This is a genomic window from Pseudomonas brassicacearum subsp. neoaurantiaca (assembly GCF_013608025.1).
Taxonomy (GTDB): domain Bacteria; phylum Pseudomonadota; class Gammaproteobacteria; order Pseudomonadales; family Pseudomonadaceae; genus Aquipseudomonas.
In genome coordinates this window covers 228,832-329,330 of the sequence record NZ_VDLV01000001.1, presented here as the reverse complement: position 1 = coordinate 329,330, position 100,499 = coordinate 228,832, and the positions used below count along the sequence as shown (strand labels likewise).

General features: G+C 61.8%; 89 protein-coding genes and 1 pseudogene (1 of these 90 running past the window's edge). 41 read left to right on the top strand and 49 right to left on the bottom strand.

Annotated elements, in window-relative coordinates; all coding sequences use genetic code 11:
* On the top strand, positions 1-223 hold a 223-nt coding region (locus tag FHK92_RS27605; RefSeq protein WP_219915911.1), incomplete at its 5' end, for a hypothetical protein.
* Positions 224-240: 17 nt separating this feature from the next.
* Here the strand turns inward: FHK92_RS27605 and FHK92_RS01440 are convergent.
* Entirely contained in the window at positions 241-546 is a 306-nt protein-coding gene (locus FHK92_RS01440; RefSeq protein ID WP_181286468.1) for a transposase, read from the bottom strand.
* A gap of 482 nt (positions 547-1,028) precedes the next feature.
* Here FHK92_RS01440 and FHK92_RS01435 point away from each other — a divergent pair, with 482 nt between their 5' ends.
* From FHK92_RS01435 to FHK92_RS01425, 3 genes are all read left to right on the top strand, one after another.
* On the top strand, positions 1,029-2,039 hold the full coding sequence (locus tag FHK92_RS01435) for a zinc-binding alcohol dehydrogenase family protein (RefSeq protein WP_181286467.1): 1,011 nt from the start codon (positions 1,029-1,031) through the stop codon (positions 2,037-2,039).
* A 16-nt stretch (positions 2,040-2,055) separates the two neighbouring features.
* The gene (locus FHK92_RS01430) at positions 2,056-3,582 is read left to right on the top strand and encodes a UxaA family hydrolase (RefSeq protein ID WP_181286466.1); all 1,527 of its coding nucleotides are present in this window, start codon (positions 2,056-2,058) and stop codon (positions 3,580-3,582) included.
* 91 nt (positions 3,583-3,673) lie between these two features.
* Entirely contained in the window at positions 3,674-4,387 is a 714-nt protein-coding gene (locus tag FHK92_RS01425; protein ID WP_181286465.1) for a FadR/GntR family transcriptional regulator, read from the top strand.
* 208 nt (positions 4,388-4,595) lie between these two features.
* Here the strand turns inward: FHK92_RS01425 and uxuA are convergent, their stop codons facing one another.
* From uxuA to FHK92_RS01395, 6 genes are all read right to left on the bottom strand, one after another.
* Entirely contained in the window at positions 4,596-5,783 is a 1,188-nt protein-coding gene (uxuA, locus tag FHK92_RS01420) for a mannonate dehydratase (protein WP_181286464.1), read from the bottom strand.
* A 17-nt stretch (positions 5,784-5,800) separates the two neighbouring features.
* Positions 5,801-7,255 (bottom strand): mannitol dehydrogenase family protein, encoded by a 1,455-nt coding sequence (locus FHK92_RS01415; protein ID WP_181286463.1) that lies wholly within the window; start codon positions 7,253-7,255, stop codon positions 5,801-5,803.
* A 17-nt stretch (positions 7,256-7,272) separates the two neighbouring features.
* Positions 7,273-8,565 carry an MFS transporter gene (locus FHK92_RS01410; protein ID WP_181286462.1) on the bottom strand — a complete coding sequence of 431 codons (1,293 nt, stop codon included), beginning with the start codon at positions 8,563-8,565 and terminating at the stop codon, positions 7,273-7,275.
* Between the two features lie 77 nt (positions 8,566-8,642).
* Positions 8,643-9,674, bottom strand: a complete 1,032-nt coding sequence (locus FHK92_RS01405; protein ID WP_181286461.1) for a Zn-dependent oxidoreductase — start codon at positions 9,672-9,674, stop codon at positions 8,643-8,645.
* A gap of 54 nt (positions 9,675-9,728) precedes the next feature.
* Entirely contained in the window at positions 9,729-10,940 is a 1,212-nt protein-coding gene (gene manD, locus FHK92_RS01400) for a D-mannonate dehydratase ManD (RefSeq protein ID WP_181286460.1), read from the bottom strand.
* Positions 10,941-10,943: 3 nt separating this feature from the next.
* Complete coding sequence (locus FHK92_RS01395; RefSeq protein WP_181286459.1) at positions 10,944-11,936, bottom strand: sugar kinase; 993 nt, start codon at positions 11,934-11,936, stop codon at positions 10,944-10,946.
* Positions 11,937-12,088: 152 nt separating this feature from the next.
* Here FHK92_RS01395 and kdgR point away from each other — a divergent pair, with 152 nt between their 5' ends.
* On the top strand, positions 12,089-12,871 hold the full coding sequence (gene kdgR, locus FHK92_RS01390) for a DNA-binding transcriptional regulator KdgR (protein WP_181286458.1): 783 nt from the start codon (positions 12,089-12,091) through the stop codon (positions 12,869-12,871).
* Between the two features lie 293 nt (positions 12,872-13,164).
* On the opposite strand, the gene FHK92_RS01385 is transcribed toward kdgR, so the two are convergent.
* On the bottom strand, positions 13,165-14,712 hold the full coding sequence (locus FHK92_RS01385) for a carbohydrate porin (RefSeq protein WP_181286457.1): 1,548 nt from the start codon (positions 14,710-14,712) through the stop codon (positions 13,165-13,167).
* A 168-nt stretch (positions 14,713-14,880) separates the two neighbouring features.
* On the opposite strand from FHK92_RS01385, the gene FHK92_RS01380 reads away from it, so the two are divergent.
* The 6 genes from FHK92_RS01380 (at position 14,881) to FHK92_RS01355 (ending at position 21,719) form a co-directional block, all read left to right on the top strand.
* Entirely contained in the window at positions 14,881-16,155 is a 1,275-nt protein-coding gene (locus FHK92_RS01380) for an ABC transporter substrate-binding protein (RefSeq protein WP_181286456.1), read from the top strand.
* Between the two features lie 21 nt (positions 16,156-16,176).
* Positions 16,177-17,142 carry a carbohydrate ABC transporter permease gene (locus FHK92_RS01375; protein WP_181286455.1) on the top strand — a complete coding sequence of 322 codons (966 nt, stop codon included), beginning with the start codon at positions 16,177-16,179 and terminating at the stop codon, positions 17,140-17,142.
* Positions 17,139-17,981: a carbohydrate ABC transporter permease gene (locus FHK92_RS01370; RefSeq protein ID WP_181286454.1), complete on the top strand. Its 843-nt coding sequence runs from the start codon at positions 17,139-17,141 to the stop codon at positions 17,979-17,981. The genes FHK92_RS01375 and FHK92_RS01370 overlap by 4 nt, the downstream gene beginning before the upstream one ends.
* Positions 17,982-18,012: 31 nt before the next feature.
* A complete protein-coding gene (locus tag FHK92_RS01365; RefSeq protein WP_181286453.1) occupies positions 18,013-19,152 on the top strand; it encodes an ABC transporter ATP-binding protein in 1,140 nt (379 codons plus the stop codon).
* Positions 19,149-20,651: a glycoside hydrolase family 32 protein gene (locus tag FHK92_RS01360; RefSeq protein WP_181286452.1), complete on the top strand. Its 1,503-nt coding sequence runs from the start codon at positions 19,149-19,151 to the stop codon at positions 20,649-20,651. Before FHK92_RS01365 ends, FHK92_RS01360 begins: the two co-directional genes overlap by 4 nt.
* A gap of 75 nt (positions 20,652-20,726) precedes the next feature.
* A complete protein-coding gene (locus FHK92_RS01355) occupies positions 20,727-21,719 on the top strand; it encodes a LacI family DNA-binding transcriptional regulator (protein WP_181286451.1) in 993 nt (330 codons plus the stop codon).
* A 302-nt stretch (positions 21,720-22,021) separates the two neighbouring features.
* On the opposite strand, the gene FHK92_RS01350 is transcribed toward FHK92_RS01355, so the two are convergent.
* Positions 22,022-22,447, bottom strand: coding sequence for a VOC family protein (locus FHK92_RS01350; RefSeq protein ID WP_181286450.1), 426 nt, complete (start codon positions 22,445-22,447; stop codon positions 22,022-22,024).
* A gap of 119 nt (positions 22,448-22,566) precedes the next feature.
* On the opposite strand from FHK92_RS01350, the gene FHK92_RS01345 reads away from it, so the two are divergent.
* Positions 22,567-23,445, top strand: a complete 879-nt coding sequence (locus FHK92_RS01345) for a LysR family transcriptional regulator (protein WP_181286449.1) — start codon at positions 22,567-22,569, stop codon at positions 23,443-23,445.
* Positions 23,446-23,472: 27 nt separating this feature from the next.
* On the opposite strand, the gene FHK92_RS01340 is transcribed toward FHK92_RS01345, so the two are convergent.
* The 15 genes from FHK92_RS01340 to FHK92_RS01270 form a co-directional block, all read right to left on the bottom strand.
* A complete protein-coding gene (locus FHK92_RS01340) occupies positions 23,473-25,083 on the bottom strand; it encodes a gamma-glutamyltransferase family protein (RefSeq protein ID WP_181286448.1) in 1,611 nt (536 codons plus the stop codon).
* A 42-nt stretch (positions 25,084-25,125) separates the two neighbouring features.
* On the bottom strand, positions 25,126-25,905 hold the full coding sequence (locus FHK92_RS01335) for an amino acid ABC transporter ATP-binding protein (protein ID WP_181286447.1): 780 nt from the start codon (positions 25,903-25,905) through the stop codon (positions 25,126-25,128).
* A 2-nt stretch (positions 25,906-25,907) separates the two neighbouring features.
* Entirely contained in the window at positions 25,908-26,684 is a 777-nt protein-coding gene (locus tag FHK92_RS01330; RefSeq protein WP_181286446.1) for an amino acid ABC transporter permease, read from the bottom strand.
* Between the two features lie 12 nt (positions 26,685-26,696).
* Positions 26,697-27,503 carry an ABC transporter substrate-binding protein gene (locus FHK92_RS01325; RefSeq protein ID WP_181286445.1) on the bottom strand — a complete coding sequence of 269 codons (807 nt, stop codon included), beginning with the start codon at positions 27,501-27,503 and terminating at the stop codon, positions 26,697-26,699.
* Between the two features lie 60 nt (positions 27,504-27,563).
* Positions 27,564-28,247 carry a GntR family transcriptional regulator gene (locus FHK92_RS01320; protein ID WP_181286444.1) on the bottom strand — a complete coding sequence of 228 codons (684 nt, stop codon included), beginning with the start codon at positions 28,245-28,247 and terminating at the stop codon, positions 27,564-27,566.
* Positions 28,248-28,468: 221 nt separating this feature from the next.
* Entirely contained in the window at positions 28,469-29,410 is a 942-nt protein-coding gene (locus FHK92_RS01315; protein WP_181286443.1) for a helix-turn-helix domain-containing protein, read from the bottom strand.
* Between the two features lie 204 nt (positions 29,411-29,614).
* A complete protein-coding gene (locus tag FHK92_RS01310; protein WP_181286442.1) occupies positions 29,615-30,379 on the bottom strand; it encodes a 2-keto-4-pentenoate hydratase in 765 nt (254 codons plus the stop codon).
* On the bottom strand, positions 30,376-31,983 hold the full coding sequence (locus tag FHK92_RS01305; RefSeq protein WP_181286441.1) for a bifunctional 3-(3-hydroxy-phenyl)propionate/3-hydroxycinnamic acid hydroxylase: 1,608 nt from the start codon (positions 31,981-31,983) through the stop codon (positions 30,376-30,378). The genes FHK92_RS01310 and FHK92_RS01305 overlap by 4 nt, the downstream gene beginning before the upstream one ends.
* 14 nt (positions 31,984-31,997) lie before the next feature.
* A complete protein-coding gene (locus FHK92_RS01300) occupies positions 31,998-32,849 on the bottom strand; it encodes an alpha/beta fold hydrolase (RefSeq protein ID WP_181286440.1) in 852 nt (283 codons plus the stop codon).
* A gap of 26 nt (positions 32,850-32,875) precedes the next feature.
* A complete protein-coding gene (locus tag FHK92_RS01295) occupies positions 32,876-33,478 on the bottom strand; it encodes an amino acid synthesis family protein (protein ID WP_181286439.1) in 603 nt (200 codons plus the stop codon).
* A gap of 14 nt (positions 33,479-33,492) precedes the next feature.
* A complete protein-coding gene (locus FHK92_RS01290) occupies positions 33,493-33,942 on the bottom strand; it encodes a VOC family protein (RefSeq protein ID WP_181286438.1) in 450 nt (149 codons plus the stop codon).
* 11 nt (positions 33,943-33,953) lie between these two features.
* Positions 33,954-34,994, bottom strand: coding sequence for a VPS10 domain-containing protein (locus FHK92_RS01285; protein ID WP_181286437.1), 1,041 nt, complete (start codon positions 34,992-34,994; stop codon positions 33,954-33,956).
* 12 nt (positions 34,995-35,006) lie between these two features.
* On the bottom strand, positions 35,007-35,801 hold the full coding sequence (locus FHK92_RS01280; RefSeq protein ID WP_181286436.1) for an SDR family NAD(P)-dependent oxidoreductase: 795 nt from the start codon (positions 35,799-35,801) through the stop codon (positions 35,007-35,009).
* 26 nt (positions 35,802-35,827) lie between these two features.
* Positions 35,828-37,318, bottom strand: coding sequence for an aldehyde dehydrogenase family protein (locus FHK92_RS01275; RefSeq protein ID WP_181286435.1), 1,491 nt, complete (start codon positions 37,316-37,318; stop codon positions 35,828-35,830).
* A gap of 10 nt (positions 37,319-37,328) precedes the next feature.
* The gene (locus tag FHK92_RS01270) at positions 37,329-38,870 is read right to left on the bottom strand and encodes an acetolactate synthase large subunit (RefSeq protein ID WP_181286434.1); all 1,542 of its coding nucleotides are present in this window, start codon (positions 38,868-38,870) and stop codon (positions 37,329-37,331) included.
* 275 nt (positions 38,871-39,145) lie between these two features.
* On the opposite strand from FHK92_RS01270, the gene FHK92_RS01265 reads away from it, so the two are divergent.
* Positions 39,146-39,898: an IclR family transcriptional regulator gene (locus FHK92_RS01265; protein WP_181286433.1), complete on the top strand. Its 753-nt coding sequence runs from the start codon at positions 39,146-39,148 to the stop codon at positions 39,896-39,898.
* 156 nt (positions 39,899-40,054) lie between these two features.
* Here the strand turns inward: FHK92_RS01265 and FHK92_RS01260 are convergent, their stop codons facing one another.
* The 4 genes from FHK92_RS01260 to FHK92_RS01245 all read right to left on the bottom strand — a co-directional run bounded on the left by FHK92_RS01260 (position 40,055) and on the right by FHK92_RS01245 (position 45,778).
* Positions 40,055-41,380, bottom strand: coding sequence for a hypothetical protein (locus FHK92_RS01260; protein ID WP_181286432.1), 1,326 nt, complete (start codon positions 41,378-41,380; stop codon positions 40,055-40,057).
* Between the two features lie 81 nt (positions 41,381-41,461).
* On the bottom strand, positions 41,462-42,811 hold the full coding sequence (locus tag FHK92_RS01255; RefSeq protein WP_181286431.1) for an aminotransferase class III-fold pyridoxal phosphate-dependent enzyme: 1,350 nt from the start codon (positions 42,809-42,811) through the stop codon (positions 41,462-41,464).
* Between the two features lie 11 nt (positions 42,812-42,822).
* Entirely contained in the window at positions 42,823-44,244 is a 1,422-nt protein-coding gene (locus tag FHK92_RS01250) for an aldehyde dehydrogenase family protein (protein WP_181286430.1), read from the bottom strand.
* Positions 44,245-44,329: 85 nt separating this feature from the next.
* Entirely contained in the window at positions 44,330-45,778 is a 1,449-nt protein-coding gene (locus FHK92_RS01245; protein WP_181286429.1) for an APC family permease, read from the bottom strand.
* Between the two features lie 486 nt (positions 45,779-46,264).
* Here FHK92_RS01245 and FHK92_RS28085 point away from each other — a divergent pair.
* The 4 genes and pseudogenes from FHK92_RS28085 to FHK92_RS01230 all read left to right on the top strand — a co-directional run.
* Positions 46,265-47,458 (top strand): annotated as a pseudogene (locus tag FHK92_RS28085) (PDC sensor domain-containing protein); the annotation flags it as partial.
* A gap of 102 nt (positions 47,459-47,560) precedes the next feature.
* On the top strand, positions 47,561-48,316 hold the full coding sequence (locus FHK92_RS28080) for a methyl-accepting chemotaxis protein (RefSeq protein WP_375154593.1): 756 nt from the start codon (positions 47,561-47,563) through the stop codon (positions 48,314-48,316).
* Positions 48,317-48,405: 89 nt separating this feature from the next.
* The gene (locus FHK92_RS01235) at positions 48,406-49,575 is read left to right on the top strand and encodes an efflux RND transporter periplasmic adaptor subunit (RefSeq protein WP_181286427.1); all 1,170 of its coding nucleotides are present in this window, start codon (positions 48,406-48,408) and stop codon (positions 49,573-49,575) included.
* Positions 49,576-49,578: 3 nt separating this feature from the next.
* Positions 49,579-52,674, top strand: a complete 3,096-nt coding sequence (locus FHK92_RS01230; RefSeq protein ID WP_181286426.1) for an efflux RND transporter permease subunit — start codon at positions 49,579-49,581, stop codon at positions 52,672-52,674.
* A 13-nt stretch (positions 52,675-52,687) separates the two neighbouring features.
* Here the strand turns inward: FHK92_RS01230 and FHK92_RS01225 are convergent, their stop codons facing one another.
* Positions 52,688-52,846: a hypothetical protein gene (locus tag FHK92_RS01225; protein ID WP_258232536.1), complete on the bottom strand. Its 159-nt coding sequence runs from the start codon at positions 52,844-52,846 to the stop codon at positions 52,688-52,690.
* 34 nt (positions 52,847-52,880) lie between these two features.
* On the opposite strand from FHK92_RS01225, the gene FHK92_RS01220 reads away from it, so the two are divergent.
* Entirely contained in the window at positions 52,881-53,081 is a 201-nt protein-coding gene (locus FHK92_RS01220) for a hypothetical protein (protein WP_181286425.1), read from the top strand.
* On the opposite strand, the gene FHK92_RS01215 is transcribed toward FHK92_RS01220, so the two are convergent.
* From FHK92_RS01215 to FHK92_RS01190, 6 genes are all read right to left on the bottom strand, one after another.
* Positions 53,072-53,971, bottom strand: a complete 900-nt coding sequence (locus FHK92_RS01215) for a hypothetical protein (protein ID WP_258232535.1) — start codon at positions 53,969-53,971, stop codon at positions 53,072-53,074. The genes FHK92_RS01220 and FHK92_RS01215 overlap by 10 nt on opposite strands.
* Complete coding sequence (locus FHK92_RS01210) at positions 53,964-54,734, bottom strand: hypothetical protein (RefSeq protein WP_258232534.1); 771 nt, start codon at positions 54,732-54,734, stop codon at positions 53,964-53,966. The genes FHK92_RS01215 and FHK92_RS01210 overlap by 8 nt, the downstream gene beginning before the upstream one ends.
* Positions 54,735-55,057: 323 nt before the next feature.
* Positions 55,058-55,906, bottom strand: a complete 849-nt coding sequence (locus FHK92_RS01205) for an ureidoglycolate lyase (protein ID WP_181286423.1) — start codon at positions 55,904-55,906, stop codon at positions 55,058-55,060.
* Positions 55,907-55,931: 25 nt separating this feature from the next.
* Positions 55,932-56,672 carry an SDR family oxidoreductase gene (locus FHK92_RS01200; RefSeq protein WP_181286422.1) on the bottom strand — a complete coding sequence of 247 codons (741 nt, stop codon included), beginning with the start codon at positions 56,670-56,672 and terminating at the stop codon, positions 55,932-55,934.
* A complete protein-coding gene (locus tag FHK92_RS01195) occupies positions 56,669-58,051 on the bottom strand; it encodes an MFS transporter (protein WP_181286421.1) in 1,383 nt (460 codons plus the stop codon). The genes FHK92_RS01200 and FHK92_RS01195 overlap by 4 nt, the downstream gene beginning before the upstream one ends.
* Before the next feature lie 315 nt (positions 58,052-58,366).
* Positions 58,367-59,305, bottom strand: coding sequence for a LysR family transcriptional regulator (locus FHK92_RS01190; RefSeq protein WP_181286420.1), 939 nt, complete (start codon positions 59,303-59,305; stop codon positions 58,367-58,369).
* A gap of 114 nt (positions 59,306-59,419) precedes the next feature.
* Between FHK92_RS01190 and FHK92_RS01185 the strand changes: the two genes are divergently transcribed.
* The 4 genes from FHK92_RS01185 (at position 59,420) to FHK92_RS01170 (ending at position 63,532) form a co-directional block, all read left to right on the top strand.
* Positions 59,420-60,601 (top strand): fumarylacetoacetate hydrolase family protein, encoded by a 1,182-nt coding sequence (locus FHK92_RS01185; protein WP_181286419.1) that lies wholly within the window; start codon positions 59,420-59,422, stop codon positions 60,599-60,601.
* Between the two features lie 46 nt (positions 60,602-60,647).
* A complete protein-coding gene (locus tag FHK92_RS01180) occupies positions 60,648-62,432 on the top strand; it encodes an IlvD/Edd family dehydratase (RefSeq protein WP_181286418.1) in 1,785 nt (594 codons plus the stop codon).
* A gap of 144 nt (positions 62,433-62,576) precedes the next feature.
* A complete protein-coding gene (locus tag FHK92_RS01175; protein WP_181286417.1) occupies positions 62,577-63,077 on the top strand; it encodes a type VI secretion system amidase effector protein Tae4 in 501 nt (166 codons plus the stop codon).
* Positions 63,077-63,532 (top strand): type VI secretion system amidase immunity protein Tai4, encoded by a 456-nt coding sequence (locus FHK92_RS01170; protein WP_181286416.1) that lies wholly within the window; start codon positions 63,077-63,079, stop codon positions 63,530-63,532. Before FHK92_RS01175 ends, FHK92_RS01170 begins: the two co-directional genes overlap by 1 nt.
* Positions 63,533-63,542: 10 nt before the next feature.
* Here the strand turns inward: FHK92_RS01170 and mug are convergent, their stop codons facing one another.
* A complete protein-coding gene (mug, locus tag FHK92_RS01165) occupies positions 63,543-64,061 on the bottom strand; it encodes a G/U mismatch-specific DNA glycosylase (RefSeq protein ID WP_181286415.1) in 519 nt (172 codons plus the stop codon).
* Positions 64,061-64,693 (bottom strand): TetR/AcrR family transcriptional regulator, encoded by a 633-nt coding sequence (locus tag FHK92_RS01160; protein ID WP_181286414.1) that lies wholly within the window; start codon positions 64,691-64,693, stop codon positions 64,061-64,063. The genes mug and FHK92_RS01160 overlap by 1 nt, the downstream gene beginning before the upstream one ends.
* Before the next feature lie 255 nt (positions 64,694-64,948).
* Here FHK92_RS01160 and FHK92_RS01155 point away from each other — a divergent pair, with 255 nt between their 5' ends.
* From FHK92_RS01155 to FHK92_RS01135, 5 genes are all read left to right on the top strand, one after another.
* Positions 64,949-66,085: an HlyD family secretion protein gene (locus FHK92_RS01155; RefSeq protein WP_445758189.1), complete on the top strand. Its 1,137-nt coding sequence runs from the start codon at positions 64,949-64,951 to the stop codon at positions 66,083-66,085.
* On the top strand, positions 66,085-67,554 hold the full coding sequence (locus FHK92_RS01150) for a DHA2 family efflux MFS transporter permease subunit (protein ID WP_181286412.1): 1,470 nt from the start codon (positions 66,085-66,087) through the stop codon (positions 67,552-67,554). Before FHK92_RS01155 ends, FHK92_RS01150 begins: the two co-directional genes overlap by 1 nt.
* 18 nt (positions 67,555-67,572) lie before the next feature.
* Positions 67,573-69,057: an efflux transporter outer membrane subunit gene (locus tag FHK92_RS01145; protein WP_181286411.1), complete on the top strand. Its 1,485-nt coding sequence runs from the start codon at positions 67,573-67,575 to the stop codon at positions 69,055-69,057.
* Positions 69,058-69,079: 22 nt separating this feature from the next.
* Positions 69,080-70,030: an aldo/keto reductase gene (locus FHK92_RS01140; protein ID WP_181286410.1), complete on the top strand. Its 951-nt coding sequence runs from the start codon at positions 69,080-69,082 to the stop codon at positions 70,028-70,030.
* Positions 70,031-70,102: 72 nt separating this feature from the next.
* Positions 70,103-71,038, top strand: a complete 936-nt coding sequence (locus tag FHK92_RS01135; protein WP_181286409.1) for a LysR family transcriptional regulator — start codon at positions 70,103-70,105, stop codon at positions 71,036-71,038.
* 45 nt (positions 71,039-71,083) lie between these two features.
* On the opposite strand, the gene FHK92_RS01130 is transcribed toward FHK92_RS01135, so the two are convergent.
* The 5 genes from FHK92_RS01130 to FHK92_RS01110 form a co-directional block, all read right to left on the bottom strand.
* A complete protein-coding gene (locus tag FHK92_RS01130) occupies positions 71,084-71,335 on the bottom strand; it encodes a DUF2790 domain-containing protein (protein WP_181286408.1) in 252 nt (83 codons plus the stop codon).
* A gap of 192 nt (positions 71,336-71,527) precedes the next feature.
* Positions 71,528-73,264 (bottom strand): OPT family oligopeptide transporter, encoded by a 1,737-nt coding sequence (locus FHK92_RS01125; RefSeq protein ID WP_181286407.1) that lies wholly within the window; start codon positions 73,262-73,264, stop codon positions 71,528-71,530.
* Between the two features lie 106 nt (positions 73,265-73,370).
* Positions 73,371-73,856 (bottom strand): ester cyclase, encoded by a 486-nt coding sequence (locus FHK92_RS01120; RefSeq protein WP_375154591.1) that lies wholly within the window; start codon positions 73,854-73,856, stop codon positions 73,371-73,373.
* 62 nt (positions 73,857-73,918) lie between these two features.
* Positions 73,919-75,397, bottom strand: a complete 1,479-nt coding sequence (locus FHK92_RS01115; RefSeq protein WP_181286406.1) for an APC family permease — start codon at positions 75,395-75,397, stop codon at positions 73,919-73,921.
* Positions 75,398-75,459: 62 nt separating this feature from the next.
* Positions 75,460-76,953, bottom strand: coding sequence for an aldehyde dehydrogenase (locus FHK92_RS01110; RefSeq protein WP_181286405.1), 1,494 nt, complete (start codon positions 76,951-76,953; stop codon positions 75,460-75,462).
* 277 nt (positions 76,954-77,230) lie between these two features.
* Here FHK92_RS01110 and FHK92_RS01105 point away from each other — a divergent pair, with 277 nt between their 5' ends.
* From FHK92_RS01105 to FHK92_RS01080, 6 genes are all read left to right on the top strand, one after another.
* Positions 77,231-77,965 carry a FadR/GntR family transcriptional regulator gene (locus tag FHK92_RS01105; RefSeq protein ID WP_181286404.1) on the top strand — a complete coding sequence of 245 codons (735 nt, stop codon included), beginning with the start codon at positions 77,231-77,233 and terminating at the stop codon, positions 77,963-77,965.
* Between the two features lie 102 nt (positions 77,966-78,067).
* Entirely contained in the window at positions 78,068-78,811 is a 744-nt protein-coding gene (locus tag FHK92_RS01100) for a PDC sensor domain-containing protein (protein ID WP_181286403.1), read from the top strand.
* Between the two features lie 97 nt (positions 78,812-78,908).
* Complete coding sequence (locus tag FHK92_RS01095) at positions 78,909-79,679, top strand: substrate-binding periplasmic protein (protein ID WP_181286402.1); 771 nt, start codon at positions 78,909-78,911, stop codon at positions 79,677-79,679.
* 1 nt (position 79,680) lies between these two features.
* Positions 79,681-81,027 (top strand): diguanylate cyclase, encoded by a 1,347-nt coding sequence (locus tag FHK92_RS01090; RefSeq protein ID WP_181286401.1) that lies wholly within the window; start codon positions 79,681-79,683, stop codon positions 81,025-81,027.
* 25 nt (positions 81,028-81,052) lie between these two features.
* Positions 81,053-81,784 (top strand): substrate-binding periplasmic protein, encoded by a 732-nt coding sequence (locus FHK92_RS01085; protein WP_181286400.1) that lies wholly within the window; start codon positions 81,053-81,055, stop codon positions 81,782-81,784.
* Between the two features lie 188 nt (positions 81,785-81,972).
* The gene (locus tag FHK92_RS01080; protein WP_181286399.1) at positions 81,973-82,506 is read left to right on the top strand and encodes a cupin; all 534 of its coding nucleotides are present in this window, start codon (positions 81,973-81,975) and stop codon (positions 82,504-82,506) included.
* A gap of 249 nt (positions 82,507-82,755) precedes the next feature.
* Here the strand turns inward: FHK92_RS01080 and FHK92_RS01075 are convergent, their stop codons facing one another.
* The 4 genes from FHK92_RS01075 to FHK92_RS01060 form a co-directional block, all read right to left on the bottom strand.
* Positions 82,756-84,408: a GMC family oxidoreductase gene (locus tag FHK92_RS01075; RefSeq protein WP_181286398.1), complete on the bottom strand. Its 1,653-nt coding sequence runs from the start codon at positions 84,406-84,408 to the stop codon at positions 82,756-82,758.
* A 68-nt stretch (positions 84,409-84,476) separates the two neighbouring features.
* Positions 84,477-85,361 carry a sugar phosphate isomerase/epimerase family protein gene (locus FHK92_RS01070; protein ID WP_181286397.1) on the bottom strand — a complete coding sequence of 295 codons (885 nt, stop codon included), beginning with the start codon at positions 85,359-85,361 and terminating at the stop codon, positions 84,477-84,479.
* Between the two features lie 111 nt (positions 85,362-85,472).
* Positions 85,473-86,480 carry a glycoside hydrolase family 3 N-terminal domain-containing protein gene (locus FHK92_RS01065; RefSeq protein ID WP_258232533.1) on the bottom strand — a complete coding sequence of 336 codons (1,008 nt, stop codon included), beginning with the start codon at positions 86,478-86,480 and terminating at the stop codon, positions 85,473-85,475.
* A 20-nt stretch (positions 86,481-86,500) separates the two neighbouring features.
* Entirely contained in the window at positions 86,501-87,535 is a 1,035-nt protein-coding gene (locus FHK92_RS01060) for a glycoside hydrolase family 3 N-terminal domain-containing protein (protein ID WP_181286395.1), read from the bottom strand.
* Between the two features lie 473 nt (positions 87,536-88,008).
* On the opposite strand from FHK92_RS01060, the gene FHK92_RS01055 reads away from it, so the two are divergent.
* Entirely contained in the window at positions 88,009-88,875 is an 867-nt protein-coding gene (locus tag FHK92_RS01055; protein ID WP_181286394.1) for a helix-turn-helix domain-containing protein, read from the top strand.
* Between the two features lie 18 nt (positions 88,876-88,893).
* Here the strand turns inward: FHK92_RS01055 and FHK92_RS01050 are convergent, their stop codons facing one another.
* Complete coding sequence (locus FHK92_RS01050; RefSeq protein WP_181286393.1) at positions 88,894-89,958, bottom strand: thiamine pyrophosphate-dependent enzyme; 1,065 nt, start codon at positions 89,956-89,958, stop codon at positions 88,894-88,896.
* Positions 89,959-90,533: 575 nt separating this feature from the next.
* Between FHK92_RS01050 and FHK92_RS01045 the strand changes: the two genes are divergently transcribed.
* From FHK92_RS01045 to FHK92_RS01030, 4 genes are all read left to right on the top strand, one after another.
* Entirely contained in the window at positions 90,534-91,694 is a 1,161-nt protein-coding gene (locus FHK92_RS01045) for an ABC transporter substrate-binding protein (RefSeq protein WP_181286392.1), read from the top strand.
* A gap of 120 nt (positions 91,695-91,814) precedes the next feature.
* Positions 91,815-92,750, top strand: coding sequence for an ABC transporter permease (locus FHK92_RS01040; RefSeq protein ID WP_181286391.1), 936 nt, complete (start codon positions 91,815-91,817; stop codon positions 92,748-92,750).
* A 31-nt stretch (positions 92,751-92,781) separates the two neighbouring features.
* Complete coding sequence (locus tag FHK92_RS01035) at positions 92,782-93,573, top strand: ABC transporter permease (protein ID WP_181286390.1); 792 nt, start codon at positions 92,782-92,784, stop codon at positions 93,571-93,573.
* 5 nt (positions 93,574-93,578) lie between these two features.
* Complete coding sequence (locus FHK92_RS01030; protein ID WP_181286389.1) at positions 93,579-94,658, top strand: ABC transporter ATP-binding protein; 1,080 nt, start codon at positions 93,579-93,581, stop codon at positions 94,656-94,658.
* Positions 94,659-94,734: 76 nt separating this feature from the next.
* Here the strand turns inward: FHK92_RS01030 and hisD are convergent, their stop codons facing one another.
* On the bottom strand, positions 94,735-96,018 hold the full coding sequence (gene hisD / locus FHK92_RS01025; RefSeq protein WP_181286483.1) for a histidinol dehydrogenase: 1,284 nt from the start codon (positions 96,016-96,018) through the stop codon (positions 94,735-94,737).
* Positions 96,019-96,280: 262 nt separating this feature from the next.
* Here hisD and FHK92_RS01020 point away from each other — a divergent pair, with 262 nt between their 5' ends.
* The 3 genes from FHK92_RS01020 to FHK92_RS01010 are packed head-to-tail and all read left to right on the top strand — an operon-like array spanning position 96,281 to position 100,433.
* Positions 96,281-97,021 carry a ThuA domain-containing protein gene (locus FHK92_RS01020; protein ID WP_181286388.1) on the top strand — a complete coding sequence of 247 codons (741 nt, stop codon included), beginning with the start codon at positions 96,281-96,283 and terminating at the stop codon, positions 97,019-97,021.
* Positions 97,018-98,805, top strand: a complete 1,788-nt coding sequence (locus tag FHK92_RS01015) for a thiamine pyrophosphate-binding protein (RefSeq protein ID WP_181286387.1) — start codon at positions 97,018-97,020, stop codon at positions 98,803-98,805. The genes FHK92_RS01020 and FHK92_RS01015 overlap by 4 nt, the downstream gene beginning before the upstream one ends.
* Positions 98,806-98,822: 17 nt before the next feature.
* Positions 98,823-100,433 carry a GMC oxidoreductase gene (locus tag FHK92_RS01010; RefSeq protein WP_181286386.1) on the top strand — a complete coding sequence of 537 codons (1,611 nt, stop codon included), beginning with the start codon at positions 98,823-98,825 and terminating at the stop codon, positions 100,431-100,433.
* Between the two features lie 58 nt (positions 100,434-100,491).
* Here FHK92_RS01010 and FHK92_RS01005 read toward each other — a convergent pair whose 3' ends face one another.
* Positions 100,492-100,499 carry the end of a LacI family DNA-binding transcriptional regulator gene (locus FHK92_RS01005; RefSeq protein ID WP_181286385.1) on the bottom strand. It continues 1,087 nt past the right edge of the window, so the window shows 8 of its 1,095 coding nt (coding positions 1,088-1,095); its start codon lies beyond the right edge, outside the window; its stop codon occupies positions 100,492-100,494.

Here is a 100,499-nt window from a genome sequence, read left to right as displayed (position 1 = left end):
TCAGCGCTCGGACAAGGCTCCTTCCAGCTGTTATTTTCTGAGCCTTCAGGCCTTTGCTAATCTTTCTGGAGCCCATGGCTTCGCGGCTTTCGCTGTGCAGCTCACCGACTTTCAACCTGAGTTCCTCACGTCTGATCCGCGGCTTGGCCCGCCGTTGAATCCACTCATAAAAGCTGCTGCGCTTCACACCGAAAACACGACACACCACGGCCGTCGGAAATGACTCTCTTAGCTCTGCGATCATCGGAAACGATCGGGATCCGACATCAAGAGAGCGGTAGCCTTTTTTAGTATTTCGGCTTCCATTTCCATACGCTTGATCTTGGCCTTTAATTCCTGAATCTGGCGTTGATCTTCGGTAATCGCCTTGGTGCCTTTAACTGGCTGCCCCTCGCGCTCCTTGCGAACCTGATCAACCCAGCGCCGCAAAGCAGTGGGCCCGATATCCAGCGATGCACATACATCTAGAACCGGGCAGTTATCATCAAGCACCATGCTGGCAGCGTGCAGCTTGAACTCGCGGGTATAGACCTTTCTTTCGTTCATGGGACCTCCAAGTTGGCGAAATCATATCGCCCTTAAGAGGTGTCCGGAATTATTAGGCCAGTTCACCTCGCTCCCACAGAGATCTTGGGTGTCCATGAGCTTTGCATTCAGCGCGAAACCTTGTGGGAGCGAGCTTGCTCGCGAAAGCGGTGGTTCAGCTTGCATCCATGTCATGTCCAAGACCGCCATCGCGAGCAAGCTCGCTCCCACAGGGAATTTCTCGACAACCGGAACCTGATTTCACCGTATCAAAGTGTGGAGGCGAGTTGGCTCGCGCTTACGACTATTGGTCAGTCCAATCTATTTTTTTCTAGATTGGTCTTGCCAATATTTTTTTTGGCGCGTAGTTTCGGACCGGCATCAACGGCATATCGCTGCCGTCCATTATAAAAAACAGCGCCTCGGTTCCAGCAGCCGCGCGCCCAAACCCTCCTCCCGCCTGCGCTCAAGCATTGCCTGCAGGCACGCCAAGGAGCACCGACATGCTGACTGTCATCTGCAACGAACCCGGTTCATTAACCGCCCTCGAACGTGAAAAACCACTCAGGAAACCGGGAGAAATCCTCATCCGGGTCAAGCGCGTCGGGGTCTGCGGCACCGACCTGCACATCTTCACCGGTAATCAGCCGTACCTTGAATACCCGCGCGTGATGGGCCACGAATTCTCTGGGACCGTGGACGCCACTGACGATGCCAGCGAGTTGGCGGTGGGTGACGTCGTCTATGTGATGCCCTATTTGTCTTGCGGAGCCTGCATTGCCTGCCGCCAGGGCAAGACCAACTGCTGCACGCGGATCCAGGTGCTGGGGGTTCACTGCGACGGTGCCTTCACCCAATACCTGAGTGTTCCTCATCAGTTCGTGCACAAGGCGGATGGGATTTCCCTCGATCAGTCCGTGATGATTGAATTCCTCTCGATCGGTGCTCACGCCGTGCGTCGCTCCAATGTGCAGGCAGGGCAAAACGCCCTGGTGGTCGGCACCGGCCCGATCGGCATGGCAGCGGCGATCTTCGCCAGCCTGCGCGGGGCGAAAGTCACCGTGCTGGATACCCGCGAAGATCGCCTGTCGTTCTGCAAGGAACACTTGGATATCCACGCCGCCGTGCAAATCGGCGACGGCGACAAACAAGCCCTGGCCGACCTGACCGACGGCGATTTTTTCGACGTGGTATTCGATGCCACTGGCAATGCGCGGGCGATGGAGCGTGGGTTCGAGTTCATCGCCCATGGTGGCACCTACGTGATGATCTCGGTGGTGAGGGATTCCATCACCTTCTCCGACCCTGAATTCCACAAGCGTGAAGCCACCTTGATGGGCAGCCGCAATGCCACTCGGGAAGACTTCCGGCACGTCGAGCAATGCTTGCGCGATGGCTTGATCCCGGATGCCGCGCTGAACACCCACCGACTGAACCTGGCCGATGTGCCCGATTCGTTCGCCACGTTGCTCGACCCGAAACAAGGCGTCGTCAAGGCAATCATCGAGTGCTGAAATCGGAGGACGCAGCATGAACCCAATTTCTTCTTTGCTAGTCCTGGCACCCGGCGACGATGTCGCGGTGGCCCGTGGCGATATCGTCGAAGGCCAGGCCGTGAGTGCCGACGGCATCGCACTGATCGCTCGGCAACTCGTCCCATCCGGTCACAAGCTCGCCTTGCGCAAGGTGTTGGCAGGCCAGCGCGTGCTCAAGTACGGGCAGGTCATCGGCCAGGCGACCCAAGACATCGAGCCCGGCGATCATGTCCATGTGCATAACCTGGACATGCCCACCAGCACCGCAGGGCACAGCGTACAGAACATCTATGTGCCCACCTTGCTCAGCAAGAATTCCGCTACGTTCGAAGGCTACGTCCGCGATGACGGACGCGTCGCCACCCGTAACTACATCGGCGTCGTCTCCAGCGTCAATTGCTCGGCCACCGTCTGCAAGCAGATCGCCAACGCCTTCTCTGCCGAGCGCTTGAAAGACTTCCCCAACGTCGATGGCATCGTTGCAATCACCCATGGCAGCGGCTGCGGCATGGGCGCCAAGGGCGAAGGCATCGATATCCTCAAGCGCACCTTGCGCGGTTATGCCGACCACGCCAATTTTGCCGGTGTGCTGCTGATCGGACTCGGTTGCGAGGTCAACCAGCTCACACCGTTGATGAATGAATTGGGGAACCGCCCCGCTGTGCTCAAGGCCAGCCTCATCATCCAAGAGGAAGGCGGTACGCGCGAAACCGTGCAACGCGGCATCGCCCAGATTGAAGCGATGCTGCCCCTCATCAACCAATGCCGGCGGACGACCGTTGCCGCCAGCCATCTATGTGTTGGCTTGCAATGCGGCGGTTCGGATGGTTACTCGGGCATCACGGCCAACCCGGCGTTGGGCGCCGCCGTAGACCTGCTGGTGCAACAGGGTGGCACCGCGATTCTTTCGGAAACACCGGAAATCTACGGCGCCGAACACTTGCTGACGGCCCGCGCCGCGTCCGCCGAAATTGCAGAAAAACTGATGGAACGGATCCGTTGGTGGGAAGCCTACGTTCGCCACAACGACGGCGACATGAACAACAACCCGTCTCCGGGCAACAAGGCTGGGGGCATCACCACTATCTTGGAAAAATCCCTGGGCGCCGTGGCAAAGGCCGGTGCGAGCGGACTGATGGGCGTCTACCAGTACGCCGAAACGGTCGATGCCCCAGGGTTGGTGTTCATGGATACGCCCGGCTACGACCCGGTGTCGGCTACCGGCCAGGTGGCAGGCGGCGCGAATCTCATTTGCTTTACTACGGGCCGCGGATCGACTTATGGATGCAAACCCACACCATCTTTGAAGATCGCCACCAACACCCGCCTGTTTCAGCGCATGGAGTTGGATATGGACTTCAATGCCGGCCGTATCGTCGATGGGCTGGAGTCGGTGGCGCAGGCCGGGGAGCGGTTGTTTCGGCTGATGCTGGAGACCGCTTCCGGACGTCGTACGTGCAGTGAGGAAAACGGCTTGGGCGATAACGAGTTCCTGCCCTGGCAGATCGGCGCGGTGATGTGAGCCGCAGTGTTGCTACCCTTTCCTGTGGGAGCTCGCTCCCACAATCAGGCGCCTATGGTAGCCTTTGCGCACTCTCCGATGGACGCCACCCATGGTCTCACCGATCAACGCCACCGAACGCAAGCCGTATCAGAAGATCGCCGATCAACTGCGCAGCTACATTGCCCAAGGGGATTTCAAAGCGGGCTCCAGACTCCCTCCGGAGCGCGACCTGACCCAACTGCTGGGGGTTTCGAGGCCATCGCTGCGTGAAGCGCTGATCGCCTTGGAAATAGACGGCGACATCGAGATCAAGATGGGCTCCGGCGTGTACGTGCGGGCCAGGTCAAAGGATGGAAAAAGCCAGGCCATGACCTTGGGCGAAAGCCCTTCTGAACTGATGCAGGCCCGCGCATTGATCGAAGGTGAGTCGGTGATCCTGGCTTGTTTGCATGGCAAGAAAAGCGATTACCGCTACCTGCAGGAATGCATCGATGCCATGCGCGCGAGCATCGCCAACGGCCTGCCGCCGCTGGAGGACGATCGCAAGTTCCATCAGCGCCTGGCAAAAATGAGCGGTAATTCTGCCCTGGTCCGAATCATCACGGCGCTCTTTGATGAACGACACACCCCGCTCTCCGCTCACCTGAGCAAGCACTCGGAAAATACCCAGACCTGGGAAGCCGCCGTCGTCGAGCATGAGGCGATCCTGCACGCCGTCGCCAGCAAGGATGTGCTCGGCGCCCAGACCTCGATGCGCCAGCACCTGAACCGTTCGGAGAACCGCTGGTTGCAGGCGCTGGAGCCGGAAGACAACAGCGACTGAGCCCACGGATTGGCTTTTGTGGCGAGGGAGCTTGCTCCCGAAGAATTGCACCCCGTAGGAGCTGCGTAGGAGCTGCCGAGTGCAACGAGGCTGCGATCTTTACCCTGCTCGTTGAGTCGTGAGCGAAAGATCAAGATCAAGATCAAAAGATCGCAGGCTTCGCCAGCTCCTACAGAGCCCAGCGGGAGCAAGCTCCCTCGCCACGGGTTTAGTGTGGCGTCTGGTTCAGTTGTTGGCGCACAGCCAGTTCCACCCCGCGGATTTCCGCCAGGCCCTTGAGACGGCCGATCAGCGAGTAACCGGGATTGCTCTTGCGCTGCTGGTCGTCGAGCAGTTGGTGCCCATGGTCCGGACGCAACGGCAGGCGCGGGCCGCCTTCACGTTCGCGCCGGCGCTCTTCAGCCACCAAGGCGCTGATCACCCCGACCATGTCCACGTCGCCATCCAGATGATGGGCTTCATGGAAGCTGCGCGGGTCGGCTTCCCGGCGGGTCGAGCGCAAGTGAGTGAAGTAGATGAACGGCGCAAACTGCTTGGCCATCGCCACCAGGTCGTTGTCTTCGCGCACGCCATAGGAGCCGGTGCAGAACGTCAGGCCATTGGCCGGGCTGGGCGCGGCATCGAGCAGCCATTGGGCGTCCTCGGCGGTGGAGAGGATGCGTGGCAAGCCAAGCAGTGCCCGGGGCGGGTCATCCGGATGGATCGCCATGCGCACGCCCACCTCCTCCGCCACCGGGATCACGGCGCGTAAGAAGTACCCCAGGTGTTCACGCAGCTTGGCCTCGTCGATGTCGGCGTAAGTCCCCAACAAGTCCCGGAAATTATCCAGGCTGTAGTGTTCCTCGGCGCCGGGCAAGCCAGCGATCAAGGTGTTGACCAACGTTTCGCGCGCGACCGGCGTCAGTTGCTCGACATAGGCCTTGGCCTGCTGGATATCCTCGGCGCTGTATTCGGCCTGCGCACCCGGGCGCTGAAGGATGAACAGGTCGAAGGCGGCAAACGCGGTCTGATCGAAACGCAGCGCCCAGCCACCGTCCGCCAGCTCATGGAACAAGTCGGTGCGAGTCCAATCCAGCACCGGCATGAAGTTGTAGCAGACGATATCGATGCCGCAGCTCGCGAGGTTGCGCACGCTTTGCTGGTAGTTGGCGATGTACTCGTCGCGCCGCCCGCAGCCGCGCTTGATGTCTTCGTGCACCGGGATGCTTTCCACCACCGACCAACTCAGGCCGGCCGCTTCGATCATCGCTCTGCGCGCTGCGATGGCCTCCACCGGCCACACCTGGCCATTGGGAATCTCATGCAACGCGGTGACGATGCCGGTCGCACCGGTCTGGCGAACGTCCGCCAGGGAGATCGGGTCTTTAGGGCCAAACCAACGCCATGTCTGTTCCATATTGTTCTCCTTGTTAGTCAGTTGGGTGTGGCAACGGTAAGCAAAAGCTCGTCCACGCCGTCGCGGGCCAGGGCGCTGTAGGCGCGGTGCACGGCATCGCGAAACGCCGGGCGGGCCGACAGTGCCGGTGGGAAGATTTCGTCCAGACCGAGAAACGCGTCCACCCGCGATACGCCGTCGAAGCGTCCGGCAAGATCGGCGAAGGTGGCGCTCAACGGGTCGTCGACCACATGCGCCGGACGTCCGGGCAACGGTTGCGTGCAGTAGTGAATCCAGGCGGCGATGCCCAGCGCGGTGCAGTCGATGCCGCGTCCCTGGTCGAGCAATTGCTGGGCGCCAAGCAACCAGCGTTGCGGCAGTTTCTGCGACCCGTCCATGGCGATCTGGCGCAAGCGGTGTTGCAGGCTGTCGTTGGCAAAACGCGCCCGAAGGTCTTCGGCATATTTCATTAGATCAATACCGGCCGGCATGTCCAAAGTGGGCACCGCTTCTTCGGCCATGTAGCGCTCGATGAGGCGTGCCAGTCGCCCATCGTTGACGGCCTCGAAGACCGACTCATGGCCCGCCAGCAAACCCACGTAGGCCAGCAGCGAATGGCTGCCATTGAGCATGCGCAGTTTCATCGTTTCAAACGGGCGCACGTCGTCGACCATCTGCACGCCTTCCACTTCCCAGTCCGGTCGTCCAAGGGGGAAATGATCCTCGACCACCCACTGGCTGAAGCTTTCGCTGACCACGGCCGCGCGGTCGTGGCAATCCAGTTGCTCCAATCGGCGGAAGGATTCCTCGTCCATGGCCGGCACGATGCGGTCCACCATGCAGCTGGGAAACGCCACCTGCTGCTCAACCCACTGCGCCAACGCTGGATCCTGCAACGCCGCCAGGGCGCTCACGGCCTGGCGGGTGCGCTGGCCGTTGTCGGGCATGTTGTCGCAGCACAACACGGTGAACGCCGCGATGCCTGCGGCGCGACGTCGGCGCAGGGCTTCAAGGACGATCCCCGGCGCCGAGCGTGGCATGTGCGGATGAGCGATGTCATGGGCAATCGTCGGATCATCGCGGCGCAACTGCCCGGAAGAAGGGCTCAGGCAATAGCCTTTTTCGGTGACGGTGAGCGTGATGATCCGCGTTTGCGGCGCGGCCATGCGCTCAAGCAGTTGCTCCAGCTCATGACCGCCCTCACCCGCATACAAGGCCTCGCGCAGCACCCCGATTTCTCGCAGCGTCACTTGTTCGCGGTCGCGGTATTCGGCCACATGGTAGCGGCCGTCCTGCTCGCGCAATTGCTCGACCAGGGTGTGATTGGAGCGCAGGTTGGCGCTGCACAGACCCCATTCGCTTTCGCCGTGGCGATTGAGATGGCGTTGCAGGTAGACCGCCTGGTGGGCGCGATGAAACGCGCCCAGGCCCAGGTGCACGATACCAATCTGCGTTGCGCTACCGGTGCAAGGAACGCGGTTCACTACGGGCATCGATTCACTCCTTCTGTTCAGGGATGGCCCAGGGCCGACGCGGGTTGCGGGCTTTGTGCCGCCGAGTTGCCGGTGTCCGCCACGGACAGCGGTTTCACGTAGCGCGCCACGCACACGGCACCGATCACGGTCAGCAGCCCCGCCAGCAGGAACGCACTGGTGAACGAGCCGGTGAACTGCACCAGGAACCCCGTCAAGGTCGGGCCGACAATGCCCGAGGTGTTAGCCAGAAAATGCATGAAGCCACTGACGCCACCCACCCGCGCGGCCGGGACGGTGTCCTGGATGATCGCCCAGTAGATCGCACCGGTGAGGTAGAGGAAGAACACCGCCAGCGCGACGAGAATCACCGCCGGATACAAGGTCGTTACCATCCCCGCACAGGCAATGCAGGCGGCGCAGGCCAGCAGGCAGGTCACGAGCACGACTTTGCGCGAGAACATCATCCGCCCGGTCTTCTTGAACACGAAGTCGGAGATGAAGCCACCCAGGGCGAGGCCGAGGAATCCCAAGACCCAGGGAATGACCGTGGCGATGCTCATGTCCTTGACGTTCAGGCCGTGGGCCATGGTCAGGTAGCTGGGGAACCAGGTCAGGAAGAAGAACAACGTGTAGTTATAGGAAAAGAACGCCAGCGAGGTGAACAGCACCGTCGGCTGCTTGAGGTAGAAACGCAGCGGGAATACCGGTTGCGCCGCCATTTCGCTTTGCCCCTCGGCCCGCAGGATGTCCTCGGCGCCCTCGCCTTCAGGCCGCTCCTTGACGAACTTGAACCACACGGCCGCCCAGATCAGGCCGACCACCATGATGATAATGAACGACACCTTCCAACCGTAGGTGACGGCAATAAAGCCCACCACCGGGCCGGAAATCGCCCCGCCCAGCGGCGTGCCGGACATCGACGCACCAATGGCCCGTGCCCTGCGCTTGGGGGTGTACCAGTTGTTCACCATTTTGCTGGTGGTGACGCTCAGCGGTCCTTCGCCCATGCCGAACAGGATCCGGATGAGCACCAGCGAAGCGAAGCCCACTGTCAGCACCGTAAGGCCGCTGAACAACGACCACAAGACCATCGCCAGCAACAACGTGGTCTTGGCGCCGTAACGGTCGGCGGCCCAGCCACCGATGAAGTTGAAGGCGGCGTAGCCGACGAAGAAACTGCTGAAGATCATGCCCATCTCACCCGTACTCAGACCGTAGTCCTTCTGGATGAAAGGCGCCGCCACAGACAATGCCGACCGGTCGAGGTAATTGATCACCCCGGCCAGGAACAGCATGATGATGATTAAGCTACGTCCTTGACCAAACATGGTGGAACCTCCCGCTTGTTGTGTTTATTCGGTGAGGGTGCCCATGACGGGCACGATGGAACGGTGGTACAGACGGCTCAGTGATGGGCGTTCGTCAGCTCCACCAGCACTTTTCGGGTTTGCTCGGGGTGTTTTTCGATCAGGTCGATGGCGCCGGGCATGTCGTCGAACGTCACGCGATGACTGATCAGGTCTTGGACCTGCAATTTGCCACTGGCAATCAACTCGATCACCCGGGGGAATTTGCGGTTGTTGAGCCGCGAACCCACCAGGGTCAGCTCCTTCTTGATCATTTCCAACTGCACCAGATCGCTGGGCGTCGCATTGAAACCCAGCAACCCGATGCGCCCGGCCGGCGAGGCCAGGCGCACCATCTGCGGCATCAATGCCGGAATGCAGGCGGCATCGACAATCAACGGCACGCCTTCGCCGTCAGTCAGTTCGCGCATGGCTGCTTCGACATCCACTTCCTGGCCGTTGAGGGTCCGACTGGCGCCCAGCGCGCGCGCCGTCTCCAGGCGACTGTCGATGACATCGGTGACGGTGATGTCGGTCAATCCCAGCGCCTTGGCCATCTGCACCAGAGTCAGGCCGATCACCCCGGCGCCATAGATCAATACGCTGTCGCCCGGATGGGGCTGCATGCGATCGAGCACATTCAGGGCAATGGAATACGGTTCGACCAGGGCGCCGTGGCTGAGGGACATCGAGTCGGGCAAGCGGTGGGCGTTTTCGGCCGGTACACAGACCTGCTCGCTGAAGCCGCCGTCGCGGTGCACGCCGATCACTTGCAGACGCGTGCAGACATTCGGCCTGCCGATGCGGCAGGGATAACAGGTGCCGCAGCTGATCACCGGATCGATGCACACCCGGTCGCCTGCCTGAAGGTGCTCGACGCCTTCACCCACTTGCCGGATCACCCCGGAAAATTCATGGCCGGTGACACGGGGAAAACGCACGAATGCGTTCTGCCCATGGATGATGTGCATGTCCGAGCCACAGATGCCGGCGTACGCCACATCGACCTGGACCTCACCCGGGGCAACCTCGGGTCGATCGACCTGGGCCAGTCCGAACTCGAAGGGTGCTCTTACCTGGAACGCTTTCATCGGGTCACTCCTGGCGGGACGTTCGCCCCGCTTACTCAAAGGGTTCAAACCGTTTCACCAGTGCCAGAGCGTGCCGTCTTCAAGACGGTTGACCGGCAGGCTGGCGCGCTTGTAGGGGTACTGGCGGGCGAGGTCTTCGTCGATGTCGACGCCATGCCCCGGTGTTTCGCCCGGCGTGAAGTGGCCGTCCTCGAAGCGATAGGCATGGGGAAAGACTTCATCGATGCGGTCTTCGTGAGGCATGTGTTCCTGGATGCCGAAGTTGGGCACCCAGGTATCGAAATGCAGCGCCGCGCCCATGCACACCGGGGACAGGTCGGTGGCGCCGTGAAAGCCGGTGCGCACCTGGAACAGCGCAGCGAAGTCGGCAATACGGCGCACATGGGTAATGCCGCCGGCATGCACCAGCGTCGTGCGGATGTAGTCGATCAATTGCTCCTGGATCAACTCGCGGCAGTCATGGATCGAGTTGAACACCTCGCCCACGGCCAGCGGCGTGGTGGTGTGCTGGCGGATCAGGCGAAAGCTCTGTTGGTTTTCCGCCGGCGTGCAGTCTTCCAGCCAGAACAGGTTGTACGGTTCGACGGCTTTGCCCAGGCGCCCGGCTTCGATGGGCGTCAGGCGATGGTGCACGTCATGGAGGATATGCAAGTCGTCGCCAAAGCGTTCGCGCACGGCGGCGAACAGCTTGGGCACGTAGTTGAGGTATTTGGCGGTGTCCCACACATGCTCGGCGGGCAGGTCGCTGTCAGCCGGTTCATAACGCTCGCCGCTGCGCTTGGCGACGCCGTAGGTGGTGGCAATACCGGGCACGCCGCATTGCACGCGCACGGCTTTGTAGCCCAGCTCGACGTGACGGGCGACTTCGTCCAGGCACCCTTCGATGTCCTTGCCCGTGGCATGCCCATAGACCATCACCCGCTCGCGGCTCCTGCCGCCGAGCAATTGGTACAACGGCATGTTCGCGGCCTTGGCCTTGATGTCCCACAGCGCCACGTCGACGGCGGCGATGGCGGTCATGGTCACCGGCCCCCGGCGCCAGTACGCACCGCGATACAGGTACTGCCAGATATCCTCGATGCGGTGCGCATCACGGCCGATCAGCGCAGGCAGGACGTGCTCTTCAAGATACGCGACGACCGCCAGTTCGCGGCCGTTCAAGGTCGCATCGCCGATACCGTAGAGGCCTTCATCGGTGACGATTTTCAACGTGACCAGGTTGCGCCCCGGGCAGGTAACGATGACACGCGCTTCGACGATTTTCATAAGTCAGACCTGTGCAACAGAAGGAAGTGAGGAAGTGCCCATGTTCGGCATGGCCGCCTTGGGAATCAGCGCGCCCCGGTACTGGACGACCTGGGCCGCCAGGCGATGGCCCCAACGAGCGGCCTGCTCCGGATCACCGCCACGCAGGCGGCAGGCCAGGTAGGCGGCGCTGAAGGAATCGCCTGCAGCGGTGGTGTCGACGACACGGGCGACGGTTTGCGCGGGGACTTCAAGACGCCCGGTCGGGCACTGGATCAGGCAACTGGCGGCGCCACGCTTGAGGACCACTTCGCGTACGCCCACCTCGGCATAGGCTTCGAACAGGGCTTCCGTGTCGCGGTAGCCGAACAGCAGCGCGTCGTCTTCCCACGTAACCAAGGCCAGGTCGGTCAAGGGCAACAGTTCGCGGTAAGCCTGTCGGGCGGTTTCAGGATCGGGCCAGAGATGGGGACGGTAGTTGTTGTCGAAGGCGATGCGCGAGCCCGCACGGCGAGCCCGGTGCAAGGCTTGGATCAAACGTTCGCGCCCTTGGGGCACGAGGATCGCCAGGCTGATGCCGCTCAGGTAGATGTAGTCGTAATCAGCCAGCGCCTCGAGCAAGACATCGGCTTCGGGACCTTCGAACAGGCGCCGCGCCGCCGCTTCCCCGCGCCAATAGAGGAAACGTCGCTCGCCGTGTGGATCGGTCTGGATGAAGTACAGCCCAGGCAGCGCGTCTTCGATCACGCGCACATGGGCGTCACCGATGCCCTCTTCCAGCCAGGACCGGCGCATGGCAGCGCTGAACGCATCGCTGCCCACCGCCGTCATGTAATCCACGACAACTGCGCGATGCGGGTTCAATCGCGCCAGATAGACCGCGGTGTTGAGCGTATCGCCACCGAACGTCTGGGTGATCGCGGCACCGGGCTCGCCGCGCATCTCGATCATGCATTCCCCGACCAACGCGACCTTCAATGGGCGTGCAGCTGGGCAATGGTTAAGCGTCACATCCATCATTACGCGCCTTTTTTGTTTTTAAAACGGCGTTTCATTTTTATCTCAAGGCCCGAGTCTAGTCAGATTTCCAGTCGCGTCAAGCAAAAATGAAACAGCGTTTTGTTCTTCTTGCGTATATCCTTGGGTTTTACTTTCACGTTGGAGCCTTCATGGACAACAGCGTCATTCCCAATAACGATCTGGTGTCGGCGGTGGGCCGGACCATGGCCGTGCTCGAGGCATTGGCCGAGCACCCGGAAGAAAGCGGCGTATCGGAAATCGCCACCAAACTGGACATGTCGAAGGCCACGGTTTATCGCTTCTTGCAGTCGCTGAAGGCCCGTGGCTATGTGGTGCAGGATGCCGAGGATCGCTATCGCCTGAGCGTGCGCCTGTTCGAATTGGGCGCCCAGGCCCTGCCCCACCTGGACATCGTCCGGGAAGCGGAGCCGGGCATGCGGCGGATCAACGAGCTGACCGGCGAGACCGTCCACCTGGGGATTCTCGACGAAGGCAGCATCGTCTACGTGCACAAGATCGACTCCAAGTACAACCTGCGCATGTATTCGCGGATCGGTCGGCGAGCGCCGTTGTACTGCACCGGCATCGGCAAGGTGCTGATGGCCTGGCTCGAAGAAGACGAGTTGCTGGCGCACCTGGCGCAGGAAAGCTTCGAGCGCCGCACGGCCAATACCTTGACCAGTGTCGAGGCGTATTTGCAGGAATTGGAAATCGTTCGCCAGCAAGGCTATGCCGAGGACCACGAAGAGTTCGAAGACAACATGCGCTGCCTGGCAGCACCGATCCGCGACCGTTTCGGCCACGTGATCGGCGGGATGAGCGTCTCATTCCCGTGCTTTCGCTTCAGGGAAGAGTTGAAGCAGGACTATGTGAAGCAATTGATGCAAGCGACCCAGCAGATCTCAGGTCAGTTGGGTTGGCACGGGCGCTAATCGTCGTCGGCAACCCCGTGGCGAGGGAGCTTGCTCCCGCTGGGTCGCGAAGCGGCCCTTTTTTTGGGCCTGCTGCGCAGTCCAGCGGGAGCAAGCTCCCTCGCCACGGGTCCGTCGTTGCTCTCAAGTGAATCGCATTGCCTGTGGGAGCGAGCCTGCTCGCGAAAGCGTCGGCACATCCAACATCACTGCAAGCTGACCCTCCGCTTTCGCGAGCAGGCTCGCTCCCACAGAGATCTTGGGTGTCCGTGAGCTTTGCATTCAGCCGCGCCCAGGGGTTCAACGGGTCGGGGTCAAAACCAGGTCTCCATCTGGATGCCGTACTGCCACACGCCGCCAGCGTTGAAGTCAGTCTTGCCAAAGGAATCCGTGGTGCTGTACCTATCCAGGTCCGACGACCAGTTCATGATGCTGGCGAACAAGCGTAATTCGGGGCGCGTGAGCAGGTCGCCCAGGTCGGGCTTGAAGGTTGGGGCGACCGTGAATTTCCAGAAGTTTCCGTCGACCGCATTGCGTTGCAGGTAGCCCTTGGGGTCAAGCTTCATGGTTTGCCAGCTCATCTCGTAGGCCATCTCGAAATTGCTGTTGATCGCATTGGCCAACCGCACGTTGAGCGTCATCCAGCGGTAGTCATCACCCTTGACGTAGCGGTCCTTGCTTTGTTCGGCCAGCAGGCTCGGGCCGATGCGCCAGTCGGAGGCCAGGGGCGTTTCGCCGTACAACGCCACGCGTAAGGCGCGGGCATCGTCGATCAGTTCCCCGTCGGCACCAACGTTCTTGACCTCCGCTCCCAACCCCTGTCCATAGAGCAACGCCGTCTTGAAGAAGCCTTCGCGACCGAAGAAGTTTTTCTGGTGATTGGCAACCATGCTGTGCAAGCCGGAATCGGCCGGCGCCAGCCCTGCTTCGTTGACACGGGTGCCGAAGTCGTTTTTCTTCGAGCCGATGGCATTGAACATCCACTGCCACTGCCCACCGTCGAAAAACTGGTTGGACGTCAGGATGTAGCTTTCCACATCGGCATTGACGCCGCCCTCGCTGAAATCCCCATAGTTGCGACCGATCAATGAGTAGTTCGAGCGCCAATTCCTGTTCATCTGCACATCGTAGATACCGCCGCCGGTACCCGCCAGATAGACAACATCGGAGTCCAACCAGTGGATGTCGAAATTGTCCCTGTCGAAGCGCTTGCCTGCCCACAGGGTCGAGTTTTCGAACATCGCGTTGCCCTTGAATGCCGCGAGGTGATCGAGTTCGGTGAACACCTGGCGCACGTTCAGGTTGCTTTCTTCGGCTGTCCAGTCATTGGAGCTTTCCACGCCATCGGCAATGGACACCGTGAATTTGGAGCGGGTGCCGTTCTGCGCGTACAACTCTTTCGACAGGTCGATGCGCATGTAGGTGTCGTCCTCGTTTCCGAGTCGCCCGACGGCGCCACCGACAGAACCGGCCGGGGTGGTGTACGGACCGCCACGCCCACCGCCCAACCCATCGTTGATCAACAATCCGGAACGGGCGTAGCCCTTGAAGCTGAAGCCGTCCGTGAGGTGTGCGCCACTGTCCTGCTTTTCCGGGCTTTGCTGGCGGGCTTCGAGTTTTGCCAGGCGCGCATTGACCGTCGGCGTTGCAACGGCGGCAGCAACCGCTGGCGCGGCGAGTTTGATTTGTTGCAGTTCCCTGGCGAGTGCCTGGGTTTGCTGTTCGGCGGCGGCGGCACGTTTTTCCGCGGCGCTGGCCCGGGCTTCAAACGCCGCCATGCGCTCTTCCAGAGTGGCGGCCTGAGAGGTGGCTGCCGAGGCGCCGAGCACGCTTGCGAGTAGCCAGCTTGATGCTTTCTGCATGTAAATATTCCCTGTTTTGTTTTTATTGTTCGGTTGCCGCAGCCGGTCTTTTCGCCAAGGTTCCGAGTTGTCGAACCTGAGAAAAAAAGGATGCCTCGCTGCTAATACACTGCTACATTTGGCGATGTTAACGTTAACTTTTCCAAAAACAAAAATAAAGAGGGCTTTATGAAACAGCTCAAATCGCTCCTTCCGGCGGCGCTGCTCGGCCTTTGCATCGGCTTTCCATCCCTGTCGACGGCTGCCAACCTGACGATTTCCTGCGGTGCCGTGGGTGCCGAACTGCAACTGTGCAAGGAGGCTGTCGAGGCGTGGTCGAAACAGACCGGCAACAGTGTCGAAGTGGTTTCCACGCCTAACTCGGCGACCGAGCGGCTGTCGTTCTATCAACAGATCCTCAGTGCGCAATCCAGCGACATCGACATCATCCAGATCGACATGGTGTGGCCGGGCATGCTGGCCAAGCACTTGATGGATCTGCGAGAGGTGCTGCCTGCCAACGCTACCCAAGGTTATTTCCAGGCCCAGGTGGACAACGCCACGGTAAACGGGCGCCTGGTGACGATGCCGTGGTTCACCGACTCGGGACTGCTGTACTACCGCAAGGACTTGCTCGAGAAATACAACAAGCCCGTCCCCCAGACCTGGGAAGACATGACGACCACCGCCAGGACCATCCAGCAGGCCGAGCGTGATGCCGGGAACGCCAACGCATGGGGCTACGTTTTCCAGGGGCGCGCCTATGAAGGCCTGACGTGCAATGCGCTGGAATGGATCAGCAGCCAACCGCAAGGCGGGCTGGTCAATTCGCAAGGCGACATCGTGGTGAACAGTCAGGCCTCGAGGGCGGCGTTGACCCTGGCGAAAAGCTGGGTGGGCGACATCGCCCCGCGTGGCGTGCTCAATTACACCGAAGAAGAAGGACGCGGCGTCTTCCAGTCCGGCAATGCGCTGTTCATGCGCAACTGGCCGTATGTCTGGGCCCTGGTACAAAGCCCGGACAGCGCAGTCAAGGACAAGGTCGGCGTCGCTCCCCTGCCCCGTGGCGGCACCACGGGCACCCACGCGTCCACCCTCGGCGGCTGGGGCCTGGCGGTGTCGCGCTACAGCGCCAACCCCAAGCTTGCCGCGGAACTGGTGAGTTACCTGAGCAGCGCCCAACAGCAGAAACACCGCGCCCTGGTTGGCGCCTACAACCCGGTGATCGAGTCGCTCTACCAGGATCCCGAGTTGCTCGCGGCCATGCCTTACTACAGCCAACTGCACAGCATTCTCAACGATGGAGTCATGCGCCCCGCCTCGATCACCGCCGACCGTTATCCAAGGGTTTCCAACGCGTTCTTCGATCAAGTGCATGGCGTTCTCGCGGGCGAGCGGCCAGTCGATCAGGCGTTGGCCGAGCTGGAAAGCGAACTCATACGGATCAAACGCCGGAACTGGTAAGCCACAAGGAAGGAAATCACCATGTCAGTCTCCACGACACTCGCTCCCGGCGACGACGAGCGCCTGCTCACCCGGGAAACGCCGGTACAACGCCGCCGCGTTCGCGCCGCCTGGCTGTTTCTGACGCCGATGCTGCTGTGCCTGGCCCTGGTGGCAGCCTGGCCGCTGCTGCGCACATTCTGGTTCAGTCTGACCGACGCCAGCCTGGCCGACACCGGCGACGCAACCTTCGTCGGCTTGAGCAACTACCTGTTTCACAGCAGTGCCGGCTGGTCAGGCATCCTGGTCGATCCACAGTGGTGGAATGCGGTGCGCAACACCTTGCATTTCACCGTGGTGTCGGTGGGACTGGAAATGGTCCTCGGGCTGCTGGTGGCGCTGCTGCTGAACGTCAAGTTCACCGGACGCGCCTTGGTGCGGGCGTTGATCTTGATCCCCTGGGCGATCCCGACCATTGTCTCGGCGAAAATCTGGTCATGGATGCTCAACGACCAGTTCGGCATCATCAACCACCTGATGCTCGGCCTCGGCCTGATCGACGCACCGCTGGCCTGGACCGCCGACGCGGACCTGTCGATGTGGGCGGTGATCATCGTCGACGTCTGGAAAACCGTGCCCTTCGTCACGCTGCTGATGCTGGCGGCCTTGCAGATGTTGCCCAGCGACTGCTACGAAGCCGCCAGGGTCGATGGCATTCATCCGGTCAAGGTTTTCTGGCGGGTCACCCTGCCGCTGCTCATGCCGGCATTGTTGGTGGCAGCGATCTTCCGCATCCTCGATTCGCTGCGGGTATTCGATGTCATCTACGTGTTGACTTCGAATTCGTCGAGCACCATGAGCATGTCGGTCTACGCCCGCCAACACCTGGTGGAATTCCAGGACGTCGGCTACGGCAGCGCCGCCTCGACCTTGCTGTTCCTCGTCGTCGCGGTGATCGCCATGGCTTATCTGTACCTTGGACGCCGTCGGATGGAGGTGCGCTCATGAGCCCGCGCCTGCTGAAAAAAGCCCTGCTGCGCCTCGGCTTCTGGTGCCTGATCGCAATCCTGCTGGTGTATGCGGTCTTCCCGTTCTACTACGCCATCGTGACGTCGCTGAAGCCGTCCAGTGCCTTGTTCCAGGTGAGCTACTGGATCGATAACCCGGACTTCTCCAACTATGCCGCAGTGCTCAACCAGGCCTCGTTCCTGCGGGCGATCGGCAACTCGCTGGTGGTGGCGCTGTGCGTGGTCGCCCTGGCCTTGTTCCTCAGCCTGACCGCCGCCTATGCCTTGGGCCGGGTGAAGTTTCGCGGACGCGGCCCGGTGTTGATGATGGTCCTCGGCGTTTCGATGTTCCCCCAAGTCGCGGTGCTGTCGGGATTGTTCGAAGTCATCCGTGCCCTGGGCCTGTACAACACTTCCTGGGCGTTGATCCTGAGCTACACGATTTTCACCCTCCCCTTCACCGTCTGGGTGCTGACCACCTTCATGGGGCAACTGCCCCATGAGTTGGAAGAGGCCGCGATCATGGACGGCGCGTCCCCCTGGGTCACGCTGACCCGCGTGCTGCTGCCGCTGCTCTGGCCGGCGCTGGTCACTACCGGCCTCTTGGCCTTCATCGCGGCGTGGAACGAGTTCCTCTTCGCCCTGACCTTCACCCTCACCGATTCGCAACGCACGGTCCCGGTCGCCATCGCGCTGATTTCCGGCGGCAGCCCCCATGAGCTGCCTTGGGGCTTGTTGATGGCGGCGTCGGTGCTGGTCACGGTGCCCTTGGTGATTCTGGTGCTGATCTTCCAGCGCCGCATCGTTTCCGGCCTCACTGCCGGTGCGTTAAAGGGTTGAGGCCCAACACAGACAACAAAGGAACAGCATCGTGATCAAGTTGAAGCTGGATAACGTGAACAAACAATTGGGCGGCGCACGCATTCTTCGTGACGTCAGCCTGGACATCTCGGCAGGCGAATTCGTCGTCTTCGTCGGCCCGTCGGGCTGCGGAAAGTCCACCCTGCTGCGGCTGATCGCCGGGCTGGACTCGATCTGTGGCGGCGACCTGCTGATCGACGGACGCCGGGTCAACGACCTGGAGCCGCGCGAGCGTGGCGTCGGCATGGTGTTCCAATCCTATGCGCTGTACCCGCACATGAGCGTCTACGACAACATCGGTTTTGGCCTCAAGCTGGCCAAGACCGAAAAAACCAGCCTGCGCGAGCGGGTGCTGAAAACCGCGCAAATCCTGCAACTGGACAAACTGCTGCAACGCAAGCCAAGGGAACTGTCGGGCGGCCAGCGCCAGCGCGTGGCCATGGGCCGGGCCATGGCGCGGGAACCGGACATCTTGCTGTTCGACGAGCCGCTGTCCAACCTCGACGCCTCCTTGCGCGTGCAGATGCGCAACGAAATCGCCCGCCTGCATGGCCGACTGGGCTCGACCATGATCTACGTGACACACGATCAAGTTGAAGCGATGACCCTGGCCGACAAGATTGTCGTGCTCAACGGTGGACGCATCGAGCAGGTCGGCTCGCCGCGGGAACTCTACGAGCGTCCGGCCAGCCGTTTTGTCGCCGGTTTCCTCGGCTCGCCCAAGATGAATTTCCTGCCGGCAAGCCTGCATAGCCCTGGCGAAACCAGCCTGATCGAAAGCCCGTTGTTGGGAAGGACGCGCCTCCCCGTCGACAGCACCCACCTTGCGGCGAACAGCCCGTTGAGCCTGGGGATTCGCCCGGAGCACGTGTCGCTCAAAGTGGCCCAGGGAAGCACCGGAGTCGTCGTGGCCGGGGTCGAATACCTCGGCAGTGAAACCTACGTCCACTTGGAAACAGGCGACGAAGAACCGCTGATCTGTCGCTGCGAGGTCAATGCCGGATGGCGAGTGGGCGATCGGGTCGAACTGCAACTGGGTATCGAACATTTGCACGTCTTCGACGCGCCCGGCGCGGCGTTGAAGCGCCACGCCATTGAAAACCTGCCCGACGGCCTCGCTTCGCGCTCGGCCCATGCGGGCGCCCTATGAACTTGTCGTTGAATACCATGAGCAATCCAACATCCGCTTCTCTCGAAATGGCCCGGCAGGCTTTGGAAGATGGCCAGCCGCGCCTGATCCACGACTATCGACCCGACTATCACCTGGCCCCACCAACAGGTTGGATGAATGACCCTAACGGGGTGGTGTTCTTTCGTGGCGAGTACCACGTGTTCTACCAGCACAACCCCTTCGACGCCAGATGGGGCCCGATGTACTGGGGCCACGCCAAGAGCGCCGACCTGGTTCATTGGCAGCACCTGCCCATTGCCCTGGCGCCGGGCGATGACTTCGACCGCGACGGCTGTTTTTCCGGCAGCGCGGTGGTGTGTGGCGACACCCTGGCGCTGGTCTATACCGGGCACATCTGGTTGGGCGACGTGGGTGACGAACGCTTCATCCGCCAGGTCCAGTGCCTGGCCACCAGTGTCGACGGCGTCCGGTTCACCAAGCATGGCGCGGTCATTGAGCACGCGCCGCAAGCGGCGATCATGCACTTTCGCGACCCCAAGGTCTGGCAGGAGGACGGTTATTGGTACCTGATTGCCGGCGCGCGCCTGGGCGACACACCGCTGCTGCCGCTGTACCGCTCCACCGATTTGCGCACTTGGGAATTTCTCGACTACGTGTCCAGCGGCACCGACGGCGATGGCTACATGTGGGAATGCCCGGACCTGTTTCGCCTGGACGGGCGCGATGTGCTGCTGTATTCCCCGCAAGGCATGAAACCCGAAGGTTACGAGCGGCTCAACAAGTACCAGACCGGTTATCGCATTGGCCGCCTCGACAGCGACTGGCACTTCAGCGGCGGGCCGTTCATCGAGCTGGATAACGGTCACGACTTTTACGCCGCGCAAACCTTGGTGGCCGCTGATGGTCGGCGCCTGGTGTGGGCCTGGCTGGACATGTGGGAAAGCCCGATGCCGAGCCAGGCCCATCACTGGTGTGGCATGCTCGGTTTGCCCCGCGAGCTGGAACTGCAAGGCGATCGCCTTGGCACGTTCCCGGCACGGGAACTGGTCGCGCTGCGCCAGGCGCCATTGCCGAGCGTCGCGCCGTGGGGCGAATCTGGCTACCGTTGGGTACCGCAAGTGACGGGCGACCGGCTCGAAATCCATGTGCACCTGAACCTGCTCGGCTGCACCGAAGGCCAGTTGGGCATCGCCTTGCGCTGCAGTGCCGATGGGCAGGAACAGACCTTGCTCTATTACGATGCGGCACTGCGACGCCTGGTACTCGACCGCGACCGCTCGGGTGCGCAAGTGAGTGGCCAGCGCAGCGTCTCGATAGCGCCCGAGGAAACGCAACTGCACCTGCGGGTGTTCCTCGATCGTTCGTCCATCGAGGTGTTTGAGGAAAACGGCCGCTTCAGCCTCAGCAGCCGTATCTACCCACGGCCCGACAGCCTCGGAGTGAAACTGTTGGCAAACGGGACGGGTGGGCGTGTCGCCATTCCCAACGCGTGGCCGCTGGGCTCGGGATGGCTGTGAGTCGGGTCATTCGAGTCGCGAGAAACCCGGGGCCTGTGTCATGATTCGGCGTCAACCTGACTGGCCACACCTCGCATGACTTCCGTGAAAGACGTTGCACAACTGGCCGGCGTATCCCTGATGACGGTTTCGCGCGCGCTCAACACGCCGGAAAAACTGAGCCCCGAAACCCTTCAACGGGTCCGTCGCGCCATTGATGAATTGCAGTTCGTACCGAGCCTGTCGGCGCGCCGGATGCGCGGCGACAACTTGCAGGCGCGCACCATCGGCGTATTCGCACTGGACACCGCGACCACGCCGTTCGCCGTCGAGCTGCTGCTGTCCATCGAACAGACCGCGCAACAAGCGGGCTGGAACGTCTTTATCCTCAACCTGCTGAGCAGTCCGCCCACCGACCAGAACATCGACCTGATGCTGTCGCACCGTCCCGACGGCTTGATTTTCAGTGCCATGGGGTTGCGCCAGGTGAGCATTCCCGAGCGACTCAAGAGCAAGCCTCTGGTGCTCGCCAATTGCCTGGCCGATGACAGCCAACTGGTCAGCTATGTCCCGGACGATGAAGCTGGACAGTATCGCGCCGTGCACCATGCGCTGGGCCAAGGCTATCGGCGTCCGCTGTGCATCAATCTGCCCAGGAAGAGTGTCGCCTGGAACCTGCGCCAACAGGGCTTGCAACGCGCCTGCCAGGCATTCGGGCTGGCGCCAGGCGCACTGTTGCAATACGACCTTTCCGACCACGATGCCTATGGTGAAACCGCCGCCATTCTCGAACGGCACATCGTGGACGGTCGTCCGCAATTCGACATCCTGGTCTGCGGCAACGACCGCATTGCCTTTTGCGCCTATCAATGGTTGTTGGGCCGCGGCCTGAAAATTCCGGACGATGTGGCTGTGCTCGGCTATGACAACATGATCGGCATCGCCGAATTGTTCATGCCGCCTCTGACCACGGTCCAACTGCCGTACTACGAGATTGGTCGCCAGGCGGCCCGCCACTTGATCGACAGTCTCGAAGTAGCGGGCACCCAGCCGGTGGATTGCCCACTGGTGCTCAGGGCGTCGTTGTAATCCGACCGAAGACTATGTGGGAGCGAGCCTGCTCGCGAAGGCGTCGGCACAGCCAACATCGCTGCAAACTGATCCACCGCTTTCGCGAGCAGGCTCGCTCCCACAGATATCTTGGGTGTCCATGAGCTTTGCATTCAGCGCAGGACCCTTGTGGGAGCGAGCTTGCTCGCGAAGGCGTCGGCACAGCCAACATCGTTGCGAACTGATCCACCGCTTTCGCGAGCAGGCTCGCTCCCACAGGGATAGTCAGTGGTCATGAGCCTTGCATTCAGCTTGCTTCCACAGTCTTTAACACCCAACCGTTATTTCGCGAACAACTGGCTCATGTCCTTGAACGCCTTGAACTCCAGCGCATTGCCGCATGGATCGAACAGGAACATCGTCGCCTGTTCGCCCACCTGGCCCTTGAAGCGCACGTAGGGTTCGATCACGAATTCGGTGCCGAAGGATTTCAACCGTTCGGCCAGCGCTTCCCATTCAGCCCAGCCCAACACCACGCCAAAATGCGGCACCGGCACGTCGTGCCCGTCCACCGCGTTGCTGTGCACGTTTTCCTGGGAAGCGGTCTTGGGATGCTCGTGAATCACCAGCTGATGCCCATAGAAATTGAAGTCGACCCACTGCTCGCTGGAACGGCCCTCCTCCAGCCCAAACACTTGACCATAAAAAGTACGGGCTGCCGCCAGGTCATATACCGGAATCGCAAGGTGGAAAGGTGAGAGGCTCATCGGGACTCCAGAGACGTTTTGTTTGTCGGAACGCAACAGCGCGTGCATTGCATCGTAGTCGTGCAGGCACAACAAAAAAATCAATATAAATTTCTCAGAAACACAATTAATGTTAATCAATGATCAAAGAACTCAAGACCCTCATCGCCGTGGCGCGCGAAGGCACCTTTGCCGCCGCCGGGCACAAGATCGGCCTCACCCAGGCGGCGGTCAGTGCGCAGATCCAGCGCCTGGAAACCGAGCTGGGCTTCGACCTGTTCGACCGCAAAGGACGCTCGGCCCACCTCAACAAGCGAGGCCAGCAGATACTCCTGCAAGCGCAGGAGCTGATTCGCCTTTACGAGAATCTCGGCTCCACCACGCCCGGTCTTCCTCCCAGCGTCCTGGTGAACATCGGTGCGATCGCCTCTGTCCAACGCGCCTATCTGCCGGATGCCCTCGCCAGGTTTCACCGGCAATGCCCCCAATGCCGCACGCGCGTCGTGCCGGGTCTGTCGGTCGAGTTGATCAACCTGGTGGATGCCGGCGAAATCGACATGGCGGTGATGATCCGCCCACCGTTCTCGCTGCAAAGCGATCTGCGCTGGACGACCCTGGCGCTTGAGCCTTACCGGTTGATCGTTCCCCGTGGAATGCCCGGCGAGGACTGGTCGGCGCTGCTGTCCAGCCAACCCTTCATTCGTTACGACCGGTCTTCCTTCGGTGGCAGGCAGGTCGATCGTTTCCTGCGGCAGATGCATTTCACGCTGCGCGAAGTGTGCGAACTGGATGAGCTGGACGCGATCATCAAGCTCGTTGAAAAAGGCGTCGGTGTCGCCCTGGTGCCACAGACATCAGCCCATCAGCCGTGGCCCAAAGGCGTGCGGGCATTGGACCTCGGGCCGCACACGTTTCATCGCGACATCGGCCTGATCCACCGATCGCGACAGAGCTTGACCGACCCCGTCGCGATCCTGGCCGAACTGATCCGCGAGCAGGCCGGCGGCGGCATCGAATAACCCTGCGGTGAAGCTGGATGACAATCCTCACCAAACCGCGATATGCGAATCCGCCCGGGGCTCTGTCCCGCCGCACAACACGCCGCTGACAGGATCGCGCAGAATGATCTGCCCACGCCCATAGTCGGTCAGGTCGCTGGCAACCGTGACCTCATGGCCGCGCCGTGCCAGCGCATTGATCAAGTCCCGGGAAGCCCCCTGCTCGATCCCGACCTTCATCCCGCCCAACCATTGCCAGCGCGGCGCGTCCAGGGCGGCTTGCGGGTTCAGGCCGAAATCCACCAGGTTCATGACCATCTGCACATGCCCCTGGGGCTGCATGTAGCCGCCCATCACACCGAACGGGCCGAGAGCCTCGCCGTTGCGAGTGAGGAAACCGGGAATGATGGTGTGAAAGGTCTTCTTGCCGGGGACCAGGCAGTTGGCGTGGGTCGGATCGAGGCTGAATTCCTGACCGCGATTCTGCAGGGCGATACCGCTGTCGGGCAGCACCACGCCGGAGCCGAACCCGTGATAGTTGCTCTGGATGAACGAGACCATGTTGCCCTCCCCATCCGCTGTCGCCAGGTACACCGTGCCGCTGGCGTGGGGGTCGCCGGGCGCGGGCGGTTGAGCCTGCTCGCCGATCTGGCCGCGACGGCGGGCGCTGTAGTCATCGCTGAGCAGATCGGCGACCGCCACGCGCATGTGCAGGGGATCGGTGATGTAGTGCAGTCCGTCGCTGTAAGCGAGCTTCATCGCCTCCAGTTGGCGATGCCAAGTCTGTTGGCTGTCGCGGTGATCAAAGTTGAAACCCTCCAATATTTTTAAAGCCATCAAAGCCACCAGGCCCTGCCCGCTCGGCGGGATTTCCCAGACATCCACGCCTCGGTAATTCACGTGGATGGGATCGACCCACTGAGCGCGATAATCCTTGAGATCCGAGGCCCGCAGATAGCCACCGCTGGCCCGGGAATGGGCGTCCAGGCGCTCGGCCAATGCGCCGCGATAGAGGCTTTCGCAACGGCTATCAGCCAATTCCTGCAGGGTCCTGGCCTGGGCCGGATTGCGAAAAATCTCCCCGGCCCGAGGCGCGCGGCCATCAATCAGAAAAGTCTCGAACCAAGTGTCCAACACGGTATCGCGATGGGGCGTGAACTCGTTCACCGCAACCTGCCATTGATGGGCGACCACCGGCGACAAGGCAAAGCCATCCCGCGCCAGGCTGATGGCCGGTTGCAGCAACTCGGCAAAGGGCAACTTGCCAAAGCGTTGGGACAACTCGGCCCAGGCCGACGGGCAACCGGGAACGGTCACTGGCGTCCAGCCATAGAGCGGCATCTTTTCATGACCGGCCGACCTGACCGCCTCGATACTCAAGGCAGCCGGCGCATGGCCATTGCCGTTGAGACCGTGCAACCGACCCTTGCACCAGACCAAGGCAAAGGCGTCACCACCAATGCCGCAGCCCGTGGGCTCCACCACCGTCAGAGCGGATGCCGTGGCGATGGCGGCGTCGATGGCATTGCCGCCCTTTTGCATGATCTCGATGCCCGCCTGGGCGGCCAGGGGCTGGGACGCGGCGACCATGCCACGACGGGCAAAAACGCTCTGGCGCTGCGACGGATAAGGGTATTCGTGGGCAGAAAATTTCAGCATGGCAAAGGCTCTTCAATCCAGGAATTCGATAGCAGGAAAAGATCACAGCACTCGGCTGAGAAACGCCCGGGTGCGCGGATGGATGGGATGGCAGAAAATCTGCTCCGGCGGCCCCTGTTCGATCAGCTCGCCCTGATCGAGCACCACCACGCGGTCGGCCACTTCCCGGGCGAAACCCATTTCATGGGTCACTACGACCATCGTCATGCCCTCCTCGGCCAGTTCCTTCATCACCTGCAGCACCTCGCCGACGGTCTCCGGGTCGAGGGCGCTGGTGGGTTCGTCGAACAACATGGCCTGGGGTTTCATCGCCAAGGCACGAGCAATCGCCACCCGCTGTTGCTGGCCGCCGGAAAGCATCGACGGGTAATGGTTGGCCTTGTCCGCCAACCCGACCCGTTCCAGCAGGCCACGGGCCTGTTCCAACGCGGCGGCGCGAGGCACCCCGAGTACCTGGATCGGCGCTTCGATGATGTTTTCCACCGCAGTCATGTGCGGGAACAGATTGAAGCGCTGGAACACCATGCCAATGTCGCGCCGCTGCCGGGCGATGTTGCGCTCTGACTCACGCACCAGGCTGCCGTCGGCCCGCTCGCGATAACCCATGGCGCGACCGTTGACGCGGATGCGTCCGCCCTGGATGTCTTCCAGCAGATTGATGCAACGGATGAAAGTGGTCTTGCCGGAGCCCGACGCGCCGATCAGCACCACCACTTCGCCGCGCCGCACTTGCAAGGAGATGCCCTTGAGAATCTGCAACTCGCCAAAGGACTTGTGAACGTCCAGCGCCTCGATGATCAACTCTTCGCTTTTATGCGTCATGGTCAACGTGCCCTCAACAGGTTCAAGGTGCTGCGACCGAACATCCGCGTCGATGCCGGCGGCGGTGACGAGGGCCGGTCCGACTGGCCGAAACGGGCCTCCAGCCAACGCTGGAAAAAGCCCCACAAAGTCGTCAGCAACAGGAAATAGATCGCCACCACCAGGTACAACTCGAACACCCGGAACGTCGCCGACGTGACCATCTGGGTACTGAGCAGCAACTCCTGCACACCGATCACGCTGACCAGCGTGGTGTTCTTGAGCATCACATTGAACTCGTTACCCAGCGGCGGCACGATGACCCGGAACGCCTGCGGCAACACGATGCGGCGCATCAGCTTGGCGAAGGTCATGCCCAGGGAACGTCCGGCCTCGTATTGGCCCTTGTCCACCGCGCCGATGCCGGCACGGATGATCTCGGCCATGTACGCGCCTTCATTGAGGCCCAGGGCGATGATCGCCGCCTGGATGTTGCCGGGGATCACCAGGCCAAAGAGGTCGATGTCTTCGAAACGGAAGATCCCGCCGGCCGCCAGCGCCGTGTAGAGAAAGACGATCTGCACCAGCAGCGGCGTGCCACGCATCAACCACACGTAAAAGCGCACCGGCAGGTTCAGCAACGGGTTGCGCGACAACCGCAACAGCGCAGCGGCCAATCCGAGCGCGCAGCCCAGCAGCATCGCCAGCACACTGATCAGGCAAGTCAGCCAGAGCCCGGTGAGGTACACCCCGCTGGGCTGCAGCAGGTACTGCCAGAACACATCCCAATTGAAATTCATCGACGGTTCACCTCAATCAAGCGTGTCACTGGCGACATGCCATTTGCCGAGCAGTTGGCTGTAGCTGCCGTCGCTGCGCATGTCGCTGACGACTTGCTGCACGGCGGCGGTCAGTTGCGGATCGTCCTTGCGAATGCCCAGCCCGGTGAGAATCCGACTGAAGGCTGGCACGCCTTCCTCGAACAATTCGGGCGCCATCGCCGCGTAATAACCGGCGGTTTCCACCGTGGTGCCGTAGGCGTCGACCTGGCTGATGCGCAGGGCTTGGAAGGCATCGGTGTCGGAGTTGTAGACCACCAGTTTCATGGGCGGCTTGCCGGCCTTGGCCAGGCTTTCATTTTCGGCGTCGAGCAGGGTCTTGATGGTAGAGCCGTTGAGCACCGCGACCTTGTGTCCGGAGAGGTCCTTGAGCGTCTTGAGGCCCTTCGGATTGCCCTTGGGCACTACCACCGCCTGGCTCGAATACATGTAGTTGACAATGTTAATCACCTCGCGGCGCTCGGGCTTGTCAAACAGCTGATCGACGATCATGTCGCACTGCTGGGCCAACAGCGCCGGCAGCAATCCGGAAAACGGAATGACCCGCCACTCGACCTTCTTGTCGCCCAAACGCTTGGCGATTTCCAGGCCCAGGTCCACGGTCAGTCCCTTGGGTTTCTGCGCCTCGTCGAAGGACACCAGCGGCGGCGAATCCATGCCTGAGCAGTAGACGAGTTTATCGGCCTTGAGCAAGCGCTCCGGGACAACGGGCGCGGCAGCCGCCCATTGCGCGAAGAAACCCAAGGATAAAGCGGCGACCAACAGGCGAGGCTTATGCATGACCAGACACTCCAGTTCAGTAAATGACGGCAGTACTCAAAGTCAAAACACGGGGCAGGCTTAAAGCCTGCTCTCGTTATTTTTCGATTGCAGGAACTCGATCAATTCAGGAACGGTGCCCTCGATGTGCGCACGCACCACCGCCTCGGCCTTTTCGGCATCGCCCGCACGCAGGGCATCGAGGATCAGTGTGTGCTCCTGGCGCGCACTCAGGGGCTTTTCCACGTGTTGCAGCCACAGGCGCATCGGCGCTTCGATCAGCGAATAAAGCGCGCTGATCTGTTTCAGCAAGCGCGGCCGACCGCTGAGGCTGCACAGGTATTCATGAAATGCGCGATGACGGCTGACCCACTCGGCGCTTTCCTCGCGATAGTCGTCCATCTCGTCCAGCAGGCGTTCAAGGGCGGCCAGTTGGCGCTCGCCGATTTTCGCCGTGGCAACGCGGACCGCCAGGCCTTCGAGGGCGCTGCGCATTTCAAAGACTTCGTGCAATTCATCGATGTCCAGGCCACTGACCACCGCACCGCGATTGGGCCGCAGGGTCACCAGGCCCTGGGCATCCAGGCGCCGGAAAGCCTCGCGCACCGGCATGCGGCTCATGCCGATCTCATTGGCGATGTCCTCGGCGATCAGCCGGTCGCCTTTGCGCAGGCGACCGCCGCAAATGGCTTCGAGCAGAAAGTTATAGGCTTCCTCCTCGGCAGTGATGGGCGCACGTTCAGCGTAGGTCGGGGCAAACTGCATGGCAGCACCTTCTGCATTTTTGTATCCAATTATCCATGGATTCATAAAAGCAGAATGCGTGCCAAGCGAACCGTTGGCTGTGCAAGGGATTGATTTTGAGGAAGTTGTCGAGGAAAACGGCGGGCGCGCTACAGGCTGGGTCGCACCCGGTGTGCTACCAAACAGCTCAGCGGCTGCCTTTTATGGGTGCAGGGCCGGATGGTTTGGTAACACCGCGCCCATCAAGCCCGTGCCCGGGGTGTGTCCGAAGGCGACTCACCAAACAATGCCCGGTAATGGGCGGCGAAGTGGCTCAGGTGGAAAAAACCCATCGCCACGGCGATCTCGCTGACATTCAGCGCGGTCGCACGGGTGCTGATCAAACGCCGACGCACCGCATTGAGCCGCAGGTTGCGCAAGTACTCCACCGGACGCATCCCGGTGACCGCCTGGAAGCTGTTCTGCAGGGTCCTGCGGCTCACGCGCAATTGTTCGCACAGGTCCAGGATGCTCAACGGCACTTCGGCGCTGGCCATGACCAATTCCTGGCACCGCTTGACCAGGTAGGCATTGACAGCAACGTTGCCGCGACGCCCACGCACCTCGTCCGAGGCGTGGCTGAACAGATCGAGGAATGCATTGAGCAGCACGTCTTCGAGGATTTTTTCCACGGCGGGATTGACGGCGTCCGCTTGTTCCAAAAGGTGACGAAACAGCGGTTGGATCTGTTGCTGGACCCTCGACAGCACCGCTTCATCCACGCTGATTTGCGAAACGCTTTTCAGGCGTTTGAGCTGCTGGTCCGGCAACTCATAGGCCGCCAGCTTGGCGAAACGCACCGTGTCGACATTCGCGGCGAAGAAGTGCGTGCCTTCCGGAGCATGCAAGACGAAGTCTTCGCCGTCGCGCAACAGCACGACGCTGTGGGCGCCGACTTGGTGCCCTTGTACCACCGGCGCATTGCCCAGCGACAGGGCAATGCACAAGCGCCCTTTCGGCGCGCTACCGCGTTGCACCACGCGCTTGTCCAGCACCTCCTGGAAGATCTGGAAGCGCTCGGCACACACCTGCCGCAGCTCACTGGAAAGGCAGCCACGGCCGAGTTGGTCATAGACCTGATGCCAGCCCAGAATCGAACCGGCGTGTTGTTGAGGATCATTGAAGGTACGGACTTCGGCGAACATGATCGTTGTTCCTCGGTGGCCCTGCGCTTATTGCCCGATGCTGATATCCAAAGAAATCGATAAACCCGTGGCGAGGGAGCTTGCTCCCGCTGGGCTGCGAAGCAGACCTCTTTTTTATGAGCGCTTCGCACTGGAGCGCCAGCCCGGTCAAACGGGAGCAAGCTCCCTCGCGACAGGTCCATCGCGTCCTTGAGAGAAACGTTCTTATCGCTGGAAAACCAAAGCCAGTTCCATGCCAAGCATGTGCAAGCGGTATTCAGCGCTCTTGATGTCCAACGGTGCCAATAACGACCCGGAAAGCACCACCTGCCCCGCCTCAACGCACTGCCCATCGGCCAGCAATCGCCTGACCAGCCAACACAGGTTCGCCACTGGCGTGTCCTCACGCGCCAGGACGTTTCCTTCGCCGCACGCCACCCCGTCGCATTCCAACCGATAATCCACTCGGGGCAATAGATCAGGTGTGAACCTCACCCGTGGCCCCAGGCAATACAGCCCCGCGGCGGCATTGTCGGCGAGAAACGCCCCGACGCCGAAACGCCAGCCCTGCCAACGACAATCGGCAATTTCGAATGCCGGCGCGATCTCGGACACGGCGGCGAGGATGTCTTCGTCGCTGTAGAAACCCGGCGCCAGCGAATGCCCGAGGACAAACGCCAGTTCGATCTCCAGCTTCGGCTGGATCAGCCGTGCAAGCGGCACCGCAACACCGGGCTGCAAAGCCATGGCGTCGGTCAAGCCGCCCAACACTGGCTCATCAATACCAAAGCGCTCCTGCGCCGCACGGCCGGCAAAGGCGACTTTCCACCCGGTCGATTGCTCGCCACTGGCCTGTCGTCGGCGCAATGCCTCGCGTTGCAAGGCATAACCCGCCGGCAGGTCGTAAGCCTCTGGTGGCAAAGACGGCAAGGCGTGTACAGCGTGCGCGGCGTCGTGAAGCCGGACCAATAGATCGTCATCCGGCCTCATGACAATTGCTCCGCCAACTTGCGCAAGACACCGTCGAGCCGTTCCGGCGTGGTGATCGCCGCGACAAACCGATCCGGCCGCACCACCACGATGCAATCACGCACCTTGGCAAACCACTCGCCCAGGCGATTGTCGACGTCTTCGATGCAGATGGCGCCGCTGGCCGACAAGGGTTGGTTGCGCCCCACACCGCTGCGCGAGCGATTGATCTGGATGAAGCGCGTATCCCAGCGTGCCCAGTAAGCAGCGGTTTCTTCGCCCAGGTGCGCCGCCGGATTGACCCGATAACCCAGCACCGCGTAGGAGTGTCCCAGCACCTCGTCCAGATGCCGACGCTGGCCCTGGGCATCTTCCACCGACGGCTGGATGAACAGTTGCCCGACCAGATCATCCTCGTGCAGCTCGGCACGCTCGTGATAGACCAGGCCTTTGGTGATGGTCGCCTTGGGTTTGAATTTGAATTCGAGCAAGTGCGAGCGAAGGTTATCGACGCTGTTCACCGCCTGGAACAACCAGTCCCGCACGCCGGCCATCAGCGGGTTGGTCAGCCCCAATACCGCGCCCATGTTGTCGGCCAGCGCGATGAGGTCCGTCGCATGGCCGCGACGCTCCTGGTCGTAGCTGCCCAGGATCGACGGTGACGCCCGGCCCAGGAGAATCGCCGCCAGCTTCCACGCGACGTTGACCACGTCCCGCAAGCCCGAATTGAGCCCCTGCCCGGCCCACGGCGGAGAAATGTGCGCCGCATCGCCCACCAGGGCCACGCGGCCTTCGACGAAGCGCGCCGCCACGCGGGAATTGTGGGTGTAAGCGCGGATCCGGATGATCTCCAATTGGTCGACGGCCTCGCCGATATGGCCCCGGATCAACGTGCGGATCGTCGCCTCTTCGCACATGCGGGCCTCGTCTTCGCCTTCCAGCAGCATGAACTCCCAGCGCCGCTGCTGGTACGGCAAATAGATGCAGACGAAGGGCCGCTGGGGATCGGCGTGCAACGCCGTATAAGGCGCATCCAGGGTGTCGTTGGCCGTGTCCACCACCACCCATTTGCGCGGGTGGGTCAGCCCCAGCAGCTCGATTCCGAGTTTCTTGCGCACGCTGGAACGCCCGCCGTCGGCGCCGATCACATACTGCGCCTGCAACTGATACAGCTCACCTCGGGCATCGCGCACCTGCAAGGTCACGCCCTGCTCGTCCTGTTCCAGGTCGAGCATTTCGTGGCCTTGGCGCAACTCGACACCCGGGTGCTTGCCCAACTGCTCGCGCAACGTGCCTTCAAGCAATTGCTGCATGAAGATGTTGCGCATCGGCCAGCCGTAGTGGGCCGTGCTCGGCTTGACCTCGGCAAAGCACACACCGCGCGCGTTGTAGTAACGCAGGGGCACGTTGCAGATCATGTCCCGCGCCGCCAACTCCGCAATGCCGATGCCTTGCAGCACGCGCAGCGCCTCATCGTCCATGCCCACCGCGCGGGGATACGGCAGGATGCCCTCGGCCAATTCGAGGACGATGCAGTCGATGCCGTACAGCCCCATGTAATGCGCCGCCGTGATCCCGTTCGGGCCGCCGCCCACGATGACAACCTGGGTTTTGTCCTGCTTCATCGCTATCCACCGCTTTATTGTTGTAGTTGCAAGAGTTGGTCACGCAGGTAATCCGCGACGACCCGGTTGAACACGTCGCCCTGGTCGTCATGGACATAATGGCTGGCGTCGGCGATTTCGGCTGTCTGCACCCGCGGATTGGCCTCGCGCATCGCCTCCAGGGTTGCCAACGGAAGAAAATCCGAACGCGCGCCACGAATGAACAGCGTCGGGCAATCCAGCGCCCGCACCGCTGGCCACAAGTCAGTCGGCGTGATGCTCAGGCGCGCCTCGGCAATCCCTTTTTGGTCGTGACGCCATACGATGCCTTCCGGCGTTTGCTTCATGGAATAGGTCAACCGCGACGCCAGGCCGTCGTCCGACAGACCCGGTCGCGACTTGCGCCAGAATTGCGCGGCACTTTCCCAATCAGGAAAGACCAGCGGTGTCTGGCTCATTTCGCGGCGAATGCGCTCGGCGCCCTCGCCGCGGATCGACGAGCCGGGGCCGATGTCCTCGATTACCAGGGCTTGCAGCCGTCCGGGATTGAGCCGGGCGTATTCCAGGGCGTTGGTCCCGCCAAGGGAATGCCCCACCAGGACAAAACGCTCCAGCCTCAGGTGCGCGACCCAATCTTCCAGGTCGCTCACATAGGTCTCGGTGCGATAGCTGGAAGCCTCGGCCCAATCGCTCTGACCACGGCCGCGCTGGTCCAGGGCATGGCAGCAATAGTGCTCGCCCAGCGCATCGGCCAAAGGTGCCCAAGTCTGGGAATAGGAACGCAGCCCGTGCAGCAGCAAAACCGGAATGCCGGACGGATTGCCCCAGCGCACGTAATGCAGGCGCATCCCCGATCGATTGGTGAAAAACTGGCTGTTTGCAGACATCGGTCATTCCCCGCGATCAGTGCGCCTCAATACAGGCCGTCATTGCCCTTGACGTCCGCCGCCTGCAGGCCACCCAGGCGCGCATGCAGACGCCCGCGCGTGGCGAAGGCCCAGATGATGACCAACTCGTCCGCTGCGGGTCCGTCGCCGAACGACAGCGAGATGCTGTCGTAATGCGAGCGCACGTACAGCGCATCCTTGTGAGCCAGCGGCACGTCGATGGTCACGCCAGGGCCGCCACGCTTGCCGGTGGAAGGCACCCAGGACTTGCCGCCGCCCAGCGCTACACGGATCGGATCCGCCGCTGGATTGGTCAGCAGCGCATTGCCGTGTTCGTACTCGCCAAGGCTGCCAACCAGGCACGCCTTGCCGTAGCTGACGATCTCGCGCTGGCCGGCCATTACCCGAATGCGTCGGCCAAATTCCTGGCCCAACAACGGTGAAGGCTCGACCAGCTCCGCCAGGCTTTCGCTGAAGCGTCCGGCATACGGGTTGGCAATCACCGCGCCGATGGCGTACTTGAACAGCGGCTCACCATCGGCCAACTGGCCGGTTTCGTTGGCCAGGGTTTCTTCGACGAAGCTGTACCATTTGCGGATGTGATAGCTGGCGAAATTCGCGGTTTTCATGACAGAAACCTCATTCAAAGTGGATCGAGATTGAAATGCCGACTGGGGGCGCCAGCGGCCTTGAAACGGGCCTTGCCGCGCGCGTCGTCGTGTTCGGACTCGAGGAAGAATTCCATGCGGTTGCCATCGGGATCGTTGAAGTACACGCCGTTGCCGATCTCGTGATCGGTGATCTTCACCACCTCGACGCCCTTGCTCAGCAACATGCCGTAGAGCTTGCGCAGGGTGGTCATGTCCCCCGCGATCTCCAGCCCGTAGTGCTGCAACCCCAGGCCGCCCTGGTGGGCGCCGGGTTCTGCGCGGATCAAGGCGATATCGTGGTGCTTGGCACCGAAGGCCATCATGATCCAGCTTTCACCCCGGGCGCTTTCATGCATGCCCAGCACATCGGCGTACCAACGTGCCGATACTTCAGGGTCGCTCACGAACAACGACAGATGAGTACGAACGACTTCGACTTTCATCGCGCGATACCTCAGTTTTTCTTGACGATGGATTGATGTCCGGACTTGATCTGCGCCACGGCGGGCGTCCAGAGCACATCAGCGATTTCGCTGAACTCACGCCACTGCTTCTGCCAACCATCACCGCCGTTCTCGGAAGTGAACAGGTGGCCGTACTTGGTGCCGGCGACGATCTGCCGAGGATTGGCCGGGTTCACGGCAATCGCCCAGACACACGAGTTGGGTTGCTGCGGCAGCGGCAGCACTTCCCAACTGATGGCAGCGTCCCGCGAGATCAGGACTTTGCTGGTAGTGCCCGGGGTGCCATCGGAGATGCTCAAGTAAAGGGTGTCTTCGCTGCCCAACGGCGCGTTCATGGCTCGCACGTAATACAGGCCGAAGGTTTCCCGGGCGATGATCCCGGTCCAGGTCTGCCCTTCGTCGAGGCTGCGGTAGACCGCGTTGACGCACACCACCACGATGACTTTCTGCCCATGGTTGGGCAGGACCAGGATGTTGTGCACGTCCGAGTTGTAGTCCCACAGCAAGCGGTCATCGACACGGGTCCAGCTGTCACCGCCGTCGCGACTGTGGAACAACCCGCCCTCTTCCAGGCCGAACCAAAGCTGGTTGCGATCCGTCGGGTCGTAGGCGAAGGCCAGCAAGCGCGGCCGGCTGACGCCGTCGCAGAATTCCGGGATCTCCACCGGGGCCCGATCCCAGCTTTCGCCGCCGTCGAGGGTGCGCCACAGCACCGCGCGGGAAGGCGCGCCGGTGCCGACAAAAATGCGCTGGGCATCCTGGGGATCCACCGCGACCTTCCAGACGGTCTGCCCGTTGAACGGCGAATCCACTTGCTGCCAACAGCCGCCGGTATCGCGGCTGACGCACAGGCCGATATCGGTGCCGGCATAGATCACTTCAGGCGTACCGGGATGAAAACTCAAGGATCGAGTGATCGCATCGAATTCCAGATCCTGGCCCAAGCCCAGGCGATGCCAGGTGCGGCCATCGTCGGCACTGCGGATGATCGCCTGCCCGACGGTGGCGACCAAAAGGGTTCCGTTACTCATCACTGCCGCTCCTCAAATGAAGATGCCACGGGTCAAGCCGCCATCGATGCCAATGGATTCCCCGGTGACGGCGCCGGCCTTGGGGGATGCGAGGAAACCGATCAGCCAGCCCATTTCGATGGGCGCCAGCGTGCGTCGGATCGGCGTCGCGTCGATGTAGCCCTGCTCCACCTGCGCGGGCGTCTTGCCCTGCTTGACGCCCTCGCGCTCATACAGCTCTTGGATGTGCGGGGTGTCGACCACGCCGGGGTGGATCAGGTTGACGGTGATGCCGGCAGGGCCCAACTGGTCGGAAAGGGTCTTGGTCATATGGGCGATGGCCAGGTTGCGCATGCCCGAGAGGACCTTGCTGCCGCGCCCGGTCAGGCCGCCGATGTTGATGATGCGACCGAAGCCGCCGGCCTTCATGTGTGGGGTCACGGCCTTGGCGCAACGGAAATAGCCGATCACCTTGGTGTTGAGGTCCGAGAGCAATTCGTCATCGCCGGCATGTTCGATGTCGTTGCGCACCACACCGGACGGGGCCGCGGCACCGTTGACCAGGATGTCGATACGACCAAAATGCTTGTGGGCCGCCTCGACCATATCGGACACGGCCGACATCTGGTTGGTGTCACAGAACAGCGGCAGCACTTCGTTGCCGGTTTCGGCGCTGATTTCCTCGGCGGCTTGCTGGAGAAACTCCATGCGCCGCGCGCAGATCACCACCTTGCATCCTTCCTGGGACAGAAAACGCGCGACTTCCTTGCCGATGCCCATGCCACCGCCGGTGACGATCGCCACACGGCCCTTCAATTCCAGATCCATAGCAGTTCCTCTTGTGATTATTCGGTTCAGGCCAGATCGACGAAGACACTTTTGGTTTCGGTGTAGGCATCGATCACGTTCTTGCTCATTTCCCGCCCCCAGCCCGATTGCTTGTAGCCACCGAATGGCGAAGCCGGGTCAACGACGTTCCAGCAGTTGATCCACACCGAGCCGGCCTTCAACTGCGCCGCCACGCGGTGGGCGGAACGCAAGTCGCGGGTCCACAGGCCAGCGGCCAGGCCGTAAGGCGAGTCGTTGGCGCGCAGCACCAGTTCGTCGATGTCGGTCCAGCTCATGACGGTCAGCACCGGGCCGAAGATTTCTTCCCGGGCGACACAGGCGCGCTCGGCGCGGTCGAGAAATACGCTGGGGCGGATAAAATGGCCGCGTTCAAGATGGGCCGGCCGGTCGCCACCGCAGATCAATTCGGCGCCTTCTTCCTGGCCCCGTTGCAGGTAGCCGCGCACCGTGCCCAATTGCCGGGCCGAGACCAGCGGGCCCATGCTGCTGGCCGGATCCAGCCCCGACCCCAGCACATGGGCGGCCGCATGGCGCTGGAGTTCTTCAAGTACCTGGTCGAGAACGCTGGCATGCACGTACAGCCGCGATCCGGCGGTGCAGACCTGGCCCTGGTTGTAGAAAATGCCGTCGGCGGCGCCCTTCGCGGCGCGGACGATGTCGGCGTCCGGCAGGATGATGTTGGGGGACTTGCCGCCCAACTCCAGCGAGACCTTCTTCATGTTGCCAGTGGCCGCCTGGGCGATCAGCCGGCCCACCTGGGTCGAACCGGTGAAGGCGATCTTGTCCACGTCCGGATGCTGGGCCAGCGGTGCGCCGGTCTGGGCGCCGAGGCCGGTGAGCAGGTTGACTACCCCGGCCGGGAAACCGGCAGCCTCGATCAGTTGCACCAGGCGAATCGCAACCAGGGGCGTCTGTTCGGCGGGCTTGAGCACCGCGACACAACCGGTCGCCAGCGCCGGGCCGAGCTTCCATACGCACATGGTCAGCGGGAAATTCCAAGGCACGATCAACGCGCAGACGCCCACCGGCTCGCGCAAGGTGTAGTTGAGCATCGGCGCGCCACTGGCGGGCGATACGGGCAACGTACTGCCTTCAATCTTGGTCGGCCAGCCGGCGAAGTAGCGAATGATGTTGGCGGCGCTGGCGGCTTCGCCTCGGGCTGCGGCGATCGGCTTGCCGTTTTCCAAAGTGATCAGTTGCGCCAGTTCTTCGCGATGCTGGTCGAGCAGTTCCGCCAGGCGAAACAACAGCAACCCACGCTGGGCCGGCGAATGCTGCGCCCAGGCACCGGTGAAGGCCACACGGGCGGCGGCGACAGCGGCATCCACGTCACGATCGCCGCCTGCGGCCACCTCCGTCAGGGTGTGTTCAGTGGCCGGGTTTTCTACGGCGAACCGCTGGCCGCTGGCTGCATCCTGCCAAGACCCACCGATGAACAGACGCCCCGGTTGCGACAAGAACTGCTCGACCGCAGGTAACAGTTGAATCTGATTCATATCCTCTCCCTCACAGCGCCATTTCAATCAGGCAAGGACCACCGTCGGCCTTGGCATTGGCCAGGGCGCGCTGCAACTCGCCATTGGTGTGCACGGTGCTGGCCGGCAAGCCGTAGCCTTTGGCCAGGGCTTTCCAATCGATGCGCGGGCGGTCCAACACCGTCAGGCTCAGGGCCTCAGGCCCCAAGTCGGTCATGCCGAAGCGGCGCAGTTCGTTCTGCAAAATGGCGTAGCGGTGGTTGGCCGCGATCAGGATCACCACCGGCAATTGCTCCCGGGCGATGCTCCACAAGGTCTGGATCGTGTACTGGGCACTGCCGTCCGATTGCAGGCAGAACACCTTGTTGCCGCGCTCGGCCATCGCGGCGCCGAAGCCCACCGGGATGCCCTGGCCGATGGCCCCGCCGGTGTTGGTCAAGACTCGATGCCGTGCGGCGTGGGCCGAGGCGGTGAAGAATGGATAGCCGCACGTTCCGCCTTCCACCGAGACGATGCTGTCGTCCGGCAACGAGGCGGCCAATACCTGCCCTACCGACTGCGGCGTCAATTCAGCCTCGGCTGCGGGCAACTCAATCTTCATCGGCGTGGGCACATAGGCCGGCGCCTCAAGCGCATCGGCCAACGCGGTGAGCGCTCCGGCCACGTCGTCCCCCACCTCGGCCAAGCACAGCAGGCGATCACGTTCGGCCAGCCGGGAGGCAATGCCTTCGTAGCCAAAATAGCTGATGGGTTCGGGGACGCCGGCGCACACCACCGCGTCGTATTGGTCGAGGATCTCGATGGCCACTTCGGGGAAGTACGGCAGGCGATCCAGGTCCGGCAGGCCGCCACCGCGATAACTCATGCGCGGAAAGGTCTCGGCGAACATCCGCACGCCCGACAACTGGGCCAGGCGCCCCGCTGCTTCGAGCCCGGCGACGGACAAGCCGTGGTCGCCGACGATAAACACCAGCCGGCGGCCATCACGCAGGGCCTGGGCGACCGCCTCGATCCGGTCACCGGCAAACCGCCGGACCGGCGCCTGCAAAGCCGTGAACGCCTTCTCGTGCTGCACCGTGTTGGCTTGCAGGTCCATCGGCAGGATCAAGCTGGCGATCTGACCATTGGCTTGCCAGGCGGCACGCACCGCCTCCTGGAAATCTTCGCCGACTCCCGACGCCTTGCGCGAGGTACGTACCCACTTGGAAACGCTGCCCGCCAGCGCCTGGATGTCGCTGGCCAGCGGCGGATCGTAATTGACGTGCCAGGACGCGTGATCGCCGATGACGTTGACGATCGGGGTGTTGGCGCGACGGGCGTTGTGCAGGTTAGCGATGCCATTGGCAAAGCCTGGCCCCAGGTGCGTCAGGGTCATCGCCGGCTTGCCGGCAATCCGCCCGTAGCCGTCGGCGGCGCCGGTGCAGACCCCTTCGAACAACGACAACACCGGCTTGAGGGCTGGCGCGCTGGCCATGGCCGCCACCAAGGGGATTTCTGTCGTCCCGGGATTGGCGAAGCAGTATTCGATACCGCTCGCCACCGCCGCCTTCACTATCAGTTGCGCACCATTCATTTCCAGCCCTCTTCATCGAGCGTTTGCAGTGGCTGAGATTTATCACACAGAGAAATCGACAAAACAAGCTATTTTTTCACGATAAAAATCATATTTTGAGATTTACGTGTGTTTTTGAAGCGCTCATTACGATCGATTGACTTGCTTTTCTCACGTCTTCAGTTAACGTGACAGCGCGCCACAGGCGAACCCGACGGGCTTTTCATCATCGGCGGGTCTACCTATAGTGCTCACCCAAACGGCCACGTACGCGCCACTCCCCCTTTAGGAGCGAAATGAGCAGCCTGAGCAAAATGCTGAGCGTCCTGGACCTTTTCGGTCCGGATCGATTGAAGATCGACCCCGACACCATTGCCGAACGCATGGGCTTGTCGCGGGCGACCGTGTACCGCTACGTCAAGGATTTGTGCGACGCCGGACTGCTGGTGCGGGTGGATGCCGGCAGCTACGGCCTGGGGCCGCGGATCATCGAACTGGACTGGATGATGCGTCAGTACGACCCGATCCTCGTCGCCGGCCGCGAGCTGATGCACGAGCTGTCCGAACGAACCGGCCTCGCCGTGTTCGCCAGCGTTTTCTATGACGGCCACATTATCAACACCTACATCGCCGAACCCGACGACACCTACCAGTTCTCGTTCGGCCGCGGCCATCCGCTGCCGTTCTTTCGCGGCGCGCAGTCCAAGGTGTTGATCGCGTTCCAGAAAGGTCGACGCTTGCAGCGTCTGTTCGACGAACACTTGGCCAACGAACCCGACAATCCCTACGACTGGCCGAGCTTTTCCAAGGCGACAAAAAAAATCCGCAAGGATGGCTACTGTCTGACCCACGACGAACTCAACCAAGGGCTGACCGGTATCGCGGCACCGATCATCAATCTCGGCCTCGACGAAGTGGTGGGCAGCCTTTCCGCCGTGGGCAGCACTGACAGCTTCAAATTGCTGCGTCAGGAGACCGTGATTGAAATGGTCATGGAGACTACTCGGCGTATTGCCGAGCGGATGCACAGCCCGTCTGCTGTCGGTTAGAAAGCAGGAACACTGCTCATTCAAGAGAAACGATCCCCCTGTGGCGAGGGAGCTTGCTCCCGCTGGACTGCGTAGCAGGCCCAAAAAAGAGGGGCCGCTGCGCGGCCCAGCGGGAGCAAGCTCCCTCGCCACGGGTTCATCGAACAGCCTCCGGCCTCAAAACGGCACGGCCACCGTCACCTGGCTGTACACATTGGTGCCATTGCCCGCCACTTGATTGCCCCCTGTCGTTGCATCCCGGTCCGGCTTGTAGAGGCCGATCAGCGGCGTGACGATCAAGTGCTCGTTCACAGCCCACTCGGCATAGAAATCCAGCTCACGGGCATCCAGGTTCAAGGCGTTGTCCTTGCGCACATTGTTGTAATCGAAATACAACGCACCGAGGATCAGGTTCTCCAGCGGTGTGGCTTTCAGGCCGACATGATGGATGCCCGTGTTGCTGTTGAACGGCCCGGCGTAGTTACCCGCGACTTCGCCCTGGAACCAGGTGCCATAGCCGGTACTTTGGCCGGTGAACAGCGAGTCCCACTTCTGCGAGTAACGCGTGTAGCGATAGGTCAGTTTCGGCGCCCAGGCGATGTCCGCAAAGGTGTAGCCGGCCTCGGCGTACCAGGCGTTCTGCGGGCCGGCGTCCTTGTCCTGCCAGGCATACTCGAAGGCCAGGCTGGCGTTCTCGATGCCGGCATCACCCTCGCCGCGAACGCTGTAGACGTTCATGCCCTTGCGTTGCCGCTGGAAATCGCTGGCCCAGCGGTCGTTCACATCGATGCCATGTATCCACGTCAGCCCCAACGTGCCGGCCTTGGCGGTGTAGTCCAGCGTGCCCGCCGCCAGTTCGGTTTCGGCCTGGGCGCGGTTGTCCGATTTAAGCCACACCACACTGCCATGCAAACCATCTCGCCCACCCAGGCGCAACACGGCGGTTTGATCGAACGCGTGTCGCGCAGCCAGGTAATAAGCACCACCGCGATCAAGGCGCCCGCCCGCCGGCCCTTTGCCCAGGTTCGGCCCATCATCGTTGATCAAAAACCCTCTGCCCAGCTTGACCACCTGCCGCCCGCCGGAGATGTCGACACCGTCCTGCCCCAGCAACGGGAAAAGATCGGCGGAGCGCCAGCCCAGGTAGGCATCTTCGATCTTCGTTGTGCGCTCGCTGCCCAGCGTATTGCCGGCCGCGTCGCCATCGCCCCAGGTGGCGGAACTGACCAGGCTGAAGGCGCCGTAGGCGGTGCCCTGGCCGGTGAGGCCCTGATCGCCGCTCACGCCATATTTGATGAAGCCTTCGCGCCAGGTCGAACCGCCCGTCCTGCCGTCGTAGTTCTTGCGGCTGTTGAAGTGGCCGAACACCGCCAGCAGGTCGGCGTTGAGGTGAGTGTCGTCATCGGCATACAGCGCGTAAGCCTGGACCTGATTGGTGGCGCAGAATGCCAGCGTGCAGGCCAGGCCACTGCCGAAAAATCCCATACGCGATAGAGACCGCATGGCTTGAGCTCCTTGAGGTGCGCCTTGACAGGCTGTTTTTATATTGGAAGCCGGCACCGAAGGCGTTGCCGGCTGGCCGGGCTAGCGGCAGTTGGCGAGCGCGTCGTCCAGCGCGCCGACGATCATGCCGGCCTCGTCGGACGTGAGGGTCAGCGGTGGCGACAGGACGATCTTGTTGCCAATCGGGCGCACCAATACCCCGGCCCGACGCGCATGCTCGGCAATCCGCGAGGCCAGGCCATTGGCGGGATCCAGCGGTTCGCGGGTGACCTTGTTCGCCACCAGATCGACGGCAATCATCAGGCCCTTGCCGCGCGCTTCGCCGACCAGCGCATGACGTTCGGCCAACGGCTGCAGTTGCTCCAGCAAGTGGGCGCCGACCTTGCCGGCGTTGCCTGGCAAATCCTCGGCCTCGACGATGTCCAGCACCGCCAGCGCTGCCGCGCAGGCCGTCGGGTGTCCGCTGTAGGTGTAGCCATGCATGATCACGCTGGTGAAACCCGGGCCGTTCTCGATGGCATCGACCATGCGCTGGTTGAACACCGTGGCGCCCATGGGGATGTAACCGGCGGTGATGCCCTTGGCCAGGCACAGCACGTCCGGCGCAACGCCCCAACCGCGACTGCCGAGCATGCAGCCGGTGCGGCCGAAGCCGGTCACAACCTCATCGGCGATCAACAGGATGCCGTGGCGATCGCACACCTTGCGCAGCTCTTTCCAGTAATCGGCGGGGGGCACGATCACGCCGCCGGCGCCCTGCACCGGCTCGGCGATCAGCGCCGCGATGGTCTGGGCGCCGAGCAAGGCGATCTGGTCTTCCAACTGGCGAATGCAATGGGCGGTCAATTCCTGCGGATCGCGGCAGTCCCACGGATTGCGGTACAGCCAGGGCGTATCGAGCAAATGACAGCCGGCCAACAGCGGACCGTGGTTGTAGTGATAGACCCCATTGCCGCCCACCGAGGTGCCGCCCATGTGTACGCCATGGTAGCCATTGCGCAATGACAGGAAGCGCGTGCGCCCCGGCTCGCCGCTGGCGATCCAGTATTGGCGGGCCATTTTCAGGGCCGTCTCGACCGCGTCCGAACCGCCGGAACTGAACAACACCCGCGCCATGTCTTCCTGGGCGAACATCGACGTCAGTCGCTCGGCCAGGTCGAACACCCGTGGATGAGCGATGCCGTCGAAGGTCTGGTAATACGCCAGTTCGTCCATTTGTGCGGCGATGGCCGCCTTCACTGAAGCGCGGTTGTGCCCCACGTTCACGTTCCATAAGCCACCGACTCCATCGAGCATACGATGGCCGTCGATATCGGTGATGTAGTTACCGTCGCCACGGGCGATGACCAATGTCTTGGAGCGGTTGGCCGGCGCCGACGAACTCATCGGGTGCCAGAATTTCTTTTGCGCTGTCTTGTAGTGCTCGTACATGGTTGCAGTCCTCACTGTGTTTCACGCTTGCGTACGTACAGCAGTTGCTGGCCGGTGAACTCCAGCAACCCTTCAAGGCCGAACTCGACGCCGAACCCGGACATCTTGCTGCCGCCAAATGGCGTGTTCGGTTGGATCTGCGCATGGCAGTTGACCCAGGCAACACCGCTTTCAAGGCGACTGGCCAACGCCTGGGCCTGTTCCACATCGCTGCCCCAGACCGAGCCGCCCAGCCCCATGTCGCCAGCGTTGGCGCGGCACAGGACATCCTCGACGTCCTCGTAGACAATCAATGGCAACACCGGACCGAACTGCTCTTCGTCCACCAGGCGCTGGCCGTCGGTGACATCGGCGACGAGGGTCGGCGGATAGAAGAAACCCGCTCGATCCAAACGCGCGCCACCGCACAACACCCGAGCGCCATTGGCCCGGGCGTCGGCCACCAATGCTTCCACCAGCGCCAGTTGTTCGGGGTTCTGCACCGGACCGAAGGTGACGTCCGGCTCAAGGCCGTCGCCAATGACCTGGCGCCCGGCGATGCTCGCCAGCGCGTCGGCGAACGCCTCGTATTGGGATTGGTGCACGTACAAGCGCTTGAGGGCGGCGCAGGTCTGCCCCATGTTCAGGAACGCCGCCTGGAAAATCTCTTCGGCCACCTCCTCGACCGGCGTGCCGGGCAGCAGGATGGCCGCGTCGTTGCCGCCCAGCTCCAGGGTCAGGCGCTTGAGATTGCCGGCGGCGCCGCGCATCACGCTTTGGCCGGTGGCTGTCGAGCCGGTGAAGACAATTTTCTGGATACCGGCGTGGGCCGTGATCGCGCTGCCAAAACCCTGTTCGCCCGTCACGACATTGATCACGCCCCGCGGTACATGGCTGGCGATGATTTCCACCAGGCGCAAGGTACTCAACGGGGTCAGGCTCGACGGTTTGCTGATCACGCAATTACCGGCACGCAGCGCCGGCATGATGTGCCAGACGGCAATCATGAACGGCCAGTTCCACGGTGTGATCGAGGCGACGACGCCGAGGGGTTTGCGGTGCAGCTCGATGCGCTGGGTCGGGGTTTCTTCCACCAGCTCCACCGGGATCTGTTGTTCGGCGGCATAACGCGTCCAGGCCGCCGCGCCCATGACTTCAGAAAACGCCAGGGCCAGCGGCTTGCCTTGTTCGAGGACGATGAGCCGGGCCAGCGCGTCGGCGTCCTGCTCGATGTCTGTCGCAATATTCAGCAGACGTTGGCGGCGCTCTTCATGGGTGCTGTGCCGCCACTCGACAAAGGCCGATTCCGCCGCTTCGACCGCGAGGTCGAGTTGGCCCAGGGAACCGGCGGGGCAGCGGGCGAACACGGCGCCCGTCGCCGGATTGACCACATCGAAATGGCCATTTTCACCGTCGACCCGCACCCCGTTGATGAGCATTTGGTAATCGTGCATGGAACCTTCCTTTCACGCGCCGCCGGACCGTCCCGAACGACAGCGCAGTTGTTTTTTTGTGTGGAATGGAACGCTGGCGTGGCGCCTACAGCTTGTGGCTGCCCAGCGCCGCGAATCGCTCCGGCGAGACCTTGCGCAAGCGCACGGCGAGGAACACGCCGACAACCAGCGCGACAGGAATAACGGCGCAAAGTCCATAGGACAGGAGCTGGCTAGCGCCCGTCAGCACATCGAAATGGATCACTGCGAGGGCCAGCACCGCCAGCAGCGCCAGGCAAGAAAAGCCCGGAAGAATCCGACCGCGCCAAAGCCCCAGCTTCAATTCCGGGTGACGCCGGAAGTAGACGAACACCGCCGCCGAGGTCAACGCCATGAGCAGGATCACGCAGAGGGTGGCCAGGTTGGAAAACCAGGCAAACAACTGCAGGATCGGATCAGCGTCCAGCGCGGCGAAGATCAGCACCACCACGGCGGCGATCAGGCTTTGCAAGACCGACCCCATGTGCGGGCTCTGATGCACGCGGTGGGTCGTGCCCAAGCGGCTGTGCAGCAAGCCGTCACGGCCGATGGCATAGAAATAACGCGCCGCGGCATTGTGGAACGCCAGCAGGCCGGCATAGATGCTGACCATGAACAGCACCCGGATGATCTGGGTCAGCTGCGGGCCGACAAAGTGGTCGGACAGGCCGTATATGAAGGTGGTCGGATCCTGCAAAGCCTGCAGCGTCGGTACGATCTTGTCGGCCCCGACACCCACGATCATCGACCAGACCGACAGCGCATAAAAACCACCGATCAACAGCACCGAGCTGTAGGTGGCGATAGGAATCGTGCGGTGCGGATTCCTCGCCTCTTCGCCGTAGATCGTCGTGGCTTCGAAGCCGATGAACGCCGCGAAACAGAACAGCAGACCGATGGATGGCGTACCGCTGAAGACGTGGCTGCGGTCGAACGAATCGAGATTGATGCCGCTGTCGCCGCCGGTCTTGAGGATGGCGAAATCCAGCGTCAGGATCGCCAGGTATTCGGCAATCACCACCACGGAGAGCACGCGGGCCGACAAGTCGATCTTGCGATAGCCGAGGATCGCAACGCTCGCCATCGCCAGCAGCGAGTACATCCACCACGGCAAGTCCAGGCCGAAGATGCTGGCCATCGTGCCGCTGACCACGCCGCCGAACATGCCGTACAGGCCGACCTGGAGAATGTTGTAGGCGAACATCGCCAGTACCCCCGCTGCGCCGCCGGCCAAGCCACCCAAACCGCGCGAGGTAAACGCGTAGAAACCACCGGCATTGGTCATGTGCCGGGACATGGCGGTGTAACCCGCCGAAAAGGCCAGCAACACCAACAGCGCCAGCAACAACAGCGCCGGTGTGCCGGCGCCGTTGCCGAGCATGATGCCGATGGGGAAACCGCCGGCGATGACGCTCAAGGGACTGGCCGCCGATATCACGAAGAAGATGATGAAGCCGACACCCAGTGCGCCGCGCTTCAACTCCGTCGAGCTGCTGATCGGGAAAGATACGCTCATTGTTCTTGACCTTATTGTATGAGGCAGTGGCTGCTGGATCGGAGTCGGCCAGCTTCGCCGGCTTCCAAAACGTTGTTGTTCTACTTGCACGCTGGATTCGATGCTATGCCCTTGCCAAAACCCTTCGCTATCCCAAAACGGCAGCATCAAAAGCAGTGCCCCAAAACAGACCAGCCTTTATGGAGATGAACCCGTGGCGAGGGAGCTTGCTCCCGCTGGGTCGCGAAGCGGCCCCTCTTTTTTGGGCCTGCTGCGCCCGAAGCGTCGGACCGGTCCAGCGGGAGCAAGCTCCCTCGCCTCGGGTTCTTCATATTCTTCGGGGCTGGTGTTTTTTTGAGTGCCGCGTATTAGCCCAATGACAGCGCACAACGGCTGCCGATTCGGGATAACCGTCAGGCGCTTCCTGCCGCAAGATAGCCTCGCCCACTGCTCAGACGGTGCTGGACCCAAAACAATAAAAGTCCCTAAGCGCAGGAAAACCTCAGCATGTTCTTTACCCGTCTCTCCATCCAATGGCGGATCACGCTTCTGAGTGGCCTGTGCCTGCTGGCCGTGGTCGGGGCGTTGACCGGTGCTTCGCTGTATCAGAACCAGCAAGGCGCCACATTGCTGAAACAGCAAAGCAGCCAGCTCCTCGGACAATCAGCGCTGGAGGGCCTGCAAGCACAGGCCTCGGCCCATGGTCAGCGAGTGGAACGTTTCTTCAGCGAAACCGCGACCTACGGGGAAGGTTTTGCCCAACAGGTCCTGCAACTGCGCGCCCAGGCGCGGAACGGGCGACTGACGCCAGCACAGCTGCGTCGAGACCTGATCGCCGTGACCCGCCAAGCCCTTCAGAACCGCGAAAAAGTCCTCGGCTTTTACGTGGTGCTGCTTCCCGACGCGCTGGTCGGTGAAGATGCCGGTTTCACAGGCCAACGCGATCTGGCTGGCAATGAAACAGGCCGCTTTGCCCTGTACTGGTCGCAAAGCCAACCCGGCCATCTGGTCCAGGAAGTGCTCAGCGAAGCCCAGATCAGCGCCAACACCGCGCCACCGGGCAGCGAGCCGGAAAACGCCTGGTACATCTGCCCGCAGACCCGGAAACACACCTGCGTGACGGAGCCCTATGCAATCGAGGTCGAAGGCCAGAAGACGTTGATGAGCAGCATCTCTATACCGCTGCTGGACCAGGGCAACGTCATCGGTGTCGTCGGCATGGACATCAGCCTCGATACCCTTCAGCAGCTCGCCGCCAGCCTTGCCAACGACTTGTACCCCGGCCACAGCGAAATCAACATTCTTTCCCCTTCCGGGCAAACTGCCGGCCACAGCGGCACCGTGGCGGGTACTTCTGTCGACGTGCAGCAAACCGTGCAACCCGCGCCGGAAAACGCCCCTTGGCAATTGCAGATACGCGTGCCGGAAGCGCTTGTGCAAGCGCCGGCGCTACACATGCAGGCGCAGCTGGACGACAAGCACCGCCAAGCCAACTGGTTCAACCTCAGCTTGGGCTTGCTGGCTGCCGGCTTGGGCCTGTTGCTCATCTGGCTCACCGCTTACGGCGTGACCCGGCCGCTGCTGAGGGTGGCGCATCTGCTCGATGCGATAGTCGACGGCGACGGCGATCTCACCCGGCGCCTGCCCGACGACCGTCGCGATGAGTTGGGTCATCTGGCGCACGGGTTCAACCGTTTTCTCGATAAATTGCAGCCCATCATCCGCGACATCCAGCAAGCCGCCCTCGACACCCGCAACACCGCCGATACCTCGGCGCAGGTGGCCCGGGAAGTCAGCAAGGGCATGCATACGCAATACCGGGAAGTCGAGTTGGCAGCGACCGCCTTGCATGAAATGAGCACCAACGCCCAGGAGGTCGCTCGCCATTCCCACCAGGCGGCCGATGCCGCCACCGTCGCCGAAAACGCAAGCCGATCGGGGCGTGAGCTGTTCGCCAACGCGGTCACCCGCATCGACAGCCTGGACCGCTGCCTGGAAACCACCCTCGAGCAAGTGCAGGCGCTGGCCGGCAACAGCCAGCACATCGGTCAGGTGCTGGACGTGATTTGTGCGATTGCCCAGCAGACCAACCTGCTGGCGTTGAATGCCGCCATCGAGGCCGCCCGCGCTGGCGAACAGGGTCGTGGTTTCGCGGTGGTGGCCGATGAAGTGCGGCATTTGGCGAGCAATACGCAAAACTCCGTCGAGCAGATACGCTCGGTGATCGAAGCGTTGCAGCAACTGAGCCAGGACGTCGTGCACAGCACCCAGTCGAGCCGTGAGCTGGCCAGGGACAGCGTCGTTCAAGTCGATAAGACCCAGGCCGCGCTACAGCGCATCACCGACGCCGTGGAAGTGATCGAACACATGAACCAGCAGATCGCCAGCGCAGCCCTGGAGCAAAGCGCTGTCGTCGAAGACATCAGCCACCGCGTCAGTGATATACGCGGGATCAGCGAGACCTTGACCAGCCGCATGGAGGAAGCCTCGCAGGCGAGCCATTCGTTGCATGCCATGGCCAACCATCAGCAACAATTGGTGGGGCATTTTCGGATCTGATTACACAATTTCACAGAGCCCCTACAAACCTTCACCCCTGGCGTTGGCCTCGATCCCTATCATGGCCGGCTCAATAGTGGGGAAGCACCATGTCCAAGATTCCTTTCGTCGCACTGGGCTTGTTGGCCGGCGCACTGCAGCTCAGTGGCTGCGACAGCGCCTCTGACCCGGAGGCATCCGCCCCGCCCGCCAGCGTGCGTGTCGAAACCGTCCAGGCCCGCCCCCTGTCCATCAGCAACGAGCTGAGCGGCCGCATCGCCGCACCGCGAGTGGCCGAAGTCCGCGCCCGGGTCGCCGGCGTGGTCTTGCAACGGGTCTATCACGAAGGCAGCGACGTCAAGCAGGGGCAGGTGCTGTTTCGCATCGACCCGGCCCCGTTCAAGGCCGACCTGGACAGCGCCGAGGCGGCGTTGCGCAAGGCCGAGGCCAATGCGTTCCAGGCGCGGTTGCAGGCGCAGCGCTATGCCCAATTGATCGATGACCAAGCCATCAGCGGCCAGGACTATGACAACGCCCGGGCCAACGTGCGCCAGACCGCAGCCGATGTCGCCGCCAACAAAGCCGCGGTGGAACGGGCCAAGCTGAACCTGGGTTATGCCACGGTGACCGCGCCGATTTCCGGGCGCATCGGTCGCGCCCTGGTGACCGAAGGCGCGCTGGTGGGGCAGAACGAAACCACGCCGTTGGCGCTGATCCAGCAACTGGACCCGATCCACGCCGACCTCACCCAATCGACCCGTGAACTCAACGACCTGCGCCGCGCCTTTCGTGCCGGTCAGTTGCAAGCGGTCGGCCAAGGCCAGGCCAAGGCCACATTGATCCAGGACGACGGCAGCCCCTATCCGCTGCCCGGCAAGTTGCTCTTCACCGACCTCAGCGTCGACCCGGGCACCGGCCAGATCACCCTGCGCAGCGAGTTTCCCAACCCGGACCTGGACCTGCTGCCCGGCAGTTTCATCCGGGTGCGCCTGGAGCAGGCAGTGAACAGCCAAGGCATCACCGTGCCGCAACGGGCGATCATGCGCGACAGCGCCGGCATCGCCCAGGTGTTGCTGCTGGACGCCGAGCAAAAGGTCAGCCAGCAACCGGTGCAATTAGGCGCGGCACAGGACGATCGATGGATCGTTACCGAAGGCTTGAAGCCGGGCGACCGCATCGTCGTCGAAGGCGTCCAGCATGCCCGCCCCGGTGAAAAAGTCCAGGTCGATGAATCCCCTCTTCCCCTCGCCCAGGTTCCCGGGCAACAGGCAGGACGCTAAGCCATGCCGCATTTCTTCATCGACCGCCCGGTGTTCGCCTGGGTCGTCGCGCTGTTCATCCTCCTCGCCGGCATTCTCGCCATCCCTCAGCTGCCGGTGGCGCAATACCCGGTCGTGGCGCCCCCGCAGATCGAGATCTACGCGGTATACCCGGGCGCGTCGGCGCAAACCATCGACGAGAGCGTGGTCAGCCTGATCGAGGAAGAACTCAACGGCGCCGACAACCTGCTGTATTTCGAATCCCAGAGCAGCCTCGGCAGCGCCACGATCACCGCGACGTTTCAACCGGGCACGAATCCGGAATTGGCCCAGGTCGATGTGCAAAACCGCCTCAAGGCCGTGGAGTCGCGCCTGCCGCAAGCGGTCACCCAACAGGGCTTGCAGGTGGACAAGGTTTCCGCCGGCTTCCTGCTGCTGATTACCCTCACCTCCAGCGACGGCAAGCTCGACGATGTGGCGCTCAGCGATTACCTGGCGCGCAACGTGATGAACGAGATCAAGCGCCTGGACGGCGTCGGCAAGGCCCAGCTGTACGGCGCCGAGCGGGCCATGCGGATCTGGATCGATCCGCGCAAGCTGGTGGGTTTCAACCTGACCCCGGCGGACGTCAATGCCGCCATCGTCGCGCAGAACGCCCAGGTCTCGGCCGGCAGCCTCGGCGACCTGCCGAGCCGCAGCACCCAGGAAATCACTGCGACCATCGTCGTCAAGGGCCAGCTCTCGACGCCGCAGGAATTCGCCGACATCGTGCTCAAGGCCAACCCCGACGGTTCGACGGTGCGCATCGCCGATGTCGCGCGGGTGGAAATCGGCAGCCAGGAATACCAGTTCTCCACGCGCCTGAACGGCAAGCCGTCGACTGCCGTGGCGGTGCAGCTATCCCCCGGGGCCAATGCGTTGAACACCGCGACCCTGGTGCGCAACAAGATGGATGAGCTGGCGCGCTACTTCCCCGCCGGCGTGGAATACAAGATTCCCTACGACACATCGCCATTCGTCAAAGTCTCGATCACGAAAGTGGTCTATACCCTCGGCGAGGCGATGCTGCTGGTGTTCGCGGTGATGTTCCTGTTCTTGCAGAACATCCGCTACACGCTGATCCCCACGTTGGTGGTGCCGGTGGCGCTGATGGGCACCTTCGCGACTATGCTCGCCCTGGGTTTCTCGATCAACGTGTTGACCATGTTCGGCATGGTCCTGGCCATCGGCATCCTGGTGGACGATGCCATCGTGGTGGTGGAAAACGTCGAGCGGATCATGGCCCAGGAAGGCCTGTCGCCCAAGGACGCGACGCGCAAGGCGATGAGCCAGATCACCGGGGCAATCATCGGCATCACCCTGGTGCTGGTGGCGGTGTTCATTCCGATGGCGTTCATGCAGGGCTCGGTGGGGGTTATCTACCAGCAGTTCTCGTTGTCGATGGCGACGTCGATTCTGTTCTCGGCGTTTCTCGCACTGACGTTGATCCCGGCGCTGTGCGCGACCTTGCTCAAGCCAATCGCGCCAGGCGACCATCACGCCAAGCGCGGATTCTTCGGTTGGTTCAACCGTGGCTTCGATCGATTCGGTGACCGCTATCAAGGTTGGGTGACCTATGCGCTGAAACGCAGCGGCCGTTATCTATTGATCTACGGTGTGCTGCTGGTGGGCATGGGCCTGCTGTTCAGTCGCCTGCCCTCCTCGTTCCTGCCGGTGGAAGACCAGGGCTACACCATCACCGACATCCAGTTGCCTGCGGGCGCGAGCAAGAACCGCACGGTGCAGGTCGTCGAACAGATCGAGGCGCACAATGCCGGCGAGCCGGGCGTTGGAGACAGCACGGTGATACTTGGCTTCAGCTTTTCCGGCAGCGGGCAGAACGCGGCGTTGGCGTTCACCACGTTGAAGGATTGGTCGCAGCGCGGTGGCGATGATTCGGCGGCGTCCATCGCCGAGCGCGCCAACCAGGCATTCGGTGCGATCAAAGACGCCATGGCGTTCTCGGTGCTGCCGCCGCCGGTGGACGGCCTCGGCACTTCCAGCGGTTTCGAGTTCCGCTTGCAGGATCGCGGCGGCCTCGGCCACGCCACGTTGATGCAGGCCCGCAGCGAACTGCTCGCCGCCGCTGAAAAAAGCCCGATGTTGATGAACGTGCGCGAGAGTGCCCTGGCGGAAGCGCCGCAGGTGCAATTGGAGGTGGATCGCAAACAGGCGAATGCCTTGGGCATTTCCTTTGCCGATGTCGGCGGCGTGTTGTCTACGGCGGTAGGCTCGGCCTATATCAACGACTTCCCGAACCAAGGGCGCATGCAGCGCGTGGTGGTCCAGGCCGAAGGCGACCAGCGCAGCCAGGTCGAGGATCTGCTGAAGATCCACGTGCGCAACAGCAGTGGAGAAATGGTGCCGTTGTCGGCGTTCGTCCAGGCCCGCTGGACCCAAGGGCCGGCGCAACTGACCCGCTACAACGGCTACCCGGCGGTGAGCATTTCCGGCGAACCGGCACCGGGCTACAGCACCGGGCAAGCCATGGCCGAAATCGAGCGGCTCGTCGCCCAAGGGCCAAAAGGCATGGGCCAGGAATGGACTGGATTGTCATTGCAGGAACGTTTGTCCGGCAGCCAGGCGCCGATCCTGCTGGGCCTGTCGCTGCTGGTGGTGTTCCTGTGCCTGGCGGCGCTGTACGAGAGTTGGTCGATTCCCACCTCGGTATTGCTGGTCGTGCCGCTGGGCGTGCTCGGCGCGGTATTGGCGGTGTCGTTGCGCGGCATGCCCAACGACGTGTTCTTCAAGATCGGGCTGATCACCATCATCGGCCTGTCGGCGAAAAACGCGATCCTGATCATCGAATTCGCCAAGAGCCTGTACGACGAAGGCCACGACCTGATCGACGCCACGCTCCAGGCCGCGCGCCTGCGCCTGCGGCCGATCATCATGACGTCGTTGGCGTTCATCCTGGGCGTGGTCCCGCTGGCGGTTGCCACGGGTGCCAGCTCGGCGAGCCAGCAGGCCATTGGTACCGGCGTGATCGGCGGCATGGTCACGGCCACACTGGCGGTGGTGTTTGTCCCGGTATTCTTCGTGGTGGTGATGAAGCGCGTCACGCGTCGCAAATCCGACTGAGGGTCGGCGGGCGCTACTTGCCCTTGAACGCTTCCCGACGGGCCGTGCGCTCGGCGAGGAAGCGTTCGCTGATCGACGGCTGCAAATCCTTGCGTTCAACCGGCACACCGCAGTTCGGGCAGACACTCGCCACCCCCACGTCGTGCCCACAGGCGCGATGCACAAAGTGCATCGCCCATTGCACGTTTCGCCATGGAACGTCGAGCGTGATCCCCGCTCGTCTGGTCGGCGTCATGGCGGTGTGTTGCGCCCTGGCACTCGGCGCGGCCTTGGGCAACTACGGCGTCCACCGGAGCGGCTGGATCGGGCTTGCCGCCGTCGGTGCGTTGCTCGCCCTGTCGGCAACCGCCATCAGCGCCTTCGCACCCCGAGAGACCCGCGTCACGTTGGCGGACGCTCAGCCGTGACGGCCGGTGCTGCCCCGCGCCTTGTCCGCCAGCGCTTTATCAACCAGTCGTTGCACCCAATCGGCGTCCCGGTCGTTGATCACAGCGTAACGGTCCGACGAGGAAAAGCCCCAGCGATGGGAGGCTTCGGCGAGGCGACTGGACTCGTCGGCGGACATCCAGTACGAGGATTCCGTCAGCGGCACCGGCGCACCGTCGAAACGCTCGCCCAGCGTCACGTGAGTCCCTGGGGCAAAGGCAATCGCCAATTGCTGTTGGGGCTTCATCCGCTGTTCGGGCGCAGGCATTCGGCTGACTTGTCCATGGCGGAAGACGCCAGGAAATTCCTCCATGAGCACCAGCCAATGGCCGGCCGTGGTCATGGCCAGGATCCACTGCGACACGCCGGAACTTTGCACCCGCACCAGCTTGTCGTTTTGCCACAGCATGAGGCTGTCGTGCTCGGGATTATCACTGGCCCACAGGCTGATGCCGGAGATCAGCGTGTGACGCTCAAGCTCGACCAACCCTCGATCCGGCATCGATTGCCAGTAGCGCTTGGTCGGGTCCCGTGAGTCGCGCCGGTAATTGGACAATGCCCAACCGCCGATAGAAAGCACAGTCGCCAATATCTGCCAGCCCCAGGATCCATCGATGATCCGGTCGACATCCAGGCCCGGGACGAACCATTTCTCGACAAGACCCAAGCCAATCACGAACGCCAGGCTTGGCAGCATCAGGCCAACGCTCACCGGCGCCGCCAGCACCATGACCCAGCTGAAGCGGTGCGTTGATGCACGCTCGCGCGCCCAGGCCAATTCCTGCGGGAGCATCGGTGATTGCTCGCGAGGGCCGATGCCTGGATCAGGCGTCTCGAAGCGGAGCCTTTGCTTGTAGAGCTCGTCACTCATGCTGAGGCCCGACACTGGCTTGTGCCCTTTCCACCAATCGCTGTACCCAGCGAGCGTCCTGGGCATTGACCACGGCGTAACGGTCCGGCGGGAAGAAGATCCAGTGATGGGCGGCTTCGGTGAGGCGCTTGATCTCATCGGCGGACATCCAATAGGGCGTTTCCACCAAGGGCACAGGCGCACCTTCAAAGCGCTGGCCCAGCTCGAGTTGAGTTCCGGGCGCAAAGGCAATCGCCAGTTGCTGACGGGGTTGCATCTGCTTGTCCTTCTCGGGCATCCGCCCTTCTCGCCCATAGCAGAAGTCACCGGGAAACTCGTCCTTGAGCACCAGCCAGTGGCCGGCTGCGGTCATGGCGAGGATCCACTGCGACACGCCGGAGCTTTGCACGCTCACCAGCTTGTCGTTCTTCCACAGGGTGAGGCTGTTGCAGTCCGGGTCAAAGTCGTTGGCCCAAAGGCTGATGCCCGAGACCAATGTATGACGCTCAAGCTCGACCAGTCCTTGATCTGGCAACGATTGCCAGTAGCGCTTGGTCGGGTCCCGTGAGTCGCGCAGGTAATTGGACAATGCCCAACCGGCGACGAAAAGGACCGTCACCAGCGCCAGCCAGCCCAGGGAATCACCGACGATCCGGTCGACATCCAGGTCCGGGGCGAATAATTTCTGAGTCAGGCCCAGGATCGTCAAGTATGCCAAGCCTGGCAGCACGAGGCCGATGCTCAACGGCGGCAGCAGCACCACGAACCAACTGAAGCGGTGCATGAAGGCACGCTCCCGCGCCCAGGCCAACTCCTGCGGGAGCATTGGTGATTGCTCGCGTGGAGGGATGCTGGGATCCGGGGTTTGAAAACGGCAAAAACGTGCGTGGGAGTCGTCGCTCATGGATCGAATCGTTCTCTCGAATCAGTTGCGCATCTTCGAGGATTTTTCGTGGCGAGGACAATAAATCTATCTACTACAGCTGGACTACCGCTTTCGTCGGATCGCCGCCCGGAGCAGGCTCGCTCCCACAAGGGATCTTTGGTGTGCAAAGGACCGTGTGGGAGCGAGCCTGCTCGCGAAGAAGGCGCCAGCGAAGCCAGTGATCAATCCGCCTGCACGGTCACCTGACGCTGCTCGCCCAAGCCCTCGATACCAAGGCGCATGGTCTGGCCCGGGCGCAGGAACACCGGGTTGGGCTTGATGCCCAGCCCAACGCCCGGTGGCGTTCCGGTGGAGATGACGTCGCCCGGTTGCAGGCTCATGCATCGGCTGAGGTAGGCGATCAATTGCGGCACGCTGAATATCAGCGTACGAGTATTGCCGTCCTGATAGCGATGCCCGTCGACTTCCAGCCACAGGTTCAGCGCATGCGGGTCGGGGATCTCATCCTTGGTCACCAGCCATGGGCCGAGGGGGCCGAAGGTGTCGAAGCCCTTGCCTTTGTCCCAGGTGCCGCCGCGTTCGAGCTGCCACTCGCGCTCCGACACGTCGTTGATGACGCAATAACCGGCGACATGCTCCAGGGCGTTCGCTTCGTCGATGTAGCGCCCGCCTTTGCCGATAACCACGCCCAGCTCGACTTCCCAATCGGTCTTGAGCGAGCCACGGGGAATCTGGATATCGTCGTTCGGACCGCAAATAGCGCTGGTCCATTTGTTGAAGATGATCGGTTCCTTTGGCACTTCCATGTTCGACTCGGCGGCATGGTCGGCGTAGTTCAAACCGATGCAGATGAACTTGCCGACCTGGCCGACGCACGGGCCGATCCGCGGCTGCCCGGCCACCACCGGCAGGCTGCGCGGGTCGATGGCGGCGAGTTTTGCCAGGCCTTCCGGCCCCAGGACATTTCCGGCAATGTCCGGCACGTGGCCCGACAGGTCGCGGATCTGATGGTCGTCATCCAGCAGCCCGGGTTTTTCCGAACCTTTTTCGCCGTAACGCAACAGTTTCATGAAGTGCTCCTGTTCAAGTGAAAACTCAAAGGCTCATGCCGCCATCGATCACGTGCACGGCGCCCGTGGTGTAGGCCGACGCGTCGCTGCCCAGGTACAACGCCAGTTGCGCGATCTCCTGGGTATTGCCAATGCGCCCCATCGGCTGGCGGTCGAGAAACTGTCGGTAGACCTGTTGCTCCTCGACACCCTGTTGCGCGGCCTGGTCGGCAATGCGCTGGCGCAGCGACGGAGAATCCACGGTGCCGGGACAGATCGCGTTGCAGCGGATGCCCTGGCTGACAAAGTCGATGGCGACGGATTTGGTCAGCCCCACCACCGCTGCCTTGCTCGCAGCATAGGCGAAACGGTTGGGCACGCCTTTGATGCTGGAAGCCACCGACGACATGTTGATGATCGAACCACCGCCACGGGCCAACATGCCCGGCAGGAAGGCGCGGATCATGCGGTACATGGCGGTGACGTTCAGGTCCATCGAACGCGACCAGGCCACTTCGTCACAGTCGAGGATGTTGCCACTGTGCACATAGCCTGCGCAGTTGAACAGCACGTCCAGACCACCGATTCGCTCGCGGGCCGCGTCGATGGCGCTGGCCGAGGTGACATCTAGCGTAATAGCGGTCACCCCTTCGATACCCGCCAGTGCGCGCGTGTCGATGTCACTGGCGAACACCTCGGCGCCAGCCTGGGCGAAGGCCACCGCGCTCGCCAGGCCGATGCCCTGTCCGGCCGCTGTCACCAGTACCCGCTTGTTCTGCATGCTCATGCCGTCTCCAATTGCGCTGCCGGGGCCGCGCTTTTCGGTGTCCGGCCGAGCATCGAGGCCGGGATGGCCAGGATCAACCCGCCGCTGACCAACAGGCACAGCGCCAGGACATAGGTACCATTGTTGATGTTGCCTGTGAGGGTCTCAGCCACGGCGGTGATCATCGATCCGGTGAAGCCAGACAGGTTGCCGATGGCGTTGATCATGCCGATCCCCGCTGCGGCTGCGACGCCTGACAGTACGGTGCCGGGCAAGGTCCAGAAGATCGGCATCAGACTGAGGATCCCCGAAGCGGAGACACTGAGGAACAGCACCGAGAGCACCAGGTTATCGGCAAAGAACGCACTGAGGATCAGCCCGACGCCACCGATGAAGGCTGGAATCGCCGCGTGCAGGCGTCGTTCGCCGGTGCGGTTGGAATGCCGCGCGTTGAGCAGCATTGCCACCACCGCCACCGAGTACGGGATGGCGGTAAGCAAACCGATGTGCAGGCTGTTGGTGATGCCGGTGCTCTTGATGATCGACGGCATCCAGAACGCCAGGCCGTAGAAACCGGTGTTGAACGTCAGCAGGATCAGCACCAGCAACCACACCCGAGGGTTGAAGAACACTTCGCCGAGCCGCGTGGCCTTGCCGTGGTTATCGGTTTGCAGATTGGCCTTGAGCATGGCTTTCTCCGCCGCCGAGAGCCACTTGGCCTTGTCGATGTTGTCGGCCAGGCAGACCACCACCACGACCGCCATGATGATCGACGGAATCCCTTCGATCAGCAGCATCCACTGCCAGCCCGACAGGCCGTGCACGCCCTGCATGCTGTTCATCAACCAGCCGGACAATATGCCACCGAGGGTCAGGCTGACCGGCAACGCCAACAGGAATCCGGACATCACGCGGCTCTGCCGGTGGGTCGGGAACCAATAGTTGAGGTAGAGAATCACGCCAGGAAAAAAGCCCGCTTCGCAGATCCCCAGCAGGAAACGCAGCACATAGAACATCGTGCTCGATTCGATGTGGAAGAACGCCGCCAGCGGCACGGTGTAGGCCACCGCCATGGAGATGACCGCCCAACTGAGCATGATCCGGGCGATCCAGAACCGCGCACCGAAGCGATGCAGCAACAGGTTGCTGGGCACTTCGAACAGGAAATAGCCCCAGAAAAACATGCTGGCGCCCAAGGCGTACACGGTGTTGCTGAATTGCAGCTCGTTGAGCATGTCGAGCTTGGCAAAACCGATGTTCACCCGGTCGAGGTAGGCCGCCATGTAGCACAACAGCAGGACCGGCAGAATTCGCCAGATCACCTTGCGATAGGTCCGGTCCTCGAAATCGAGTTCGCCGGCTTGCGCCTGGGCGGGCAAATGCTCGGAGATGGTTTGCATGAGGTAACCCCTGATTGTTTTTATTGGGTCACGTCGAATGAGCGAGTCATCCGGCGATTGAACGAGGACTCTACTGTCGGGAAGCGATTCTTTCCCAATGGCATTTTTGGATTAGTTGATAACCCAGTGTTATCAGAAATCGAAGGGGGCTACTGCGTAGCCCAGCGGGAGCAAGCTCCCTCGCCACGGGTGCAGTGCACACAGGCCCGCCGCCTTCGTCGGATCGCCGCCCGGAGCAGGCTCGCTCCCACAAAGGATCGCTGGTGTACAGATGACCGTGTGGGAGCGAGCCTGCTCGCGAAGGGTGCGGCACATTCAACGACTCAGCCGGGCGTTGTCCTTGAGGATCTCGGCAAACTCCAGCGCCGCGCCCACGAGCGGCTCGTTCTTGCGGGTGAGGATGCCGTAGTCCTGCGGCACCAGGTGCAGCGGCGTGTCGAGGGTCTTGAGCTGGCCGCTTTCGAGCAGTGGATCGACCATGGCGTTGGGCAACATGCCGATCATGGGCCCGCGTTGCAGGACCTGCAGAAACGTCTGCATGGAAATCGTGTCGATGGTATTGCGCGGCATGCCCACCCCCGCTTCGGCGAACGCCAGTTCCATACGTGCACGAATCGGCGTGCCGACCGGGTAGAGAATCCACGGCAAATCCACCAGTTGCTGCAAGGACGTCGGCCCGGCGTCTGCCAGCGGATGACGATCATTGACCACGATGCAGAACGGCTCGGGCGCCAGGGGTTGGAAGTCGTAGCGCTGCTGCTGGCTTTGGTCGGTGAAACGCGCCACGGCCAGGTCGAGCTTTTTCTCTTCCAGCATCTTCATCAAGTGATTGCTGGTCTGCTCCACCACCTCGATGGACAGCAGCGGCCAGCGTTGCTTGATCTGCAAGATCGCCTCGGGCAAGGCCACCGCTGTCGCAGCGAAAATACCGCCGACCTTGAGGTAGCCGTGGCCGCCCTCGCGCAGGCTGCTGATCTGCTCGACGAACGAACGGGCATCATTCAGGGCGATTTGCGCGTAGCGCAGCACGTGTTCACCCAGGGCGGTAGGCGGCATGCTGCGCGGGCGGCGCTCGAACAGGGCGAAGCCGAGCAGGCTTTCGATTTCCTTGAGCATCTTACTCACGGCCGGCTGGCTAAGGTTCATCTGCTCGGCCGCCAAATGCATGTTGCAAGTGCGGCCCAACGTGTCGATCAACAGCAGGTGGCGAAACTTGAGCCAGCCGCAAAAGCTGGAAAAGGACAGATCGGACATGGGCATTCCTCGGCGGCGCAATAACCGGACGTTATCAGATACTGAATATATCTCATTGGAGTTCATCGACAACGCGCCCTAGCGTGAAGGCTTTACGAACCAGGAAGCCTGTCCATGTCGCTATTGCTTACTCCCGTGAACACCCTGCCGGTCGATGGCGTGGCCGGAACTCTGATTGGTCGCGCCTGGGTCCCGGGGCGGATCGCCGGGCCTTCGCCGATCGTGTTGCGCAGTGACGGCGTGTTTGACCTGTCGGAGCATTTCGCGACCTTGAGTGATTTGCTGGAAACCCCCTCGCCCCTCGCGGCGGCGCGCCAGGCACCGGGCACCTTCCTCGCCAGCATCGAAGACCTGTTGGCCAACACCGGTCCGCACGCTGATCCGGCCAAGCCGTTTCTGCTGCCGCCGCTGGATCTGCAGGTGATCAAGGCCGCCGGCGTGACCTTCGCGGCGAGCATGATCGAACGGGTCATCGAAGAACAGGCCGGCGGCGACGCGGCCCGGGCCGAAGCGGTACGCGCCACGGTCCACAATGTGATTGGCGACAACCTGCGCTCGATCGTGCCGGGTTCCGAGCAAGCCATGCGCCTCAAGGCCTACCTCATCGAGCAAGGCATGTGGTCGCAATACCTGGAAGTCGGCATCGGCCCGGACGCGGAAATCTTCACCAAGGCGCCGGTCCTGGCCGCCGTGGGCAGCGGCAGCCAGATCGGCATTCATCCGGCCTCGCAATGGAACAACCCGGAGCCGGAAGTGGTGCTGGCGGTGGACAGCCGTGGCCAGATCCACGGCGCCACCCTGGGCAACGACGTCAACCTGCGGGACATCGAAGGTCGCAGCGCGCTGTTGCTGAGCAAGGCCAAGGACAACAATGCGTCGTGCGCCATCGGGCCGTTCATTCGCCTGTTCGACGAGCATTTCAGCCTGGACGACGTGCGCGCCTGCGAAGTCGATCTGCAGGTACAGGGCGAAGACGGTTATCGCCTGCACGGTTGCAGCTCCATGAGCCAGATCAGCCGCGACCCGCAAGACTTGGCCGGCCAGACGCTCAACGCCAACCATCAATACCCGGATGGCTTCCTGCTGTTTCTCGGTACCCTGTTCGCCCCCACCGAGGACCGTGATCATGCCGGCAGCGGTTTCACCCATAAACTGGGTGACCGGGTCAGCATCAGCAGCCCGCTGCTGGGCAGCCTGCATAATCAGGTGACCCACAGCTGCAGCGCCGCGCCCTGGACCTTCGGTGTCGGCGCCCTGTTGCGTAATCTTGCCGCACGAGGACTGCTCGACCGCTGAGCCCGACCGATCGTCGATTCATCCAATTACAAGAGAGACATGAATCATGAGTGACACGCCAAAACGCCGCCTGCGCAGCGAGCAATGGTTCAACGACCCGGCCCACGCAGATATGACCGCGCTGTATGTAGAACGCTACATGAACTACGGGATGACCCGCGAAGAGCTGCAATCGGGACGACCCATCATCGGCATCGCCCAGACCGGCAGCGACCTGACGCCCTGCAACCGTCATCACCTGGAACTGGCCCAACGGGTCAAGGCCGGTATCCGTGACGCCGGCGGCATCCCCATGGAATTCCCGGTGCACCCCATCGCCGAACAATCGCGCCGGCCCACCGCGGCGCTGGACCGCAACCTGGCGTATCTGGGACTGGTGGAAATCCTCCACGGTTATCCGCTGGACGGCGTAGTCCTCACCACCGGTTGCGACAAGACCACCCCCGCCTGCTTGATGGCGGCGGCGACCACCGACCTGCCGTCGATCGTGCTGTCCGGCGGGCCGATGCTCGACGGCCGTCACAAAGGCGAGCTGATCGGCTCCGGCACGGTGCTCTGGCATGCACGCAACCTGATGGCCGCGGGCGAAATCAATTACGAAGGCTTCATGGAAATGACCACGGCGGCCTCGCCCTCCGTCGGTCACTGCAACACCATGGGCACCGCCCTGTCGATGAATGCGCTGGCCGAAGCCCTGGGCATGTCGCTGCCCGGTTGCGCGAGCATTCCAGCGCCGTATCGCGAGCGCGGGCAGATGGCCTACGCCACCGGCAAGCGCATCTGCGAACTGGTGCGCCAGGACGTGCGCCCGTCCCAGATCATGACCCGCGAGGCATTCGAGAACGCTATCGCTGTCGCCTCGGCACTTGGCGCATCGAGCAACTGCCCGCCGCACCTGATCGCCATTGCCCGGCACATGGGCGTCGAGTTGAGCCTGGACGACTGGCAAAAGATCGGCGAGGACGTGCCGTTGTTGGTCAACTGCATGCCCGCCGGCAAATACCTCGGTGAAGGCTTTCACCGCGCCGGCGGCGTGCCTGCGGTCATGCATGAACTGCAAAAGGCCGGCCGCCTGCACGAGGGTTGCGCCACGGTCAGCGGCAAGACCATCGGTGAGATCGTCAGCGGCAGCCTGACCTGCGACGCCGACGTCATCCATCCCTTCGAAACCCCGCTCAAGCACCGCGCCGGTTTCATCGTGCTTAGCGGCAATTTCTTCGACAGCGCGATCATGAAGATGTCGGTGGTGGGTGAAGCGTTCCGCAAGACCTACCTGTCCGAGCCCGGTGCCGAGAACAGTTTCGAAGCGCGGGCCATCGTATTCGAAGGGCCGGAGGACTACCACGCGCGCATCGACGACCCGGCGCTGGACATCGACGAGCGCTGCATCCTGGTCATCCGCGGCGCCGGCACCGTCGGCTACCCCGGCAGCGCCGAGGTGGTGAACATGGCCCCGCCGGCGGCACTGATCAAGCGCGGCATCGACTCCCTGCCCTGCCTGGGCGATGGTCGCCAGAGCGGTACCTCGGCGAGCCCGTCGATCCTAAACATGTCACCGGAAGCCGCCGTTGGCGGCGGCCTGGCGCTGCTGCAGACCAATGATCGGCTGAAAGTAGACCTGAACACCCGCACCGTGAACCTGCTGGTGGACGAGGCCGAAATGGAACGGCGCCGCCTCGCGTGGACGCCAAACATCCCGCCCTCGCAAACGCCCTGGCAGGAACTTTATCGGCAACTGGTCGGGCAACTGTCCACTGGCGGCTGCCTGGAACCGGCCACGTTGCACCTGAGGGTGATTGCCCGCAGCGGGGAGCCGCGGCATTCTCATTGATCATTGATGAACAGGCACGCTGTCCTTCCGCAACCAGATGAAGTCATGGACAGCGGCCTTTGATGATCCGGCTATTTGGGGCTATCTTTCGTTTCAGCAAAGGACCAACCGCAGCCGTATGCTGCCTGAAACCAAGGATGAATCATGATTCGACCCTCCTTTTCCAGCGCGTGGGCGGCCTCGCAACGGATCTACGACCCCATCAATCCATCTGAAAAAGTTGCGACAATTATCGGGGGCAACGTCGCCCTGAACATCAACAGCAGCCACCCGACCGCCAGGTGGGTCAACACTTGTGCGGTTCGCATGAGCTACATCCTCAATTACTCCGGATCACTTATCCCGCATATACGGGGAAAAACCGTATCGGGTGCCGACAAGCGTTGGTATTTCCACCTCGTCAAGGATTTGATTTCCTACCTGGAACAGCAGTGGGGACGTGCCGAGACGGTCAAGTATCCGGCTGCGGATGGCGGCACCCTCGCAGGGAAGAAGGGGCTTATCCTGTTTGAGATCTCCGGTTGGGATGACGCCAAGGGCCACGCCACGTTGTTTGACGGCAGGATGTGTTATGACCACTGCTATTTCAATGAACCGGGCGTGAACTATAAAACCGACCAGGCAAACTTCTGGAGCTTGCCGTGATGAAAGCCTTCACCGCACTCCTGTTATCGGCCTGGGCAATCGCGCCTGGCGCGAATTGGGCCAAGGATGGACCAAGCGATTCCCCACAGGCAGGCGGACGCACCTACGCGCAAAACTACAAGGACATGGTATTGGCGGACTGCATCGCGACAGCCTACAAAGGTGAACCTGACGCGGCCCAGGATGCTGGTAGTAGCGCCAGTGCGCTGATGGACTGGACGTATTTCGACCTTGAGCAAGCGCCCCAGGTCGGCAAACCGTTGATCGATCAATTCCTGGCCCGTGATTATCGCAATCCTATGGTGGAATCGGAACGTCCAGGCGTCCGCTTCGAGCTGCTCAAATGCCTCGATCTTTATCACAGCAAAGAACTCGACAATCAGGTCAAGCAACTGGTTATCGACCCTGATCACACTTACCGCCAAGACAATCCGCCACGGCAGAAAAGCAACTGACGCGATCTAATCATGACGGGGCCTGGTATTGCATCGCCTGGTACAGCGCCCGATACGCCGCCACCAACTGCCCCAGCGTGAACGCCCGGTTGCGTCCGCTGGGGTTGGGCAAGACCCAGACCTCGGCGCCGCCGAATGCTTGCGCCTGGCGCCCCCATGCCACGTGCTTTTTTCGCACCAACCCGGCGTAGGCCGACTTACCCAGGAACGCCAGGCAGCGGGGTTCATGGCGGAGAATCTTCTGTTCGAAGCTCGCCGCCACCGAAGTGAATTCACTGACGGACAGTTGGTCCGCCCGCGCCGTCGGCCGCTCGACCACGGTGGTCAAGCCACAACGGTATTGCAGGATTGACCGATCGTTCTCCGGCTGCACGATCTGCGGGGTGAATCCGGCGAGGTGAAGCGTGGGCCAGAAACGATTGCCTCGACCGGCAAAGTGATGCCCCTGGTCTGCCGCCATCAGGCCAGGGTTGATCCCGCAGAACACCACCGCCAGATTTTCGGCGAGGATGTCTTCGAGGCCTGGCATCAGGCTGCCCGGCCGCATATGAGGCTGATGGCGGCGCGCGCAAGCCCGGTCAACTCCTCACGGGATTTGCCCGCCCGCGCGCGGATCGAGATGCTATGCAAGAGCGAGGAAGCGAGCACCGCAAGGGCCGTCAGATCGACATCGTTCTCTAAATCACCCGAGTCGACAGCGAGGTGCAGGCGGGCCTGGAGATCGGCGTCAAGTTGGCTCAACCGCTGGGACAGCACCTGACGGATTTCCGGATCCTCGACGGCTTCGGTCGTCGCCGTACCAATCGCGAAGCAGCCACGCGGCTGGCCATCGCCGGAAAAATAGATCGCCAGTTGCCCCTCGTAGAACCGTGTCAATGCTTGTTCAAGCGTCAGCGTGCTGTCAGTCAACGCGTCCTGCATGGCCGTGTGCGCCGTTTCCCAATATTGGTCGAGCGCTTTGATGTAAATCGCATGTTTATCGCCGAAGGCCGCATAGAGGCTTGGTCGATTCATCCCCGCCGCACTGGCGATGCTGTCCAGTGATGCTGCGGAATACCCGGTATTCCAGAACACCCCAAGCGCTTGCTGCAACGCAGTTTGCGGGTCATAGGCGCGTGGGCGACCGCGGCCTTTCCCTTCTGTCGGTTTATTTTGTGCCATCTCGTACAAATTCCTTGCGTGAAGGTGATGTCGCTTATATTCTTACATCATCGCACAAAATTAAGGAACCAGAAATTCCTTGATCGCAGCCTTGTTGCAGCAGCGCTCGAATCGGGTCTGACGACGACGAAACAGCGGTACGGAGCGATCCTCCCCACCGCACATGGATGTGATGACTCACAGCTATCAATGACGTCGGGGCCGCGAGCGATTTCGCCAGGTCGGCCCCCTTTCCGGATCAAGGGTGCATCGATCATGACCAGGCAATTCGATCTTCCAGCCACACCCGGCAGCGCAACTCAGGCACCGAATCCGGTCGAGGCGTCGCCGAGAAAATCCTTCAGGCAAACACTGCGCCCCCTGCTTATGGCGGGCGTCCCCGCGCTTTTCGCCGCCATTGGCTATGGCCAATACATCGCCCAGGAACCGTTTGTCACCACCGACAACGCCTATGCTCGCGTGCCCAAGGCCTCAATCAACGCACGCATCTCCGGACAGGTCATCGAGATTGCCGTCGACGACAATCAACGGGTGACCAAGGGACAGGTGCTGTTTCGAATCGACCCCGCGCCCTACCAGATCGCCGTTGACCGGGCCGAAGCGCAACTGAGCACTGCTCGCCTGCGTATCGATGCGCTCAAGGCAAACTACCGTCAACAACAGGCCGAGCTGCAATCGGCGAAGGCGTCGGCTGACTATGACCAGAAGGAGCTGGCCCGCAAAAAAGCGCTGGTCGCCACCGAGTTTGTATCGCGGGCGCTCTACGAGCGTGCCGAAACGGACCTTAAAATATCCCGCCAACGCATCGCTTCCACCGAGCAACAGATCGCCGGCACCGTCGTCGCCCTCAATGGCGACCCGGACCTGGCCATCGACCGGCATCCGGCCGTGCGCGAGGCCAAGGCCCAGCTCGATGAGGCGCAACTCAACCTGTCCTATGCGACGGTAAGGGCCCCCGACGACGGCATCGTCGCCAAAGTCGACGACCTGCAGATCGGCAACTACGTCAACAACGGGACTCCCACGTTCGCGCTGATAGCCAATCGGGACGCCTGGATCGAAGCGAACTTTCGCGAGACGCAGCTGACGCATATGCGCCCCGGCCAAACCGCGACCATCACCCTGGATCTCTATCCGGACCGTCGATTCAAGGCGCACGTGGTCAGCATGAGCCCCGGAGCGGGTGCCGACTTCGCGCTGTTGCCACCCGAAAACGCCACCGGAAACTGGGTAAAAGTGGTGCAACGGATTCCGGTCCGTCTCGAGCTGGACGAGGCCAACCCTTCCCTGCCGCTGTTCTCCGGCACCAGCGCCACGGTCAAGGTCGACACCGGGCACCGTACGCCGTGGTGGCATCCGCTCAAATCGTTGTTTGCCGCGGGTGACGCCTGATGAACGCCAGCCAGATTGCTGACGCGCGCTCGTTGAGGTTCGCGGCCCTGCTCGTCACTTACCTTCAATCGGTGAACCTGCCGTTGCCGAATGCCGCATTGCGCCTGATCCAGGGCAGCCTTTCGATGACCGACGATCAGGCGGGCTGGATCTTTACGGCGTACCTGGCCGCCAGCGCCATCACTATGCCGGTCGCGCAGTGGTTGGCGGCCAGTTTTGGTCTCAAACGCGTCTATCAGACGGCGCTCGGGTTGTTCGCCCTCGGTTTGTGGCTCGGTACGCAGGCCGACACGCCGCTGGCGTTCGTCGGCGCGCGCCTGCTGCAAGGCTTGGCGAGCGGCGTATTGGCACCGTTGTCGATGGCGATTGCGCTCGACACCCTGCCCGCCGAAAAGCGCGCCGCGTTCGGGCCGAAATGGACGGCGCTGGTGCTCTTCGGCATCGTCAGCGGCCCTGCCATTGGCGGCTGGATCGCCGAGCATTTCGATTGGCGCCCGATGTTCTACCTTAGCCTGCCGCTGACGGCGTGGGTCTTCATGGTGGTGACATTGTTGCTGGCCGAGAAAAAAGCCGGGCAGCGTCCGCCCTTCGATTTCTTCGGTTTCGGCACCTTCACGTTGGGCCTGATCGCGCTGCAGATGCTGCTCGACCGTGGCGAACGCCTGGACTGGTTCGACTCCCCGGAAATCTGGGTCGAAGCGCTCGCCAGCGCGCTCGGCCTGTACCTGTTCGTCGTCCATGTGCTGACCGCCCGGGTGCATTACCTGAGCAAAGGCTTGTTCCGCGACCGCAACTTCATGCTCTCGACCGTGATGTTCTTCGCCCTCGGGTTCGTGTTGCTGTCGACCATGGCGCTGACCTCACCGATGCTCGACGAGATCCTCGGCTACCCGCCGGACACGACAGGCGTGCTCACCGTCCCGCGCGGCATCGCGCTGGTGGGCGCGTTCTTGCTGATGGGACGTGCACCCGCCTGGATCGATGCGCGAGCGTTTATCGCCATTGGCATTGCCCTGGTGGCCTACGCCAATTGGTTGATGCTCGGCTATTCGCCGCTGATGGATTGGGTGCCCGTCACGGTCACCGGGTTCATCCAGGGCATCGGCCTCGGCATCTTGATGCCCGCGCTGAGCAAGGTCGCCTTCAGCACTCTCGATCCGACATTGCGCCCGGAGGCCACTGGCCTGTTCAACCTGATGCGCGTCTATGGCAGCACGCTTGGCGTAGCCGTGGTGCAGACGTTCTTCTTCAACAACACCCAGGCCATGCATGCCGCGCTGGCCAGCGGTTTGGCGCCCTATCGCGTGGCGTTGCCGACGTCGCTGCCGGCGCTCGAAGGCCTCAACCACCTGGTGACCCATCAGGCCGCGTTCGTCGCCGTGATGGGCCAATTCAAGATCCTGTTGGTGGCGATGCTTGTCGTGAGCCCGCTGGTCCTTCTGCTACGCAAACCTGTCCCGGCGAACTGATAAATGTGGAGTCTGGAAATGAAATGGTTCATGCGCTTCACCCGCTCCACCTTGACTACCGCAACCATCGGGGCCTCCGCACTGGCGATGCTGGCCGTGCTGTCCGCCTGTACGGTTGGTCCGGATTTCATGCGTCCCGATACCCGCGCGTCGGCGCATTACGACCAACAGGCCGAACAGCCAGCGACAACGCCTGGCGCCCAGCGTTTCGACATGGGCAAGCGTCTCGATGGCGATTGGTGGACGGCCCTTCGTTCGCCAAAGCTTGATCAACTGATGCGCCGGGTCGTCGAAGGCAATCTCGAGCTGGTCGCCGCTGATGCGACTATTCGCCAGGCCACTGCGCTTGTCGCAGCCTCTGAAGGCGCGCTGTATCCGCAGGTGGCTCTGGTCGCCCAGGCCGGACGCCAGCGTACCCACAACGGGCCGCAGCCGAGCGTGTCGAATTTCTATTCGATTGGGCCACGGGTAACCTTTGACCTCGACATATTCGGTGGCAACAAGCGGGCGGTTGAAGGGCAACAGGCATTGGCCGATCTGCAAAAGCATCGGTTTGAAGCCGCCTATCTCACCCTCACCGGTGAGGTGGCCAGGCAGGCGCTGTTGCTGGCGTCGGCCAATGCGCAGATGACTGCGGTTGAGCACCTCCTGGCGATCGACGGGAAGAACCTCGACCTGGCACGGATCGCCCAGCGCAATGGCACCCTTACGCGGGTCGACGTCTCGCTGGCCGAGACCCGGCTGGCCCAGGACCGCACGCAGCTGCCGCCCCTCGCCCAACAGCGCGATGCGGCGCGGCACGCATTGTCGGTCCTGGCTGGCAAAGGCCCGGCGGACTGGATCGCGCCGGATTTTGCCTTGGACGAGTTTGTCCTGCCTTCGGCCATTCCCGTCAGCCTGCCCTCGGAAATGGCCCGCGCTCGACCGGACATCCTGCAAGCCGAATCCGAACTGCGCATCGCCAGCGCGGCCGTGGGCGTCGCAACCGCCAATCTGTACCCCCGCGTGGAATTGTCCGCCTCGCTGGCGCAAGCCGCGTCCGGCAATGGCGGCGCCGCGCTGTGGGGCTTCGCCGCCGGGCTGAGCGCGCCGCTCTTCAACGGGGGCACGCTCAAGGCTGAACGCCAGGCCTCGGCCGACGGCTACGACGCCGCCCTCGCCCGCTATCGCCAGACGGTCATTCAATCGTTCGGCCAGATCGCGGACACCTTGCAAGCCATCAACCATGGCGCCGAACAAAACGAGGCCCAGGACGACGCCTTGCGTGCCGCCGAAACCAGCTTGCGCCTGAACCAGCAAGCCTACGCACAGGGCGAAAACAGCCTCCTGCAAGTGCTCGAAGCCGAACGCGCCTATGAGCAAGCCCTGCTTGGCCAGATCCGCGTGAAGACCGCACGCCATCTCGACTCGGTGCAGTTGTTCGTGGCGCTGGGCGGCAACTCCGTCGGGGTGTTCGAACAGGCATTTGCCGAACGAGCAACCCATCAACCTAAACCGCTGTAGTGCGCGACACCGGAGCAATGAAATGACCTACGAAGCTTTCCACGATGAACTCATCACCACCCGAATTCCCTTGAACAACGGCGCGGGCGCCATGCCCGCCGTGGGTTTCGGCACCTTGATGCGCGACCTGGCCACCACCACCGAGGCGGTCAGATGCGCATTGCAGACCGGGTTCCGCCACTTCGACTGCGCTGAGCGCTATCGCAACGAAGAAAAGATCGGCGTGGCCTTTCACGAGGTGCTGGCTGCCGGCACTGTTCGTCGCGAAGACCTGTTCGTCACCACCAAGCTGTGGAACACCAATCACCGTCCGGAGCGTGTCAAACCGGCCTTCGAAGCGAGCCTTCAACGCCTGCAGGTCGACTACATCGATTGCTACCTGATCCATACGCCGTTCGCGTTCCAGCCCGGTGATGATCAAGATCCACGGGATGTCTACGGGCACGTCATCTACGACCGCGAAATCACCTTGCTCGATACATGGCGGGCCCTGGAAAGCCTGGTGGACGAAGGCCGTTGCAAGTCGATCGGTTTGTCGGATATCACTCTGGATGCCTTGAAGACGATTGTCGCGGCCGCGCGGATCAAACCGTCCGTCGTGCAGATCGAATCGCACCCGTACCTGCCGGAATGGGAAATGCTGGAGTTCTGCCGACAACACGGGATCATCCTGCTGGCCTTCGCACCGCTTGGGCACGGCATGGAACCGAACGTGCTCGAGGAACCGGTGATCACCGGCATCGCCCGCCGCGTACAAAAGACCCCGGCGCAAGTGGCCCTGGCTTGGGCCGTGCAGCGCGGCACCGCGTTCCTGACCACCTCGGCCACGCCAAGCCATATCCGGGAAAACTTCGACCTGGCGACACTGCCACACCGGGCGATGCATGAAATCAAGGAAGAGATCACCACGCGGGTTCGATTCAACTCCGTGGTTGAAACCGGCGTACCTGGGTTCATCCCGCGTAAACCGTGACACGCACAAACGGGGCGCTTCCGGCCAGGGGCGCCCCTATACTCTCACCAGCCTGAGCCCCGGGACGACACGATGGACGTTTTCCAGAGCATGCGTTTTTTCATCGCCGTAGCCCAAAGCGGCAGTTTCACCGCTGCCGCCGAGCTATTGGACACCAACACCACCAACGTCTCCAAAGCCGTCTCCGCCCTGGAAGCGCGCTTGCACACGCGCCTGATCAACCGCACCACGCGCCGCCTCGCCCTCACCGAGGCCGGTGTACGTTACCTGGAACGCTGTGAAAAGATCCTCGATGACGTGCGCGAAGCCGACGACGAAGCCGCGGTGGCCCAGACGCGGCCCACCGGTCGTTTGAAGGTCCATGCCATGTCGGCCATCGGCAACCACTACGTCATCGATGCCATCGCTCGATACCAGCAAACGTACCCTTCGGTGATGTTCGACCTGACCTTGACCAACCGCGTCCCCGATTTGCTGGAAGAAGGCTACGACATGTCCATCGTGCTGGCGCGTGACCTGCCGGACTCCGGTTTTGTCGCCCAGCGCCTGGGCATCACCTATAGCATTCTCTGTGCTTCGCCGGCCTATCTGCAAAAGCATGGTTGTCCGCAGACACCTACGGCGCTCGGCGAACATGCGTGCCTGCGCATCGTCAATACGGTCATGCCAGCTGAACATTGGGTGTTTGAAGGTCCGCAAGGCGTGGAAACCATCACCGTGCCTGTTTCACCCTTCCACATCAATACGGCCGACGGCATGACCATCGCGATCAAGAAAGGCATGGGGATCGGCATTCAGCCGATAGCGTCGGCGGTGAGCGGCCTGGAGTCGGGCACGTTGACAAGGGTGTTGCCGGAGTACCGGCTGGAGGAGTTGAACCTGTTCGCGATCTATCCGTCGCGCAAGTTCGTCGATGCGAAAATCAGGACGTGGGTGGCGTTCCTCAAACAAACGATCCCGGACATGCTCGCAGCGGATGAACGGATCGCGGGCGCGAAAATCGCCTGAGCGTCACAGCGCTGGAGTGTCGACCCTCCATCGCCTGTGTCGGACTCAATTGGAGCAGCCAGTGCCCATCGTCTGATACTGCAGGACATGCCGCTCGCCATGGGAATCTTCATAGGTCATCCGGACCGGCACCGGTGCGCATTCATTTGCCGGTTCGGTGATCGAAATGACGTGCTGGATGTCGAGCTTCGTCGAATAGTCGTAGGTCTCGACCGCAGGGTCCTGACTCGTCTGCGCATAGGCATGGGCACCCAAGCCGCCAAGCAGCAGAACCAACGCAATTTTCTTCATGTTCATGGTAGTCACCGTCAAGTTGAGTGGACCGCATCAGCCTGATTGCTGGCGGCCTGGAGACGATGATATGAACTGCGCCACGGGCTAAAAATGGAGCGCCGGGACAAACACTGTTGCCGGAATTCACATGAATAGGCGTCGCGCCCGACTGGACGCTGCCGGGCCTTCGGTGGACATGAGCGGCGTTTGCCGCGCTCAGAGATTCCCGAGCATTTCCCACAACGACGCCCCCACCCCGGTGATGCTCTCCCCGGCGATCAACCCGGCCGCAGCGGTGATCGCAAAGCGTTCGGTGAGGCTCGGCCAGCGGCAGCTCACCAGCCAGGTGAGCACGGCGCCGAGGGCCATCATCAGCGACACCGAGGCCGGCAGGACAAACGCCAGGCCCAACGCCGCTGTGCTCGGCAGGTAGCGGGCGCGATGGGCCGGCAGGAGGCTGTCGAGAATGCCCAGCAGCAAGCCGGCGAAACCACCGATGAAGATCGCCCAGCGGATGCTCGCCGACAACGAGTCCAGGCCATGGGTCAGGGTTTGCGCCACGGCCTTCCAAGTAGCGACCGCCGGGGCCGGCCATTCTTCGGTGAGCAGCATGGTTTGCGGGTCGGGGATCAGCGCCAGGTAAGCGAGCACGCCGACGATACTGCCGATGAAAATCCCCAGCGTCTGGGCCAGCAATTGCTTGCGCGGCGTCGCGCCGATCGCCCGGCCGACCTTGAAATCATTCATCAAGTCCGTGCATTGCCCGGCCGAACCACCGGCGGTATTGGCGCTCATCAGGTTGATCGGCACCTGCCCCGGCGCGACGATGCCGAAGCTCAACTGGGACAATTGCCCGATGGCGCCGATGGGTGGAATGCCCGTGGCGCCGACCACCCGAGCCGCCACCGCCGCCAGGCAGATCGCCAAGGGAATGGTCAGCAACGCCATCCACGGATTGATGCCAAACAACATCGCTTGCAGGCTGACCACCAGGACGATCGCCAGCAAAAACCCAACGGCGGGCCCGGCCTTGGGAATCGCCCAGGTTGTCCCGCCGCTGGCCCTGGTGGATGCGTGCAGGGCCCACAGGCGAATCGCCAGGGAAGCCAGGGTCGAGCAGACCATCAGGCTCACGCCGGGCCACAGCAGCCACTCCACCAGCACGGCGAATTGCGGGCCGTTGCTGCCGGGCGGTAACTGCACCAGGCCATTTACCAACAGCCACGGCGCCAACCCGCCCCACGCCAACAGCGCGCCGAGCAACAGGGTCAGGCCGACACGGATGCCGATGATGCCGCCAAACCCCACCAGCAACAGCGAAGGATCAGCGGTGAAGGTCAGCCGCTCCAACTGGGCGCTCGGGGACCAGCGTGGAATGGCCCAGACGAAACTGTCGACCCACTTGGCCAACCCGGACAGCAGCGTCGCGCCAAGCAACACCTTCAGGCGCGTCGCCGCTTCGTGGCCATGGTTGTAGATATGCAGCAGGGTTTCCAGGGTCGCCATGCCCTCGGGAAACCTCAGGGCCTTGTCGTTGAGCAACGAGGGCCGCAGGTACCAGGCGATCCAGATGCCGAGGAAGCTCACTGAAAACACCCACGCGACCATCGGCAACGCGTCGAGCTGCTGGCCGGTGAGCAAGGTGTACGCCGGGATCGGCGCCACCAAACCGCCAGAAATGATCGACGCCGCGGCGGACGCCACGGTCTGGTTGATGTTGCTTTCGTGCAGGGTCCAGGGCAACCCGACCGCCGAGCGCTTGGCCAGGCCTTGCCAGACCCCGTAGCCGACCAGCAAGGCAATGATCGACATGTTGAACGACCAGCCGATCTTCAATCCCGCATAGACATTGGAGGGCGTCAGGAGGATACCGAGCACGATCCCCGTGATGACCGCACGCGGACTGAACTCACGCTCCACAGGGCGCGCGTGGGAGGTCGAGGTTTGATCCATGCGAATTCCTTATCGGCAAAAACAGCGTGCTCACCTGAGGTGACGACCTAACAAGTGAGCGCTGTATTGACGGAAGGTTCATCCAAAGGGCAACCCCGACATCGCGTTACCAACCCAACTGCTTGTTGAAACCAAGGGCGTCGTAATAGTCGTGCTGGGTGAGGATCTTGCCATCCTTGAGCCGGATGAAACTGACGCCCTTGAAGCTCAAGGGGCGTCCCGTGGCCGGGGTTTCAGTGCTCCATGGCCCGGTATTGTTACCTATGAATTCCCATTCGAAGGCAATCCCTTCGCCATTCAGGATCGGCTCGCCGAGCATTTTCCACTGCAGGTCCGGCACCGCCTGCATAAACACCTCGACCACCTGGCTCCTGGCATTTTCACGACCCACCTGAGGCACGCCCACCGAGGCGTCGAGAAATTCGACATCCGGGGCGAAGTACTGCGCTGCCGCTTGTGCGTCGTGGGCATTCCAGGCCTTCATATAGCCGTGGATGATATCCAGCGTCTGTTCCTGGCCAGCCGCCAGGACGCCATGACTGGCGAGAATCAGAAGCAGGCCAAGCAGCATTGATTGGATTCGAGAGGTCATAACGTCCAGCCTTTTCGAAGAAGTGTTGCCTGCCGTGGAAAGCGGCAGGCGTTCTTGTGCGTCTAGCGTGACTTCCAGGCATCCGAAGCCGGCGCCGTGCCCTTCTCATAGGGACGGAACAGCGCCATGTAGACGAGGCCCGCGAGAATCACGATGGCGCCCACCAGCACGATGCCGTAATTCACGTACCAGGGCGCATCGGGCGTGCGTGGCCAGGACATGTTGATGATGGCGAACACGCCGTAGCAAAGGGCGGCGATGTTCACGATCCAGCCCCAGCGGCCCAAGGTGAATTGGCCCTGGGGTTTCCAACCACGCAAACGGGCATACAGCACGCCGCTGACAATCATCTGGAACGCCAGATAAATACCGATGGCGGCAAAGCTGACCACCATCGCGACGGCGTTCTGCAGGTAAAAGCCAACGCACACGATGATCGCCGGCAGCACGCCACAGACCAGCAATGCCGCCGTCGGCACGTGGGTCTTGGGCGAGAGTTTTTTCAGCGTCGCGCTGCCCATGAGCATTTCGTCCCGGGCATAGGCGTAGAGCAGACGGCTGGCCGAAGCCTGCAGGCTCAGCACGCAGGAAACGAACGAGACGGTGATCACGCCCATGACCACCCGGGACATCACCGGGCCGAACGCCGCGCCGAAGATCGTCGACATCGGGTCCTTGTCCTGCCCGGAGATCACCGCGGCGATATCAGGCACGGCGAGGATCAAGGCGAGCGCCGCGAAGATCGAGGCGGCGCCGCCGATCCAGATGGTCATGCGCATCGCCTTGGGCACCTGGCGGCTGGGGTTCGGTGTTTCCTCGGCGACATCGCCACAAGCTTCGAAACCGTAATAGAGGAACATCCCCGCCAGGGACGCCGCGAGGAACGCCGGCCAGTAGGCCCCGTCGATGGAAATATCAAACGTATCGAACAGCACGCTCAAAGGCTGGTGACGCTCGAAGATCAACAGGTAGCCGCCAATCACCAGGGCACCGACCAATTCGCAGAGAAAACCGAACATCGCCACCCGCGCCAGCAGCTTGGTACCGCTGAGGTTCAAGACTGTCGCGGCGGCGGTCAGCGCCAGCGCCACCAAGGTGTTGGTGACCGGCGAGGATTCGAAACCCAGCAGGCTGGCGATATAGGGTCCGGCCCCCAGCGCGACCGCCGCGATGGTGACACACAGCGAGATCGCGTAGATCCATCCGACCATCCACGCCCACTTCTTGCCCACCAGGCGCCGAGCCCACGGGTAGACACCACCGGAAATCGGGTACTGGGAAACCACTTCGCAAAAAATCAGGCACACCAGCATCTGGCCGAACCCCACCAACAGGTAGGACCAGAACATCGGCGGCCCGCCGGCGGCTAGGCACAAACCGAACAAGGTGTAGACGCCGACCACCGGCGACAGATAGGTAAAGCCGAGGGCAAAGTTCTGCCACAGGCTCATGCTGCGTTCGAAATTCGAGGTGTACCCCAGCGCACGGAGTTGCTCCGCGTCCTGGTCCACTGCCACCGAGGAATTCATCGAGCTGTTCATTTCACCATCCTTCAGCAGGAAAATTGTAGTTATAAGCGTCGAACAGGCAGCGCTCGCACGGCTCAGAGTTGTATCCAGGTGGCCTTGATCTCGGTGTATTTATCAAAGGCATGCAGTGACTTGTCGCGGCCATTGCCGGACTGCTTGTAGCCACCGAACGGCGCCATCATGTCGCCGCCGTCATACAGGTTGACCCAGACACTCCCGGCCCGCAGCGCCCGCGCGATGTTGTGGGCACGGGACAGGTCCGCCGTCCAGACAGCGGCCGCCAGCCCGTAAGGCGTGTCATTGGCGATACGCACCGCCTCCTCGGCATCGTCGAATTCGATTACCGAAAGAACAGGCCCGAAGATCTCCTCCCGGGCGATTTTCATTCCATTGCTGACGTTGTCGAACAGCGTCGGCTCGACGTAGCTGCCACCGCTGTCCTCCAACGCCACGCGCCCGCCCAGCAATAACCGCGCGCCCTCCTCCTGCCCGCCCTGGATACGCTGCAGCACTCCTTCCAGATGACGGCTGTCCACCAACGCGCCGACGTTGGTATCGGGATCGAGCGGATGCCCCGGCTTCCACGCCTTCAGCGCCTCGATGACCATCGGCACGAACCGCGCCTTGATGGACGCTTGGACCAGTAAACGTGAGCCGGCGGTGCAGACCTCACCCTGATTGAAGGCAATCGCGGCAGCCGCCGCTTCGGCAGCAACCTGCAAATCAGGCGCGTCGGCGAACACGATGTTCGGGCTTTTCCCACCGGCCTCGAGCCAGACCCGCTTCATGTTTGATTCGCCCGCGTAGACCAGAAGCTGCTTCGCCACCTGGGTAGAACCGGTGAACGCCAGGGTGTCGACGTCACGGTGCAGGGCCAGCGCCTTGCCGACGGTGCCGCCATAACCCGGCAGCACGTTGAGCACACCCGCCGGCAAACCCGCCTCCAGGGCCAACTGGGCGATACGGACGGCGGTCAGCGGCGAGCGCTCCGAGGGCTTCAGGATGACCGAGTTGCCGGTCGCCAGCGCCGGTCCCAATTTCCAGGACGCCATCATCAACGGGAAATTCCACGGCACGATGACCGCCACCACGCCAACCGGTTCGCGGGTCACCAGACCAAGCTGATCAGGCGCCGTAGCGGCGACCTCATCGTAGATCTTGTCGATGGCCTCGCCGCACCAGCGGATGCTGTCGATGGAACCGGGCAGGTCCACCGCCAGCGCATCGCTGATCGGTTTGCCCATATCCAGGGTTTCCAGCAACGCCAATTCCTCGGAATGGGCCTCCAGAAGATCGGCAAAACGCAACATCACCGCCTTGCGCTTCGCCGGTGCCTGGCGCGACCAGACGCCCGAATCGAAGGCCGATCGAGCGCTGGAGACCGCCAGGTCGGCGTCTGCGCCATCGCAACTGGCAACCGCGCCCAACAAACGCCCATCAATCGGACTGATGCAGTCAAAGGTCGCCCCCGAACGGGCCGGCACATAGTGCCCGTCGATGAAGGCTCGCCCTTCGATGTCCAGCGCGTTGGCTCGGGTTTCCCACTCTGCTCGGCTCATGTGACTCATGGTGAAGGGTGCTCCTGGGTTCGGTGATACGATCTGGGCTCGCTTAAACATATGGAACCATATCTTTTAAACCCTGAGAACCCCCGTCGATAGGAATACGGGCATGATTCTTTGACTTGCACTGCCTCCAATCCCTAGAATCTCCAAGCGGTCGAGGGACGAAAACCGTTAAAAAGCTGAAGTAGAATTTTTAAGAACACACGGAACCGTTCGCGCTTGACGCCACATCGGACTCTTGCCAAAGGTGTCAATGACCCCGTTTATGAATGAATCGACCATGAGCCCCACATCGAGCCTCATACGCGTCAACCAGGAAGGGAAAACGGAATCCGTCACCCGCCGCCTGATTGAAATGATCGACCTCGGGCTGCTCGTCGAGGGCGAGCAACTGCCCAGCGAAAATAGCCTGTCCACCCAGCTCGGAGTCGCCACCGTCACGCTGCGTGACGCCCTGGCGGCGTTGCGCGAACGCGGGGTGATCGAAACCCGGCGCGGTCGCAACGGCGGGAGTTTCATCTGCGCCGCGCCGGCGACTTCGGATGAGACGCTGTTCGATCAATTGCGGGAAATCAGCACTCTGCAATTGCGCGACCTCGCCGATGAACATTGCGCGATTTCAGGCGCCGCCGCTCGGTTGGCGGCCCAGCGCGCCGGGCCGGAGCAGCATGCGCGGTTGGACGGCTTCATCGATGCCTTGGCAAACGCCAAAGAGCGTCGTGAGCGGCGGCGCGCCGATGCCCGGTTTCATATCGAGATCGCCGTGGCGGCGCAGTCCGTGCGCCTGACCCACAGCGAGGCGCGCTTGCAGGCCGAACTTGGCGAGCTGCTATGGCTGCCGTTCGCCGGCCAGCCGGATCCCCAAGCCATTGAACGCGATCATCGGGCTATCCTCGAAGCCATCATCGCCAACGACAGCAACCTGGCCGGCGCCCTTGCCGAAGCCCATGTGGCGCGCGGCATCCGCCGCCTGAGCAGCGTGCGGTTGCAACAAATGGCGCAGGACGCCGGATGACTGGAACAGAACTTGCTGAACGAATGACTCGCCCTGCAGCTCGACGCCCAGCCCGCGTCGCCTGCCTCCCGCAGCATACCCTCCGAGTCATGAGGTAGAGCCATGGCCAATGAAATGTCGGCACACGAACTGACCCAATGCGCAGCGCTGATCAACGCTTCGATTAGTAACGTATTCAAAGGCCTTGAGGCGCTGGGCGCCCAGGTATCGAGCATTTGGGAACAGCAACGGTGCAAGGCGAAGCAACCCGACCAGGGCGATCTCAAGCCGCTGCTGGCGGTGGTGCGACAGATCCTCGACTCCGAAAGCCTCAAGTTCCATGGCGCAGGCGTGGTCTTTGCGCCGGGCGAGTTGAAGGATTGCGAGATGCACCTGCAATGGTGGTGTCGCACCCAGAAAGAAGCGATACAGCCGCTGAAGCTGAATCTCAATAGCCGCAGCGATCGTTTCTACGACTACTTGCACATGCCGTGGTACACCCGTCCCCAGCAAACCCGTCGGCCGTCCATCGAAGGGCCTTTTGTCGACTTGTATGGCACCGAGCAGTACATCGTGGCGTTTTCGCTGCCGATCTTCTTCGATGATCGCTTCATCGGCGTCGCCGCTGCGGATATTTCCCTGCATTCCCTGGAGCCGCTGCTGGTGCGCAGCCTCATGCGGATCAGCAATGAAGCGCTGCTGCTCAACGCCGAGGGCCGGGTGCTCGCCGCCAACACATCAAGCTGGCTGGCCGGCGACTTGATCCGGGACTCGCTGAACCAGGACAAGGAACACAGCCGCGTGTTGAGCCTGATTGATACGTCCTCCTATTGGAGCGTGGTGGAACGGCCCGCCCCACGAATTTGACCATGGCCCTCAAGCAGCCCCTGGCCCAGCCGATAACCTCAGTGACGAAGGCCTCCAGGCCTCGCCAGGCTCTGCTGGTTGCATAGGGTAATGATCAATGGCTTCGCAGCTTAACCGCTTACTGATGTTCGGCGTCCTGATGCTCCTGGTTGCAGGAGGATCGGCGTTGGCCATCGCGGCAGAGCCGCCGCTGCGCATCGTCACCGAAGAATTGCCGCCCTACAACATGACGCAGGACGGGCGCGTGACCGGCATGAGCACCGAGGTGGTCGAGGCCGTGCTCAAGGAAGTCGGCATGACAGCATCGATCCAGCCCATGCCCTGGGCACGTGCCTACGAACTGGCACTCAATGAAAGCAACGTCCTGATTTATTCGATCGTGCGCACGCCTGAGCGTGAATCGCTGTTCCAGTGGATCGGCGCCATCGCTCCGACCAAGTGGTACATCTACTCGCTGGCCGACCGGCCGGTGAAACTCAATTCCCTGGCCGATGCCCATGGGCACCAGATCGCCACCGTCAACCAGGACGTGGGCGAGCAATTCCTGGTCTCGAAGGGCTTTCGCATCGGCGAAGAACTGCAGTCCAGCACCAAATACGAACACAACTACCGCAAGCTCAAGGTCGATCATGTCGAGCTGTGGATTTCCAACGAACTCAACGCGCTGTACCTGACCCGCCAGAATGGCGAGGACCCGGACAAAGTCCTGATCCAGTCGCTGCCCCTGCCCGAACTCAGCAGCGCCGACGGTCTGAACATGGCGTTCAGCCGCAAGACACCGCCGCAGACCGTGGAAAAATTCCGCGCCGGCCTGGAGGCCATTCGTCGCAACGGCGTCTACGATGCCATCGCGCGCAAGTGGTTGTGAAATGGACGGCAGATTCCGCCCGACTCCGTCTCTGCAACCACAGGCCAAGGCCCTCAGCTCGCTCGGGCGGAGGCTGGTGCTTGCGACCTTGTTGTTCTGCCTGCTGTTCACCCTCGCCATGGTGACGTGGCGAACCTGGCTGGCGTGGGAGAACAACCTGGCGGAAATGAACTCCGAACTGGGGCTGATCGACCAGGTGTTCCGGGACACTTTGGCCCATGCCATCTGGGAAATGGACCGCGAATCCCTGGACAAGCAACTCACCAGTGTCGCGAGCGCCGCGCCGGTCGGACGCGTGGTGCTGAACATCCTGCGGCCCGGCCGCTCACCGGAAATCATCGAACTCAATCGCTACGCCTCCGGTGCCGCATCGGGTACGGCGCCGGTGCTGCATCGTGAGCTGGTCGCCGAACCCTACCTGGGCGCCCATGAAAAAGTCGGCGAGCTGACCATCGAAGGCGACAACCGACTCCTGTGGGAGCGCCTGTGGGGTGAAGCGCGCAGCATTGTCATTACCCAGATCATCCAATCCATGCTGCTGGCCGGGTTGGTGATGACCATGTTCAATCGCCTGGTGACCATTCATGTGGTGCACATCGCCCGGCATCTGGGCGCGCTCGCGCCGCAGACGCTCCAGCGTCACCTCAAGCTGCAGCGCTCGGTCAATCGCCAGGATGAACTGAGCCTGCTGGAATCCCAGGTCAACGAGCTGCAGGACAACCTCCGCGCCCACCTGGAGCGCCAGCGCACGGACGAACTGGCGATTGCCGCCAGCCGCGACCAATTGGTGGAGCTGGTCGAGGCGCGTACCGCAGAGCTCAAGGCCGCCAACGACGCCCTTGAAACCTTGTCGCGCCACGATGCCTTGACGGGTTTGGCCAACCGTCGTCATTTCGACGAGTTGAAGGAAGTTGAATTCAACCGCGCCATCCGCCACCGGACGCCCCTGGCCCTGCTCATGTGCGACGTGGATTTCTTCAAGATCTACAACGACACCTATGGCCACGTGAACGGCGACCAATGCCTGCAACAGATCGCCGACACCCTGCGTGAGGTGTATGGGCGCTCCGGCGAATTGACCGCGCGGATTGGTGGCGAGGAGTTCGTCGTGGTGCTGCCCAACGTGGACACGCAGCAGGCCTGCGATGCGGCCCAACGGCTGCGCGCCGCACTGGCGGAACGCCAATTGCCCCACAGCGGCTCATCGGTCTCCCCTTTCGTCACCTTGAGCATCGGCGTCGCCCAACTGGACCCCGAAGCCATGGACCATTTCGATCAACTGATGCAACGCGCCGACCAGGCGCTGTACCGAGCCAAGCACCAGGGACGCAACCGCGTTTCCCTCTGAACACAACGCCAGCCCCGAGGTTTGTATGCGCCATCTGATGCTCTATGCGTTCGTATTGCTGGCCTTGGTCACCGTCAAAAGCCAGGCCGATACCATCGAAGTCGTCACCGAAGACTCGCTGTATGCCTACCTGCTCGACGACAAACTGGTCGGCCCCGGCATTCACATTACCTCCGACACCTTGAAAAACGCCGACCTCGGCGATTTCCACATGACCTTGTACCCCTGGGCACGGGCCTACGAAATGGCCCTGCGCGAGCCCAACGTACTGATTTTCCCCCTCGACCGCACGCCAGCCCGGGAGCAACTGTTCAAATGGGTCGGTGAAATCCATCGCTCCACCAGCCGGCTCTACAAACTGCGAGACGCCGAGCCCATCACCATCGGTAATCTCGAAGAGGCCAAGCAGTACAGCATCGGTGTGGTGCGCAACGACGCCAAGCAGATCTACCTGCAGGATCGCGGCTTCAAGAGATTGGTCGTGTCGGCGGACAACCACGATAACTTTCAGAAGCTGCTCAATCATCAGGTCCAACTGGTGCCGATGCCCGAGAACACCGCCCGCCTGATGAGCCAGGATGCCCAGATGGATTTCAACCTGCTGGAGGAAGTCTATTCACTGGATGAACAACCCCACCGGGTCTACCTGGCGTTCAGCCTGAACACGCCGGACGAAACCGTCGCCAAGGCCCAGCGCGCCTTCGAGCAACTCAAGGCTTCGGGCGAGGTGGAGCGCATCATGAAGGAAAAACGCTGACGGGCGACAGCGGTCAGCGGCGTTGAACTCTGCTATCGAAAACCCGTCCAGACCTTCACATGCCAGTGGGAGCGAGCCTGCTCGCGAAGACGTCGGCCCATTCGACATCGACGGGCGCTGACACACCGATTTCGCGAGCAGGCTCGCTCCCACTGGCCGGGTTTTGCTACCTGCGGTGGAGACTTTCGATGAGCGCGCTGAACACAATGCCGGATGCCTTGCAGACCCTGATGCTGGAGCGTAACGACTGGGTCCCCAACAACCCGCGCCTGCCCGTGATCATTTATCGGAATGCGATGACCAGCCAGGCAGGCGACCTGGCCACCCGCATCGAAGAGGTCTTTCGCGCCAACGGCTGGCCGCCGCAATGGCGCTACGGGATCTACGACTTTCACCACTACCACACCCAGGGCCACGAAGCCCTGGGCGTCGCCAGCGGCCAGGCACGCCTGATGCTCGGCGGGCCCGATGGGCAAGTCCTCGAGGTCAAGGCCGGCGATGTATTGTTGCTGCCCGTCGGCACCGGACATTGCAACCTGGGCTCCAGCGACGATTTCCTGGTGGTCGGGGCCTACCCGCCCGGCCAGGAGGCCGACATCCGCCGCGAGGCGCCGAACGAGGCGCAACTGGCGGCCATCGACACGCTGCCGTTTCCTGATCGGGATCCGGTGCTAGGCAGCGAGGGTGGCGTTACTCGGTACTGGAAAAAACGCCCCTCCTAGCCGCCCCCCCTCGTGGCATGGCGCTTGCTGCTCTGGAACAAGGCTCGGAAATCGGCCTTTATCTGAGCAGAAACGACCCAACCGGGGACACAAGCCATGCACAGTGTGTTTTATGCAACAGGTCAATTGGCCAGGATCCGGACCCAGCCTGTCGCTTCGACGATCAGGCCAACCGGAGCAATGGCTCTCACGTCGCAAGAGAAAGTCTTCGGCGCGATCCTGCTGGTGACCTTTGGCACTTGTTGCGCCTTATGGTTGATGGGCGGCCAGGCGTGAGACACCGTACACCGCAGAATCCGCGTTCCACCGCGACTGCTGCTGACCATTGCTGATCAGATCGGCGGCCTTCTCGCCGATCATGATGCACACTGCGTTGGGGTTGCCGGAAATCAAGGTCGGCATGATCGACGCGTCGGCTACGCGCAGCCCTTCGAGGCCATGCACCTTGAGTTCCGGCGTCACGACGGCCAACTCATCGCTGCCCATTCGGCAAGTCCCGCTTGGATGCAGCGCGGCATGGGCCTGCTCTTGGCAAAAGGTCTTCATGGCTTCCCGGGACCTGATCGAGACGTGCGGTACATGACGCCGGGCAAGGTAGGGTTTGAAGGCGGCCTGCCCCATGATCTCCTCGCCAATCAGGCAGCCTTCCACCAGGCTCTCGATGTCATAAGGGTCGGCAAAATAATTGGGCACGATGCGTGGAGGCGCCATCGGGTCCGACGAATGCAGTTCGACGTATCCGCGGGACTTCGGACGGACCTGCCCCAGGTTCAAGGTACAGCCATTGCCCCCCGGCACCGCGTCGACGCCCTCTTCGATGCCCGCGCCCACGACCATGAAATACTGGATATCCGGCGTGGCCGCAGCCTTGTCTCCCCACCAGAAAGCACCGCCCTCGATCAGGTTGGACGCTGCCGGACCTTGCCTGAAAAGCGCATATTGCAGGCCGGCGGCCAACTTCCAATGGGGCTTTTTATACTTGTCGTAGCTGTGGGGCCCGGTCAGCTCATAGACCAGCGATATTTCGATATGGTCCTGGAGGTTGCGGCCGACACCGGGCAAGTCCTTCACGACCTTGATACCGTGCTTTCTCAGTTGTTCGGCGGGTCCGATGCCCGACAACATCAATAACCGTGGCGAGTTGATCGCTCCTGCCGACAGCACGACTTCCTTTTCCGCATACAGGACCTTGCGGGCACCGTTCTCGACGTACTCGACTCCCGTGGCCTTGTTGCCTTGGGTCAAGATACGGGTCACCCGGCAGCCCGTTTTCACCGTCAAGTTCTTGCGTGACCTGGCGGGCGCGAGGTAAGCCACCGCGGCACTGCTGCGAAAACCGTTCCTGGCGGTGATCTGGTACAGCCCGCAACCTTCGGGCCGGCCGCGATTGAAGTCTTCGTTGTAAGGCAAGCCATACTGCTGGCAGGCGCGCAGCCACACTTTCGTCAGGGGATGGACGTTGATGGGATCGGACACACCCAACGGCCCTCCCACACCGTGCGCGTCATTGCAGAAGCGCTCGTTGTCCTCGGCTTTCTTGAAGTAAGGCAAGACCTCGTCGTAGGACCAGCCCGTCGCGCCCTGCTCAACCCAACCGTCATAGTCGGCCGGGACGCCGCGGATGTAGATCATCGCATTGACCGAACTGCCACCGCCCAGCACGCTGGCCTGGACCATGGTCGGGGTTTCGGCGCGGCGTTGGTCCTCGGTCGGTTCCCAGGGGTATCGCTTGAGCAACGGGCCTTGGGCGGTCTTGTAATAGGCGCCGGGGATATGGATATAGGGGTTGCGATCACGAGGGCCCTCTTCGAACAGGACCACCGATACAGCAGCGTCTTCGCTGAGCCTTGATGCCACCGTGCAGCCTGTCGAGCCGCCTCCGATCACGATGAAGTCCGCCATGATGACTGAGCCTCTTATTGTTGAAGTGCAAATGGATGTGCCGAGGTTTGAGAGGGCCCCGCACCGCCTTATCGTTCGATCAATCGACTCATGAGCGCCTTCAAATCCCTTGCGACCTCATAACTGTCTTGCTGCTGTTGCTTCTTGCAGAACAACTCGCAACTCCACCAGCCGTCATAACCAGTGGCCTTGACCGCCGCCGTCCATTCAGTCAAGTCCAGTACCCCACTGCCCGTCGGTACATCCCGCAGCAGATCTTCATTGGCGATACCGCCATCAAACGGCAGTGAGTCGCACACGTGAACGCCGTAGATCAGATCCTTGTTCATGCGCGAAAGCGCCTGCGGCGTTACGCCGGAGGTAAAACAGTGCCAGTAATCAATCACCATCCTGACGTTGTCGCGCTCGGTGCGGTCAATCAGCGCCAGTTGGTGTTCCAGTGTGTTCAGCGGCGTCCAGGACAGCGCCTCGAGATAGAGCAGCACGCCGTATTGCTCGGCCAGGTCGGCCAATGACGCGAGATTGCTGGCGGTCAACCTGAGTTGATCGGGCTCGTCGCGCCCCAGCAGACCAGCGTAACGCGTGGTCGCACCGTGCTTGCGATAGTCGAGCACCGCTTGAACATCGATGGGCCCGGTAAGGACCTGGACCCCCTTGGCACCGACCATTTGGGCCAGCTGGAACAGCCGCTCCGCCTCCTTCAATAAATCCTTGCGTTCGGCGCCTTGACGCTCGATATCCCGCAGGTAACCGATGCCGGTGACCGGGATGTCCATCAGCAAGGCTTTGAGTTCCTGCTCGGAATATCCGGCGTGCAGACAGGCTTCCAATTTGCCGCTGAAGATTTCCAATGCATCGAAACCGACGGCCTTGGCGATGTCGACATCGATCGCCAGCGTTGAATGTTTCGCGACTGTGGAATGCAAGACCAGGCCATTTTTTTTAAAGTTCATAGAGGCTCCTACCGTGAATTCCAGTCTATCGAGACGGGGCCACGGTGGTTATTTCGCAGTCGTGGAAATAGCGGCGCAACCTGACGCAGCCACTGCGTCAGGTCTCGCATTTCAGCGGTTGACGGGCTCAGCCAGGCGATTGGCCAGGGCCGCGACAGCCTTCGCAGCCGCTTCCAGCCTTTGCAGGGCCAAGGTTCCCTGATTGACTGCCGCAATGATCGCGCGAACGACCTGATCGACCTCGGGCATCGCCTTGGCCGAGATCAGCAGCAGGTCCGCCCCTGCATTGAGTGCCGCAACGGCCACCTCTCCCAGTGATAAATTGCCGATCACGGAGCGGTGATCCAGGTCGATGGTCATGACCAATCCGTTGAAGCCCAGCTCCTGGCGCAGGAGCCCGATCAATTGCGGCGAAACAGAAGCGGGAAGCGGCGGCTCGCAGGCCGCGAAGACAGCCGGGCCCATCATGACGGCATCGGCGCCGGCCTCCACCCCGGCTTGGAACACGGGCCAATAGGCACGAAGCTGATCCATGGATTGCGTGATCACGGCCTCTTCCGTCGAGGGTTGGCGCAGCAATACGGGATGGCCGGGAAAATGCTTCAACGTACTGGCCATCCCCGCTCGCCGCACACCGCGAACATAGGCACCCACCATGGCGGCGGCCTGTCCCACATCATTGGAGAGCGTGCGCCCCTGCAGCCAGACATTCCTGCCCGTCACCACATCGGCCGTAGGCGACAGGAGCAGGTTCACACCGGCAGTCCGTATGGCCGTCGCAACGTGGTAGCAGGCTTGCTCAAGCTCGCCATCCGCCATGCTTCTCGCCCGTTCGGGCTCCGGCAGCGCGGGCGCTACGCCTTGCAAGCGGTGCACGGCGGAGATATCGGCATCCGCCGCGAGCAACAACGGCCCCGCCAGCTCGGTTGCGCTGTCAGTGAAGCGTTGCCAGGCCTCGAGGGTTTCGCATTGCAGGCGAGCGGCACTCATCCTGCCGCTGACATATTCCTCCGCCGTTTCGCCAAACAGCAGGCTGCGCCCACCACTGCCGAGAAACCGACGCACCTCATCATTCATCTGCACGTCGAGCAGAACCGGAAACAGCACGCTGTAAGCCATGGACTCGATTGAATGCATGATCACCCCCGGTTCGTGTTGTATGAGTCGTGATTGGCGGCGGCCAACTCGCGGACCCTGGCTGCGGCGTCCAGCAACAGCTGACGATCAAGGCGACCGTCTTGAACAGCCGTCACGATTGCTCCAGCGATGGCGTCCAGCCCCGACTCGCTGGAGACCAACAACAGGTGCGCCCCGGCCGCCAGCGAGGCGACGGCGGTGTCCGTGATGGCGTTGCCCCGGAGAATGGACACCGCATCAAGGTCATCGGAGATGATCAGGCCTTCGAACCCGAGGGTGTCACGCAACATCGAGATGACTTTCGGCGATGTCGAGGCGGAATGTTCAGGATCGATCGCCGGGAACACCGCAGGCCCTGGCATCACCGCTTTCACGCCCGTCGCGATCACGTCCTTGAACACGCCAATGTTGTCCTGCAGCAATGCCAGCGGTCCGGGAACGGTAGCGAGTGCGACGGCCGGATCCTGCTCGGTGACGTAGTGACCGGGAAAATGCTTCGCGGTGGCAACGACGCCCGCGCGCTGGACCCCACGAATAAACGCGCAACTGACCCGACTGACTTCTTTCGGGTCAGCGCCCAGATGCCTGTCTTGCAGCCAGGGATTGGCACCGGTGACCACATCGACAATCGGCGCCAGGAACAGATTGACGCCCAAGCCGCGCGCCACGCTGGCCATCTTGAAGCACCGGCGCTCTATTTCTTCACTCGCGAGGCCGTTGAGCGCTTCCCGGGAGGCGACTGGCGGAACCAACTGGTGAAGACGCTCGATGCCGCCCAGCTCCTGATCCACCGCGACCAACACCGGGGCACCGGCCAGCGTCACCGCTTGCCGGATGACATTGACGACAGTCCCCTGGTTTTCCACGCGCTTGCGCGAGGGGCTCATCTGCCTCCTGACGTACTCCTCGCGGGTTTCCCCAAGCAGGATCGATACACCGCCGCGACTGAGGAAACGGCATACGTTTTCATCCAGTATCAGATCTCCAAACGCTGGAAGCAGGACCGAATAGGCCGCTTTGTGCAGTTCGCTTGACATCGCTTTTCCTTGACCTGTGATTGAGCGCAGTGCTCAGGTTGCGCAGAGTGGATGAGGGTTTAACGCCTAATCACTCACAAACGAGCAGTTAATATCGAGAACAAATGCTCGATGATGCTCATTCTACGGATGAGAAGCCCTCCGTTACACTTCGCACCCGGTCGATACATGACGCGAACTGAAGCACCGAAAGACGACACGACGGATCAATGAGGCTGTTACCGGACCAACCGACCTGTTACCGCTGGGGCGGCAAGTAACTCTCTTCAGGGCGAAGCGGGACGGACAGTTCGAAACAATCGCGAGTGGGCGCACGGCACAGAATATGCTTGAGCTTCAAATGATTTGATCGACCCGACCCGATCGGAGGCCGGCGGTTTTCTGGCATGCGGATATAACCGCCCGATAACCTCCCCGGTTGCATTAAGGTTGTGAGATCGAAACAGCAAATCCCCCCTGGAGACCGCACCACCATGCCATTGACTGCTGCCAACTCGCACCCGGAGCGGCAACAGGTTCGCAGTGAGCTACAGGCGAACGTGCAGAAAAACCTGAGTACCCTGGTGGAGTCCTGCCGCTCGGTTGCCGACATGTGCCGCAAGGTCGATGTCAATCGACAACAATTCAACAAATACCTGGTGGGCCAGCACGTTCCGTCGCAGAAGATCCTGCAGAAGATCAGCCGTTACTTCATGCTCGAAGCCGAAGACCTTTTCCGCCCACCCGCCGAATTCAAGAAGCTGTATGAAGGTTACGAAAACGAACTGCCGACGGACCTGCGTGCCTCGGCCCAATTCAATCACTTCCTGCCGTTGGCCAAGCAGTCGGCGGATTTGCTCGAAGACTATCTGGGCGTCTATTACCGCTATCACAACTCATCCATCTACAAAGGCAGGATCCTGCGTTCGGTGACGTGCCTGTATCGGGCCGACTCGATGGTCCAATACGTCACGGTCGAACGTTTCCCCTTGCTCGACGGCAGCGGCAAGGTGGGTTACTCGTTTACTTATCATGGTTTTTGCCTGCTGCTCGGCGACCGCCTGTTCATGGTGGATTTCGAGGGCAAGCAGCGGAACGAAATGACGTTTTCGATCCTCACGCCACAGCATCGCCGACCCATCCGTTTTCTTTTCGGATTGGTCACGGGCGTGGCTTCGTCCTCATTCCGCCAGCCCTTCTCCACCCGGATGGCATTGGGTCTCGTCGACAAGGGGATGATCCGCAAACATCATTTGCGCAACGCGACGGCCTTGCTTCCCAGCGATCAGTCCCTGCCGCTGGAGGTGCGTGAATACATGACGGGCGATAACGCCTCCATCGTCTGGGGAGGCCAGGACTAAGCTCGTTGAAGCGTCTCTTCAAAGGCTCGGCGAGCCAGTCTCGCAGACCACCTCAACCAGGGACGGTCCGTTGCTGTTCAACGCCTTGGTAAAGGCTGGAACGAGCTGCGACGCGTGCTCGACTCGCCAGGCGTCCAGTCCCAGGAGCCTGGCGATACCGGAAAAGTCAGGTGAGTACGGTTTGCCGTCCGGCAGGCTGAAGGCTCCACTGCGGTACCGGTCCAACGGGATCTGTTCGTCGTTCGATGGCGCCTGGCTGTTGTCACTGAATACAAGAAAGACCACCGGAATGCTATGCATCATGCAAACCGCCAACTCCTGCATCGATTGAAGAAAGTCACCCGCCCCAACCACGCACACCACCTGACGTGCCGGCACGGCGAGCTTTGCGCCAATGGCCGCCGGCACCGCCCAGCCCAGCACAGGCTCGTTCGCACTCCACAGGCTCATGACACGATCAAAGGGGAACATATTCCTGGCCATCGCCTGGACGGCCCTGGCACCGACCATCACCGTGGCATTCGTTTCCATATCCGACGTCGAAACGGGCCGCAGCCCTTCGTGGGACGCGCGCAACGTCGCAGGCGCCGGGCTGGATTCAGCCAAGGCATTCTGGACAGCGGCCGGTATATCCAGGCTGACTGGCCCGACGCCAGCGCCACACAGTGAGTTGAAGGCATGGCGCAGGGTTTGCGCAAGCTGATCGACGGAGGTGACGCGCCGGTGTTCTCTGAAGGTCCTGGTCGCTGGCCGATAACCATCATCCTGGGTGCCGTTGCCACCACTGATCAGCAACATGGCCGATGAATCCGCCAGCGCAACCGCCGCGGCCTCCAGCGCTTTGGAGATCCCCAGCGGCACCGGCAGCAGGACTGCCATGGGCCGGCCGCAAGCGCGGAAATAGCCGTCCGCCAAATGGACCGCGTTGTGTCCCTGCATGACTTGAATGAACGGAATCTCGGTGCCTGTCGCCAGCAGCGATTGCACCAGCGCCCCGCCCCGCTCACCCGGAATTCCGGCCACATAACCGACACCGTTCACTTTCAACGCCTTGGCAATAATCTGCGCACCCGTGAGTTTCACAGCACACTCCCGTCGAACCGGCGCGGCATCACCGCTGCACCTCGCCTCGCAATTACCCCTGAGTATTGGCCTGGAGCCGACACGGCTCAATTTCGCAACCACCGCAAAATAGACGCACGTTGACGCAGGGAAGCCCGCGCCTGGTGACTGTCAGCAAGCAAGGTCCGCGTCCGTTGCGCTGCGCCGGTCAGGTCACTTTGATGCGTCAGAGTGCGTCGCTTTTCGGGTGGCTGCGAAATTGAGCGCGCTTTGCGCCAAGCCAATACTCGACCCCATGAAAACAACAAGCCGGGCCTATCAGGCGCTGGGCAAGCCGCTTCGGATCCTTGTCGCATAGTTTGGACAAGGCGCTGCTTACCCGGCCAAGGAAGAGTCAATCGGACCAGTGGAGACCCCGTGCGCGATGTCGCTCGACAGGCATTTGCCCACGCTCGATCTCCCCAGCTCATGGAACCCATGCTGGCCATAACACTGCCGATCCAACACGACTGCGCAAAGGAGACGTTGGGTGAGCCCAGCCAATCCCCTGCCAGCCGTCAATCGTTTCGTACCACCACCCCAGGCAGGAACTCGACATGAAAAAAGCAACAGAGACGGGTTATGGAATCACTGGCATCGATCTGGAAACGACTAGCCTGAAAAGGCGTACGTTCCTGTTGGGCGCCGCCGCATCTACAGCAGGCTTGTACATGGGGTCCTTCGCCCCCGGCATTTTCGCCGCAACAGGCGGCCATCTGGAAATCCTCGGCTGGGAAGGCGAAACCGGTGACGCGGAGCTTGCCGAGTGGCGCAAGCAGCGAGGCATTACCGTGCGCTCGAGTTACGCCAGTAACCAGGACGACATCACCGCGCGCCTGGCTGGCTCCGATCCCGTTCAGCTCGACTTGACGATGTACGCCTTGGGCTATGAAACCATCTATCAGGAAATGGGCCTGCTCAAGCCCATCGATACGTCGAAAATCCCCAACTACGCCGCCGATAACATCGTGCCGTTGTTCTACAAGGGCAGCCGCTGGTATTGGGACGGCCAGCAATGGGGCGTACCGCTCCTGTGGGGCATGAATACCATTGTCTACAACCCGAAGAAGGTCCAGAAACCCTCGGAATACAAAGACCTGCTCGACCCAAAGCTCAAGGGCAGGTTGACCTTCGTCGACGACGGCACCTCGAACTGGTCACTGATTGCGATCATCGCCGGCTACGGCGACAAGTACCCCAACCTGACCCGCGCCGAATTCGACGACGCCTTCGAGAAACTCAAACCGTACCGCGAGCAGTGCCGGGTCTTTGCGGCGTCGTCGGGAGACGCTGTGTCGCTGCTGGTATCAGGCGAGGTCGATGCGGTGTTTTCCGCATCCGCCAACACGCCCAGCGAAACCACCAAGCGCGGCGTCCAGACAGCCCTGTCGGTGCCCAAGGAAGGTGCGGCCCTCTGGTGTGATGCCCTGTTCATCCCCAAGACCGCGAAGGACATACCGCTGGCGTTGGAATTCATCAACAAGACGCTCGAAGCGGATACGCAGGCCAAGATGGCGACCACGATGTTCTCCGGCGTGGTCAATCAGAAAGCCGTGCCGCTGCTCCCCGCCGACCTTCGCAACACCTTCGACTACGCGAACCTGGATGCCTTCTTCGAAAAATCGAAACTGTACGGCCAGCCACCGCTGAGCTCCGACCAATACGTGACCTATGCCGAATGGATCGATCAATGGGCGAACTTCAAGGGTTCGTTCTGACGCTATCGGCTACCTGGCGAACAGCACGGACAGCCCAAGGGCCATCGGGCGTGCGTGTGCCCTGCACGCGCGCGCCCAAGCACCTGGTCCATCGATTAAAACAAAAGGCAGAAATACATCATGAACATCGTCAACAACAGCGAGCCAATCATCCTGGGTAGCCAGGCTTCGCATACCCGCCAGCGCGGGAAGATCGACAAGAAGATCCTCAGCGGATACTGGCTGGCGTCGCCTCCACTGTTTTTCCTGGTGGTATTTTTCGTCATCCCCTCGGTCATGCTGCTGGTCGCCAGTTTCTGGACGTCCAAGACGTTCAGCATGATGCCTGCCGCAACGCTGGCCAACTACGCAAGGGCATTGACCGCCAGCGGCTTCTACGACTCGTTGTGGATCGCGCTGCAAAACGGTTTCTGGACCGCCCTGCTGTCCACCGTCATCAGCGCTCCGGTCGCCTATTACATCGTCTATCGGACCCGTTCCAACGCGGTGCTGTACCTGGCCCTGGTCTCCTGGTTCTCCAGCTACCTGGTACGGGTTTACGCCTGGCGTTCGATCCTGGGCACCAACGGCGTGATCAACTCGACGCTGCTGCATCTGGGGCTCGTCGATCAACCGTTGGAATGGTTGGTGTTCAGCAAGTTTGCGGTAGTGCTGACCCTCGTCCACATCATGCTGCCGTTTACCCTCCTGCTGCTGGTATCGGGCCTGCGCGACATCAAGAAGGACTATCTGGAAGCCTCGGCCGACCTGGGCGCCAGCGGCGCCACCACCTTGTGGCGGGTCATCATGCCAATGGCCCACAAGAGCATCGTCAGTTCCTTCATGTTCACCTTCGTCCTGGCCGCCAGCGACTACGTCACGCCTCAACTGCTGGGTGGCAGGGACGCGATGACCACCGGCCTGGTGATCGCCAATCAGTTTCGCTCGGTGGGGAACTGGCCATTGGGAGCGGCAATGGCCTACCTGCTGTTACTGGTGTTCATGCTGGTCTACGCGCTGTTGTTGGGCGTGCTGCGCGCCGCAAACCTGGCACCCGGCAAACGCTACCACGACTGAACGCCCCCTCTGAAATAGCAAGGTGACCGCCATGATCAGACTCTTCACTTACCTGTACATGTTCTTCCTCTACGCCCCCATCGCGATTATCGCGTTGTTCAGCTTCCACGCTTCAGCTTCGTTGTCGTTCCCGTTCGAAGGTTTCTCCACCCAATGGTATGAGGCCCTGTTCCACAGTTCGGACTTCATGACGGCATTGACCAACAGCGCGATCGTCGCAGCGGGCTCGGCCATCCTGACCACACTGTTGGGCACGTTTTCGGCGCTGGCGTTGATGCGCATGAAAGGTCGGATCAAAGCCGTGTTCGCCTTCATGAACTTCGCACCGATTGCGCTGCCTGGCTTGTTCCTTGGCATCGCGCTGGTCATCTTCTTTTCGTTGATTGGCCTGCCGCGTTCATTGCTCACCGTGATCATCGGTCACACGCTGTTCACGTTTCCGTTCTTCGTCGAGTCCGTGCGTTCGCGCCTGGAGTACTTCGACCTGTCATTCGAAGAGGCCGCGCGGGACTTGGGCGCCTCACCGCTCAAGGCGTTCTGGCTGGTCACCCTGCCGATCATCGGCCCGACCATTGCCGGCGCCGCCATCCTGGCGGTGGCGCTCTCCATGGATGAATTCCTGATCACCGTATTCGTTACCGGCAGCGATACCACGCTGCCGCTGATGATTCTCTCGATGATGCGCCGCGCTGTCAGCCCAACCATCAATGCCGCCTCGGTGTTCATGCTGGTTGTGACCATCGCCATCATCGTCATCGCCGGCCTGGTCATGACCCTGCGCCGTCGTCGCCTCGAACTTGAACGTGCTGAAACTGCGGAGTAACCAACATGACCCATAGCATCGAACTGACCGGGATATCCAAAAGCTACGGCAACCTGACAGCCCTCGGCAAAATCGACCTGACCGTCAAGCGCAACGAAATCCTGACTCTGCTGGGGCCGAGCGGCTGCGGCAAGACCACACTGATGCGCATCATTGCCGGCTTCGAAGAACCGACCACCGGCAAAGTCGTGATCGATGGCAAGGACTCCACTTCCCTGGCGCCCGAACACCGTCCGGTGAACATGGTTTTCCAGAAATACGCGTTGTTCCCACACCTCGACGTCTTCGACAATGTCGCTTTCGGGCTGCGCCTGAAGAACAAGCCCAAGGACGAGATAAAACGCGAAGTCACCAAGGCCCTGGAGCTGGTCCAATTGGACACGTTCAAGAACCGATGGATTTCCGAACTCAGCGGTGGCCAGGCCCAACGCGTCGCACTGGCCCGTGCGTTGGTCAACCGCCCCGCCGTGCTGTTGCTGGACGAACCCCTGGCGGCCCTGGACCTGAAGATTCGTCACCACATGCTCAACGAGATCAAACGGATCCATGAAGAGACGTCGACCACCTTCGTCTATGTGACCCATGACCAGGACGAGGCGATGATTCTGTCCGATCGCGTCGTATTGCTGAACAAGGGCGGCATCGAGCAGATCGGCGGACCGCAGGAGATGTACTGGTCGCCACGCACGTTGTTCGCCGCGAAATTCTTCGGCGATACCAACATCGTCAACGGTACTTTCGGACCTAGCCATCCTGGCGGTGGCTACGTGGACCTGCCGTTCGGACGTTACGCGCATACCGCCCGTGAAAGCCTCGGTGCGGGACCGGTGAATGTCTCGATCCGCCCTGAGACCATTGGCCTGGAACCGGCCCAAGGCGCGACGCTGGCCACAGGGGCATTTATCGGCAAGGTCAAGGACACCTCGTTCATCGGCAATCGAGTCATCTACCGCGTCACCGTTGCCGGCGGTACCCTGGACCTCAAATGCCAACAGTTGCCGACCCCTGGCAGCCTGACGCTGCCACCTGGATCGGATGTGGCACTTACCTGCAAACCGGAGAGCTTCGTGGTGATACCGGCCTGAACCGGGGCACAACACAAAAAGCCGAGCAAAAAAACCGGCCGCCCTTGAAGGCGGCCGGTTTCATTAGGTCAATGCGTCAGGCGGGCTGCTTGTAACGACGAATGCGAATATCCGCTTGCTCCTTATGTCCGGCAAATCCTTCCATACCGCACAGTCGAGAACAATATTCGCCGACCAATACCGAAGCCTCGTCGGTCAGCACGCGTTGGTAGGTGCACGTCTTGATGAACTTACCGACCCACAACCCACCCGTGTAACGCGCCGTGCCGGTGGTTGGCAGCGTGTGGTTGGTGCCGATGACCTTGTCGCCATACGAGACGTTAGTGCGTTCGCCCAGGAACAACGCGCCGTAGTTGGTCATGTTTTCCAGGAAGTACAGCGGATCGCGCGTCATGACCTGCACATGCTCGGAGGCGATCCGATCGGCTTCCTGCACCAGCTCCTCGACCGTGTCGCAAAGGATGATTTCGCCATAATCACGCCAGGCGACGGAGGCAACCGGCGCTGTCGACAAAATGCCCAACTGGCGTTCGATTTCAGCCGGCAGGTTTCCCGCCAGCGCCGGGCTGTTCGTGAGGAAAACCGCCGGAGAGTTAACACCGTGTTCCGCCTGCCCAAGCAAGTCTGCGGCGATGATCTCGACGTCGCTGCTGTCATCGGCAATGACCAGGGTTTCGGTCGGGCCGGCGATCAAGTCGATACCAATTTTGCCGAACAGTTGTCGCTTGGCCTCCGCAACATAGGCATTGCCCGGGCCGACGATCATGTCGACCGGCTTCAGATCGGCGGTTCCCAAGGCAAACGCGGCAATGGCCTGCACCCCACCCAGGCAGTAGATTTCATCGGCACCGGCTAAATACATGGCGGTCACGATGGCCGGGTGCGGCCTGCCATCGAACGGCGGCGCGGCGGCGACCACACGCTTGACTCCAGCCACCTTCGCCGTGAGCACGCTCATGTGCGCCGACGCCAGCAGCGGGTATTTGCCACCGGGAATGTAGCAAGCCACCGAATTCACCGGGATGTTGCGATGCCCCAGGATGACACCCGGCAACGTCTCGACCTCGACGTCGTGCATCGACGCCTTCTGCACCTCGGCGAAACGCCGCACTTGCGCCTGGGCAAACTTGATATCGCCAATTTCCTGCTCCGACAGACTCGCGACACAGGCGGCGATTTCTGCCTCGCTCAAGCGAAAGGACGCGGGGTCCCATTGGTCGAATTTCCTGGAGTACTCACGGACGGCGGCATCGCCATTGCGGGCGACGTTGGCAATGATCTGCTCCACCGTATCGCGCACTTGAGAGGCGATTTCGGCTTGGGCTTCGACGGGTTTGCTTTTTTTCAGATAACGAATCATCACAGGCTCCAGGTACTTGAGGGCACGCGTCATGCCCTCAACATGACGTTCATCTTTTCCCAGGCCCCCTTCCCCGGCAATTTCGCAGCCCCTGTATTGATGACGCAACCTGACGCAGTGTCGACGCACAGCTGAAGCAGGTCATGAATGATTTCGTTATTCGTATAACCCAGCCATTGACAGGGCAATTCTGGGTGATAACTTAAAAAAACGGTTATACGTATAACTTAACAATCACACCTAACCTGAGAGGTGATCAACCGTGAGTCGAGTCTTGTATCTATACGGTGGCTGGCCCGGCCATTACCCGTACGAAATTGCCGCATGGGCGCGGACCGTTTTCCAGGAGCTGGATTTCGACGTGGAGGAATCCACCGACATTTTCACGCTGGACAGGGACTTGACCGGCTACGACCTGATCGTGATCGGCTGGAACAACGCCGTCACCACCGAAACGTTGACCGCATCCCAGGAAAACCACCTGCTCCATGCGATCGAAAACGGGACCGGACTGGTCGGTTGGCACGGCGCAGGCGCAGCGTTCCGGGCGAGCCTGAAATACCACTGGGTGCTCGGTGGATCGTTTCTGGAGCATCCGATGGGCGAAGGCTTCCCCCATCCCTACCAAGTCAACGTCATCGACTATGGCCATGAAGTGACCCAGGGCGTCGAAGATTTCGAGGTCCGGTCCGAGCAGTACTACATGCAGGTCGACCCGAACATTCACGTGCTCGCCGAAACCACGTTCGATGGCAACCCGTTCCCGTGGCTCAGCGGTCATCGAAGCCCGGTCGCCTGGGTTCGCCAGTGGGGCCAGGGCCGGGTGTTCTACCACTCCATCGGCCACGACACCGGCAATCTGGCCGACCCCAATATCCGTCGCCTGACCAAACAAGGCCTGGCATGGGCAACCCGCGGCCGCGGGCAGAAACCCGCCAGTTCCGACGCATCCACCCCTCTCACTTCAATCCCTCTTCCATCAACCCCAGGAGTCCTGTCATGAGCAAATTGACCGGCAGCCAGATCGTGGCGCAAACCCTCAAGAACTATGGCGTCGAATACGTCGCCGGCATTCCCGGACACGGTATCTGGACGCTGACCGACGCGTTTCTTGAAGAAGATTCGAAGCTGAAATTCATCCAGGTCTTCCACGAACAGAGCGCGGTTCACCTCGCCGACGGTTACTACCGGGTGTGCGGCAAACCCATGGCAGCGGTGACGTCCATCGGTGCCGGCGCGGCCAACACAGTGATCGGCATGGCCACCGCGTTCACCGACTCCACCAGCCTGATGCTCATCACCGGTGGGCCACCCACGCACATGCGCGGCCACGGTCTGCTGCAGGAACTGGAGCGCTACACGGACAACGACTTTCCGAAGATCGCCGAAGCGGTCACCAAGCGTCATTGGGTGGCGACCCGCGTCGAAGACCTGCCCTTCATGATGCACCGTGCCTGGAGCGCCATGGTGACTGGCCGACCTGGCCCTGTTCATCTGGAAATCCCGATGGACGTCCAGGCCGAGGCGGCTGACGTCACGCTGCATGCATTGGAAGAACGCACACCGATCGGCAAGAGCTTTCCGGACCCGGCGGCCACGGCCCGTGCCGTCGAAGAGCTCAAGGCCTGCATACGGCCGGTGCTGGTGATCGGTGGCGGTGTCATCACCGGCGAAGCCAGTGCCGAGGTGCTGGCCCTGGCCGAGGCCTGGAAAATTCCAGTGGTCACCACATGGAACGGCAAAAGCGGCTTCCCGGAAGACCATCCGTTGTTCGCCGGCAGCGTAGGCCAGACTGGCACGATGTGCGGCAACAAGGTCGCCTCTACCGCCGATGTGATCATCGCCGTGGGCTGCCGTTTCACGGACTGGTCGTCATCCAGCTACGCCAAGGGCGTCACCTTTGCGATTCCACCGTCGAAGCTGATTCACATCGACATCGACCCCCATGAAATCGGCAAGAACTATCCGGTGACGGTGGGTATTTGTGCCGACGCGAAACACGCCCTGGCACATATCGTCGAAGGCCTGAAAGGCCAGGTCGTCGACCGTGAGGAGTACCTGAGCGACCTGCGTGGCTACCAGGCGGAATGGGAATCCAAACTGGCTGGCCGGCGTGATTCGGACCGTTTCCCTTTCACGTCTCAACGTCCGTTGGGCGCCCTGCGCAAAGTCTTTCCGCGCGACACCATCGTCGTGGTGGGGTCGGGTAACACGCAGGGCGCGGTCAAACAGACTTTCCCGGTCTACACACCGCGCACCCACCTGACCTCGGGCGGTTTTTCATCGATGGGTTGGGCCGTTCCTGCAGCGATCGGTGCCAAGCTTGCTGCGCCGAACCAACCGGTGGTGTGCATCCTGGGCGATGGTGACTTCCTGATGACCTCTCAGGAAATTGCCATTTGCGTGACCAACAACATCCCCGTGGTGTTCCTGATCCAGAACAACGCCGGCTACATGTCGATTCGCGGAGGCCAGCGCAAACAGACGAGCCGCCATATCGGCACCGAGTTCAATCACCCGGACGGTACGCCGTACAGCCCGGACTTCAAGGCCGTTGGTGAAGCCTTCGGCTTGAAATCCTTTCGCGTCGAACGCCCGGAGGACCTGGAACCGACACTGCAGCAGGCGCTGGACCTGAACGCGCCCGTGCTGATCGAGATCCCGACCGACCGCGATGCTGCCGGTCCCTGGGTGCCTGGCTGGTGGGACTTCCCGATTCCTGAGTACATCACCGATGAACGCCAGGATGAATACTGGGAAATCCGCAATTCCGAACAACACCTGTAAGCACTGGAGCGGCTCAAATGAGTGATGCATTGATTTCGCATCATGCAGAGCTGAATCCACAACCGGGGGCGCCGCGCGAACCGCGCGCCCTCGACGTGGTGACACCTGATGCAGATGGCAATATCAACTGTGATGTCTTGATCATCGGCTCGGGCATGGGCGGCTCGACCTTCGCCCATGCCCTGCGCGACAGCGGGCTGGACATCGTGATCGTCGAGCGCGGCGATTTCCTGCCTCGCGAGGTACAGAACTGGAGCGCCGAATCGGTCTTCGGCGAAGGACGCTACCGCAACGCCGAGCAATGGCTGGACTCAGCCGACCAACCGTTTTCTCCCGGGGTGTTCTATTACGTCGGCGGCAACACCAAGTTCTACGGCGCCATGCTTCCACGTTTTCGTGAGGAGGATTTTGGTGAGATCCAGCATGCCGAAGGCGTCTCCCCTGCCTGGCCGATCAACTACGCGGACCTGGAGCCTTGGTACGCCGAAGCGGAAAAACTCTATCGCGTCCATGGCCAGGCGGGCAGCGACCCCAGCGAGCCTTGGCGTTCCGGCCCGTTTCCGCAGCCGGCGCTACAGCACGATCCGGCGCTGCAGGCGCTGGAACAAAGCATGCGACGTGGCGGATTGAGGCCCTTCGTGATGCCTGCGGCGGTGGACTATGGCGATAGCGGTGCCTGCGTGCTGTGCTCGACCTGCGATGGTTATCCATGCCTGATGGATGCCAAGGCAGACGCCGAAGTATCGGCATTGAGACCGGCGCTGCGCAGCGCTTCGATCAGGCTGATGACCCGCACCACCATCAATCGGCTGGTAACGGGCGCCGACGGCCGCTCCGTGATCGAGGCCCAGGGTGTGTTCAAGGGCCGCGAAGTGAAGCTGCGGGCCAAGCGATTTGTCCTCGCCTGTGGCGCGGTGAATAGCGCGGCGTTGCTGTTCAAGTCAGCAAACGAGCAGCACCCTGAAGGACTGGGCAATCGCTCAGGGCAACTGGGTCGCAACTATATGGTGCACAACAGCACGTTCATGCTGGCGGTCGATCCTCGGCGCAAGAATCCGGTCATGTTCCAGAAAACCCTGGCCCTCAACGATTGGTACAACGCCGGCCCCGACAATGCGTTTCCGCTGGGCAACGTGCAGATGCTGGGGAAGATTCGCGAGCCGATGATTACCGCCATGCGCCCTTGGCTACCAAGGTTCGCGTCACGGTACATCACCGACCACAGCGTCGACTTGTACCTGACGTCTGAAGACCTGCCGACGCAGGAAAACCGCATCACCTACGACACGTCCCGAGGGGCCATCAAGGTCCATTGGACGCCGAACAACCTCAAGGCCCACGAAGTGCTGGTGAGCAAGACCAGCCTAGTCATGCGCAAGGCGGGCTATCCACTGATCTTGAAGGCGCGCATGGGCATCGCCACCAATTCACATCAGTGCGGCACTGCCGTGATGGGTCATGATCCAATGTCGAGTGTGCTGGACGTCACCTGCAAGATGCATGACCTGGATAACGTCTGGGTCGTCGACAGTTCGTTCTTTCCCTCCTCGGCAGCCGTGAATCCGGCCCTCACCATTGCCGCCAACGCGTTGCGGGTCGCGAATATCTTCAAGCGACAATCGCCTTGATTCAAACCCCAGGGCGGGACTGCGGTGTAGCGCTACGCCGCAGTCCCGCCAGCTAGGCTCAGGGTG

What these genes read in the sequence shown, in the direction of transcription:
- FHK92_RS01360 (WP_181286452.1), top strand. Translation starts at nt 19,149, where the DNA reads ATGAACTTGTCGTTGAATACCATGAGCAATCCAACATCCGCTTCTCTC.
- FHK92_RS01425 (WP_181286465.1), top strand. Translation starts at nt 3,674, where the DNA reads ATGGTCTCACCGATCAACGCCACCGAACGCAAGCCGTATCAGAAGATC.
- FHK92_RS01125 (WP_181286407.1), bottom strand. Translation starts at nt 73,264, where the DNA reads ATGGATCAAACCTCGACCTCCCACGCGCGCCCTGTGGAGCGTGAGTTC.
- FHK92_RS01225 (WP_258232536.1), bottom strand. Translation starts at nt 52,846, where the DNA reads ATGCACTTTGTGCATCGCGCCTGTGGGCACGACGTGGGGGTGGCGAGT.
- FHK92_RS01340 (WP_181286448.1), bottom strand. Translation starts at nt 25,083, where the DNA reads ATGCTGAAATTTTCTGCCCACGAATACCCTTATCCGTCGCAGCGCCAG.
- FHK92_RS01015 (WP_181286387.1), top strand. Translation starts at nt 97,018, where the DNA reads ATGAGCAAATTGACCGGCAGCCAGATCGTGGCGCAAACCCTCAAGAAC.
- FHK92_RS01260 (WP_181286432.1), bottom strand. Translation starts at nt 41,380, where the DNA reads ATGCGGTCTCTATCGCGTATGGGATTTTTCGGCAGTGGCCTGGCCTGC.
- FHK92_RS01140 (WP_181286410.1), top strand. Translation starts at nt 69,080, where the DNA reads ATGACCTACGAAGCTTTCCACGATGAACTCATCACCACCCGAATTCCC.
- kdgR (WP_181286458.1), top strand. Translation starts at nt 12,089, where the DNA reads ATGGACAACAGCGTCATTCCCAATAACGATCTGGTGTCGGCGGTGGGC.
- FHK92_RS01055 (WP_181286394.1), top strand. Translation starts at nt 88,009, where the DNA reads ATGCCATTGACTGCTGCCAACTCGCACCCGGAGCGGCAACAGGTTCGC.
- FHK92_RS01120 (WP_375154591.1), bottom strand. Translation starts at nt 73,856, where the DNA reads ATGACCTCTCGAATCCAATCAATGCTGCTTGGCCTGCTTCTGATTCTC.
- FHK92_RS01190 (WP_181286420.1), bottom strand. Translation starts at nt 59,305, where the DNA reads ATGTCCGATCTGTCCTTTTCCAGCTTTTGCGGCTGGCTCAAGTTTCGC.
- FHK92_RS01255 (WP_181286431.1), bottom strand. Translation starts at nt 42,811, where the DNA reads ATGTACGAGCACTACAAGACAGCGCAAAAGAAATTCTGGCACCCGATG.
- FHK92_RS01290 (WP_181286438.1), bottom strand. Translation starts at nt 33,942, where the DNA reads ATGAAAGTCGAAGTCGTTCGTACTCATCTGTCGTTGTTCGTGAGCGAC.
- FHK92_RS01075 (WP_181286398.1), bottom strand. Translation starts at nt 84,408, where the DNA reads ATGGCGGACTTCATCGTGATCGGAGGCGGCTCGACAGGCTGCACGGTG.
- FHK92_RS01335 (WP_181286447.1), bottom strand. Translation starts at nt 25,905, where the DNA reads ATGACGCATAAAAGCGAAGAGTTGATCATCGAGGCGCTGGACGTTCAC.
- FHK92_RS01275 (WP_181286435.1), bottom strand. Translation starts at nt 37,318, where the DNA reads ATGAATCAGATTCAACTGTTACCTGCGGTCGAGCAGTTCTTGTCGCAA.
- FHK92_RS01195 (WP_181286421.1), bottom strand. Translation starts at nt 58,051, where the DNA reads ATGCAAACCATCTCCGAGCATTTGCCCGCCCAGGCGCAAGCCGGCGAA.
- FHK92_RS01145 (WP_181286411.1), top strand. Translation starts at nt 67,573, where the DNA reads ATGAAATGGTTCATGCGCTTCACCCGCTCCACCTTGACTACCGCAACC.
- uxuA (WP_181286464.1), bottom strand. Translation starts at nt 5,783, where the DNA reads ATGGAACAGACATGGCGTTGGTTTGGCCCTAAAGACCCGATCTCCCTG.
- FHK92_RS01370 (WP_181286454.1), top strand. Translation starts at nt 17,139, where the DNA reads ATGAGCCCGCGCCTGCTGAAAAAAGCCCTGCTGCGCCTCGGCTTCTGG.
- FHK92_RS01330 (WP_181286446.1), bottom strand. Translation starts at nt 26,684, where the DNA reads ATGAATTTCAATTGGGATGTGTTCTGGCAGTACCTGCTGCAGCCCAGC.
- FHK92_RS01355 (WP_181286451.1), top strand. Translation starts at nt 20,727, where the DNA reads ATGACTTCCGTGAAAGACGTTGCACAACTGGCCGGCGTATCCCTGATG.
- FHK92_RS01115 (WP_181286406.1), bottom strand. Translation starts at nt 75,397, where the DNA reads ATGAACAGCTCGATGAATTCCTCGGTGGCAGTGGACCAGGACGCGGAG.
- FHK92_RS01130 (WP_181286408.1), bottom strand. Translation starts at nt 71,335, where the DNA reads ATGAACATGAAGAAAATTGCGTTGGTTCTGCTGCTTGGCGGCTTGGGT.
- FHK92_RS01345 (WP_181286449.1), top strand. Translation starts at nt 22,567, where the DNA reads ATGATCAAAGAACTCAAGACCCTCATCGCCGTGGCGCGCGAAGGCACC.
- FHK92_RS01210 (WP_258232534.1), bottom strand. Translation starts at nt 54,734, where the DNA reads ATGCACCGCTTCAGTTGGTTCGTGGTGCTGCTGCCGCCGTTGAGCATC.
- mug (WP_181286415.1), bottom strand. Translation starts at nt 64,061, where the DNA reads ATGCCAGGCCTCGAAGACATCCTCGCCGAAAATCTGGCGGTGGTGTTC.
- FHK92_RS01310 (WP_181286442.1), bottom strand. Translation starts at nt 30,379, where the DNA reads ATGAGGCCGGATGACGATCTATTGGTCCGGCTTCACGACGCCGCGCAC.
- FHK92_RS01065 (WP_258232533.1), bottom strand. Translation starts at nt 86,480, where the DNA reads ATGGCTTACAGCGTGCTGTTTCCGGTTCTGCTCGACGTGCAGATGAAT.
- FHK92_RS01235 (WP_181286427.1), top strand. Translation starts at nt 48,406, where the DNA reads ATGTCCAAGATTCCTTTCGTCGCACTGGGCTTGTTGGCCGGCGCACTG.
- FHK92_RS01150 (WP_181286412.1), top strand. Translation starts at nt 66,085, where the DNA reads ATGAACGCCAGCCAGATTGCTGACGCGCGCTCGTTGAGGTTCGCGGCC.
- FHK92_RS01305 (WP_181286441.1), bottom strand. Translation starts at nt 31,983, where the DNA reads ATGAAGCAGGACAAAACCCAGGTTGTCATCGTGGGCGGCGGCCCGAAC.
- FHK92_RS01435 (WP_181286467.1), top strand. Translation starts at nt 1,029, where the DNA reads ATGCTGACTGTCATCTGCAACGAACCCGGTTCATTAACCGCCCTCGAA.
- FHK92_RS01205 (WP_181286423.1), bottom strand. Translation starts at nt 55,906, where the DNA reads ATGAAACTGTTGCGTTACGGCGAAAAAGGTTCGGAAAAACCCGGGCTG.
- hisD (WP_181286483.1), bottom strand. Translation starts at nt 96,018, where the DNA reads ATGATTCGTTATCTGAAAAAAAGCAAACCCGTCGAAGCCCAAGCCGAA.
- FHK92_RS01265 (WP_181286433.1), top strand. Translation starts at nt 39,146, where the DNA reads ATGAGCAGCCTGAGCAAAATGCTGAGCGTCCTGGACCTTTTCGGTCCG.
- FHK92_RS01250 (WP_181286430.1), bottom strand. Translation starts at nt 44,244, where the DNA reads ATGCACGATTACCAAATGCTCATCAACGGGGTGCGGGTCGACGGTGAA.
- FHK92_RS01060 (WP_181286395.1), bottom strand. Translation starts at nt 87,535, where the DNA reads ATGTCAAGCGAACTGCACAAAGCGGCCTATTCGGTCCTGCTTCCAGCG.
- FHK92_RS01045 (WP_181286392.1), top strand. Translation starts at nt 90,534, where the DNA reads ATGAAAAAAGCAACAGAGACGGGTTATGGAATCACTGGCATCGATCTG.
- FHK92_RS01415 (WP_181286463.1), bottom strand. Translation starts at nt 7,255, where the DNA reads ATGCCCGTAGTGAACCGCGTTCCTTGCACCGGTAGCGCAACGCAGATT.
- FHK92_RS01080 (WP_181286399.1), top strand. Translation starts at nt 81,973, where the DNA reads ATGAGCGCGCTGAACACAATGCCGGATGCCTTGCAGACCCTGATGCTG.
- FHK92_RS28080 (WP_375154593.1), top strand. Translation starts at nt 47,561, where the DNA reads ATGCATACGCAATACCGGGAAGTCGAGTTGGCAGCGACCGCCTTGCAT.
- FHK92_RS01170 (WP_181286416.1), top strand. Translation starts at nt 63,077, where the DNA reads ATGAAAGCCTTCACCGCACTCCTGTTATCGGCCTGGGCAATCGCGCCT.
- FHK92_RS01410 (WP_181286462.1), bottom strand. Translation starts at nt 8,565, where the DNA reads ATGTTTGGTCAAGGACGTAGCTTAATCATCATCATGCTGTTCCTGGCC.
- FHK92_RS01230 (WP_181286426.1), top strand. Translation starts at nt 49,579, where the DNA reads ATGCCGCATTTCTTCATCGACCGCCCGGTGTTCGCCTGGGTCGTCGCG.
- FHK92_RS01295 (WP_181286439.1), bottom strand. Translation starts at nt 33,478, where the DNA reads ATGAAAACCGCGAATTTCGCCAGCTATCACATCCGCAAATGGTACAGC.
- FHK92_RS01430 (WP_181286466.1), top strand. Translation starts at nt 2,056, where the DNA reads ATGAACCCAATTTCTTCTTTGCTAGTCCTGGCACCCGGCGACGATGTC.
- FHK92_RS01285 (WP_181286437.1), bottom strand. Translation starts at nt 34,994, where the DNA reads ATGAGTAACGGAACCCTTTTGGTCGCCACCGTCGGGCAGGCGATCATC.
- manD (WP_181286460.1), bottom strand. Translation starts at nt 10,940, where the DNA reads ATGAAAATCGTCGAAGCGCGTGTCATCGTTACCTGCCCGGGGCGCAAC.
- FHK92_RS01315 (WP_181286443.1), bottom strand. Translation starts at nt 29,410, where the DNA reads ATGTTCGCCGAAGTCCGTACCTTCAATGATCCTCAACAACACGCCGGT.
- FHK92_RS01200 (WP_181286422.1), bottom strand. Translation starts at nt 56,672, where the DNA reads ATGAGCATGCAGAACAAGCGGGTACTGGTGACAGCGGCCGGACAGGGC.
- FHK92_RS01325 (WP_181286445.1), bottom strand. Translation starts at nt 27,503, where the DNA reads ATGCATAAGCCTCGCCTGTTGGTCGCCGCTTTATCCTTGGGTTTCTTC.
- FHK92_RS01010 (WP_181286386.1), top strand. Translation starts at nt 98,823, where the DNA reads ATGAGTGATGCATTGATTTCGCATCATGCAGAGCTGAATCCACAACCG.
- FHK92_RS01030 (WP_181286389.1), top strand. Translation starts at nt 93,579, where the DNA reads ATGACCCATAGCATCGAACTGACCGGGATATCCAAAAGCTACGGCAAC.
- FHK92_RS01180 (WP_181286418.1), top strand. Translation starts at nt 60,648, where the DNA reads ATGAGTGACACGCCAAAACGCCGCCTGCGCAGCGAGCAATGGTTCAAC.
- FHK92_RS01270 (WP_181286434.1), bottom strand. Translation starts at nt 38,870, where the DNA reads ATGAATGGTGCGCAACTGATAGTGAAGGCGGCGGTGGCGAGCGGTATC.
- FHK92_RS01040 (WP_181286391.1), top strand. Translation starts at nt 91,815, where the DNA reads ATGAACATCGTCAACAACAGCGAGCCAATCATCCTGGGTAGCCAGGCT.
- FHK92_RS01185 (WP_181286419.1), top strand. Translation starts at nt 59,420, where the DNA reads ATGTCGCTATTGCTTACTCCCGTGAACACCCTGCCGGTCGATGGCGTG.
- FHK92_RS01090 (WP_181286401.1), top strand. Translation starts at nt 79,681, where the DNA reads ATGGACGGCAGATTCCGCCCGACTCCGTCTCTGCAACCACAGGCCAAG.
- FHK92_RS01375 (WP_181286455.1), top strand. Translation starts at nt 16,177, where the DNA reads ATGTCAGTCTCCACGACACTCGCTCCCGGCGACGACGAGCGCCTGCTC.
- FHK92_RS01135 (WP_181286409.1), top strand. Translation starts at nt 70,103, where the DNA reads ATGGACGTTTTCCAGAGCATGCGTTTTTTCATCGCCGTAGCCCAAAGC.
- FHK92_RS01100 (WP_181286403.1), top strand. Translation starts at nt 78,068, where the DNA reads ATGGCCAATGAAATGTCGGCACACGAACTGACCCAATGCGCAGCGCTG.
- FHK92_RS01215 (WP_258232535.1), bottom strand. Translation starts at nt 53,971, where the DNA reads ATGAGTGACGAGCTCTACAAGCAAAGGCTCCGCTTCGAGACGCCTGAT.
- FHK92_RS01280 (WP_181286436.1), bottom strand. Translation starts at nt 35,801, where the DNA reads ATGGATCTGGAATTGAAGGGCCGTGTGGCGATCGTCACCGGCGGTGGC.
- FHK92_RS01070 (WP_181286397.1), bottom strand. Translation starts at nt 85,361, where the DNA reads ATGAACTTTAAAAAAAATGGCCTGGTCTTGCATTCCACAGTCGCGAAA.
- FHK92_RS01085 (WP_181286400.1), top strand. Translation starts at nt 81,053, where the DNA reads ATGCGCCATCTGATGCTCTATGCGTTCGTATTGCTGGCCTTGGTCACC.
- FHK92_RS01245 (WP_181286429.1), bottom strand. Translation starts at nt 45,778, where the DNA reads ATGAGCGTATCTTTCCCGATCAGCAGCTCGACGGAGTTGAAGCGCGGC.
- FHK92_RS01155 (WP_445758189.1), top strand. Translation starts at nt 64,949, where the DNA reads ATGACCAGGCAATTCGATCTTCCAGCCACACCCGGCAGCGCAACTCAG.
- FHK92_RS01160 (WP_181286414.1), bottom strand. Translation starts at nt 64,693, where the DNA reads ATGGCACAAAATAAACCGACAGAAGGGAAAGGCCGCGGTCGCCCACGC.
- FHK92_RS01175 (WP_181286417.1), top strand. Translation starts at nt 62,577, where the DNA reads ATGATTCGACCCTCCTTTTCCAGCGCGTGGGCGGCCTCGCAACGGATC.
- FHK92_RS01395 (WP_181286459.1), bottom strand. Translation starts at nt 11,936, where the DNA reads ATGGATGTGACGCTTAACCATTGCCCAGCTGCACGCCCATTGAAGGTC.
- FHK92_RS01405 (WP_181286461.1), bottom strand. Translation starts at nt 9,674, where the DNA reads ATGAAAGCGTTCCAGGTAAGAGCACCCTTCGAGTTCGGACTGGCCCAG.
- FHK92_RS01440 (WP_181286468.1), bottom strand. Translation starts at nt 546, where the DNA reads ATGAACGAAAGAAAGGTCTATACCCGCGAGTTCAAGCTGCACGCTGCC.
- FHK92_RS01105 (WP_181286404.1), top strand. Translation starts at nt 77,231, where the DNA reads ATGAGCCCCACATCGAGCCTCATACGCGTCAACCAGGAAGGGAAAACG.
- FHK92_RS01300 (WP_181286440.1), bottom strand. Translation starts at nt 32,849, where the DNA reads ATGTCTGCAAACAGCCAGTTTTTCACCAATCGATCGGGGATGCGCCTG.
- FHK92_RS01095 (WP_181286402.1), top strand. Translation starts at nt 78,909, where the DNA reads ATGGCTTCGCAGCTTAACCGCTTACTGATGTTCGGCGTCCTGATGCTC.
- FHK92_RS01320 (WP_181286444.1), bottom strand. Translation starts at nt 28,247, where the DNA reads ATGCAGTTTGCCCCGACCTACGCTGAACGTGCGCCCATCACTGCCGAG.
- FHK92_RS01385 (WP_181286457.1), bottom strand. Translation starts at nt 14,712, where the DNA reads ATGCAGAAAGCATCAAGCTGGCTACTCGCAAGCGTGCTCGGCGCCTCG.
- FHK92_RS01110 (WP_181286405.1), bottom strand. Translation starts at nt 76,953, where the DNA reads ATGAGTCACATGAGCCGAGCAGAGTGGGAAACCCGAGCCAACGCGCTG.
- FHK92_RS01035 (WP_181286390.1), top strand. Translation starts at nt 92,782, where the DNA reads ATGATCAGACTCTTCACTTACCTGTACATGTTCTTCCTCTACGCCCCC.
- FHK92_RS01350 (WP_181286450.1), bottom strand. Translation starts at nt 22,447, where the DNA reads ATGAGCCTCTCACCTTTCCACCTTGCGATTCCGGTATATGACCTGGCG.
- FHK92_RS01380 (WP_181286456.1), top strand. Translation starts at nt 14,881, where the DNA reads ATGAAACAGCTCAAATCGCTCCTTCCGGCGGCGCTGCTCGGCCTTTGC.